The 109,211-nt window shown below is 68.7% G+C and carries 112 protein-coding genes and 1 tRNA gene (2 of these 113 cut by a window edge); 62 read left to right on the top strand and 51 right to left on the bottom strand.

Translation table 11 applies throughout. The annotated features are described in order from the left end of the window. Both mltA and GY170_RS17660 read left to right on the top strand, forming a co-directional pair. Window positions 1–124, top strand: the end of a protein-coding gene (gene mltA, locus GY170_RS17655) for a murein transglycosylase A (RefSeq protein ID WP_163896046.1). Its footprint begins 908 nt before the window's first position; only the last 124 of its 1,032 coding nucleotides appear in the window; its start codon lies beyond the left edge, outside the window; it ends in the stop codon at window positions 122–124. Further along, a complete protein-coding gene (locus GY170_RS17660; protein WP_163896047.1) occupies window positions 124–732 on the top strand; it encodes a Smr/MutS family protein in 609 nt (202 codons plus the stop codon). Before mltA ends, GY170_RS17660 begins: the two co-directional genes overlap by 1 nt. Here GY170_RS17660 and GY170_RS17665 read toward each other — a convergent pair. Then, window positions 715–1,938, bottom strand: a complete 1,224-nt coding sequence (locus GY170_RS17665; protein WP_163896049.1) for an MFS transporter — start codon at window positions 1,936–1,938, stop codon at window positions 715–717. The two genes, GY170_RS17660 and GY170_RS17665, sit on opposite strands and share 18 nt — an antisense overlap. On the opposite strand from GY170_RS17665, the gene GY170_RS17670 reads away from it, so the two are divergent. Together GY170_RS17670 and GY170_RS17675 are read left to right on the top strand one after the other, a co-directional pair. Beyond that, window positions 1,937–2,335 carry a type II toxin-antitoxin system RelE/ParE family toxin gene (locus GY170_RS17670; protein ID WP_163896051.1) on the top strand — a complete coding sequence of 133 codons (399 nt, stop codon included), beginning with the start codon at window positions 1,937–1,939 and terminating at the stop codon, window positions 2,333–2,335. The genes GY170_RS17665 and GY170_RS17670 overlap by 2 nt on opposite strands. After that, window positions 2,325–2,642 carry a HigA family addiction module antitoxin gene (locus GY170_RS17675; protein WP_163896053.1) on the top strand — a complete coding sequence of 106 codons (318 nt, stop codon included), beginning with the start codon at window positions 2,325–2,327 and terminating at the stop codon, window positions 2,640–2,642. The genes GY170_RS17670 and GY170_RS17675 overlap by 11 nt, the downstream gene beginning before the upstream one ends. Here the strand turns inward: GY170_RS17675 and hslU are convergent. Further along, window positions 2,639–3,949 (bottom strand): ATP-dependent protease ATPase subunit HslU, encoded by a 1,311-nt coding sequence (hslU, locus tag GY170_RS17680; protein WP_163896055.1) that lies wholly within the window; start codon window positions 3,947–3,949, stop codon window positions 2,639–2,641. The two genes, GY170_RS17675 and hslU, sit on opposite strands and share 4 nt — an antisense overlap. 119 nt (window positions 3,950–4,068) lie before the next feature. Between hslU and GY170_RS17685 the strand changes: the two genes are divergently transcribed. The 3 genes from GY170_RS17685 (at window position 4,069) to GY170_RS17695 (ending at window position 6,914) form a co-directional block, all read left to right on the top strand. Continuing rightward, window positions 4,069–4,833 (top strand): metallophosphoesterase, encoded by a 765-nt coding sequence (locus GY170_RS17685; protein WP_163896057.1) that lies wholly within the window; start codon window positions 4,069–4,071, stop codon window positions 4,831–4,833. A gap of 107 nt (window positions 4,834–4,940) precedes the next feature. Continuing rightward, a complete protein-coding gene (locus tag GY170_RS17690; RefSeq protein ID WP_235937864.1) occupies window positions 4,941–6,290 on the top strand; it encodes a polysaccharide biosynthesis/export family protein in 1,350 nt (449 codons plus the stop codon). Between the two features lie 141 nt (window positions 6,291–6,431). Then, entirely contained in the window at window positions 6,432–6,914 is a 483-nt protein-coding gene (locus GY170_RS17695) for a hypothetical protein (RefSeq protein WP_163896061.1), read from the top strand. A 77-nt stretch (window positions 6,915–6,991) separates the two neighbouring features. On the opposite strand, the gene GY170_RS17700 is transcribed toward GY170_RS17695, so the two are convergent. The 13 genes from GY170_RS17700 to GY170_RS17760 all read right to left on the bottom strand — a co-directional run bounded on the left by GY170_RS17700 (window position 6,992) and on the right by GY170_RS17760 (window position 19,666). Continuing rightward, window positions 6,992–7,402 carry a hypothetical protein gene (locus GY170_RS17700; RefSeq protein ID WP_163896063.1) on the bottom strand — a complete coding sequence of 137 codons (411 nt, stop codon included), beginning with the start codon at window positions 7,400–7,402 and terminating at the stop codon, window positions 6,992–6,994. 141 nt (window positions 7,403–7,543) lie between these two features. Then, window positions 7,544–7,924 carry a hypothetical protein gene (locus GY170_RS17705; protein WP_163896065.1) on the bottom strand — a complete coding sequence of 127 codons (381 nt, stop codon included), beginning with the start codon at window positions 7,922–7,924 and terminating at the stop codon, window positions 7,544–7,546. A gap of 192 nt (window positions 7,925–8,116) precedes the next feature. Next, on the bottom strand, window positions 8,117–8,671 hold the full coding sequence (gene hslV / locus GY170_RS17710; RefSeq protein ID WP_163896067.1) for an ATP-dependent protease subunit HslV: 555 nt from the start codon (window positions 8,669–8,671) through the stop codon (window positions 8,117–8,119). A gap of 88 nt (window positions 8,672–8,759) precedes the next feature. After that, a complete protein-coding gene (trxA, locus tag GY170_RS17715; protein ID WP_163896069.1) occupies window positions 8,760–9,080 on the bottom strand; it encodes a thioredoxin in 321 nt (106 codons plus the stop codon). A gap of 64 nt (window positions 9,081–9,144) precedes the next feature. Further along, window positions 9,145–12,516, bottom strand: a complete 3,372-nt coding sequence (addA, locus tag GY170_RS17720; protein ID WP_235937865.1) for a double-strand break repair helicase AddA — start codon at window positions 12,514–12,516, stop codon at window positions 9,145–9,147. Then, window positions 12,513–15,449 (bottom strand): double-strand break repair protein AddB, encoded by a 2,937-nt coding sequence (addB, locus tag GY170_RS17725; RefSeq protein ID WP_235937866.1) that lies wholly within the window; start codon window positions 15,447–15,449, stop codon window positions 12,513–12,515. The genes addA and addB overlap by 4 nt, the downstream gene beginning before the upstream one ends. Beyond that, window positions 15,442–16,116, bottom strand: a complete 675-nt coding sequence (locus tag GY170_RS17730) for a nucleotidyltransferase family protein (protein ID WP_328801274.1) — start codon at window positions 16,114–16,116, stop codon at window positions 15,442–15,444. Before GY170_RS17730 ends, addB begins: the two co-directional genes overlap by 8 nt. Continuing rightward, window positions 16,113–17,141 carry an aminoglycoside phosphotransferase family protein gene (locus GY170_RS17735; RefSeq protein WP_163896074.1) on the bottom strand — a complete coding sequence of 343 codons (1,029 nt, stop codon included), beginning with the start codon at window positions 17,139–17,141 and terminating at the stop codon, window positions 16,113–16,115. Before GY170_RS17735 ends, GY170_RS17730 begins: the two co-directional genes overlap by 4 nt. Beyond that, the gene (tsaE, locus tag GY170_RS17740; RefSeq protein ID WP_163896076.1) at window positions 17,128–17,601 is read right to left on the bottom strand and encodes a tRNA (adenosine(37)-N6)-threonylcarbamoyltransferase complex ATPase subunit type 1 TsaE; all 474 of its coding nucleotides are present in this window, start codon (window positions 17,599–17,601) and stop codon (window positions 17,128–17,130) included. Before tsaE ends, GY170_RS17735 begins: the two co-directional genes overlap by 14 nt. 90 nt (window positions 17,602–17,691) lie before the next feature. After that, window positions 17,692–18,033, bottom strand: a complete 342-nt coding sequence (locus tag GY170_RS17745) for a DUF2794 domain-containing protein (RefSeq protein ID WP_163896078.1) — start codon at window positions 18,031–18,033, stop codon at window positions 17,692–17,694. A 228-nt stretch (window positions 18,034–18,261) separates the two neighbouring features. After that, complete coding sequence (locus tag GY170_RS17750; protein ID WP_163896080.1) at window positions 18,262–18,573, bottom strand: I78 family peptidase inhibitor; 312 nt, start codon at window positions 18,571–18,573, stop codon at window positions 18,262–18,264. Then, window positions 18,570–18,866, bottom strand: a complete 297-nt coding sequence (locus GY170_RS17755) for an I78 family peptidase inhibitor (RefSeq protein WP_163896082.1) — start codon at window positions 18,864–18,866, stop codon at window positions 18,570–18,572. Before GY170_RS17755 ends, GY170_RS17750 begins: the two co-directional genes overlap by 4 nt. A 59-nt stretch (window positions 18,867–18,925) precedes the next feature. Further along, entirely contained in the window at window positions 18,926–19,666 is a 741-nt protein-coding gene (locus GY170_RS17760; RefSeq protein WP_163896084.1) for an SDR family oxidoreductase, read from the bottom strand. Window positions 19,667–19,818: 152 nt separating this feature from the next. Between GY170_RS17760 and GY170_RS17765 the strand changes: the two genes are divergently transcribed. After that, on the top strand, window positions 19,819–20,613 hold the full coding sequence (locus GY170_RS17765) for a citryl-CoA lyase (protein WP_163896086.1): 795 nt from the start codon (window positions 19,819–19,821) through the stop codon (window positions 20,611–20,613). A gap of 149 nt (window positions 20,614–20,762) precedes the next feature. Then, entirely contained in the window at window positions 20,763–21,593 is an 831-nt protein-coding gene (locus GY170_RS17770; protein WP_163896088.1) for an SDR family NAD(P)-dependent oxidoreductase, read from the top strand. A 113-nt stretch (window positions 21,594–21,706) separates the two neighbouring features. Here GY170_RS17770 and GY170_RS17775 read toward each other — a convergent pair whose 3' ends face one another. The 7 genes from GY170_RS17775 to GY170_RS17805 all read right to left on the bottom strand — a co-directional run bounded on the left by GY170_RS17775 (window position 21,707) and on the right by GY170_RS17805 (window position 28,548). Next, window positions 21,707–23,086 carry an alpha/beta hydrolase domain-containing protein gene (locus tag GY170_RS17775; protein ID WP_163896091.1) on the bottom strand — a complete coding sequence of 460 codons (1,380 nt, stop codon included), beginning with the start codon at window positions 23,084–23,086 and terminating at the stop codon, window positions 21,707–21,709. A gap of 262 nt (window positions 23,087–23,348) precedes the next feature. Then, window positions 23,349–24,008, bottom strand: coding sequence for a hypothetical protein (locus GY170_RS17780; protein WP_163896093.1), 660 nt, complete (start codon window positions 24,006–24,008; stop codon window positions 23,349–23,351). Then, window positions 24,005–24,688 carry a HupE/UreJ family protein gene (locus GY170_RS17785; RefSeq protein ID WP_235924247.1) on the bottom strand — a complete coding sequence of 228 codons (684 nt, stop codon included), beginning with the start codon at window positions 24,686–24,688 and terminating at the stop codon, window positions 24,005–24,007. Before GY170_RS17785 ends, GY170_RS17780 begins: the two co-directional genes overlap by 4 nt. Next, the gene (locus GY170_RS17790; protein ID WP_163896094.1) at window positions 24,679–25,422 is read right to left on the bottom strand and encodes an MBL fold metallo-hydrolase; all 744 of its coding nucleotides are present in this window, start codon (window positions 25,420–25,422) and stop codon (window positions 24,679–24,681) included. The genes GY170_RS17785 and GY170_RS17790 overlap by 10 nt, the downstream gene beginning before the upstream one ends. A gap of 102 nt (window positions 25,423–25,524) precedes the next feature. Beyond that, the gene (locus GY170_RS17795; protein ID WP_203531369.1) at window positions 25,525–26,856 is read right to left on the bottom strand and encodes a hypothetical protein; all 1,332 of its coding nucleotides are present in this window, start codon (window positions 26,854–26,856) and stop codon (window positions 25,525–25,527) included. A gap of 180 nt (window positions 26,857–27,036) precedes the next feature. Continuing rightward, on the bottom strand, window positions 27,037–27,639 hold the full coding sequence (gene wrbA / locus GY170_RS17800; RefSeq protein WP_163896096.1) for an NAD(P)H:quinone oxidoreductase type IV: 603 nt from the start codon (window positions 27,637–27,639) through the stop codon (window positions 27,037–27,039). Window positions 27,640–27,702: 63 nt separating this feature from the next. Further along, window positions 27,703–28,548 (bottom strand): IclR family transcriptional regulator, encoded by an 846-nt coding sequence (locus tag GY170_RS17805; RefSeq protein WP_163896098.1) that lies wholly within the window; start codon window positions 28,546–28,548, stop codon window positions 27,703–27,705. A 97-nt stretch (window positions 28,549–28,645) separates the two neighbouring features. On the opposite strand from GY170_RS17805, the gene GY170_RS17810 reads away from it, so the two are divergent. The 17 genes from GY170_RS17810 to GY170_RS17890 all read left to right on the top strand — a co-directional run bounded on the left by GY170_RS17810 (window position 28,646) and on the right by GY170_RS17890 (window position 45,026). Continuing rightward, window positions 28,646–29,311 carry an alpha/beta hydrolase gene (locus GY170_RS17810; RefSeq protein ID WP_163896100.1) on the top strand — a complete coding sequence of 222 codons (666 nt, stop codon included), beginning with the start codon at window positions 28,646–28,648 and terminating at the stop codon, window positions 29,309–29,311. 60 nt (window positions 29,312–29,371) lie between these two features. Next, complete coding sequence (locus tag GY170_RS17815; RefSeq protein ID WP_163896102.1) at window positions 29,372–30,394, top strand: VOC family protein; 1,023 nt, start codon at window positions 29,372–29,374, stop codon at window positions 30,392–30,394. Window positions 30,395–30,588: 194 nt separating this feature from the next. Beyond that, entirely contained in the window at window positions 30,589–31,917 is a 1,329-nt protein-coding gene (locus tag GY170_RS17820) for an ABC transporter substrate-binding protein (RefSeq protein WP_163896104.1), read from the top strand. A 296-nt stretch (window positions 31,918–32,213) separates the two neighbouring features. Continuing rightward, the gene (locus GY170_RS17825; protein ID WP_203531370.1) at window positions 32,214–33,416 is read left to right on the top strand and encodes a CaiB/BaiF CoA transferase family protein; all 1,203 of its coding nucleotides are present in this window, start codon (window positions 32,214–32,216) and stop codon (window positions 33,414–33,416) included. A 100-nt stretch (window positions 33,417–33,516) separates the two neighbouring features. Beyond that, the gene (locus GY170_RS17830) at window positions 33,517–34,059 is read left to right on the top strand and encodes a DUF6152 family protein (protein WP_167803335.1); all 543 of its coding nucleotides are present in this window, start codon (window positions 33,517–33,519) and stop codon (window positions 34,057–34,059) included. Between the two features lie 123 nt (window positions 34,060–34,182). Further along, window positions 34,183–34,698 carry a DUF6644 family protein gene (locus tag GY170_RS17835; protein WP_163896108.1) on the top strand — a complete coding sequence of 172 codons (516 nt, stop codon included), beginning with the start codon at window positions 34,183–34,185 and terminating at the stop codon, window positions 34,696–34,698. A 27-nt stretch (window positions 34,699–34,725) separates the two neighbouring features. Next, window positions 34,726–35,301 carry a DUF6644 family protein gene (locus tag GY170_RS17840; RefSeq protein ID WP_163896110.1) on the top strand — a complete coding sequence of 192 codons (576 nt, stop codon included), beginning with the start codon at window positions 34,726–34,728 and terminating at the stop codon, window positions 35,299–35,301. A 14-nt stretch (window positions 35,302–35,315) separates the two neighbouring features. Then, window positions 35,316–36,050: an ABC transporter ATP-binding protein gene (locus GY170_RS17845; RefSeq protein WP_163896112.1), complete on the top strand. Its 735-nt coding sequence runs from the start codon at window positions 35,316–35,318 to the stop codon at window positions 36,048–36,050. Beyond that, entirely contained in the window at window positions 36,050–36,760 is a 711-nt protein-coding gene (locus tag GY170_RS17850; protein WP_163896114.1) for an ABC transporter ATP-binding protein, read from the top strand. The genes GY170_RS17845 and GY170_RS17850 overlap by 1 nt, the downstream gene beginning before the upstream one ends. Then, complete coding sequence (locus GY170_RS17855) at window positions 36,757–37,614, top strand: branched-chain amino acid ABC transporter permease (protein WP_163896116.1); 858 nt, start codon at window positions 36,757–36,759, stop codon at window positions 37,612–37,614. The genes GY170_RS17850 and GY170_RS17855 overlap by 4 nt, the downstream gene beginning before the upstream one ends. A 9-nt stretch (window positions 37,615–37,623) precedes the next feature. Further along, the gene (locus tag GY170_RS17860) at window positions 37,624–38,730 is read left to right on the top strand and encodes a branched-chain amino acid ABC transporter permease (RefSeq protein ID WP_203531371.1); all 1,107 of its coding nucleotides are present in this window, start codon (window positions 37,624–37,626) and stop codon (window positions 38,728–38,730) included. Between the two features lie 40 nt (window positions 38,731–38,770). Next, a complete protein-coding gene (locus GY170_RS17865) occupies window positions 38,771–39,316 on the top strand; it encodes a cytochrome c (protein WP_163896118.1) in 546 nt (181 codons plus the stop codon). A gap of 125 nt (window positions 39,317–39,441) precedes the next feature. Next, window positions 39,442–40,875: a globin-coupled sensor protein gene (locus GY170_RS17870; protein ID WP_163896120.1), complete on the top strand. Its 1,434-nt coding sequence runs from the start codon at window positions 39,442–39,444 to the stop codon at window positions 40,873–40,875. 698 nt (window positions 40,876–41,573) lie between these two features. Next, window positions 41,574–42,302 carry a protocatechuate 3,4-dioxygenase subunit beta gene (gene pcaH, locus GY170_RS17875; RefSeq protein WP_163896339.1) on the top strand — a complete coding sequence of 243 codons (729 nt, stop codon included), beginning with the start codon at window positions 41,574–41,576 and terminating at the stop codon, window positions 42,300–42,302. Further along, window positions 42,302–42,901 (top strand): protocatechuate 3,4-dioxygenase subunit alpha, encoded by a 600-nt coding sequence (gene pcaG, locus GY170_RS17880; protein ID WP_163896121.1) that lies wholly within the window; start codon window positions 42,302–42,304, stop codon window positions 42,899–42,901. Before pcaH ends, pcaG begins: the two co-directional genes overlap by 1 nt. A gap of 17 nt (window positions 42,902–42,918) precedes the next feature. After that, on the top strand, window positions 42,919–43,758 hold the full coding sequence (locus GY170_RS17885) for a 3-oxoadipate:acetyl-CoA acetyltransferase (RefSeq protein ID WP_163896123.1): 840 nt from the start codon (window positions 42,919–42,921) through the stop codon (window positions 43,756–43,758). Continuing rightward, on the top strand, window positions 43,755–45,026 hold the full coding sequence (locus GY170_RS17890; RefSeq protein WP_163896125.1) for a lyase family protein: 1,272 nt from the start codon (window positions 43,755–43,757) through the stop codon (window positions 45,024–45,026). Before GY170_RS17885 ends, GY170_RS17890 begins: the two co-directional genes overlap by 4 nt. Before the next feature lie 9 nt (window positions 45,027–45,035). On the opposite strand, the gene GY170_RS17895 is transcribed toward GY170_RS17890, so the two are convergent. The 6 genes from GY170_RS17895 to GY170_RS17920 all read right to left on the bottom strand — a co-directional run bounded on the left by GY170_RS17895 (window position 45,036) and on the right by GY170_RS17920 (window position 51,044). Next, window positions 45,036–45,854: an NAD(P)-dependent oxidoreductase gene (locus tag GY170_RS17895; RefSeq protein WP_235924248.1), complete on the bottom strand. Its 819-nt coding sequence runs from the start codon at window positions 45,852–45,854 to the stop codon at window positions 45,036–45,038. A gap of 7 nt (window positions 45,855–45,861) precedes the next feature. Beyond that, on the bottom strand, window positions 45,862–47,166 hold the full coding sequence (locus tag GY170_RS17900) for a TRAP transporter large permease (protein WP_163896127.1): 1,305 nt from the start codon (window positions 47,164–47,166) through the stop codon (window positions 45,862–45,864). Further along, complete coding sequence (locus GY170_RS17905) at window positions 47,163–47,690, bottom strand: TRAP transporter small permease (protein ID WP_163896129.1); 528 nt, start codon at window positions 47,688–47,690, stop codon at window positions 47,163–47,165. The genes GY170_RS17900 and GY170_RS17905 overlap by 4 nt, the downstream gene beginning before the upstream one ends. Window positions 47,691–47,697: 7 nt before the next feature. Further along, a complete protein-coding gene (locus tag GY170_RS17910; RefSeq protein WP_163896131.1) occupies window positions 47,698–48,678 on the bottom strand; it encodes a TRAP transporter substrate-binding protein in 981 nt (326 codons plus the stop codon). 124 nt (window positions 48,679–48,802) lie between these two features. Beyond that, window positions 48,803–50,212: a vanillate/3-O-methylgallate O-demethylase gene (gene ligM / locus GY170_RS17915; protein WP_163896133.1), complete on the bottom strand. Its 1,410-nt coding sequence runs from the start codon at window positions 50,210–50,212 to the stop codon at window positions 48,803–48,805. A gap of 100 nt (window positions 50,213–50,312) precedes the next feature. Next, entirely contained in the window at window positions 50,313–51,044 is a 732-nt protein-coding gene (locus GY170_RS17920) for a GntR family transcriptional regulator (protein ID WP_163896135.1), read from the bottom strand. Between the two features lie 340 nt (window positions 51,045–51,384). Here GY170_RS17920 and GY170_RS17925 point away from each other — a divergent pair, with 340 nt between their 5' ends. The 6 genes from GY170_RS17925 to GY170_RS17950 all read left to right on the top strand — a co-directional run bounded on the left by GY170_RS17925 (window position 51,385) and on the right by GY170_RS17950 (window position 55,221). Then, window positions 51,385–51,996 carry a ribonuclease D gene (locus GY170_RS17925; protein WP_163896136.1) on the top strand — a complete coding sequence of 204 codons (612 nt, stop codon included), beginning with the start codon at window positions 51,385–51,387 and terminating at the stop codon, window positions 51,994–51,996. Between the two features lie 4 nt (window positions 51,997–52,000). Beyond that, on the top strand, window positions 52,001–52,654 hold the full coding sequence (locus GY170_RS17930) for a hypothetical protein (protein ID WP_163896138.1): 654 nt from the start codon (window positions 52,001–52,003) through the stop codon (window positions 52,652–52,654). 7 nt (window positions 52,655–52,661) lie between these two features. Further along, window positions 52,662–53,153 carry an LptA/OstA family protein gene (locus GY170_RS17935; protein WP_163896140.1) on the top strand — a complete coding sequence of 164 codons (492 nt, stop codon included), beginning with the start codon at window positions 52,662–52,664 and terminating at the stop codon, window positions 53,151–53,153. Further along, window positions 53,153–53,905 carry an LPS export ABC transporter ATP-binding protein gene (gene lptB, locus GY170_RS17940; RefSeq protein WP_163896141.1) on the top strand — a complete coding sequence of 251 codons (753 nt, stop codon included), beginning with the start codon at window positions 53,153–53,155 and terminating at the stop codon, window positions 53,903–53,905. Before GY170_RS17935 ends, lptB begins: the two co-directional genes overlap by 1 nt. A 223-nt stretch (window positions 53,906–54,128) precedes the next feature. After that, on the top strand, window positions 54,129–54,716 hold the full coding sequence (gene hpf, locus GY170_RS17945) for a ribosome hibernation-promoting factor, HPF/YfiA family (protein WP_163896143.1): 588 nt from the start codon (window positions 54,129–54,131) through the stop codon (window positions 54,714–54,716). A 40-nt stretch (window positions 54,717–54,756) separates the two neighbouring features. Further along, window positions 54,757–55,221, top strand: coding sequence for a PTS sugar transporter subunit IIA (locus GY170_RS17950; protein ID WP_163896145.1), 465 nt, complete (start codon window positions 54,757–54,759; stop codon window positions 55,219–55,221). Here GY170_RS17950 and GY170_RS17955 read toward each other — a convergent pair. The 7 genes from GY170_RS17955 to cysQ all read right to left on the bottom strand — a co-directional run bounded on the left by GY170_RS17955 (window position 55,218) and on the right by cysQ (window position 63,675). Then, window positions 55,218–56,627, bottom strand: coding sequence for a sulfotransferase domain-containing protein (locus GY170_RS17955; RefSeq protein WP_235924249.1), 1,410 nt, complete (start codon window positions 56,625–56,627; stop codon window positions 55,218–55,220). The two genes, GY170_RS17950 and GY170_RS17955, sit on opposite strands and share 4 nt — an antisense overlap. Further along, window positions 56,627–58,324 (bottom strand): DUF5927 domain-containing protein, encoded by a 1,698-nt coding sequence (locus GY170_RS17960; protein WP_163896146.1) that lies wholly within the window; start codon window positions 58,322–58,324, stop codon window positions 56,627–56,629. Before GY170_RS17960 ends, GY170_RS17955 begins: the two co-directional genes overlap by 1 nt. Window positions 58,325–58,349: 25 nt before the next feature. After that, window positions 58,350–59,363, bottom strand: a complete 1,014-nt coding sequence (locus tag GY170_RS17965) for a glycosyltransferase family 2 protein (RefSeq protein ID WP_163896148.1) — start codon at window positions 59,361–59,363, stop codon at window positions 58,350–58,352. A gap of 43 nt (window positions 59,364–59,406) precedes the next feature. Beyond that, window positions 59,407–60,576 (bottom strand): glycosyltransferase, encoded by a 1,170-nt coding sequence (locus GY170_RS17970; protein ID WP_163896150.1) that lies wholly within the window; start codon window positions 60,574–60,576, stop codon window positions 59,407–59,409. 6 nt (window positions 60,577–60,582) lie between these two features. Continuing rightward, window positions 60,583–61,476, bottom strand: a complete 894-nt coding sequence (galU, locus tag GY170_RS17975) for a UTP--glucose-1-phosphate uridylyltransferase GalU (protein WP_163896152.1) — start codon at window positions 61,474–61,476, stop codon at window positions 60,583–60,585. A gap of 124 nt (window positions 61,477–61,600) precedes the next feature. Beyond that, the gene (locus GY170_RS17980) at window positions 61,601–62,794 is read right to left on the bottom strand and encodes a glycosyltransferase family 2 protein (protein ID WP_163896154.1); all 1,194 of its coding nucleotides are present in this window, start codon (window positions 62,792–62,794) and stop codon (window positions 61,601–61,603) included. A gap of 83 nt (window positions 62,795–62,877) precedes the next feature. Further along, window positions 62,878–63,675: a 3'(2'),5'-bisphosphate nucleotidase CysQ gene (cysQ, locus tag GY170_RS17985; protein WP_163896156.1), complete on the bottom strand. Its 798-nt coding sequence runs from the start codon at window positions 63,673–63,675 to the stop codon at window positions 62,878–62,880. 138 nt (window positions 63,676–63,813) lie between these two features. On the opposite strand from cysQ, the gene GY170_RS17990 reads away from it, so the two are divergent. Further along, the gene (locus GY170_RS17990; RefSeq protein WP_163896158.1) at window positions 63,814–64,644 is read left to right on the top strand and encodes an ABC transporter permease; all 831 of its coding nucleotides are present in this window, start codon (window positions 63,814–63,816) and stop codon (window positions 64,642–64,644) included. Continuing rightward, the gene (locus tag GY170_RS17995; protein ID WP_163896161.1) at window positions 64,641–65,243 is read left to right on the top strand and encodes an SH3 domain-containing protein; all 603 of its coding nucleotides are present in this window, start codon (window positions 64,641–64,643) and stop codon (window positions 65,241–65,243) included. Before GY170_RS17990 ends, GY170_RS17995 begins: the two co-directional genes overlap by 4 nt. A gap of 1,019 nt (window positions 65,244–66,262) precedes the next feature. Here the strand turns inward: GY170_RS17995 and GY170_RS18000 are convergent. Continuing rightward, window positions 66,263–66,868, bottom strand: coding sequence for an alpha-ketoglutarate-dependent dioxygenase AlkB family protein (locus GY170_RS18000; RefSeq protein WP_235924250.1), 606 nt, complete (start codon window positions 66,866–66,868; stop codon window positions 66,263–66,265). Window positions 66,869–67,032: 164 nt separating this feature from the next. On the opposite strand from GY170_RS18000, the gene dnaK reads away from it, so the two are divergent. From dnaK to radC, 4 genes are all read left to right on the top strand, one after another. Further along, window positions 67,033–68,952 (top strand): molecular chaperone DnaK, encoded by a 1,920-nt coding sequence (gene dnaK, locus GY170_RS18005; protein ID WP_163896165.1) that lies wholly within the window; start codon window positions 67,033–67,035, stop codon window positions 68,950–68,952. 73 nt (window positions 68,953–69,025) lie between these two features. Next, window positions 69,026–70,195: a molecular chaperone DnaJ gene (dnaJ, locus tag GY170_RS18010; protein WP_163896167.1), complete on the top strand. Its 1,170-nt coding sequence runs from the start codon at window positions 69,026–69,028 to the stop codon at window positions 70,193–70,195. Between the two features lie 107 nt (window positions 70,196–70,302). Then, entirely contained in the window at window positions 70,303–70,920 is a 618-nt protein-coding gene (locus GY170_RS18015) for a DedA family protein (RefSeq protein WP_163896168.1), read from the top strand. A gap of 35 nt (window positions 70,921–70,955) precedes the next feature. Further along, window positions 70,956–71,723 carry a RadC family protein gene (gene radC / locus GY170_RS18020; RefSeq protein ID WP_163896170.1) on the top strand — a complete coding sequence of 256 codons (768 nt, stop codon included), beginning with the start codon at window positions 70,956–70,958 and terminating at the stop codon, window positions 71,721–71,723. A gap of 387 nt (window positions 71,724–72,110) precedes the next feature. Here radC and GY170_RS18025 read toward each other — a convergent pair whose 3' ends face one another. Together GY170_RS18025 and GY170_RS18030 are read right to left on the bottom strand one after the other, a co-directional pair. Next, the gene (locus tag GY170_RS18025; protein ID WP_163896172.1) at window positions 72,111–72,803 is read right to left on the bottom strand and encodes a DsbA family protein; all 693 of its coding nucleotides are present in this window, start codon (window positions 72,801–72,803) and stop codon (window positions 72,111–72,113) included. Next, entirely contained in the window at window positions 72,800–73,327 is a 528-nt protein-coding gene (locus GY170_RS18030) for a DUF721 domain-containing protein (RefSeq protein WP_163896174.1), read from the bottom strand. The genes GY170_RS18025 and GY170_RS18030 overlap by 4 nt, the downstream gene beginning before the upstream one ends. A gap of 64 nt (window positions 73,328–73,391) precedes the next feature. Between GY170_RS18030 and mutY the strand changes: the two genes are divergently transcribed. The 4 genes from mutY to GY170_RS18050 are packed head-to-tail and all read left to right on the top strand — an operon-like array spanning window position 73,392 to window position 76,231. After that, on the top strand, window positions 73,392–74,462 hold the full coding sequence (mutY, locus tag GY170_RS18035; protein WP_163896176.1) for an A/G-specific adenine glycosylase: 1,071 nt from the start codon (window positions 73,392–73,394) through the stop codon (window positions 74,460–74,462). Between the two features lie 44 nt (window positions 74,463–74,506). After that, window positions 74,507–75,655, top strand: a complete 1,149-nt coding sequence (locus tag GY170_RS18040; protein WP_163896178.1) for an alkane 1-monooxygenase — start codon at window positions 74,507–74,509, stop codon at window positions 75,653–75,655. A gap of 51 nt (window positions 75,656–75,706) precedes the next feature. After that, the gene (locus GY170_RS18045) at window positions 75,707–75,931 is read left to right on the top strand and encodes a type II toxin-antitoxin system CcdA family antitoxin (protein ID WP_163896180.1); all 225 of its coding nucleotides are present in this window, start codon (window positions 75,707–75,709) and stop codon (window positions 75,929–75,931) included. Beyond that, entirely contained in the window at window positions 75,932–76,231 is a 300-nt protein-coding gene (locus GY170_RS18050) for a CcdB family protein (protein WP_163896182.1), read from the top strand. Window positions 76,232–76,246: 15 nt separating this feature from the next. Here the strand turns inward: GY170_RS18050 and GY170_RS18055 are convergent, their stop codons facing one another. Both GY170_RS18055 and GY170_RS18060 read right to left on the bottom strand, forming a co-directional pair. Continuing rightward, window positions 76,247–77,506, bottom strand: a complete 1,260-nt coding sequence (locus GY170_RS18055) for an HlyD family type I secretion periplasmic adaptor subunit (protein ID WP_163896345.1) — start codon at window positions 77,504–77,506, stop codon at window positions 76,247–76,249. 26 nt (window positions 77,507–77,532) lie between these two features. Then, on the bottom strand, window positions 77,533–79,275 hold the full coding sequence (locus GY170_RS18060) for a type I secretion system permease/ATPase (RefSeq protein WP_163896184.1): 1,743 nt from the start codon (window positions 79,273–79,275) through the stop codon (window positions 77,533–77,535). A gap of 261 nt (window positions 79,276–79,536) precedes the next feature. Here GY170_RS18060 and GY170_RS18065 point away from each other — a divergent pair, with 261 nt between their 5' ends. The 7 genes from GY170_RS18065 to GY170_RS18095 all read left to right on the top strand — a co-directional run bounded on the left by GY170_RS18065 (window position 79,537) and on the right by GY170_RS18095 (window position 84,721). Next, the gene (locus tag GY170_RS18065) at window positions 79,537–80,370 is read left to right on the top strand and encodes an MlaA family lipoprotein (RefSeq protein ID WP_163896186.1); all 834 of its coding nucleotides are present in this window, start codon (window positions 79,537–79,539) and stop codon (window positions 80,368–80,370) included. Window positions 80,371–80,373: 3 nt separating this feature from the next. Continuing rightward, a complete protein-coding gene (locus tag GY170_RS18070; protein WP_203531372.1) occupies window positions 80,374–80,955 on the top strand; it encodes an MlaC/ttg2D family ABC transporter substrate-binding protein in 582 nt (193 codons plus the stop codon). A 208-nt stretch (window positions 80,956–81,163) separates the two neighbouring features. Further along, window positions 81,164–81,625: a RidA family protein gene (locus GY170_RS18075; protein WP_163896188.1), complete on the top strand. Its 462-nt coding sequence runs from the start codon at window positions 81,164–81,166 to the stop codon at window positions 81,623–81,625. Then, window positions 81,622–82,371, top strand: coding sequence for a glycerophosphodiester phosphodiesterase family protein (locus GY170_RS18080; protein ID WP_163896190.1), 750 nt, complete (start codon window positions 81,622–81,624; stop codon window positions 82,369–82,371). Before GY170_RS18075 ends, GY170_RS18080 begins: the two co-directional genes overlap by 4 nt. After that, on the top strand, window positions 82,368–83,558 hold the full coding sequence (locus GY170_RS18085; protein ID WP_163896193.1) for a GNAT family N-acetyltransferase: 1,191 nt from the start codon (window positions 82,368–82,370) through the stop codon (window positions 83,556–83,558). Before GY170_RS18080 ends, GY170_RS18085 begins: the two co-directional genes overlap by 4 nt. Further along, window positions 83,555–83,842 carry a 4a-hydroxytetrahydrobiopterin dehydratase gene (locus GY170_RS18090; RefSeq protein ID WP_163896195.1) on the top strand — a complete coding sequence of 96 codons (288 nt, stop codon included), beginning with the start codon at window positions 83,555–83,557 and terminating at the stop codon, window positions 83,840–83,842. Before GY170_RS18085 ends, GY170_RS18090 begins: the two co-directional genes overlap by 4 nt. Continuing rightward, window positions 83,843–84,721, top strand: a complete 879-nt coding sequence (locus GY170_RS18095) for a mechanosensitive ion channel family protein (protein ID WP_163896196.1) — start codon at window positions 83,843–83,845, stop codon at window positions 84,719–84,721. Window positions 84,722–84,815: 94 nt separating this feature from the next. On the opposite strand, the gene GY170_RS18100 is transcribed toward GY170_RS18095, so the two are convergent. After that, entirely contained in the window at window positions 84,816–85,292 is a 477-nt protein-coding gene (locus tag GY170_RS18100; protein ID WP_163896198.1) for a peroxiredoxin, read from the bottom strand. Window positions 85,293–85,364: 72 nt separating this feature from the next. Here GY170_RS18100 and GY170_RS18105 point away from each other — a divergent pair, with 72 nt between their 5' ends. The 3 genes from GY170_RS18105 (at window position 85,365) to GY170_RS18115 (ending at window position 87,671) form a co-directional block, all read left to right on the top strand. Then, window positions 85,365–86,573, top strand: a complete 1,209-nt coding sequence (locus GY170_RS18105) for an NAD(P)/FAD-dependent oxidoreductase (RefSeq protein WP_163896200.1) — start codon at window positions 85,365–85,367, stop codon at window positions 86,571–86,573. Further along, entirely contained in the window at window positions 86,570–87,133 is a 564-nt protein-coding gene (locus GY170_RS18110) for an RsmD family RNA methyltransferase (protein WP_163896202.1), read from the top strand. The genes GY170_RS18105 and GY170_RS18110 overlap by 4 nt, the downstream gene beginning before the upstream one ends. A 358-nt stretch (window positions 87,134–87,491) precedes the next feature. Further along, entirely contained in the window at window positions 87,492–87,671 is a 180-nt protein-coding gene (locus tag GY170_RS18115; RefSeq protein ID WP_163896204.1) for a hypothetical protein, read from the top strand. A gap of 66 nt (window positions 87,672–87,737) precedes the next feature. Here the strand turns inward: GY170_RS18115 and map are convergent, their stop codons facing one another. Next, a complete protein-coding gene (gene map / locus GY170_RS18120; RefSeq protein ID WP_394351500.1) occupies window positions 87,738–88,553 on the bottom strand; it encodes a type I methionyl aminopeptidase in 816 nt (271 codons plus the stop codon). 99 nt (window positions 88,554–88,652) lie between these two features. Between map and GY170_RS18125 the strand changes: the two genes are divergently transcribed. From GY170_RS18125 to GY170_RS18135, 3 genes are read left to right on the top strand one after another with little or no spacing between them, the layout of a single operon-like run. Next, complete coding sequence (locus GY170_RS18125; protein ID WP_163896206.1) at window positions 88,653–89,375, top strand: competence/damage-inducible protein A; 723 nt, start codon at window positions 88,653–88,655, stop codon at window positions 89,373–89,375. Continuing rightward, a complete protein-coding gene (locus tag GY170_RS18130; protein WP_394351501.1) occupies window positions 89,372–90,073 on the top strand; it encodes a GNAT family N-acetyltransferase in 702 nt (233 codons plus the stop codon). Before GY170_RS18125 ends, GY170_RS18130 begins: the two co-directional genes overlap by 4 nt. After that, window positions 90,070–90,999: an OmpA family protein gene (locus GY170_RS18135; protein ID WP_235937867.1), complete on the top strand. Its 930-nt coding sequence runs from the start codon at window positions 90,070–90,072 to the stop codon at window positions 90,997–90,999. Before GY170_RS18130 ends, GY170_RS18135 begins: the two co-directional genes overlap by 4 nt. Before the next feature lie 95 nt (window positions 91,000–91,094). On the opposite strand, the gene GY170_RS18140 is transcribed toward GY170_RS18135, so the two are convergent. Further along, on the bottom strand, window positions 91,095–92,033 hold the full coding sequence (locus GY170_RS18140) for an L-threonylcarbamoyladenylate synthase (RefSeq protein WP_163896208.1): 939 nt from the start codon (window positions 92,031–92,033) through the stop codon (window positions 91,095–91,097). A gap of 125 nt (window positions 92,034–92,158) precedes the next feature. Between GY170_RS18140 and GY170_RS18145 the strand changes: the two genes are divergently transcribed. After that, window positions 92,159–93,049 (top strand): phosphotransferase, encoded by an 891-nt coding sequence (locus GY170_RS18145; protein ID WP_163896211.1) that lies wholly within the window; start codon window positions 92,159–92,161, stop codon window positions 93,047–93,049. A gap of 9 nt (window positions 93,050–93,058) precedes the next feature. On the opposite strand, the gene GY170_RS18150 is transcribed toward GY170_RS18145, so the two are convergent. Next, window positions 93,059–93,793 (bottom strand): NYN domain-containing protein, encoded by a 735-nt coding sequence (locus GY170_RS18150; protein ID WP_163896213.1) that lies wholly within the window; start codon window positions 93,791–93,793, stop codon window positions 93,059–93,061. Between the two features lie 112 nt (window positions 93,794–93,905). Here GY170_RS18150 and GY170_RS18155 point away from each other — a divergent pair, with 112 nt between their 5' ends. Beyond that, the gene (locus GY170_RS18155) at window positions 93,906–94,826 is read left to right on the top strand and encodes a serine hydrolase domain-containing protein (protein WP_163896215.1); all 921 of its coding nucleotides are present in this window, start codon (window positions 93,906–93,908) and stop codon (window positions 94,824–94,826) included. Here the strand turns inward: GY170_RS18155 and GY170_RS18160 are convergent. Next, window positions 94,820–95,950: an S-(hydroxymethyl)glutathione dehydrogenase/class III alcohol dehydrogenase gene (locus GY170_RS18160; RefSeq protein ID WP_163896217.1), complete on the bottom strand. Its 1,131-nt coding sequence runs from the start codon at window positions 95,948–95,950 to the stop codon at window positions 94,820–94,822. The two genes, GY170_RS18155 and GY170_RS18160, sit on opposite strands and share 7 nt — an antisense overlap. A 131-nt stretch (window positions 95,951–96,081) precedes the next feature. Next, window positions 96,082–97,248 (bottom strand): nucleotide sugar dehydrogenase, encoded by a 1,167-nt coding sequence (locus GY170_RS18165; RefSeq protein WP_163896219.1) that lies wholly within the window; start codon window positions 97,246–97,248, stop codon window positions 96,082–96,084. Between the two features lie 394 nt (window positions 97,249–97,642). Here GY170_RS18165 and GY170_RS18170 point away from each other — a divergent pair, with 394 nt between their 5' ends. The 4 genes from GY170_RS18170 (at window position 97,643) to GY170_RS18185 (ending at window position 101,587) form a co-directional block, all read left to right on the top strand. After that, window positions 97,643–98,860: a tyrosine-type recombinase/integrase gene (locus GY170_RS18170; protein ID WP_163896220.1), complete on the top strand. Its 1,218-nt coding sequence runs from the start codon at window positions 97,643–97,645 to the stop codon at window positions 98,858–98,860. Between the two features lie 262 nt (window positions 98,861–99,122). After that, complete coding sequence (locus GY170_RS18175; RefSeq protein ID WP_167803336.1) at window positions 99,123–99,743, top strand: hypothetical protein; 621 nt, start codon at window positions 99,123–99,125, stop codon at window positions 99,741–99,743. Between the two features lie 78 nt (window positions 99,744–99,821). Further along, a complete protein-coding gene (locus GY170_RS18735) occupies window positions 99,822–100,019 on the top strand; it encodes a helix-turn-helix transcriptional regulator (RefSeq protein ID WP_163896224.1) in 198 nt (65 codons plus the stop codon). A gap of 302 nt (window positions 100,020–100,321) precedes the next feature. Beyond that, window positions 100,322–101,587 (top strand): RNA-dependent RNA polymerase family protein, encoded by a 1,266-nt coding sequence (locus GY170_RS18185; protein ID WP_163896225.1) that lies wholly within the window; start codon window positions 100,322–100,324, stop codon window positions 101,585–101,587. A gap of 266 nt (window positions 101,588–101,853) precedes the next feature. Here GY170_RS18185 and GY170_RS18190 read toward each other — a convergent pair whose 3' ends face one another. The 5 genes from GY170_RS18190 to GY170_RS18210 all read right to left on the bottom strand — a co-directional run bounded on the left by GY170_RS18190 (window position 101,854) and on the right by GY170_RS18210 (window position 108,701). Further along, the gene (locus GY170_RS18190; protein ID WP_167803337.1) at window positions 101,854–102,885 is read right to left on the bottom strand and encodes a PD-(D/E)XK motif protein; all 1,032 of its coding nucleotides are present in this window, start codon (window positions 102,883–102,885) and stop codon (window positions 101,854–101,856) included. Further along, the gene (locus tag GY170_RS18195; protein ID WP_163896229.1) at window positions 102,831–105,059 is read right to left on the bottom strand and encodes a Z1 domain-containing protein; all 2,229 of its coding nucleotides are present in this window, start codon (window positions 105,057–105,059) and stop codon (window positions 102,831–102,833) included. Before GY170_RS18195 ends, GY170_RS18190 begins: the two co-directional genes overlap by 55 nt. Beyond that, window positions 105,056–106,573 (bottom strand): ATP-binding protein, encoded by a 1,518-nt coding sequence (locus GY170_RS18200; RefSeq protein WP_163896231.1) that lies wholly within the window; start codon window positions 106,571–106,573, stop codon window positions 105,056–105,058. Before GY170_RS18200 ends, GY170_RS18195 begins: the two co-directional genes overlap by 4 nt. A 10-nt stretch (window positions 106,574–106,583) precedes the next feature. Continuing rightward, the gene (locus GY170_RS18205; protein WP_163896233.1) at window positions 106,584–107,876 is read right to left on the bottom strand and encodes a DNA cytosine methyltransferase; all 1,293 of its coding nucleotides are present in this window, start codon (window positions 107,874–107,876) and stop codon (window positions 106,584–106,586) included. Between the two features lie 738 nt (window positions 107,877–108,614). Then, window positions 108,615–108,701 (bottom strand) — tRNA-Leu (locus GY170_RS18210). A 179-nt stretch (window positions 108,702–108,880) separates the two neighbouring features. Here GY170_RS18210 and GY170_RS18215 point away from each other — a divergent pair. Then, window positions 108,881–109,211, top strand: partial view of a complex I NDUFA9 subunit family protein gene (locus tag GY170_RS18215; RefSeq protein WP_163896234.1) — the 5' end (the start) only. The gene runs 653 nt beyond the window's last position; 331 of the gene's 984 nt are visible here — the first part of the coding sequence; the start codon lies at window positions 108,881–108,883; the stop codon falls past the right edge of the window.

Genomic DNA, 109,211 nt, shown 5'->3' on the forward strand with positions numbered 1-109,211 from the left:
CGGCACCGGGCGCGAGGCGGGCAGGGCGGCCGGCACCATCCGCGATGGCGGGCGGCTGGTCATGCTCCTGCCCATACAGCTCGCCCATGCGGTTGCTGCGGACCCGGGCACCGAGATCCGCTGATGCGCCGGCCCCGCCATCTCTCGCCGGAGGAGCGACGCCTCTGGGACAACGTCACGCGCCAGGCGGACCCGCTGCATCCGCGCGCCAAGACGGCGCCGCGCGAGCCGGCGCCCGTGGAGAAGCCCGAGCCCCGCAAGCCCGAGCCGCCGCGCAAGGAGGAGGCCCGCCTGCACGGCTTCCGCCTCGGCCAGAAGGCGCAGCCGAAGCCGGTGCAGGACGATCTGGCGCCGACGATGGCCGAGGCGCTGCGCGCCCGCCCGCCGGCGATGGACCACAAGGCACACAGGCGCATGACGCGCGGCAAGCTCACCCCCGATGCCCGGATCGACCTGCACGGCATGACGGCGGCCGAGGCGCACCCCTACCTCACGAGCTTCCTCCTCTCCGCCTATGGCGACGGGAAGCGGCTGGTTCTGGTGATCACCGGCAAGGGCAAGCGCCGCGACGAGCTGGCGCCGATGCCCGTGCGGCAGGGCGTGCTGCGCCACAACGTGCCGCACTGGCTGGCGCTGCCGCCCCTGCGCACGATCGTCATGCAGGTGACGCCGGCGCACATCCGCCACGGGGGCGAGGGGGCCTATTACGTCTACCTACGCCGGCATCGCTGAGGGGCGGGCGAAGAGGCTGAGCGCCACCCAGGCGAGCAGGGCGGCGAGGGCGAAGTAGACGGCGAAGGCGAGGAACTGCGCCTCCATTCCGATGCCGCGGTCGAGCAGCCAGCCCGAAATGCCGGGGCCGAGCGCCGAGCCGAAGACCATGATCGAGGCATTGACCGACTTGATCGCCCCGATGAAGCGCGTCCCGTACACATCCGCCCAGAAGGCCGCGACGACGGTGCCCGCCAGCCCCATGCCCATGCCGACGAAGCAGAGCGCGACGGCGGCGCCGAGCAGGCTCTCCGCCCCCGCCATCAGCACGAAGGCAGCAATGTAGGGCAGCAGGAACAGCCGCAGCATCCGCATCGGCCCGAAGCGGTCGATGGCGATGCCGGAGGCGAGCGTCGTACTGACGGAGACGGCCGTGAAGAGCGGCAGCAGGGCGACGAAGCCCGCCAGAGTCCACCCCTTTTCCGCCACAAGCTCGACCTGCTGGAACCACAGCACCGTGCCCCAGGAGGGCGGGCCGAGCAGCAGGGGCACGAGGCACCAGAAGAGCGGGTGGCGCAGCATCTCGCCCCGCGTCCAGTGCCGGTTGCCGATGCCGGCGCTCTCCTCTCCGGAGGCGAAGCTCTGCGGCGTCCGCTCGGAGCGCAGGAGGCGCAGAACACCGGGGAGCACCAGCAGCACCAGCCCGGCGGCGACGACCCAGAGCCAGCGCCAGTCCATCACCTCAGCCAGGGCCACGAAGGTGATCGGCAGCACCGCCTGCCCGAGCGCGAAGCCCATGGCAGCGACGGAGAGGGCCCGCCCGCGCGTGGCGACGAACCAGCGCGCCATGGCGACGGTCGAGAGCTGGCTCATCATGCCCTGCCCGAAGAAGCGCAGCGCGAAGATGGTCACCAGCAGCATCGGGATGCCGGAGAGGTTCGCCATCGACAGGCAGGCCAGCGCCAGCCCGGCCATCACGAAGCCCGCCAGCCGGCGCACGCGGAACCTGTCCGTCAGCGCGCCGGCCCAGAGCATCAGCGCGGCGGAGACCGAGGTCGCGATGGTATAGAGCCCGCCCCAGCCGCCGTGGCTCAGCCCCAGCTCGGCACGGATCTCATCGGAGAACAGCGCGATGAAGAAGGTCTGCCCGTAGGAGGAGCTGAAGGAGAGCAGGACCCCCGCAAGCAGGAAGAGCCAGTTCTCGCGGAGAAAGGTGAGGAAGGACATGGGCGTCTTCCTCTGCCTGTTTGGCGGGGAAGGGAAGGGCGGGGTTGCCAGAACCAAGGCCACGCACTACCTGTCGCGTGTAACGTTACGCGTGACAGGTTTTGAGGTGATCGACGGCAGCCGCATCAGACACAAGGGGCTCAAGGCGCTCTTTCTCCGTGGGGACGAGAGCAAGCTGCGGCCCGAGTGGGTGGGAAAGGTGAAACGCGTTCTCTCTGCGCTCAACGTGGCAACCGCCCCCGAAGACCTGAACCTGCCCGGCTTTGGCTGGCACGTCCTGACCGGTGATCGGAAGGAAACCTACTCGGTGAAAGTCAGTCGCAACTGGCGTTTGACCTATCGCTGGGACAGTCACGGCCCGCGCGACATTGATCTGGAGGATTATCATGGCCGCTGAGACGCCAACCATGGCCTTCGCACCGGCTCACCCGGGCGCCATCCTGCGGGAGGACATCTTGCCGAACATCGGCATGACGGTGACCGAGCTTGCCGCCCATCTCGGGGTGAGCCGCCAGGCCCTTTCGGGTTTGCTGAACGAGCGGCGCTCGGTCTCTCTCGAGATGGCCCAGAAGCTCGGTCAGGCGTTCCAGAACGGCACGCGTTTCTGGCTCGCCCTGCAGATGCAGCACGACATCTGGTGGGCCGAACGGGGCGAGGCTCCGCGCGTCGCCCCGATCGAGTGGCATGAAGACGACGCTGCCTAGAGCACGTACCTGCTGAGGTCTGCGCTGCGCGCCAGGTCGCCCACGTTCTTCTCCACGAAGGCCTCGTCGACCACGACGCTCTCGCCGCCCTTGTCGGGGGCGGTGAAGCTGAGCTCCTCGAAGACCCGCTCCATGATCGTGTAGAGGCGGCGGGCGCCGATGTTCTCGACGCTCTCGTTCACCTCCGCCGCGATGCGGGCGAGGGCGTGGATGCCGTCCTCGGTAAAGGAGACCTCCACCGATTCCGTCCCCATCAGGGCGGTGTACTGGCGGGTGAGGGCGTTGTCCGTCTCCGTCAGGATGCGGACGAAATCCCCCTCCGTCAGCGCGCGCAGCTCGACGCGGATCGGCAGGCGCCCCTGAAGCTCGGGCAGCAGGTCGCTCGGCTTGGCGACGTGGAAGGCGCCGGAAGCGATGAAGAGGATGTGGTCGGTCCGCACCGGGCCGTGCTTGGTGGAGACGTTGGTGCCCTCGATGAGGGGCAGAAGGTCGCGCTGCACGCCCTCGCGGCTGACATCGCCGGAGCGCCCGCCCTCGGACTTGGCGCAGACCTTGTCGATCTCGTCGAGGAAAACGATGCCGTTCTGCTCCACCGCTTCCAGCGCGGTGCGCTTGACGGCCTCGTCATCGAGCAGCTTGTCCGCCTCGTCGGCGATGAGGACGTCGTAGCTCTCGGCGACTGTGAACTTTTTCTTCACCGTCCGGCCGCCGAAGGCCTTGCCGAAGAGATCGCCCAGATTCATGCCGCCGCCCATCATGCCGGGCTGGCCGGGGATCTCGAACATGCCGGACGGCTGGGAATTGTCTGAGACCTCGAGCTCGACCTGCGTGTCGTCGAGCTCGCCGGAGCGGAGCTTCTTGCGGAACATCTCGCGCGTCTGGTCGCGAGCGCCCTCGCCGGCCAGCGCCTCGATCACCCGATCCTCCGCCGCCTGCTGGGCGCGGGACTTCACATCCTCGCGCATCTGCTCGCGGGTCTGAAGGATGGCGCTGTCGACGAGATCGCGGATGATCTGCTCGACGTCGCGGCCGACGTAGCCGACCTCGGTGAACTTCGTCGCCTCGACCTTGATGAAGGGCGCGCGGGCCAGCTTGGCGAGGCGGCGCGAGATCTCCGTCTTGCCGACGCCGGTAGGGCCGATCATCAGGATGTTCTTGGGATAGACCTCGTCGCGCAGCTCGGGGGCGAGCTGCTTGCGGCGCCAGCGGCTGCGCAGCGCCACCGCGACGGCGCGCTTCGCCTCCTTCTGGCCGATGATGAAACGATCGAGCTCGGAGACGATCTCGCGGGGGGTGAGGTCTGACATGGTTTCCTCCGGTTGCAGCCGGCGACTTAGGCGGCTGGAGGGGGTTTTCCAACCCCGGCACTGGTCAAACCCCGCCGTCAGGCCATACTTATCCCGATGAAGACGCTGCGCTGTATTGTATGAAGTCCCTCCTGTCCCGGTTTCGCCGTTCGCCGAAGCCTGCCTTCACCGCCCCTCTGGCGCCGGAAGAGCCCCTGGCCCTCATCGGCGATGTCCACGGCACCGCCGCCTTGCTCGACGGGCTCCTCGCCCGCCTGAAGGATGAGGCGCCGGAGCATCGCGTGATCATGCTGGGCGACTACGTCGACCGGGGGGATCATGCCGCCGCCGTGCTTCGCCGGCTGATGGCGCTCGATGCGGTCTGCGTGATGGGCAACCACGAGGCCATGTGCCTCGATTTCCTAGACAAACCGGCCCGCGCCGGGGAGCGCTGGCTGCGCAACGGGGGGCTGCAGACGCTCGCCTCCTTCGGCATCGGCGGCCTCGGCCTCGCGCCGACGGGCGAGCAGCTGGAAGAGGCGGCCGACCGGCTGAGCGAGGCGATGGGCGCCGAGATGATCGCCTGGCTCCGAGGCCTGCCCATGAGCCATGCCAGTGGCAACGTCGTCGCCATCCACGCCGGGGGCGATCCGCTGACGCCGATCTCCGAGCAGCGCAGCCAGGATTGCCTCTGGGGGCACCCCCGCTTCGCGTCTGAGCCTCGCAGCGACGGCATGTGGGTCGCCCACGGCCATGTGATCGTGCCGGAGCCGAGCGCCGCCGCCGGGCGCATCGCGGTGGACACCGGCGCCTATGCCACCGGCTGTCTGACGGCTGCGCTGGTGGAGGAGGGCAGCGTGCGCTTCTTGCAGCACCGGGCAGAGAAATCCGGGCCCGGCGCATAAGCGGCTTTAGTCCGGACAAACGCCTCCGCTAGGTATTCTGCGACAGATGCCCCCGGCGCTACGGCCCGGGACAACAGGACACCGAGGGGCGAATGACACCTATTTCCATGACGCTGCGCGCCACGCTTCTGGGCTGCGCCTTTTCGATGGCCGGATGCGGCGTGACCTACTTCAGCCCCACCGTGTCCGATCAGACCGCCGGCCTCGCCGTGCGGGAAATCCCCATCACCCCCGAGGCAGTGCTACTGGCGAATCGCCAGCCCTACGCCCCGCGGAGCCTGCCGGCCTACTTCAGCCAGGTGGCCGGCGGCGGCACCCCCCGCGGCCTCGGCGCGCTGCCGAGCTCGCCGCAGGTGCCCGATCTCGTCCCCGGCTCGGTGGGGCTGCGGCCGCCGCCCTCCGCCGCTGACGAGACCTACCGGATTGGCGTGGGCGACCGCGTCCGCCTCGCCACCCGCGCCCGGGAAGACGTGCTGGACCCGCTGAGCGGCGGCGTCGCCGGCCAGAACGTGCAGCAGGACTACACGGTGCGGGACGACGGTTCCGTCACCATCCCCGAGGTCGGCACGATCGAGCTCGGCGGGCTGACGATCGAGCAGGCGGAGGCGCAGCTCTTCGACCGCTTCATCCAGGGCGGGATCGACCCGAGCTTCAGCCTCGAGGTCTCCGGCTTCAACTCGCAATACGTGAATATCGGCGGCGCCGTGGCGAACGACACCCGCGTGCCCGTTGGCCTTACCCAGCCGACGCTGGGCGATGCCGTCACCGCCGCGGGCGGCGTTCAGGTGGCCAACCCCGAGTTCGGCGTCATCCGCGTCTACCGCGACGGCACGCTCTACGAGATTCCGCTGGAGGATTACCGCGACCGTCCCGAGCTGCGCGACATCCGCCTCGCCGATGGCGATTCGGTGTTCGTCGACACCGGATACGATCTCGACCGGGCGCTGACCTTCTACCAGCAGGAAATCCAGCTCACGACGCTGGAGGCCAATGCCCGGCAGGCCGCGTTGAACGAGCTGACCACCGAGGTCGGCCTGCGCCGGGCCGCTCTCAACGAGGCGCGCGCCAACTACCAGGCTCAGATCGAGCTCGGCGCCATCGAGTACGATTACGTCTATCTCGCCGGCGAGGTCACCAATCAGGGCCGCCAGCCCCTGCCGCTCGGCCAGCAGGCGACACTGGCGGATGTGCTCTACGGCAACGGCGGCTTCCAGACGGCGACCGGCAACCCGCGGCAGATCTACGTGCTGCGCGCCTCCTCCGATCCGCGCGACTTCGGCGCGGTGACGGCCTGGCACCTCGACGCGGCCAACGCCGTGAACCTGACCCTCGCGACGCGCTTCGAGATGCGCCCGGACGATATTGTCTTCATCGAGGAGCAACCGATCACCCGGTGGAACCGGGCGCTGCAGCAGGCCTTCCCGGTGCTGCTCTCCAGCGCGGCCGACGCAATTTGAATCGCGTCTGATCGGAGAGATGGTTGCCGGCAGAAGTGCCGGCAATTTTCATAAGATCGAGTCCTCAAGGGCTGCGTAAGAGATCCGTGTTCTTCCTCATCCCGGCCGCGGTGCGGCTGGTGTGTTTGAGGGGTAACGATCATGCAGCTCTGGAATTTGGGCCGCCGCGCGCTCGCGGTGGCAACGGTGAAGCTTTGCCTGGCGCTCGGCGCCGCATTCTCCATTTCGGCAAACGAGGCGACGGCCCAGGTCTCCTATCCGCCGCTTGTCGTGGGGGATGACCTGGGAGGGCTCGTCGATACGCGGGCGAGATTCGTGCGCCAGTTGAAGCAGTCGGGGCAGCGCGTCGAGATTCGCGGCAACATCTGCTACTCGGCCTGCACGCTGTATCTCGGCGCGAGCAACGTCTGCATCTCGCCGGCGACCACCTTCGGGTTCCACGGGCCGAGCAGCTACGGCCTGCCGCTGTCGCCCGAGCGTTTCGAGCACTGGTCGAATGTCATGGCGGAGTTCTATCGCGAGCCGCTGCGCAGCTGGTTCATGAGCGACGCGCGCCACCTTCGAATCGCCATGCGCCGGATCTCGGGCGAGCAACTCATCCGCATGGGCTATCGCAGCTGCTGAGCCGGATATCGGCAGCTCAAACGAAATGCGCCACGCCCGGGCAGGGCGTGGCGCTTCAACGGCAATGAAGGGCCGTCTCAGTTCGTGGTGTTCGGCGTGGAGCCACCACCGGCGTTGCCGGCGACGATGGAACCGGCGGTCACGGCAACGGTCACGCCCAGCGGAACAGCGATCCCGGCGAACGCGGTGACACCACCGGCGGCAATCCCGCCAAGCCCACCTGCCACACCACCGACGGTGCCCGCAGTCGTCCCGGCGACACCACCAGCAGCACCACCGGCACCGCCCGCAACTTCGGACTGGGTCACGCCGACGGGGTTGCCGCAGGTGACGAGGATGTTGCCGGTGGCGGCGTCAAGCGCGGCGGACGCAACCGAGCCAGAGCCACAGGCGCCGGACTGGGTGGCGATGTCCATGATGTCGTCAGCCATCACGGGAGCGGCGCCGAGGGTGAGGAGCGTGGCTCCGATGGTCAGAAATTTGGTCATGACTTATTCCTTCTGTCTGTCGAGGCAATTCATTTTCGCCCGGACGGTTCCGAGGCTATCAGTACGACCCCTAGCAAAGCCGCACCCAGTTTATCAAGCGCCGAGCCGAAGCCCGGCGCCAGCTGAGGCGGATTGGCCGCCTCAGTTCGTGGTATTCGGCGTCGCACCGCCACTGGCGACGTTGCCAGCAGCAATGCTGCCGGCCGCGAGGCCGACCGAGAGGCCGAGTTGGACAGCGAGGCCGCCGAAGGCGGTCACGCCGCCGGCCACGCCAGCAGCGCCAGCCGCGCCCGCACCGCCGAGTGCGCCGGCGGGCTGTAACGTTATGCCATCCTGCGTGACGCCGATGGGGCTGCCGCAGGTGACAAGGATGTTGCCGCTGGCGGCGTCCATCGTGGCGGACGTCACAGCGCCGGAGCCGCAGGCGCCGGACTGGATAGCCGTGTTCATGAGGGTATCGGCAGAGGCGGGGCCGGCGCCGATCAGCATAGCGGTGGCCCCGATGATCAGAAATCGGGTCATTGGTAACATCCTCAGGGGTTAAGAACTTGGCCCAGCGTTATCACAGTGTTTGCCACCCCGGATAGCGCCATTCGCGGCAGGCGGGGGTCGGTTTTCAACGAAACGGGGGCCGACCGGGCCCCTGTTGCACAGTTTCGCGCCGAATGTGTGGATTCCGCGCCGCAGTGCAGCGCCACTGGCGGCGCGAAACGCCTAGGGAGTGATTCGCTCCACGGTCAGATTGCCGTTCGTATAGACGCAGATGTCCGCCGCGATGCCCATGGCCCGGCGGGCGATCTCCTCCGCCCCATGCTCGCTGTCCATCAGGGCGCGGGCGGCCGCGAGAGCGTAGTTGCCGCCGGAGCCGATGGCGGTGACGTCATGCTCGGGCTCCAGCACATCGCCGGCGCCGGTGATGACGAAGAGGTCCTTGCCGTCGGTGACGATCAGCATCGCCTCCAGCTTCTGCAGGTACTTGTCGGTCCGCCAGTCCTTCGCCAGCTCGACGCAGGCGCGCTGCAGCTGGCCCGGCGTTGCCTCCAGCTTCTTCTCCAGCCGCTCGAGGAGGGCGAAGGCATCCGCCGTCGACCCAGCGAAACCGGCCACGACCTCGCGGCCGCCGGGCGCCAGCCGGCGCACCTTGGTTGCCGTGCCCTTGATGACCGTCTGGCCGAGCGTCACCTGCCCGTCACCGGCCACCACCACCTCGCCGCCCTTGCGCACACCGATGATCGTCGTGCCGTGCCAGCCGGGAAATTCGTCTGCCATGAGAGCCTCCTCTTTCGGACCGATATGGGGGCGGGGGAGAAAACGAAAAGGGCGCCCGAAGGCGCCCTGTGGTGGAGCCGCTGCCGGCTCAGATCGCGCTGTCGATCCAGCTCTTCAGAGCCGCCTTCGGCGCCGCGCCGGCGCGGGAGGAGACGGGCTGGCCGCCTGAGAAGACGAAGAGCGCCGGGATGCCGCGCACGCCCATCTGGGCGGGGGTGTTCGGGTTCTCGTCGACGTTGACCTTCACGACCTTCAGCTTGTCGCCGTACTCGTTGGACAGCTCCTCGAGCGCCGGGCCGATCTGCTTGCAGGGGCCGCACCACTCCGCCCAGAAGTCCACCACCACGGGGACGTCGGAATTGCGGACTTCGTCTTCGAATGTCGCGTCGGTGACGGGGATCGTGGCCATGGAAGCCTCCTAGCACAAGATGTCGAGGCCGATACGTAGGTAGGCCCCAAAGCGGCGTCAAGGTTCAGGGCAGCTCGATCCGCAGGAGCGCCTCGTCAAGCAGCGCATCCGGCAGCGTCATCAGCTGCCCCGTCGCCGTCCAGAGGACGGAGAGGCGAAGCGGGCGGACGCCGTAGATCTCGCGCAGCATCTCCCGGTAGGCGGCCATCTGGCGGAGGATCCCCTCCGGCGTCGCGGCCGGGCGCTCCGGCGGGATGCGGTTGGTCTTGAAGTCGATGGCATGCACCTCCTCCGGCGTCACGATCAGCCGGTCGATCGCGCCGAAGAGGCGGCGGCCGTGGAAGGCGGGGGGCGACGCCGTCAGCTCCACCTCCGCCAGCGTGCCCGCGGCGAAGATCGGCGCCAGATCGGGCGCCGCGATCAGCCGGCGGACATCGGCGACGAGGCGGGCGGCCTCCTCCGCCTCGGGCGGGTCCTCCATCGCCGCGAGGAGGGCGCGGCCGGCCGCGCCACGCTCCGCCTCCCGAAGGGCGGGCAGGTGCTCGAAGAGCAGGTGGAACTGCGTCCCCCGCCGCCGCGCCGCCGCGCCGTCGCCGTTCAGCGCCGTGTCGCCGGGCAGGATCTTCGCGCCGCCGAGATCGGAGGGGGAAACGAGCGCCGGCGCAGCCGAGGCGGCGGGCAGGGGCGCCAGCTCCAGCGGCGCGGGCGGCGGCGGGGCAGGGGGGGCATCGGCGGCCTCGGCCCCCGCCTCGGGCCAGTTGCCGGTGGCGAGGCGGCGGCCGAGGCCGGCGGGGGTGTCGAGATCCACCGATGTCCCGTGCGCGAGCCCGTCGGCGACCAGCTTGTGCCAGTCCCTTTCCTTGTCGGCGGTGCCGGCGGCGGCGACGATCAGCCACTTCTCCGCCCGCGTCATGGCGACGTAGAGGAGGCGCAGCTCCTCGCGCCGGTCCGCCTCCAGCGCCTCTTCCCGCAGGCCGGGCAGGGGCGGCGGCATCTCGTCCTTCTTCGGCGCCCAGAAGGGCGGGGCCTCGCCCAGCACGGCGCCGCGATACTGCTCCGGCCTCGTCGCGCAATCGGGCAGGATGACGATGGGCGCCTCGAGCCCCTTGGCGCCATGCACCGTCATCACCCGGATGCGCCGCTCCGCCCGGCCGAGGGGGCGCTTGATGTCGATCTCCTCCGTCTGCATCCACTCAGCGAAGCCGGTGACGGAGGGGATCTCGCGCCGCTCGTAGGCCAGCGCCTGGGCGAGGAGGGCGTCGATCCCCTCCTCCGCCTCGACGCCGAGCCGCTCCAGCAGGCGCTTGCGGCCGCGGTGGTGGGTGAGCAGGCGCATGATCAGGTCATAGGGGCGCAGGTAATCCGACCGGTCGCGCAGGTCCGTCAGGATGGCCAGCGCCTCCCGCTCGTTGCTCGCCCGCAGCGCCTGCCACAGCGTCTTGCCGCCCCTCGGCTGGGCGAGGCGGTGCAGGCGCTGCTCGCTCCACCCGAAGAGGGGCGAGCGGAGGGCGGCGGCCAGCGACAGGTTGTCGTCGTCGAGCGCGAGGAAGCGGATGACGGCGCCGATGTCGCGCACCGCCAGCTCGGAGGCGAGCTTGACCCTGTCCTTGCCCGCCACGGCGAGCCCCGCCGCCTTGCAGGCGCGGATGATCTCCGAATAGAGCGCCTTCTGCCGGCCGCGCACGAGGATCAGGATGTCGCCCTCGTGGATGGCTCTCGCCCGCCAGACGCCGCGCTCCTCCTCCACCGGCAGCCGCTCCTCCGCGATCATCCGCCTGATCTCGCTCGCGATCTGCTCGGCCAGCTCGGTCTGCGCCTTGCGGCTCTCGACCGGGTCCTCCTCGCTCTCGAACTCCAGATCCGGCGCACTCTCGTCCTTTGGCAGGGCGGGCCAGAGGTCCACCCGGCCGGGCATCTCGGGGCGGAAGGCGATGTGGCGGTTGGCATCGGGGAGGAGCGGCGCCTCCTCCACCCGGGCGAAGGTGAGATCCACCGCGTCGAGCACCGCCTGCGCGGAGCGGAAGGAGTGCTGGAGCACCGAGGCCTGCAGCCCGGGCGGGGGAAGCTGGGCGGCGAAGTGCTCGCGCATCCGGGCGAAGCCCTCCGGGTCCGCCCCCTGGAAGGAGTAGATCGACTGCTTCATGTCGCCGACGACGAAGAGCGTGCGCCCGAGGCCCCGCGCCCCCTCGCCGGAGACGATCTCCCGGGCGAGGTGCTCGATCACCTGCCACTGGCCCGGCGAGGTATCCTGCGCCTCGTCCACGAGGATGTGGTCGATGCCGCCGTCGAGCCGGTACAGCACCCAGTCGGCCACCCGCCTGTCGACGAGGAGGCGCGAGGCGCGGGTGATGAGATCGTCGAAGTCGAGGAGCCCGCGGCGCGTCTTCTCCTCCGCCAGCCGGGCCACGAAGCGGTGGGCAAAGGCGTGCAGCGCCTCGGCCCGGGCGAGGGCATTGAGGGCGAGGCGGCGGGGGCGGGCCGCCTCGATGCGGGACATGAGCGGGTCCAGCCAGTCGAGGATTTCGGGATTGCTCGCTTGCACGCCCTTGGTGGGCGCGGTGCCGATCTTGGCGGAAAAGGGCTCCTTGGCGCCGGAGCCGGTGAGGAGCTGGCCCTCCAGCACCTCGAGATCCACGGCGCGGAGCGGCTGGCTCCAGTCCACCGACGTCAGCGCCTCGCCCAGCCGCCGGTCGTTGGGGCCGCTCGATGTGAGCACCCTGCCGGCGGCGGCCACGTCCTCCTCGCAGCCGATCCAGGGGATGTCGGCGCAGAGCTCCTCCATCGTCTCGCCCTCGTGCACGGCCAGCGCAGCGCGGAGGGTGTCGAGGTCGGCGGGGGCGGCGAAGACGGATGCCTTGCCGGCCAGCTCCGCCAGCAGGCCGGTCAGCGCCTGCTCGCCGGAGAGGTGGGCGGCGAGGCCATCGACCAGCGCCACGTCGTCGCCGCTGGCCATCTCCTCGAAGATCTCGCGGCGCAGCAGCTCCGCCTCCCGCTCTTCCATCTCGGTGAAGCCGGGGCCGACGCCGGCTTCGAGCGGGAAGCGGCGCAGCAGCGCGGCGCAGAAGGCGTGGATCGTCTGGATGCGCAGCCCGCCCGGCACCTCAATGGCACGGGCGAAGAGGGTGCGGGCGTCGGCCAGCTCGTCCGGCCCGAACGGGCCAGCCTCGCCCAGGCTCGCCAGCTCGGCCCGCAGCTCCTCGTCGCCCAGCATCGCCCAGGCGCCGAGGCGGGAGAAGAGGCGGTTCTGCATCTCCCCCGCCGCCGCCTTGGTATAGGTGAGGCAGAGGATGTTCGCCGCCTCCGCCCCGCCCAGCAACAGCCGCGCCACCCGATCCGTCAGCACCCGCGTCTTGCCGGAGCCGGCATTGGCGGCCAGCCAGGTGGAGTGCTCCGGCGCGGCGGCGCGGTGCTGGTTGAGGGAGGCGGCGTCGGTCACGGCATGTCCTCCGGCGCCGGCGGATCGCTTTCGTCCCATTCGCCGTAGCGGGCGAGGTGATCGTAATCGCCGTCGTAGCTGCCGGCGCGGCGGCGGGAGACGTAGCCCCGCCCCGGGCGCATCCAGCTCGACAGCACCGCCTCCAGCGAGGCCCAGACGCTCTCCGGCGTCAGCTCCGCCAGCGGGGCTTGCACGACCTTCGGGTTGGTGCCGAGCCCGATGTACTCCGCCCCGCGCACCGGCACGGGGCCGAGCTCGGGGAAGCCGCCCTCCTCGATCAGCGCCGCTTCGAGGAGGAGCTGCCGCTCGCTCTTCTTCTGCGCGTTGACGGAGGGCGGCGGGCCCGTCTTGTAGTCATAGACCCACACCCCGGCGCCGCCATCGGCAACGTCGATCCGGTCGGCCTTGGCGATCAGCGTGATCCCCGTCGCCCCCACCGGCGCGCCGCCCGTCTGCTCGAAGATGCCGGGCAGGGCGCGCGCCTGCCGGCCGATCTCTCCGGCGAGGAAGGCGGGCGCGACGCGGGCGATGCGGGCCAGCCAGAGGCGGCGCATCGAGGGCCAGGGGCAATCGGCATCGAGCACAGCCTCAGCGAAGCGCATCAGCTCCGCCTCCGCCGTGGGGGCGGCGGCGGGCGGGCCGTCCTTCACGAACCGCTCGAAGACGCGGTGCAGGATCTCGCCGCGCAGGCGGGCATCGGGCTCCGGCGTCAGCGGGTCGAGCGGGCGGAGGTTCAGCACCTTGCGGGCATAGATGGCGTAGGGGTCGCTGTAGAGCCGGCCGACATCGGTCACCGACAGCCGCGTCGGGCGCTGGGCGACCGGCGGGCGCGGCGCCGGACGCGGGGCCGGGCGCGGCGGGCCGGAGGGGCGCTCCAGCCGTTCGGCGAGCGCCAGCGCCTCGTGGCCGCGCTGGCGCATGGCGGCCAGCGCGGGCTTGCCCCGCTCCAGCCCGCCGAGCAGGTTGGTCAGCCGGTTGAGCCAGCGCGAGGGCACCGTCTCCGCCTCGTCGGAGCGCAGCGAGCGGGTGAGCCAGACCTCGCGCCCCGCCGCCGCCTGCTGGAAGTCGTGCGCGGAGAGGCCGATGCGCCGCTCGGGGAGCAGCAGCCCCGCCTCCGCCCGCATCCGCCGGTTGAGCCAGGGGTCTGCCGCTGGCGGCTTGGGCCAGCTCGCCTCGTTGAGGCCGGCGAGGATCATCAGGTCCGCCCCCTGCACCCGCGCCTCCAGCGTGCCCCAGATGCGGATCAGCGGGTGCCCGGCCTCTGGGTTGCGCGCCTCCTCCCCGGAGAGGACACCCTCGAGCAGGGCGGCATATTCCGCCGCATCCACCTCGCCGGCGGCGTCGGCATGGGCAGCGAGCGCCTCCATCACCGCGTGGGCGCGGCGGCCGGGCTCCTCGTCCCAGAGCTCGCCGGTACCCTCCTGCCCCGGCCCGGCGGCGAGCCGCTCGGCGAGGGAGACGTGGCGGGCGACGTGATCGGCCAGCGGCATGGGGCCGGGGGGGCCGAGGGTCAGGCAATCCTCCAGCCACTCGGCCCAGACGCGCAGGCGGTCATCGTCCTTCAGCCCCTTTTCGGACATGCGGCGGAAGGCACCGGGCCCGGGGGAGGGCGGGCCGTCGTGGCGGAGCATCCGCTCCAGCGCGGCGGTGCGGCGCACGTGATTGCCCCGGTCGCGCCCGTCGGAGAGCGTGAACGGGTGCTTGAGCAGCGCGAGCAGTTGCGCCGCCCCCGGCGGGCGGACGAAGAGCTCCGCCACCATCCGCAGGAAGCGCCCCGGCGCCGTCAGCGGCAGCGGCACGCCGGCGGAATCGTCGGGCGTGATGTTCCAGCGGGAGAGGGCGGCGGAGACGCGGCGCGTGAGCATCCGGTCGGGCGTGATGAGCGCCGCCGACTGACCCTCCTCCGCCGCGCGGCGCAGGCGAATGGCGATGGCCTCCGCCTCGTGCCGCGGGTCCGGCGCTTCGAGGAGGGTGAGGCTGGCCGTCGCCTCCTCCAGCCCCGCGAGGCGCGGGCCCTCCGCCAGCCAGGCGTCGGTGACCGGCGCGGGGCGCAGGGCGAGGGAGAGGAGCGCGTTGCGCTCCGGCGCCGGGGGCGGGGTGTCGCTCCAGCGGGGCAGGGCGGTCTCGGAGGCGCCCACCTCCCGCGCGAGGCGGCGGAAGCGGTACTGCGGGTGATCCTCGCCCGAGAGCGGGCCGCCCATCCCGTCCCACACCGCCTGCGGCAGGTGATGGTCGAAGCCGGGGAGGATCGCCGCCCCGTTCGGCAGCCTTGCCACCGCCGCGATCAGCAGCGCCGCCGCCCCGCGCGAGCCGGTGGAGCCGGCGACGATCACCGGGTCGGCCGGCGGCTCCGTCTCCCACCGCTTTGCCAGCCGCAGGACGGCGGCCCGCATCCGTCCCTCGGGGCCGGGGGGCGCATCGGTCGCGTCTAGGAAGCCAGTGGCGATGGAGAGGAACTCCTGCGCCAGCGCCCAGTGGCCCGAGAGGTCGGAGACGTCGAGCTCCGCGATGGCGGAGGCGGGGACACCCTCGCCCTCCATCTCGGCAAGGATGGCGTAGAGCGAATCGGCGAGGTCGAAGAGGGCAGAGCGGGGCGCCACCTCCGGCCGGGCGTGGATGAGCGCGGCGGTCAGGCGCGTCAGTTCCAGCTTGCGGCGCAGCGGCGGGGCGGCGGCGACGGCCCCCGCCTCGGGCATCAGGGCGAGGTCGCTCAGGGTGCGGATGCGGGGGAGAAGCTGGGCGCCGCCCTCCGCCGCGATGTCCTTCATCCGCCGCGCCATGCGGTTGGTGTTGACCCAGATGGTCACCCGCGCGCGCGCCTCCGGCGGGGCATCGCCGAGGCGGGCATCGAGCCCCTCCAGCACCTGTCGGGCGAAATCGACGCCGGGGGGCAGGGTGAAGAGTCCCGGCCGGTCGAAGAGGGGCTCAGACACGGGCGAGCAGCTCCTCGGCCAGCGGCAGCGAGCCCGGCTGGCCGACATCGACCCAACCACCGTGATGGACGAGCCCGTAGAGCCGGCCTGCGGCGATCATCCGGTCCCACAGGACGTTGAGCGAGAAGGCCGCCTCGGGGATCCCCGCCAGCCCCTCCGTCCGCGTGATGTGAGCGCCGGGATAGATGTAGCCGGTGCCGCGGGTGATGCGCCCGTCCGCCGCGAGATCGAAATCGCCCTTGCCGGGGTGGCCGGTGGCGTTGGCGCGGGGGATCAGGAGCAGGAGGGCATCCATCCGCTCCGCGTCCCACGTCGCGGCGAGCTCGGCGAGGGCCGTCTGCCGCTCCCACGCCGCGTCGGCGTTGAGGACGAAGCAGGGGGCGGGGCCAAGAAGGGGCAGGGCGGCGCGCAGGCCGCCGCCGGATTCCAGCAGCTCCGGCTCCTCGGAATAGACGACGCGGTCACCGAGATGGGCGCGGATCTGGGCGCCGCGATAATGCAGGTTCACCACGCGGGTGAGCGGCATCAGCGGCTCCGTCAGCGCCAGCGCATGCTCGATCAGCGGCCGGCCGGCGACCTCGATCAGCGGCTTGGGGCGGCTCTCGGTGAGCGGGCCCATGCGGGTACCGCGCCCGGCGGCGAGGATCATGGCGGAGGTCGGGGTCAACGCGCGCCTCGGCCGAGCAGCTCTTCGGGCGGCGGGGCGGCGGCGCGGACCAGCGGCGCCAGCGGGGCGACGGCGGGGTGGGTCAGCGCCAGCTCGATATGATCGTAGACGCGCGGCACGTAGCCGAGGTAACGCCTCCGCCCCTCCTGCGCCAGCCGCGCGAAGATGCCGAGGATGCGCAGCGACCGCATCAGCCCCAGCGCCGCCGCCTCCGCCGCCACCTGCCGCTCCGGCACCTCCAGCGCGCGGGCGAAGCGGGCGGTGACCTCCTCCGCCAGCCCGGGGGCGGCGTCGCGCCGCGCATCCGTCAGCCAGGAGGCGAGGTCGTAGGCGCGCGGGGCGAGGACGGCATCCTGGAAGTCGATGAGGCCGAGCTTGCGCAGCCCGCTCTCCTCGCCCCGCCAGATCAGGTTCTCGGCGTGGAAATCGCGCAAGGACAGGCGGTCGGGCACGCAGCCGATCTCCGTCAGGCGGTGGGAGAGGCCCTCGCGCAGGGCCTCCGCCGCCTCGGGCGGGGCGGCGCCGTAGTGGCGGAAGAGCGGCTCCAGCTGGGCGGCGCCCTCCGCTGGGCCGAGCGCCGGCAGCGGCGGTGGCGCGGTGCGGGCGAGGAAGGCGAGGAGGTCGGCGACGAGCGCCGTCGCCTTCCCCTCCACCCGCGGCTTGCGGGAGAGGCGGGCGGCCAGCGTCTCCGGCCCCAGATCCTCGATGATGGCGAGGCCCGCCTCCTCCTCCACCTCGTGCACCTCGGGGGCGGCAAGGCCGAGGAGGCGCAGATGCGCGGCCATGGAGAGGAAGGGCGGCAGCAGCCCCGGCGGTGCCACCATCAGCAGCGCTGTCTCGCCGCGGCGGGAGAGGCGCCAGTAGCGGCGGGTGGAGGCGTCGCCGGGCAGGGGCGTCGCGGCCCAGTCGGCGAAGGGCGTCTCCTGCCGCCACGCCTCCACCGCCTCGGCGGAGCCGGGCTCGGCCGCGGGGAGCGGGGGGCCGACGGCGGCCTCGTTCGGGGGGGAGAGCTCAGACGGGGTCAAACGCCGCCTCCAGCCGGTCGCGCCACGCCTGAGGGCCGGAGAGGGCCAGCCGGTGGGCGTGCTCGCCTGCCTGCAGGTGCAGGTGCAGGGCGCCCACGGGCGTCGACCCCTCCAGCCGCTCGGGCCATTCGATCAGGCAGATCGCGCCGTCCTCCAGCGCCTCCCAGAGCCCCAGCTCCGCCACCTCGCCGGGGTCGCCCAGCCGGTAGAGATCGGCGTGCCAGATCTCCGCCACCGGGGCGGCGTAGGGCTGCACGAGCGTGAAGGTGGGGGAGGGGACCTCCGCCTCCTCGTCGCCCAGCGCGGCGCGGATCAGGGCGCGGGCAAAGGTGCTCTTGCCCGCGCCGATCTCGCCGGAGAGGAGCAGGCAGTCGCCGGGGCGCAGAAGCGGCGCCAGCCGGCGTGCGGCGGCCGCCGTTTCGGCCTCGCCGGCCAGCTCCGATGCGCCCCATGTCTCCATGCGGGGGACCTTACGGGCGGCGGCAGGGGGCGAAAAGTCCCAAACGGGATTTCGGGCGGGGCGGGTGGCTAAAGTCGCGCGGGCTCTCGCCTAGTCGACCACGCGCAGGCGCCGCGGCTCCAGCACGCGGAGGACCTGCGCCAGCTCGTGGCCGCGCTTGAGCACCTGCCCCTCGGGGCCGAAGACGGCGTATTGCCCCTGCCGCAGGCGCAGCTTGGGGCGCTTCTCGATCCGGTAGATCGGCACTTCGGCGGTGCGGCGGAAGATGGAGAAGATGGCGACGTCGCGCAGGCAGGAGATGCCGTAGTCGCGCCATTCGCCCGCGGCGACCATCCGGCCGTAGAGCGACAGGATGGGGCCGAGCTCGGTGCGGTGGAAAGCCACCTGATCGGCGGTGATGACACCCTGCCCGGGCTGTGACGCCATGCTCATGGGTCAGAGAATTGCGCCGGCGCCGGGGCAAATCAACCCCGCGCCGCCTCACTTTCCCTCCGCGCGGCGCCGTTATCCTTGAATGGCACGGGATTGCCGCATCCCGGGCCGGCCGTTGCCGCCTTTCCGCCGCGATCGGGGGGCAATGTCGCCCTTACGGTGACAGGCGGTGCGCCCGCCCCATAATTGCCCCCACCCGTGCGGTGGGTGCGCCGCCTGGAGCCTTACTCATCCGCAGGTGATGCGCGCGATGCGCCCGCCCGCGTCGATGTAGAAGTTGATCCGCCCCGGCATCAGATCCTCCGTCACCGCGTCGCCCGGGTCGATGACCCGCACCGGGGCGAGGATCAGCTGGCGCTCCAGCGCCTCCCGCTCCCGCCCGATCAGCCCCGACCGGGCCGCCGCGTTGCAGCTGTCCACCTCCGGCGCCGGCAGCGGCGGCGGGGGAGGCGCCGGCGGCGGGGCGCCGGCGCAGGCCGCGAGAAGCGGCAGAAGGAGGAGGGGCAGACGGAAAGCCGCCGGGCGCCCGACCCGTCTCATCCGCAGTAGATCCGCGTGATGGTGCCGGCGCTGTCCAGCTCCACGTTCAGGCGGGTGTCGACGTAATCCATCGTCACCACGGTATTCGGGCCGATGAGCCGGGCCGTGCCGTCGGCGACCCGGCCGGAGAGGGCGGCCTCGGCATCGGCGCGGGGCGCGCCGATCAGCGCCTGGTAGGCATCGGCGCCGCAGGATGTCAGCTCGCCCGAGGGGGCGGGGCCGGCGGGCATGTCACAGGCGGCGAGGGGGAGCGTCACGGCGAGGCCGGCGACGAGGGCGAAGGAGAGGCGCATGGTGGTAGCCTTTCGGGTTGAGGGTGAGACGCAAGCGCCCGGGGCCGGTGCTTGTTCCGTCAGATGTTGGCCCAGCCGCCGTCGATCACGTGGGCGACCCCGGTGGTGTAGCTGCTTTCGTCGGAGGCGAGGTGCACGACCAGCGCCGCGACCTCCTCCGGCGTGCCGATGCGGCCGATGGGCTGGCGGGCGATGAAGGCGGCCCGCGCCGCCTCGTAATCGCCCGTGGCATGCAGCCGCGCCTGCAGCGAGGGGCTGTCGACGGTGCCGGGGCAGATGGCGTTGGCGCGGATGCCTTGGGTGATGAAATCCGCCGCGATGCTCTTCGTCAGCCCGATGACGCCCGCCTTCGTCGCCCCGTAGGCGAAGCGGTTCGGCGCCGCGATGACGGAGGAGGCGACGGAGGCCATGTTGATGATCGAGCCGCCGCCCCCCGCGATCATGCCGGGCAGGAGAGCGCGCAGCATCCGGTACATGGCGGTGAGGTTGAGGCTCACGGCCCGCTCCCACTGCTCCTCGTCGCAGTCGAGGATCGTGCCGTTCGGCACCATGCCGGCGCAGTTGAAGAGGACGTTCGGCGCCGCGATCTCCTCCGCCAGAGCGGCGACGGCGGCCTTGTCGGTGACGTCGAGCCTGCGGGTGGCGATGCCTTGCGCGGCCAGCTCCTCAAGCGCCGCGGCGTCGATGTCGGTCGCCAGCACCTCGGCGCCCTCGGCGGCCATGGCGAGCGCGCTGGCGCGGCCGATCCCGGCGCCGGCGGCGGTGACGAGGGCGCGCTTGCCGCGCAGTCTGTCGGTCATGTCTTCCTGCTCCCCAACTTCCGGGCGCGGCCACTCTGCCATGCCGCCGGCCCCGAGGCAAAGGGCCGCTCGCCTTGACTTCCGCCGCCCATCCAAGGCATCTTTCGCTTCGAGAAAAAGATTTCGCCGAACGAAAAAGTGTGGGAGGATCTATGAGGATTGGCAAGCAGGATCAGGCCTTTACGGCCATCTGCGCCTCGGACGCAGAGAGTGTCACCGTCAGGGGCTACGACCTCTGCTCGCAGCTGATCGGCAAGATCGGCTTCACCGATTACTTCTGGCTGCTGGTGCTGGGCGAGAAGCCGACGGAGGCCCAGCGCGGGATGACCGACGCCTGCCTCGTCGCCATCGCCGAGCACGGGCTGGTCCCCAGCGTGCAGGCCGCCCGCATGACGCTCGCCGCCGGGCCCGAGGCGTGGCAGGGCGCCATGTCCGCCGGCCTCCTCGGCATGGGCACCGTCGTCGCCGGCTCGTCGGAGACGGCGGGGCGCTACCTCGTCGAAGTGCATCAGGAGTGGAAGAGCTCCGGCCGGCCGCTCGACGAGGTCTGCAAGGAGAGCCTCGAGGGGCTGAAGGTGGCGAAGAAGAAGGTCCCCGGCCTCGGCCACCCGCAGCACTCCGCCGGCGATCCGCGCGCGCATGCGCTGGCGGCGGAGGCGGAGCGGCTGGGCGTGAAGGGCGAGTATTTCCAGGTGCTGGAATGCCTCGCCGAGCACGCGCCGGGCATCATCAACCGCCCGCTGCCGATCAACGTCTCCGGCGCCATCCCGGCGGCGATGCTGGACGCCGGCTGGCCCATCGAGGCGATGAAGGGCGTGCCGCTCCTCGCCCGCGCCGCCGGGCTCGTCGCCCACCTCTTCGAGGAATCGCAGCGCTCCATCGGCTTCATCATGTCGAACAACGCTGACGAGGCGATCAGCTACGACGGCGTGACCGAGCGGGACTGATCCGCCCGCTCTGCCGATGCAAACGCCTCGCCGGAGACATCCGGAGGGGCGTTTTTGCTGTCAGCCGGCGCTCCACCCCGCCGGCCTTGCCGATGGGGGGCGGGATGATCACATCCTGTCATACCCGTCCCCAGCAGAGAGGCCCCGGCATGTCGCGGAGAATCATCATCACGGGGGCCAGCGATGGCATCGGCGCCGCCGCCGCCCGCCAGCTGGTGAGGGACGGCCACAACGTCATCCTCGTCGGCCGCTCGCCCGAGAAGACCAAAGCCGTGGCGGAGGAGACGGGCGCGCCCCATCACCTCGCCGATTTTGCGCGGCTCGACGAGGTCCGCCGGCTGGCCGATGAGCTGAAGCAATACGGCCCGATCGACGTGCTGGCGAACAACGCCGGCGGCGTCTTCCAGGAGCGGCGGGAGACGGTGGACGGCTTCGAGATGACGTTCCAGGTGAACCACCTCGCGCCCTTCCTGCTCACCCACCTGCTGCTGGACCGGCTGATGGAGTCGAACGCGAGCGTCATCCAGACATCCTCTGTCGGCAACCGGGCCGGAAAGGTGGATCTGGGCAATCTCGGCTTCGCCAAGGGCTACGCGCCCATGCGCGCCTATGGCACCGCCAAGCTGGAGAACATCCTCTTCACGCAGGAGCTGCACCGCCGCTTCCACGAGCGCGGCCTCTCCTCCGCCGCCTTCCACCCGGGCGTCGTCGCCAGCAGCTTCGCCGGAAGCTCGACGGACCTGATGGGCAAGGTCTACGCCAGCCGCCTCGCCCGCAGCTTCATGCGCACGAACGAGCAGGGCGCGGACCAGCTTGTCTGGTTGGCAAGCACGCCGGCGGGCGAAGGCTGGGAGTCGGGCCAGTACTACGAGAAGCGCAAGCCGGCGCGGCGCATCAACCGGCAGACGCGGGACGCGGCGCTGGCCCGGGCGCTCTGGGCGCGGTCCGAGCAGGTGCTGGGGCTGACGCCCGCGGCCTGAGCCCCGAGCCGGCCCCGTGAGGCGGCCCCCGGAAAAGAGAAACCCCGCCGGATCGCTCCGGCGGGGAATCCTGTCCAGGGAGGGACATAACCACCCCCGAGGGGGCGGATGGCTTACATCGCGCCGACCTGCTCGGCGTAGCGCTCGACCTCTTCGGTGATCTCGAAGACGTATTCCTCGGGGAAATAGCCCTGCTCGATCAGGTCGACCGTCGCCTCGGTCAGCTGCTTGGCGTAGTCGCCGGGGCTCGTGTAGAGCGTGTCCAGCACCTCCTGCGGGAGCGGTTCGACCACACCCATCAGGCCACAGACGAAGCCGCCGGCGTTCGGCGTGGTGAAGGTCTCGCGCGGCACGTCGACCTGCGGCGAGCGCACGCCGCCCATGGCGTTGCCGTACTGGTCGGTGACGATGGCGGCATCCACCTCGTCGGACTCGTACTCGATCTTGTCGGCCATCGGCGGGGCGTCGCCATTGGCGAGCCAGTTGTACATCCAGTCCATGCCCTGGAAGACCATGGCATTGTACCAGAAATCGTCGATCGGGGCGGTGCAGTCGCTCCAGCCGGCCTCGTACATCTCGCGGCTTTCCAGGTGCGGCATGCCGGCCACCTGATACAGGCGGAACTGGCTGCCCTCTTCGTCGCTGTCTTCGGCGAAGGTGCGCGGGCCATCCATGAACTCGGTCTGGGTCGACAGGATGATGACCGGCACGTGGTAGGTGCTGTCGAGCACGTCCTGCGTCGGGCCATCGGTATCCCAGACATACATGGCGTCGATGATCGGCGAGCCGTCTTCGGCCGTCCACGCGTTGGCGCCGTTCTCCTGCTCCATGAAGTTCATGGCGGTGCGCGAGGTGGCGGAGGCGCCGGACATCACGAGGTACTCGGCGTTCCACTCCTCCCCGAGCGGGTTGGCCGTCTGCACGAGGTTGGCGATCTGCGCGATGATCTCGTTCTGCGCCGGATCGGCCGCGCCCTGTTCCGTCACGGCGCCCTCGATGGAGAGATCCTCGTAGCGGTTCGCGTTGTAGGCTTGGAGGGAGCCGATGAGGCCGGGCGTGTTGACGACCTCCACGTAGCCGTGGCCGTTCATCATGCCGCCGACGCGGCTGGCCATCCACATCTGCGCGGATTGCGCCGGGTGCAGCGTCTCGATGGCGACGAAGCCGGAGAAGGCCTCCGGATCGGCCGGGTGACGGAAGACGTAGCGCGTGGTGTAGGGGGCGCCGTTGGCCTCGCCGGTGACGAAGAACTCGTCCTCCACGTAGTCGAAGAAGGCGGGCTCGCGGTCGGCCGGCCAGTCCATCGGCGGGTTCTGCCCGAGCGTCGGGCCCCGGCGGCTGGGGTGAGCCATGTTGCCGAGGGTGGTGGCGACGGGGCCCTCCACCTGCGGCATCGGCGGGACGTCCTGCGCATAGGCGCCGGAGGCAGCCATCAGCGCCGCGGCGGCGGTGGCGGGCAGGGCGAGTCGGCCCAGTGCCTTGGTCATTGTCATTCTTGATCCTCCCTTGGGTCTCAAAGCCAACGGCCCCGATGATCGCGGGTCTTCGCATAGCGAAAAGTTATCCGTTTGGCGAAAACAGGTTAGGCGGCCGACTCAGGCCCTGTCAAGGCGCATGGCGGCGAAAGTTACCGCACAAGGCATTGATTTTGATTGATAAATTGGGGCGAGCAAGCCTGCGTCGATCTGCCCTTGCCCGGGGGCAGGGCAGGGGAGCTGTGGGTCTCCGCCGTGCGAAAGGATCAGCTGGCGGCGGTCACTCCTGCCGGGAGAGGGCGATGAGGCCGGGGCCGAGCTCGTACCAGCCGGCGAGGTGCAGCTCCATCATCACCGGCTCCATCTTCCGGTTGGCGAGGAACCAGCCGTGGATGCCGTCGATGGGGGCGGTGAGCACGCCGGAGGCCTCGGTGGCGCGGCCGTTCTCGTACTCCATCACCTCCATCGGGCCGGCGCCGGGATCATGGGCGTTCGGGTCGTCGTGGCCGTGGAACTCGTAGTACAGCTCCTCCGGCGAAGACCACGAATAGAGCAGCGTGTCGCCGGCCTGCATCGTCAGCTTGTACTCGACCTGCCCGTAGAACTCGTCGAGCCCGCCGACGCGGACCATGATCGTATCCTCCCGATAGGGTACGGCGTGGGAGCGGGCGATCTCGAACGGCACGTCGGAGACGGGGGTGACGACGAGCTCCTGCGGCTCGGAGATGCGGGTGAGGCCGGTGGCGCCGCCCACGCCTGTCGGGTCGATCCCGTATTCCGCCGGCAGCACGAAGAGCACCGTGACCGCGGTGGCGGCAAGGGCGGCGATGCCGAGCTGACGGAGCAGGCGGGGCCGCTCGGGCGCGGGCCCGGCGCCGGCGCCATGGCGCGTCTCCGTGGCGGCGCGGGGCAGGCTGTCGTACCGGTCGAAGAGGCTCATGCGGAGATCTCCTGTAGGAAGCCGACCATCTGCATCTGAAAGAGCACCAGCCCCACCCCCGCCAGCACCACGTTGGCTGCCATCGCGTGGCGGTTGAAGCTGGGCGTCGCGCGCCAGAGCGTCATCAGCGCCAGCACGAGGGTGAGCGCGAGGATCTGCCCCAGCTCCACCCCGATGTTGAAGGCGAGCATGTTGGCGACGAGCCCGTCGCCGGAGAGGTTCACCTCCTGCAGCTTGGTGGCGAGGCCGAAGCCGTGGAAGAGGCCGAAGATCAGCACCGGCGCCTTCTGCCCCGGCTGCCAGCCGAAGAGCGTGCGGAAGGCGCCGAGGTTGTCGAGCGCCTTCCAGATGACGGAAAGGCCGATGATGGCATCGACGAGATGGGCGCTGACATGGATGCCGGAGAGCACCCCGAAGAGCAGCGTCAGCGAGTGGCCGATGGAGAAAAGCGTCACGTAGAGCGCGATGTGGCGCATCCCGTAGAGGAAGAAGATCACCCCGACGAGGAAGGCGAGGTGGTCGTAGCCTGTCACCATGTGCTTGGCGCCGAGGTAGACATAGGGCCAGAAATCCACCCCCGTCGTGGCTGCCATGAACTCCGCATCGCCGCCGGCGACGCCGTGGGCGATGGCGGCGGTGGGGGCGATCAGCGCCAGCAGCAGGGCGAGCCTCAGTACCAATTGGCGACCCTCACGTCGATGTCGGTGCGCTCCTCGACGACGGCCGAGAAGTTCCAGATATCGTTGCCCCAGTAGTGGTAGGGGTAGACGACGGCGGGGTGGAACGCGCCCGCCGCCTCAGCCGCCTCGGTGGGGGACATGGTGTCGGGCCATGTCATCGGCAGGAAGGCGGCGTCGATGTCCCGCAGGGCCAGCATCGCCTCCGTCGCCTGGGTATCCCCCGCAACATAGATGCGCGCGCCGTCGAAGGTGATCACGTATCCGAGCCCCTCGCCCGGCGGGTTGTGATGCAGGCGGCCCTCGGAGGTGTTCTCCGCCGGGATCGCCTCCACCCCGATGCCGCCGGTGAGTGTGGCCGTCTCGCCCGCGCTCATGGCGGTGATGTTCGCCAGCCCCTCCGGCATCGCCACGCTGGCGGGGGCGACGATCTGCGTCGCCGGCCCGGCGAGAGCGGTGAGCGTCTCCGGCTCCAGATGGTCGCCATGGGCATTGGTGATGAGGATCAGCGCCGGCGCCGGCAGCCCGTCATAGAGGGCGGCGCCGCCGATGGGGTCGGCATAGATGGCGATGCCGTTCTGGCTGAGGACGAGGGAGGCGTGGCGGATCGGCGTCACCGCGATCACGCCGTGGTCCGCCTCGATGCCCTGCAGCGCCTGAGCGCTGGCGAGCGGGGCGAGGGCGCTGCCGGCCAGCAGGCCGAGCGCCGCCGCCCGGCGGGCTGTGCGGATGGTCATGTCTTTCTCCTCCCGAGGCGGGCTCCTCCCCCGCCTGCAAAGACATTCTGTTTGTCGCAAGAGGCCCGGGGCGGTGCCCCGGGCCTCCTTGTCAGGCGAGGATCAATCGAAGCCGAAGAGGCCTTCGGCCTCGGGCCGGGTCATGCCCTCCTCGAAGTATTCCTCCCAGATCTGCGCCCACGGGCGGCCGTACATGTCGGGCACGGTGTACTCGATCGTGGCGCCCGGCGAGACCGGCGTGGCGTAGCCGTCCATCGGGAAGATGGTCTGCACGCAGTTCACGAAGATATAGGGGTCGCTTTCCACAAGTTCGCCGATCTTCTCGAGGTCGCGCACCATGCGGATCGGCTCGTTCAGCGCCTCGGGATCGTAGAAGATCGCCTCGTGGTGGATGCCGGTGACGTTGCCATCATCGTCGCGGTTGGCGGAGTAGATTTCCACCGTCTGCATCTGGTTCGAGAACTCGAAGCCGGCGTGAACCGTCCAGCCCTGGATGTTCGACGTCCAGGTGATGAGCGTCTCGTCATCCCAGAAGCCGATGGTCTCGCCGTACCAGCGCGGCACGTCCTCGCCGAGGCGGGGGACGGCGCCTTCCATGTTGAACTCGCGGCCGATGAAGACCTGCGTGAGGATGTTGTCCGCCACGCCGGTGAGGATCTGCATCACCTCGGGGTTCGTCAGGATCTGGTGGTCACGCACCGCATGCTCGTGCCAGCGGCGCAGGAACCCTTCGGGCCAGCAATATTGCGACTGCCACTGGGCGGCGTTGGTGTTCGCCTGGTGATAGTGCATCTGTACGGCGCGCTTCTGGTATTCCGGCGTCAGCAGCGAGATTTCGGTCGAGGCCTGGATGATGCGGCCCCAGAACCAGTTTTCGCTGCTGTCGTTGTAGCGGCCGTTCCAGTCGGGCGGCATGTTGTCGAAGCTGTATTCGGTCGGCCCGCCATTCGCGACTGTCTCTTCCATCAGAGCGTTGTAATGCTCTTCGGCAGTCGCGAAGCCGTAGGGGCTGACGATGTTATCGGCCGAGTAATCGGCGTCGCAGAAGCCCCAGGCGCCAGAGGCCGGCGGATCGTCACCGATGATTTCCGAACCGTAGCCTCCCCACTGCGATTCGAGGCCCATGGGCGAGTTGCAACGGAAGTAGCGCGGGTCGCTCCACAGCTCTTCGTCGGCGTAGAAGTCTTCCGACGTGAAGATGTCCACCTCGAGCGGCTCGACGCCTTCGGGCACCTCGCCGTTCCGGGCGGCGATGGCTTCTCCGTAGAACGCACCGCCGGTGCCGGCACCGACGACCGTCTCGCCCTGCTGGTTGGCCATGGGCGCACCACGGCCGACGCTCTCCGTCTCGTCCTGCGCGAAGGCCGCGCCGGCCGACAGGCCGCTGAAGACACAGGTGAGCAATGCTGACTTGAGAGTCAGGTCCAATTTCATGTGATTTTCCTCCCTTGTCGGCGAAATGTTCGCCTAGCGAAAAATACTCCGCATGGCGAATGGTCTCAGGCGGGGAGGCGCCTTGTCAAGCCTTTCGGGAGCGGGTCGCGTCAGGGTTGTCCCGCTTCGCCGGCGGGGGTTGGCGCGCCGCTACGGGGGCGGCGCGCCGGGGGATTTGGCTCAGCCGTGGAGCTTCTTGGTCACCTCGGCGAGGGTCTTGCCCTGGAACTTCGCGCCTTCGAGCTCCTGCTCGGAGGGCTGGCGGGAGCCGTCGGAGAGCGTGGTGGTGGTCATCCCGTAGGGGGAGCCGCCGCGCACGACATCGACGCCCATCTGCTCCTGATAGGCATAGCCGAGCGGCACGGTGATGATGCCGTGATGCTGCAGTGCCATCTGCGTGGTGACGATGGCGATCTCCTGCCCGCCGTGCTGCGCGGCGGAGGAGGACATGACCGTCGCGACCTTGCCGACCAGCGCACCCTGGGCCCAGATCCCGCCCGTCTGGTCGAGCACGTTCTTCATCTGAGAGGACATCATGCCGAAGCGCGTGTTGATGCCGAAGATGAAGCCGTCGTACTCCGTCAGTTCGGTGACATCGGTGAGCACCTCGGCGTCCTGATCGAGCTTGTAGTAGGCGTTCTTGGCGACCTCTTCGGGCACCAGCTCGGGCGCGCGCTTGATCGTCACCTCGGCGCCGGCCTCGCGGGCGCCTTCGGCGGCCGCGTTGGCCATCTGCTCCATGTGGCCGAAGCTCGAATAGTAGAATACCAGAATCTTTACCATGTAATCCTCCCGGACGTGTTGGTGGCAGTGAGCCCCGCGTGCGGGGCGGGGAAAGGCGCGGCCCTAGATCGGGCCGACGCGCTGGGCGCTTTGCGGTGTCAGCGCCGTGCGCACAAGGACGGGGTACTGCGACAGTTTCGCCGTGATGTTGCGCGAGGCCTGGATGAGCCGCGGCAGCCGCTCCTCGACGAGGACGTCGCGGGTGAGCCGGCCGGAGAAGCCGGAGGAGTTGATGGCGGCGACGACACGGCCCTCCGCATCGCAGATCGGGCAGGCGATGGAGGCGATGCCGTAATCCAGCTCGTCCACCGCGATGGCGTAGCCGAGGCGCTTCACCTCCTGCAGACAGGCAAGAAGCTCCTTCTTGCCGGTCAGCGTCCTGTCCGTCAGCGCGGTGAAGGGGGCCTGTCCGACATAGCGGTTCAGCGTCACCGAATCAGCGTTGGCGAGGAGGACCTTGCCCAGCGAGGTGGCGTGCGCCGGGTAGCGGACACCGACTGCGGCGGTGGGTCGCACCGCGCTCTGCCGGGTGGTGTGGGCGAGGTAGAGCGCCTTGCCCTCGTCGAGGATCGCCACCGAGGCGGCGTCGCCGAAGGCCTCCACGAGGTTGCGCACTTCGGGCAGGAGGAACTCGTCGATCTGGCTGGAGCGCATGTAGGAAGAGGAGAGCGTCAGCACCCGTGCGCCCAGCGTGAACTTGCGTCCGTCCTGCCGGACGTAGCCGAGAACCCGCAGCGTGTAGAGGCAGCGGCGGGCCGTGGCGGGGGAAAGGCCGGTGCGTGCGGCAACCTGGCTCAGGGTCATTTCCGTGTGGGTCTGGTCGAAGCATTCCAGCACCGCGAAGCCCCGGGCGATCGCCGAGTTGAACTCCTTCTCGTCGATCACGCCGCCATCCAGAACGCTTGACATGTTCCACTCCTCCCCTAAGATGTTCGCCTATCGGATATAGCTTCGCTGGGCGAAAATAATCAACCCCAAAAGAGGGCTGATCCGAGGGAGGAAGAGGATGACGCAAGGCAGCGCACATGAGGGCGCCGGCACTGCTGCGCGGGTCGGCTACGGGCTGGCCCAGTACGGGGCCGGCTGGGACTCCGCCCAGGCGGTTCTGGTGCTGGTCCACGGACGGGACCGCGAGCCGGAGGAAATGTTCCGCCTGCTGGGCGACTCTCTGGCCGCGCGGCTCCGCGTCCTCGCGCCCTACACCGAAAGCAAGACGTGGTACCCCGGCCGCTACGATGCGCCGCTCGCCGAGAATGCCGAGGGCGTCGCCCGCGGGATGGACGAGATCGATGCTGCCTTCCGCCTCGCCGCGGAGCATGGCTTCGGTCCCGAGCGGGTCGTGCTCGCCGGTTTCAGCCAGGGCGGCTGCCTCGTGACAGAGTACCTCATCGACGGGCGCACGCGCCCCGCGGCCGCGGCGATCTTCACCGGCACCCCGCTGGCGATGACCGGCCGGGGCCTGCCCGAGCGGGACCTAGCCGAGCTGCCCGTCGTCGTCTCCGGCGGGGCCGCCGATGCCTGGCTGCCACTGGCCGATCTGCTGGCGACGGAGGCCGTGCTGACGCGCCTCGGCGCGAGCGTGCACCTGGAAATGTTCCCCGACGCGGACCACGTCGTCCGCCCGGCGGAAATAAACCGTCTCAGGGAGCTGGTGGACCAGCTGACACCCTGACCCTCGCCTCCCCCGAGATTGGCGGGGCGGGGCAAGTTACTAAAGCAGGAGGAGAAACAAGTGCCTGAACAACCGAAAACCAACAAGCCGGCCAAGCGGCTGGACGGCAATCACCACATCACCGGGATCACCGGCGATGTCGTGGCCAACGTCGACTTCTGGTCGCGCATCATGGGTCTGCGCTTCGTCAAGAAGACGCTGAACTTCGAGACGACGTTCCGCTACCACACCTACTTCGGCGACACCGACGGCTCGCTCGGCTCCGTCGTGACGTTCCTGGAATTCAACGATGCCCCGAAGGCCCCGGCCGGCAAGGGCAACCACCACTCCGCCGTCCTGCGCGTGCGCTCCAACGAGGCGCTGGATTTCTGGATGGACCGCCTGACGGACAACCAGATCTTCTCCGAACTCTACCGTCTCAACCCGACGGTGCCGCGCCGGCTCGTGTTCCACGACTTCGAGGATCACAAGGTCGAGCTGATTGTTTCCGACGCCGCCGACAAGCCGCTGGCCTTCCCGGCCTCCGACATTCCGCCGGAGTTCCAGATCACCGGCATCGAGGGCATCCGCTCCAACGTCTCCGTGCAGGATCTCAAGCCCTACGCCGAGCACATGGGCTTCACCTACAACGAGGCCCTGCAGCGCTTCGAGATGGAAGGCGATTCCAAGACGTCGCGCTGGTACACGGCGCCCGTGCCGGAAGATCTGCCCTTCCAGGAAGCCGCCATCGGCGTCTGGCACCACCTCGCCTTCGACGCCGACGAGGATCTCTCCGGCTGGCGTGACTACTCGGACGCCGGCCCCGTGCCGACGACGCCGATCTACGATCACCACGTCTTCGACAGCTGCTACGCGCAGACGCCGGGCGGCATCATCGAGCTGACCTCGAAGGGCCCCGGCTTCCTCGTCGACCAGCCGAAGGAAGAGCTGGGCGAGCGTCTCGCGCTCTCCAAGCGGGTCGAGCCGCTGCGCGCCCGTCTGGAGCGTGAGCTGACGCCGATCGAAAACCCCCGCCGCCCCGACGGCACGCTCAAGACCGAGCCGCCGCTGGATCAGCCGAAGAAGGCCAAGGCGACGCTCTGATACTGGCTGGGCCGGGCGAGAGGACGTCCGGCCCGTCCACCCCGGGAGGGGGTTAATATCAGGATTCGTATCTTCGACATACCGGCAGAAGAGGTCTGACTCTCCCATACCGGTTTATCGTTGACGCAAAGCAGGTGGACGCTTCCAATCCGAGCGCTCGGGGGAGAGCCACCAATTCAGGGAGGAGACCTAGAATGTCCAAGCTCATTCAGCCGCGCCGCGGCGTGACGCGTCGGAACTTCATCAAGACCTCGGCCGCAGCCGGGGGGACAGCGGCCGCCGGGCTCTACGCGCCGGCCGTCCATGCGCAGGAGCGCACGGTCAAGATCGGTTACGTCACCCCGCAATCCGGCCCGCTCGCCGGTTTCGCCGAGGCCGACGACTTCACCATCCAGCAGCTGCAGGAGACCTTCGCCAACGGTATCGAGGTCAACGGCACGACCTACAACATCGAGGTCATCGTCGCCGACAGCCAGTCGAACCCGAACCGGGCCGCCGAAGTGGCGCTGGACCTGATCGTGGATGAAGAGGTCGACCTGATGGTCGTCGCCTCCACGCCCGACACCACCAACCCCGTCTCCACCCAGTGCGAGATCGAGGAGCAGCCCTGCATCTCGACCATGGCGCCCTGGGATGCCTGGTATGTCGGCCGTCAGGCCAACCCGGGCGATCCCTCCACCTGGGAGCAGTTCGACTGGACCTACCACTTCTTCTGGGGCGGCGCCGACTACTACGCCGTGACCCTGAACATGTGGAGCCAGCTGGAGCACGGTGACACGGTCGGCGCCCTGTGGCCGAACGATGCCGACGGCAACGCCTTCGCCGATCCGAACGCCGGCTTCCCGCCGGTGCTGGAGGCCGCCGGCTACGAGCTGGTCGATCCCGGCCGGTTCCCGAACGGCACCGACAGCTTCGCCAGCCAGATCGCGACATTCCAGGAGGCCGACATCGACGTGATCACCGGCCTCATGATCCCGCCGGACTTCACCACCTACTGGACCCAGTCGATCCAGCAGGGCTACAAGCCGAAGATCTGCACGATGGGCCGCGCCATCCTGTTCCCCTCCGCCGTCGAGGCGCTGGGCGACACCGGGCACAACCTGTCCTGCGAGGTGTGGTGGTCCACGTCCCACCCGTTCACCTCCTCCCTCACCGGCCAGTCCGCGTCGGAGCTGGGCGCGGCCTTCGAGGAGGCCACGGGCCGTCCGTGGACGCAGCCGATCGGCTACATCCACGCCCTGTTCGAGGTGGCGCTGAACGTCATCTCACGCGCGGCAGACCCGAAGGATCGCGACGCGATGGTCCAGGCGATCGCCGAGACCAACATGGAGACGATCATTGGCCCCGTCGCGTGGAACGGCACCGGCGTGCCGGAGTTCGCGGCCAAGAACGTCTCCACCGCGCCGCTCGTGGGCGGCCAGTGGCGGCTGAAGGAGGATGGCGACGGCTACGAGATCGTCATCGTCGACAACACCACCTTCCCCGCCATCCCGACCGGCGGCGTGATGGAGCCGATCACCTGATCGGGTAGCCCCGTGGCACCGGTCCCGCGCCCCTCGGCGCGGGGCCAACCGCCGCACCTGAATAATTTCAATCTTCTCGGCCATTTGGGAATATCGCGCGCGCTTGACACACTTGGGGAACCCGTCACAATGAAACCCGAAAAAACTTTCGCTGGGCGAAACGACTGCCAGGGGCAGCGGCACGGTGAGACGGGTGTGACGCATGGTCTGCCCCGGATCACGGAGGCTGGGCCCCCGCGGCAGAACGCAAAGACACATGGCCCGAGCGGCCGCAGGAAAGAGCCATGATGAACGGAATGCTCAAGAATATAAAAGTGGTCGAGCAGGGGACCTTCATCACCGGCCCCTGCGCGGGGATGATGCTGGCCGATCTCGGCGCCGACGTCGTGAAGATCGAGTCTCCCAATACGGGGGACCCCTACCGCACCTACCAGGAGGGGCTCTATTCGCCCCACTTCCAGGCCTACAACCGCAACAAGCGCTCCATCGCCCTCAACCTCAAGGAGGAGGAGGACAAGGCGGTGTTCGAGAAGCTGATCGCCGAGGCCGACGTCTTCATCCAGAACTTCCGGCCCGGCGCGGCCGAGCGCCTCGGTGCCGGCTACGAGCAGCTCAAGGCGATCAACCCGAACCTCGTCTATTGCTCGATCAACGGGTTCGGCCCCGACGGGCCCTACCGTGACCGCCCGTCCTACGACAGCGTGGCGCAGGCCCTCTCCGGCTTCCTCGGCATCGTGACCGACCGCGACAACCCGCGCTTCCTCGGCCCGGCGCTGGCCGATGCCATCACCGGCATCTACGCCGCCTACGGCATCCTCGGCGGGCTCGTCAGCCGCGGCTCCACCGGCACGGGCGCGCTCATCGAGGTCTCCATGCTGGAGGCGATGACGCACTTCGCCATCGAGCCCTTCACGGCGCTCTTCACGCTCGGCCAAGCGCCCAAGGGCCTCGACCGGCCCCGCCTCGCGCAGGCCCATATCCTGCGCACGAAGGACGACAAGCTCGTCGCGCTGCACCTCTCCAGCCCCGAGAAATTCTGGGACCAGCTCGTCGAGGCGCTCGACGCCGGCTGGATGCACGAGGACGAGCGCTTCAACACCCGCCTTGCCCGCATCGACAATTACGAGGTGCTCGGCGAGGAGCTGACGAAGATCACGCAGACAAAGACCCGCGATGAATGGGTGGAGATCATGGGAGGGTCCGACGTGCCCTTCGCCCCGATCAACGAGGTCGAGGAAGTGGTCGAAGACCCGCAGGTCAAGCACATGGGGCTCATCGTCGATGTGGAGCCCGATGGCGAGGATGCGGCGGATCATGCGGTCCGCCCGGCCGTGACGATCAACCGGTCGCGCGCCACCTCGATCCGTCCCGCGCCCCGTCTCAATGCCGACGGGGACGCAATCCGCCAGAGCCTGCGCGACGGCTCCGGCTGGCCGGCCCTTCAGCCGGCGGCCGGGACCACGCCGGACGGTGCGGCCCAGGCCCGGGAGAACGTCTGAGGAGACCGGACCGGGGACGGGATTACATCGAAACAGCACCTGAGGAGGAAGGTGCGCTTTAGGGAGGAAAAGACTGATGACTTTCGGTTTGAGGAGACTGGTGAAGACCGCGGCCGTCATGGCCACGGGCCTGAGCCTGAGCGTCGGGAGCGCCGCCTACGCGCACCACTCGTTCGCCATGTTCGACAACACGCAGGTCCGCGTGTTCACCGGCGTGGTGACGCGGATCAACCCCGACGCCAACCACCTGCAGATCTTCTTCGCGCCGCTGAACGACGAGCATACGACCGTCGTGCGCGATGAGGCGGGCGACCCCATCATCTGGGCCGTCGAGATGGCCGGCTCCGCCCAGGCGGCGGCCGAGGGCATTACGGTGAACAACTTCGCGCCGGGGACCATCTTCTCCGTCGGCCTCTACCCGCTGCGCAACGGCCAGCCGGGCGGGGACCGCGGGAACATGGGCCTGTGGAAGTGCCCGGCGAACACGCCTCCGGCCCCCGGCCAGATGTGTGACAGCGTCGACGGCGCCACCCAGCACGGCGAAGGCGAGATCCCGGTCAACGACCTGGAGCTCGATCAGCCCTTCGTGCCGGGCCAGGACTACACCGAGGACGCCGAGGAGGGTGGCGAGGCCGACGGCTGAGCCCCACTCCGGGTCTAGGGCCCGCCGCGTCGCAGTTTCGGCCCAGACGCGGCGGGCCATCCAGAACAGCTACCCCGACAATCCAGAGCGGGATGATCCACCGACACGCGTTGGGAGGACGAGATGCGTGATTTCATTACCTGGCTGAGCCTCAGCGACCTCAGCATCGCCATAGGGAGCGCGGGCTGGGCCGTTCCGCTGATCCAGTGCTTCCACATCGTCGCCGTCGGCGCGCTCACCGGCGCCCTTCTGGTCTTCAACCTCAAGATCGCCGGCCTCTTCGCCAGCGAGGAGCCGCTGCAGGTCGTCTCGAAGCGCTACGAGGGCTGGATCTGGGGCGCCATCATCCTGCTCGCTCTGACGGGGGGCCTGCTGATCATCGCCGAGCCGGCGCGTGAGCTGCTGGCCTTCTCCTTCTGGGCGAAGATGACGCTGCTCCTGATCGGCATGATCATCGTCGCCTCCTTCCAGCTGCGCATCCGGCGCGGCGCGGGGGCGTGGGGCGAGGGCACGACGGCGCCCGCCGGGGCGCGGCGCCTCGCCGTGGGCTCCTTCGTGATCTGGGTCTGCATCATGGTGCTCGGCCGCTTCATCGCCTGGGACACGACAATCTGGGGGTCTTGGTCCTTCGCCGCCTGAGGCGAGGACAAGGGAGGAAACAGGCAGATGGACTTTTACGCACTCTTCCAGTGGCTCGAGAATTCCGACGTCGGCGCGTGGATGCGCGACTCGGTCTACGCGCTGCCCTTCATCAACGCGCTGCACGTCGTCTCCGTCGTGGTGCTCTTCGGCTCGCTCATCACGGTCGACCTGCGGCTGATCGGGGTCCTGGCGCGCACCCGCACCTTCACGCGCGTTTCGCAGGAGCTGCTGCGCTTCACCTGGGTCGGCTTCGCGGGCGCGCTGATCTCGGGCCTGCTGATGCTGACGGCCAACGCGACCGAGTTCTACGTGAACAAGATCTTCTGGTTCAAGATGGGCACCATCGTGCTCGCCGGGCTGAACATGATGTTCTTCGAGCTGCGCACCATGAAGACCGTCTCCCACTGGGATGCCACCTGCCCGCCGCCCGACAGGGCGCGGCTGGCCGGCGTGCTCTCCATCTCGCTGTGGACGGCGGTGATCTTCCTCGGCCGCTGGATCGGCTACACGAAAGGCTTCGATTTCGACGCGCCAATCGACATCGACCTTGATAACCTGATGTTCTCGATGCTCGCCGCCGGCGGCTTCGGGGCGGCCTGAGAAAAGGGGGGCACATGCTTCTTCAGCTGACGGGCGTCAACAAGCGCTTCGGCGCCGTCGTCGCCGCCGACGATGTCACCATGCATGTCGAGAAGGGCGAGGCGCTGGGCATCATCGGCGCCAACGGCGCCGGCAAGTCGAGCCTGTTCAACCTGTGCACGGGCGTGCTCAAGGCGGATTCGGGGGAGATCAAGTTCCACGGGCACGACGTGACCCGCGCCTCCGTGCGCGAGCGCTGCCGCGAGGGCATGGGCCGGTCCTTCCAGATCCCCAAGCCGTTCGAGAGCCTGACGGTCTTCGAGAACCTGCTCACCGCCGCCGAGTTCGGCTGCAAGGACGATCGCCGCTCCATCGGCGAGACGGCCCGCATCCTCGAGATCACGGGCCTCGCCGACAAGGCCAACACCGAGGCCGGCAAGCTCACCCTGCTCAACCGCAAGCGGCTGGAGCTGGCCCGCGCGCTGGCCACCACGCCCGACCTGCTTCTGCTCGACGAGATCGCCGGCGGCCTGACGGAGGGCGAGTGCCACGAGCTGGTGGAGCTCATCAAGGATCTCAACGCGCAGGGCGTCACCATCGTCTGGATCGAGCACATCGTGCACGCGCTGCTCTCCGTCGTCTCCCGCCTCATCGTGCTGGAGCGCGGCAAGATCATCGCGCAGGGCGAGCCCAAGGCCGTGATGAACGACCCGGAGGTGAAGCGCTCCTACCTCGGCATCGACGACGACATGGACGAGGAGGTCGCCTGATGGCGCTGCTTGAAACCCACGAAATCGAGGTCTTCTACGGCGACTTCCAGGCCGTCTTCGGCATCGACGTCTCGGTGGAGGAGGGCGAGACCGTCGCCATCATCGGCGCCAACGGCGCCGGGAAGAGCTCCTTCCTCAACGCGCTCGCCGGCATCACGCCGTCGAAGCCCGATGCCATCACCCTCGACGGCAAGCCCGTCGGTGGCACCCCGGCCTACGAGATGGTCAAGAAGGGCATCGCCCTCGTCCCCGAGGGGCGCAAGCTCTACCCCTCGCTGACGGTGGAGGAGAACCTGCTCATCGGCGCCGACGGCAAGACGGTCGACCGGGGCTGGAACCTCGACGAGATCTACCGCCTCTTCCCGATCCTGAAGGAGCGCGCCAAGCAGATGTCGACCACCCTCTCGGGCGGTCAGCAGCAGCAGGTCTCCATCGGGCGGGCGCTGATGGCCAACCCCAAGGTGCTGCTCTGCGACGAGATCAGCCTCGGCCTCGCCCCCACCATCGTGAAGGACGTCTACGCCGCGGTGAAGGAGATCCAGGCCCGCGGCACCACGGTCCTGCTCGTCGAGCAGGATCTCTCCGCCGCCCTCGGTGCCGCCGACCGGGTCTATTGCTTCATGGAAGGCCGCGTCACGCTGACGGGCCGCCCGGACGAGCTGACGAAAGACCAGATCCAGCACGCCTATTTCGGAATGAGCGACGCATGAGTTACGTAAACACCATCATCCAGGGCCTCCTGCTCGGCGGACTCTACGCGCTCTACGCCGCCGGCCTGTCGCTGATCTTCGGCGTCATGCGGCTGGTGAACCTCGCCCACGGCGACTTCATCGTGCTGGCCGCCTACGTGATCCTCGCGCTGTCGTCCTTCACCTTCCTGCCGCCCGTCGTCGCCTTCATGATCGCGGCGCCCTTCCTCTTCGCGCTCGGCTGGGCGCTGCAGAAGTACATCCTCAACCGCACCGTGCAGTCGAACCTGCTGGTGCCGCTGCTGGTGACCTTCGGCTTGCAGATCATCGTGCAGAACGGCCTGCTGGAGGCCTTCTCGGCCGACAGCGTGCGCATCCAGCTGGGGCCCATCGAGACGGCGTCGATCACCATCGCCGGCATTTCCATGGGGGTCATGCCGCTGCTGACCTTCCTCGCGGCGCTGGTCGTCATCGGCGGGCTGAACGCGCTGTTCTACCGCACGAAGCTCGGCCGCCGGCTCAGGGCCACCTCGGATTCGCCCGTCTTCGCGCAGATCGTCGGGATCAACCCGCGCAACATCTTCGCCATCGCCATGGGTATCTCCTTCGTGGTGATCGCCGTCGCCGGCTTCTTCATGGGCGCGCGCGCCAACTTCGACCCGTCGGTCGGCCCGGCGCGCCTGCTCTTCGCCTTCGAGGCGGTGGTGATCGGCGGCCTCGGCTCGCTCTGGGGCACGCTGGGGGGTGGCATCATCCTCGGCGTCGCGCAGGAGCTGGGGGCGACGATTTCCCCCCAGTATCAGGTGCTGGCCGGGCACCTCGTGTTCCTCCTCATCATCCTCGTCAGGCCCAACGGCCTGTTCTCGAAGCAATAGGCCGCCCACATGAGCGATACGCATCTCGATACCAGCGCCGCCAAGAAGGCCTTCAGGAGCGGGACGGATGGCTATTCCGTCGCCGTCGGCACCCGGACCTTCCGCATCGCCATGGTGGTCTTCGCTCTGTTGATCATCGGCCTGATCGCGGCGCCGGCCTTCGTGGGCCGCAGCCAGATCCGCGACATGATGCAGATCATGCTGCTGATCGGCCTCGCCCAGTGCTGGAACCTGCTGGCGGGCTACGGTGGCCTGATCTCCGTCGGCCAGCAGGCCTTCGTGGGGCTCGGCGCCTACTTCATGTTCTACTGCATCATCTACGTCGGGATGGACCCGCTCGTCGCCGTCCTCGCGGCAACGGTGGGCGGGGCGATCATCTCCGTCCCCATCGGGCTGCTGACCTTCCGGATGCAGGGCGCCTATTTCGCGGTGATGACCTGGGTGGTGGCGGAGGTATTCCGCATCCTCGCCTCGATCTACCCGGGGCTCGGCGGCGGCACCGGCACCGGCCTGCCGCGCAGCGCCACCAGCGAGATGTTCGGCATCGAGGCGACGGCGACGCTGTTCGACATGCGCTCCTCCACCTCGCGCGAGGTGGTCATCTACTGGGCCATGCTGCTGGCGATGCTCGTCGTGGTGATCGGCGCCTACTACATGCTCCGCTCCAGCCGGGGGCTGGCGCTGATGGCCATCAAGGATGACGAGGTCGCCGCCGAAAGCGTGGGCGTGGACATCACGCGCAGCAAGTTCATCGTCTATGTCTTCGCGGGGGCCGGCGCGGCGCTCTTCGGCGCGCTCTACCACCTGCAGAAGGGCACGATCGACCCGAACTCCGCCTTCTCGGTGATCGACTGGACGGCCTACGTCATCTTCATCGTCGTCATCGGCGGGCTGGGGACGATCATGGGCCCCATCGTCGGCGCCATCGTCTTCGTCCTGCTCGAGACGTTCCTCGCCGATTTTGGCCCCTGGTACCTGATGTTCCTCGGCGCCCTTGCCATCGTGATGATGCTCTTCGCCCCGCAGGGGCTGTGGGGGATCTTCACCGAGCGCACGGGGATCGAGCTGTTCCCGACCCGCCGCCGCCTTCTGCGCGACGGCAAGGAACGACCATAGCGCAAGGCCCCGATCGGGGCACGATTCAAGGAGGGATCGCATGACGCTGTCACAGATGTGGGGAGCGGCGGCGGGAGGGCTATGCCTCGCGCTCAGCCTGACCGGGCCCGCGACCGGGCAGGAGAGCTTCCTCTCCCCCGAGGCCGAGGTCCTGGCCCGGCAGGGGCTCAAGGCGCAGGTCGCGGGGCTCAGGGCCGAGGTCGAGGCGCTGGTCGGCGACGGCAGCGGCGAGGTCGACGTGCCCCGCGTCCAGCAGGATCTGGCGATCATCGCCGCCATTCTCGGCGCCTTCCCCCACCTCTTCGGCGAGGGGACCTCCCCCGACGCGCTCGCCGCCGCCGGATCGCAGGTGACGACCGACGCGCAGCCGGCCATCTGGGACGACGAGGAGAGCTTCGCCGCCTTCGCCGACAGCATCCACACGCTGGCGCTGGAAGCGGCGGTGGAGAGTGACCCCGCCGCCCTGCACGGTGCCACCATGGCGCTGTGGGACGGCTGCACCTCCTGCCACGAGACCTACCTGAACTACACGATGGACCTCGGCGGCGGTGACGTCGGCGACCTCGATTTCCTGAACGACTTCTGAGCTTTACCCGTGGCCCCGGGCGGCCCGCTCCATGACGGGCGGTCGGCCGGGGGCCGCGGCGCTTCACGCCTTGTAGACCATTGGCCGCTAGCCTTGCCCCTGACCATCGAGGGTTAGGGGCAGACATGAGCGTGAAGATCGACAAGCGGCTTCAGTATTTCAAGCTGGGGGAGCGGGAGCGGGACCTTCTGAAGAAGGCGCAGCGCCTGATCGCCCCTGAATTCGAGGCCATTCTCGACCGCTTCTACCAGTTCTGCCGCGCGACGCCCGAGTTCGCCGCCTTCTTCCCGGACGAGACGATCCTCCGCCACGCCCGCGAGTCGCAGCGCAAGCACTGGGGCAGGATGCTCTCCGGCGAGTTCTCTGCGGACTACCTTGAATCGTGCCAGCGGCTCGGCGAGGCGCATTACCGGATCCAGCTGCCCTTCACCTTCTACTTCGCCGGCTACGCCCGCGTCTCTTCCGAGGTGCGGGAGCTGCTGATCCGCCGCTCCGGTGCCTTCGGCAACCGCGTCGCCCTCGCCGATCTCGTCTGCGCCGTCGACCGGTCCTTCCAGCTCGACATGGAGCTGGTGATCGACGCCTATTTCGAGGCCCGGCAGAAGCATGAGGCCGAGGCCGCCATCGGCCATGTCGCCGACGGGCTAAAGCGCTTCGCGAGCCGCAACTTCGGGCAGGAAATCGCGGAGACGGGCTTCCCGCCCAAGTTCGGCTATATCCGTGAGGATTATAACGCCGCCGTGCACTCCCTCTCCGACGCGATGGGCATCATCGCCCGCGCCGTCGCCTCGCTCAACTCGCTGACGGGCGAGATCTCGGGCAACGCCGCCGACCTCAGCCTGCGCACGGAAAGCCAGGCCGCCACCATCGAGGAGACGGTCGCCGCCATGCAGACGCTGACGGACAACGTTCGCGAGACGGCGGAGCGGGCGGCGAAGGTCGACAACCGCATCGGCGAGACGAGCCGGGGCGCCGAATCCAGCAGCGATGCCGTCGCGGCGGCAGTGGAGGCGCTGTCGAAGATCGAGGCCTCCTCGGCCGAGATGGGCCAGAAGGTGCGGGTGATCGACGACATCGCCTTCCAGACCAACCTCCTCGCCCTCAACGCGGGGGTCGAGGCGGCTCGCGCCGGCGAGGCGGGCAAGGGCTTCGCTGTCGTCGCCAGCGAGGTGCGCAGCCTCGCGGAGCGCTCCGCCGAGGCCGCCAAGGAGATCCGCGCGCTGATCGGCAATAACACCAAGATCATCCAGGACGGGGTGGAGAAGGGCGCCCAGGTCAGCGAACGTCTGGGGGAGATCGTGAAGGGCGTCTCCGAGGTCTCCGGCCTCGTCTCCGAGATCGCCAGCTCGGCGACGGAGCAGGCCGGCTCCATCGGCGAGGTCAATCAGGCGACGGCCGAGCTGGGCACGGTGACGCAGAACAACGCCGCCATGGCGGAAGAGACGCAGGCCGCCACCCAGGGCCTCAAGCAGAACGCCGAGGAGCTGGAGACGCTGATCAACTCCTTCCGCTACCTCCAGAGCTCGGGCGCCGCTCCCGCCCGCTACGCTGCGGAGTAAGGTGGGTTTGTAACCCACCATCCCCCCGCCTTGCGGTACGCCGCCGCTCTTCGCCGAGCGGAATCAAGCCGCAGGCGCCGCGCGAGCGCCGGCCCGTCGCGGCAGGCTGGCGCTCTGGCTGAGCTTGGTGCTTCGCGGAGAGCGAGGAGGGGCTTGGCGGGCATAAAGTGCGCAGCGGCGGTGTCGGAGCGCCACCCCACGGGCCGGCGTGAGAGGGCGTCACTTGTGTCGTGCCGGGCATGGTGGGTTACAAACCCACCCTACGAGGGCGGGATCCACCGGAGCGGCGGACTTCCGTGCCAAACATCGCCGCTCCTTCCACCGCGCGGAATCAAGCCGCAGGCGCCGCGCGAGCGCCGGCCCGTCCCGGCGGGCTGGCGCTCTGGCTGAGCTTGGTGCGTCGCTCGGGTCGGGGAGGGGCCTGGCTGGCATAAAGCGCGCAGCGGCGGCGTCGGAGCGCCATCCCACGGGCCGGCCTGCGAGGGTGGCGCTTGTGGAAGCGCCTCCCGGCCCACGCGAACGCAACCGAAGACCCGGCCGTTGCGCCGGGCACCCGCCCCACGCCTCCGCGTCAAGGCGTCCCGCCCACACATGCGCGGATCGTCCTGCCCCGCTGCACCGTTCCTCCCTTGGCATCCCGGCTCTCGGGGGCCCATATGGTCGCCACCACAGGCGAGGAGGAGCGCATGGCCAAGGACATGCAGGATTTGGGGCCGCTGATCCCCCGCAACCGGGCGATCCATCCGGTCCCCCATGACCCCGACTACAAGACGACCCTCACGCGCAGCCCCCGGTTGCCGCTCCTGTCGATGGAATCCACCCCGTCGGAGGAGACCGGCCCGCGCTTCGGCCACTCCCTGATCGGCCCGCTCGACAACAACCTCATCGCCAACTTCACCGGCGGCGAGAGCCTCGCCGTGGGCGAGCGCATCCTCGTCCATGGCCGCGTGCTCGACGAGAACGCCCGCCCCGTCCCGAACACCCTCGTGGAGATCTGGCAGGCCAATGCCGGCGGTCGCTACCGGCACGTGAAGGACACCTACTTCGCCCCGCTCGACCCCAACTTCGGTGGCTGCGGGCGCACGATCACCGATGAGAATGGCTACTACGAGTTCCTCACCATCCGCCCCGGCGCCTACCCCTGGCCCAACCGGGCGAATGACTGGCGGCCGATGCATATCCACTACTCGGTCTTCGGCCATTCCTTCGGCCAGCGCCTCATCACGCAGAGCTATTTCGAGGGCGACCCGCTGATCGACCTCTGCCCCATCGCGGCCACGATCAAGGACCGCTCGCAGCTCGACCGCCTCGTCGCGCCGCTCGATTTCTCCAAGTCGCGGCCGCACGACTTTCTCGCCTACAAGTTCGACATCGTCCTCCGCGGCCGCCGTCAGACGATGTTCGAGAACAAGCCGGAGGGCATGTGATGGTCCAGAAGCTCGACACCCTGCAGGAAACGCCCTCGCAGACCGCCGGCCCCTACGTGCACATCGGCTGCATGCCCAGCTTCACGGGCATCACCAGCATCTACCCGCAGGATCTCGGCGCCTCGCCCATCTCCGATGGCGCCAAGGGCGAGATCGTCACCATCCGCGGCGAGGTCTACGACGGCACCGGCTGGGCCTTCCGCGACGCCATGCTGGAGAGCTGGCAGGCCGATGCCAACGGCCTCTTCCCCGAGCAGGAGGGGGCGGACCCGAACGTCTCCGGCTTCGCCCGCTTCGCCGCCGACAAGGAGACGGGGGTGTGGGAGCTCAGGACCGTCAAGCCCGGCCCCGTGCCCATGCGCGGCGGCGGCTACCAGGCGCCGCACATCTCGCTCTGGATCGTGGCGCGCGGCATCAACATCGGCCTGAACACCCGCCTCTACTTCGACGACGAGGACAATTGGGACGATCCGCTCCTCGCCCGGATCGAGCAGCGGCCCCGGGTAGATACGCTGATCGCAACCAAGATCGGCGAATCCGAATACCGGTTCGACATCCGCTTGCAGGGCGAGGGTGAAACAGTGTTCCTCGACCTGTAACGTCCCGGAGGAGCCAAATGTCCAACCCCTGCATCATCTGCGTCGCCATCACCGGCTCGCTGCCCACCAAGGCGAACAATCCCGCGGTGCCGATCACCGTGGCCGAGCAGGTGGAGAGCACGCAGGAGGCGTTCGAGGCCGGCGCCACCATCGCCCATTGCCACGTGCGCAACGACGACGGCACCCCCTCCTCGGATCCGGAGCGCTTCGGCCGGCTGCTGGAGGGGCTGCGGGAGCATTGCCCGGGCATGATCGTACAATTCTCCACCGGCGGCCGCTCCGGCGCCGGGCAGGTGCGGGGCGGGATGCTGCCGCTGAAGCCCGACATGGCCTCGCTGACCGTGGGGTCCAACAACTTCCCTACCCGCGTCTACGAGAACCCGCCGGATCTGGTGGACTGGCTGGCGAGCGAGATGCTGACCTACGGCATCAAGCCGGAGGTGGAGGCCTTCGATCTCTCCCACATCGTGCAGGCGGCGAAGATGGCGGAGGACGGGCGCCTCAAGGGCCCGCTCTACGTGCAGTTTGTCATGGGCGTGAAGAACGCCATGCCGGCGGATGAGCCGATCTTCGACTTCTATATCGAGACGCTGAAGCGCCTCGCCCCCGATGCGCAATGGTGCGCCGCGGGGATCGGGCCGCAGCAGATCGTCCTCAACGAATGGTCCGTCAGGAAGGGCGGCCACGCCCGGACTGGGCTGGAGGACAACGTGCGCATCGACCGGGAGACGCTGGCGCCGTCGAACGCCGCCCTCGTGACCCGGGTGACGGAGCTCTGCGACAGGTACGAGCGCCCGGTGGCCAGCTGGCAGCAGGCGCGAGGCATCCTCGGCCTGCCCGAGAGCGTCCCCGCGTGATCGCCGCCCCCCTCGGCGCCCTCTTCGCGGATGCGGAGGTCGGGGGGCTCTTCTCGGCCGGCGCGCTGACGGCGGCGATGACGCGCGTCGAGGCGGCGCTGGCGGAGGCGGAGGCCGAAGTGGGCGTGATCCCGGCGGAGGCCGGGGCGGAGATCGCCCGGGTGCTGGCGGGGCTGCAGGTGGACCCGGCTTTGCTGGCGGAGGGCACCGCCTCCGCCGGGGTGCCGGTGCCGGCGTTGGTGAAGGCCCTCCGCGCCGCGCTGCCCGAGGCGGCGGCGGAGTGGCTCCACTGGGGCGCAACCTCGCAGGACATCGTGGATGGCGCGCTGGTGCTGCAATTCGGCGCGGCGCTGGAGGTGCTGGAGGCGCGGCTGGCGCGGACCATCGGTGCACTGAAGGCGGCGTCGGAGAGGCATGACGAGCTGGTCATGGCCGCCCGCACCCGCAGCCAGGTGGCGACGCCGGTGACCTTCGGCCTGCGGGCCGCCCGCTGGGCGCAGCCGCTGATCGCCGAGGGGCTGGCGTTGCCGGAGGTGCGGGCGCGGATGACGGTCCAGTTCGGCGGCGCCTCGGGGGCGGGGACGGCCGTCGCCCCGCACGGGCCGGCGATTTCCGCCGCGCTCGCGGCGCGGCTGGGCCTTTCGGACGGGCCGGCGTGGCACACGGATCGGGGCGCCGTGCAGGCGCTGGGCCAGTGGGCGGTGCGGCTGACGGCGGGGCTGGGCAAATTCGCGCAGGATCTGGTGCTGATGGGGCGCACGAGCGAGGCGAGCGCCGGGGAGGGCGGCGGCTCCTCCACGATGCCGCAGAAGGCCAATCCCGTCGCCGCCGAGGCGGTGCTGACGCTCTCGCGGCTGGTGGCGACGCTGGCGCCTGCGCTCTCGACCCCCCATGCGGAGGAGCGGGACGGCGCGGCCTGGGCGCTGGAATGGCTGGTGCTGCCGCAGATGCTCGAGGCGACGGGCGCGGCGCTGGCCCACGCGGCGACGCTGGCGGAGACGCTGCGCCCGAATGCCGAGGCGCTGAGGGCGCCGCTGACCGACGGCGCGGCCCTGGCCGAGGCGGCGAGCTTCGCGCTGGCGCCGCACATGGGCCGGGCCGAGGCGCAGGCGCTGGTGAAACGGGCGGCCAGGGCGGAGGAGCCTCTGGTGCCGGCGCTGCGGCGGCTGACCGATGCGCCGGTGGACTGGGACGCGCTTGTGCCGGAGGCGGTGGTGCCCGCCTGCCGCGAGGCGGCGGCGGCGGTCTTCGCGCGGTGGCCGGGGTAGGGCCACGCCCTACGGCTTGAGGCGCGCCGCCAGCCTGTCCGCCAGCGGGGCATCGGACGCGACCTGCGCCCGGGCCTGACGCTCCTGCACCTCGGCGATGGCGGCCGCGAGCGCCCCCGTCAGCCCCAGCTCGTCGATCGTCGCGGCGCTCTCGCGCATCTCTGCGGCGCGCCGCGCGCCGTGCACGAGCGTCCGCTCGAACTGGTAGTCGGCGAGGCCGGGGAAGCCGAGGCCCGGGTAGCTCTTGCCCAGCGAGGCGAGGATCTCCTCCGCGCAGCCGGAGGCTTCGGCGGCGAGCAGCGTCTCCACCGTGATCGCCTCCAGCCCCTTCACGAAGAGCGAGCGCACCATCTTGATGGCGGTCGCCTGCCCCGGCTCCGCCCCGACGCTCCGCCAGTCGAAGCCGAGCTCCGTCAGTTCCGCCTCCGGCGCCGGGCCGGCGACGAGCACCGGTGTCGCATGGCCGCGCGGATGGACGGGCGCCATGACGGCCATGTCGAGGTAGCTGGCCCCGCGCCCCTCCGCGAGAGCGCGGGAGGCGCGCTTGCGGACGGGGGAGACGGAATTGATGTCGATCACAAGCTGCCCCGGGCGCAGATGCTCCGCCTGCCCCTCCAGCGCCGTCAGGCTGGCATCGGCGGTGACGGCGGAGATGAGCCAGTCGGCCTCCGCCAGCCCCTCCGGCGCCACGGCCTCTACCCCCGCCGCCTCCGCTGCCGCCATCCGCTCCGCGCGCAGGTCGGTGGCCCGCATCTCCGCCCGCCCGGCGAGGGAGCGGGCGAAGGCCTCGCCCGCTTCGCCGAAGCCGAGAAAACCGATGCGGATCAAGGGTGCCTCACTGGATCATCGTGGTCGGGAGGATCAGCGCGATCTGCGGGAAGGCGATGATCAGCGCCGTGCAGACGAGCATCGCCAGCCAGAAGGGCATCACCCCGCGGAAGATCGTCCCCAAGGGGACCTTGGGCGCGACGGACTTCACGATGAAGACGTTCACGCCCACCGGCGGCGAGATCAGCCCCATCTCCAGCACCAGCACCACCAGCACGCCGAAGAGGATCGGGTCGATCCCCAGGGCGGTGATGACGGGGAAGTAGATGGGCATCGTCAGCACCAGCATGGCGAAGCCCTCGAGGAAGCAGCCGAGGATGAGGTAGCTCAGCAGGATCAGGCCGAGCACCACCACCGGCGCCACGTCCAGCCCGCCGAGGAAAGTGCCCACCAGCGCCGGCACCTGGCTGAGGGCGAGGAACGGGTTGATGAGCGAGGCGGAGATGAGGATCAGCATCACCGTCGCCGTCGTCACCACGCTGTCCCGGCACGCGCGCCAGAGCGCGGCGAGGGAGAGCTTGCGCTCGATGATCCCGCCGAGGATCACGAGGCCCGCGCCGACCGCCGCCGCCTCCACCGGGGAGAAGATGCCCCCGTAGATGCCGCCGATGGTGAGCAGGATCACCAGCACGATGGGCCCGGCGCCAACCATCTTGCGCGCCTTTTCCCGCCACGTGGTGTGCGGGCCGGCCGGGCCGAGGGCCGGCCAGATGGAGCAGAGGATGGTGATGGTGAGCACGAAGAGGCCGAGGAGCAGCAGCCCCGGCAGCACCCCGGCGAGGAACAGCCTCCCGATGCTCTCCTGCGCGAGGATGGCGTAGATCACGAAGCCGGTGGAGGGCGGGATGAGGATGCCCAGCGTGCCCCCCGCCGCCACCGCGCCGGTCGAGAGCGAGGGCGCGTAGTTGAACCGGTCCATCTCCGCGAGGCTCACCTTGCCCATCGTCAGCGCCGAGGCGACGGAGGAGCCGGAGAGCGCCGCGAAGCCCCCGCAGCCGATGATGGTGGCGGAGGCGAGCCCGCCCCGCAGCTGCCCGATCACCGCGTAGGCGGCATCGTAGAGCCGGCGGGACATGCCCGTCTCGCCCGCCACGTTGCCCATGAGGATGAAGAGCGGAACCACGACCAGCTCGCTCTTGGAGGCCACGGTGAAGGCCTCGGTGGAGAGGGTGGAGAGCGCGGCGTTCCACGAGTTCAGCACCCAGACGCCGACGAAGCCGACCACCGCCAGCGCGATGGCGACGGGGATCCGCAGGATCAGCAGCACGAAGAGGACGAGGATGCCGAGCAGGCCGATCAGTTCGGGGCTCATTCAGAGGCTCCGGGCGTCGCGCCGTCTCTCTCGTGGCCGGGGCGTGGCCCGCCGAGCGAGAGCTCCACCACGCGCAGCGCCATGCCGAGCGCGGTGATGATCGAGAAGGCGGCGATGGCCCACTGGAAGTACCATTTGGGAAGGTCGATGATATTGGTCTTGAGGTTCAGCATCTGGCTGAGCTGCGAGGAATCCCACATCGTCCAGGCGATGCCGCCGAAGAAGACGGCGCCCAGCAGCGCCCCGATGATATCGGCGGCGCGGTTGAGCCCCTCGGGGAAGTTCCGCTCGAAGATGTCGACGGAGACATGCCCGCCGACCCGGTCGCACAGCGCCATGCCGCCGAAGACGAGCACGGCCAGCCCCATCGTGGATACATCCTGAGCGCCGGTGAGGGGGGCGCCGAAATAGCGCCCCACCACATCCACGAGGATCACCAGCGCCACCACGATCAGGGCAATCGCCCCGATCACGGCGGCAAGGTTGATCAGCCCGTCCGCAATCCGTCGCAGCGTGACGAGCATCGCGGCGTCACTCGCCTTCCATGACCGCGAGGATATCCTCGGCGCCCAGGTCGTTCACGACGGTCTGCGTGACCGGGATCGTCAGCTCGCCGAAGGCCTCGGCCTCGGCATCCGTCAGCTCGATGATCGTGTTGTCACCGGTCGCGGCGATGCTTTCCAGCACGCGGTCGGTGGTGGCGTACCAGCCTTCCTCGGCACTCTGGCTCAGGCTGCGGCCCGAGTTCTCGTCGATGGCGGCCTGCATCTCGGGCGACAGCCCGTCATACACGCCCTGGTTCATCACGAGGTAGAAGGTGATGCGGCCGAGCGGCACGTTCGTCGTGTAGGAATTGGCTACCTCGTCGAGGCGGAAGTCGCCGATCGCCGAGGCGCCGGTGACGATGCCGTCGATCAGGCCGGTGTCGAGCGCGTTGTACATCTCGCCCGCGGGCATCTGCACGGGAATACCGCCCAGCGTTTCGATCAGGTCGGCGGCGACGGAGCCGGAGACGCGGATCTTCAGGCCTTCCACATCGGCGGGCGTGCGGATGTCATGGTCCTTCATGATGAAGACGTTGGGCTCCGACGTCCAAAGCGCGAGCGGCTTGGTCTGCGGATATTCCTCCATCAGGTAGCCGGCGTCGATGGCATCCCAGATCGCCTCGTAGCCGGGGCGGTCCTCGGTGACGACACCGGGCAGCTCGGCGATCATCGTGCGGGGGAACTGGCTGGAGGTGTAGCCCTGCAGGCCCCAGACGATATCGGCCACGCCCTGCACCACTCGCACGTATTGCTCCAGCGGGCCGGCGCCCAGCTCACCGCCGGGATAGACGTCGATGGTCAGCTCTCCGCCCGTTGCCTCTTCGACGCCGTTCTTGAGCGGCTCGACGGTGGAGGCGGTGAGCGTGTGCTGCGGCGGCACCCAGTGGGCGAGCTTCAGCGTTTCGGCCGCGGCGGGGGCGGCCAGCGCGGCCACGGCTGTGGCGGCGGCGATTGTCTTCAAGAACATGGCATTCCTCCCTGTATGTCTCGCCCGCACCTCCTCCAAGCTGCGGGGTCGCCTCATCATGAGGCATTCCGGGGCGAAAGCAATGATCTGCCCTCGCCCCGGACACTGGCTTAAGTGAAACGGCTCACTTGCGGCTGCGCCAGCTGTCGGCGTAGTTCGTCCGCGCTTCGGCCGAGTAGGGCGTCGGCGAGACCCGCACGCGGATGTCCGTCTGCTTGTGCTCTTCGGTGGAGGTCTTGCCGGTCTTCTCCGGCTCACCCCACTTCATCGTCAGCACGTCGCCCTCCTGCACATCCATGCCCACGACGCCGAGCGAGAGCACGCAGCGCTCGTTGAAGCTGTAGCCGTTGAACATGGACATGCCGACCATGTCGCCCGCCTCGTTGAGCACCATGTCGGCGCTGGTCGAGGCGTAGTTCGGCTGCGGGAAGTCGATCCACTTGTAGGGCGTGCCCTGCTCGAAGGCGGAGGCGATGACCTTCAGCACGTCGTCGCGGTTCCACTCGAAGGTGACCTTCTTGCGCTTCGGGCCCTCCTCCTTGATCTTCTTCAGCGCGTCCTTGCCGATGAAGTCGTCCTTCTTCCAGCCGATGTAGAAGTCGTAGCCGAGCTCGAAGGGGTTCACGTAGTAGTCTTCGATATTGTCGGAGACGAAGGAGCCACCGATGGCGCCGCCGGCCTCGTAGGCATCGGCGCCCAGCCACTGGCGATACTCTTCCAGCATGCCGTCGCCGGTGTAGATCGCCGGCAGCGGGCTCGGGATCCAGCCCGATTCCAGCGTGTTGGTCGAGTAGGCGCGGCTGCCGCACTGCACCAGATCGACGCCGGCATCCTTCGCCGCCTGCATGATCGCACTGTGCACGTAATGCTTGTCGGCATAGGGGCCCCAGATCTCCAGGCCCGGCGCGCCGGACATGCCGTGACGCAGCGCCTGCACCTTCTTGCCGCCCACGTTGATCCAGTCGACGTGGAAGAACTTGATGTCGGGGATCGGCCCGCCGTTCATCTTCTCGAAGATCTTCGGCGCGTCGGGGCCCTGGATCTGGTAGCGGTAATGGGTGCGCAGCACGCGCTCGCCCTCGGGCCGGCTGGGGGAGCGGGGGTCGTGCTTGATGCGCACGTTCCACTTGCCGTAGGCGGCGCAGAACTGCAGCCAGTTGGAGGTCGGCGCGCGGCCGACGAGGATGTACTTCTGCTCGTGCTCGCGGAAGATGATGTGGTCGCCGATGACGTTGCCGGCCGGCGTCACGGGCACGAAGTGCTTGGCGCGGTTGAGATCGAAGTTCGAGAACGAGTTGATGCCGTGGTAGGAGAGGAACTCCGTCGCCTGCGGCCCCTCGACGATCAACTCGTCCATGTGGTGCGACTGGTCGAAGAGCACCGCGCTGTCGCGCCAGGCCCGTTGCTCGTCGCGCCAGTTGACGAACTCGGGGGCAACGACCGGGTAGACATACATGCCGATCTTGCTGTTGCGCAGCACGTCGACGGGGTTGCCGGCTTTGTCGATCACGTCTTGCAGCGATGTGGCGGCCATGGATTCCTCCTCCCAAGGATAAATGTATACATTCGCCGTCATTGCTGGCCTGATTCCGGCCCTGTGGCAAGAGCGCTTTCTCGCCGCGCCGCAGCGCCCGTCAGTCGATGACGAGCGCGAGGGCGGGGGAGATGGGGGCGCCCGGGGCCTTGGTGCGGATCAGGTGATCGAGGTTGCGCCGCGCGAGGCGGGCATGTTCGCGGGCGATGGCCTCCGCCCGCGCGCCCTCCCGCGCCGAGATCGCCTCCACCAGCGCCCGGTGCTGCGCCTGGGCATAGAAGAGCGAATGCTCGAAGGCGGCGTGGGCCGCCTCGTCGGGCAGGAAGGCGGAGGGCGAGGCGAAGGGCAGCGTCTTGGTGCGCTGCAGCTCGCGCGCGATGATCTCGCTGCCCGGCAGGTGCTGGAGCGCGTCGTGAAAGGCGCCGTTGAGCCCCGCGTAGCGCTCGAAGGCGACGGCGCGGCCGGCGCCGAAGCAGCCCTCGAGCGTCTCCAGCAGCGCCCGCATCTCGGCCAGCCGCGCCTCCGGCACGCCCCGCTCCGCCGCCAGCCGCGCCGCCGTCCCCTCCAGCACGCCGCGCAGCTCGATGGCGTCGATCACGTCGGCCACCGTGAAGGCGCGGACGAGAAAGCCGCCGCCGCGCGCCCGCTCCAGCAGCCCCTCCTCGGCGAGGCGGGACATGGCGGCGCGGAGGGGGGTGCGGGAGATGCGCATCTCCTCCGCCAGCGGCACCTCGAAGAGCCGGGTGCCCCCCGGCAGCACGCCGCCGAGGATGCGCTCGCGCAGCGTCAGCAGCGCCCGCCCCTCCTGATTGTCCTTCGCCCGCGGCGCCATCGCTCCCCCTCCGCCTGAATGTATACATTACCGCCCCCGCCGCGTCCGGCAAGCCCTCGCCGCCGTGCTCTTCCGGCGCCCTCCTTACGCCACCGTCCCAGCACGGCCGGGGGCCGCCTCCGGCCGGGGCCGGGCCTCCCGCGGCGCCCGCACAGGCCGTGCACAGCGCGTGCACCGGGCGTGCACCGCGAAACCGGCGCCCCCGCCCCTCCTCGCTTTTCTCGAAATATCCCGGGGGTGCGGGGGCTGGCCCCCGCTCCTGCCCTCTCCTCCCCGCCCCGCCGGAGTGGACAGCGCCCCCACCGCCCCTTACATCCGCGCGCAAGCAAGGAGGCGCCCCATGGCCAACCATCTCTACCAGCGTGACCTGCCGGACGGGCTGGACCTCGGCCCTGTCGTGGCCATCGATTGCGAGACCATGGGCCTCATCCCGCATCGCGACCGGCTCTGCCTGATCCAGATGTCGGGCGGCGACGGGGAGTGCCATCTGATACAGGTCGCCCCCGGCCAGAGCGAGGCGCCGAACCTCAGTCGCCTGCTGGAGGATCCGGCGGTGCTGAAGCTCTTCCATTTCGGCCGCTTCGACATCGCGGTGATGGAACATGCCTTCGGCGCCCTCGCGGCGCCCGTCTACTGCACGAAGATCGCCAGCAAGCTGGTGAGGACCTTCACCGACCGGCACGGGCTGAAGGTGCTGCTGCAGGAGATGCTGGGCGTCGACATCTCCAAGCACCAGCAGCAGAGCGACTGGGGCGCGCCGGAGCTGACGGAGGCGCAGCTCGATTACGCGGCCTCCGACGTCCTCCACCTGCACCGCCTGAAGGCGGAGCTGGACAGGATGCTCGCCCGCGAGGGGCGGACGGAGCTGGCGCAGGCGGCGTTCGACTTCCTGCCCACGCGGGCGAAGCTCGACCTCGCCGGCTGGCCCGACACCGACATCTTCGCCCACTAGGGCCGTGGCGCGCCGCCCCATACGGCCGGCGGCGGACAACCCCTATTCCGTCTTCGTCTCGTGGTCGAAGATCGTCCTGCCACTGATCGCGCTCGGCCTGCTCTCGACGCTCTTTCTCTTCACCCGGAGGGAGGAGCCGGTCTCCGTGCCCGTCGCCGAGCTGGAAGAGATCGCGCGCGAGCAGCGGCTGGCCAACCCCTCCTACGCCGGCGTGGCCACCGACGGCTCGGCCATCGCCATCGCGGCGGAGGAGATCAGCCCCGACGGGGAGGAGCGCTTCGCCATCCTGCGCCCGCGCGCCCAGATCGACGCGGCGGACGGCACCGGCATGCGCATCTCCGCCGGCGCCGGGACGCTGGACGTGCCGGGCAACAGCGCCGAGCTGCGGGGCCTCGCCCGGCTCGTCACCACCAATGGCTACGCGATGGAGACGGAGGGGGTGACGGCGGACCTCGCCTCCGGCCGCGTCGAATCGACCGGGCGGCTGGCGGTGCGGGCGCCGTTCGGAGAGCTGGAGGCGGGCAGGATGGCCTATGGCGGAACGGATGCCGGCAAACTGATCTTCTCTGAAGGGGTGCGGCTGCTATATGACCCCCCGGATGATGCGGCGGCGCCCGCAGACCCCGCGCCGCAGACCGCCGCGCCCGAGGAGGAGTAGCCCCGCCATGAGATCCACCCGCCTTGCCGCCATCCTGTGCCTCGCGCTTGCCGGCCCTGCCGCCGCGCAATCGAGCTTCGACCTCGGCCAGATCGACGTAGACCCCTCCGCGCAGGTGGAGGTGACCGCCGACAGCCTCGAGATCAGCCAGGAGGACGGGACGGCCGTCTTCTCCGGCAACGTCGTCGTCGGGCAGGGGGAGATGCGCATCTCCGCCGGCGAGGTGAGGGTGAATTACAGCGACGAGACCGGGGACATCACCCGGCTCGACCTGTCCGGCGGTGTCACCTTCGCCACGCCCACCGAGGCGGCGGAGGCGCAGGCGGCGGAGTATGACATCGGCTCCCAGCTGCTCACCCTCACCGGGGACGTGCTGCTCCAGCAGGGGCAGAGCGCCATCGGCGCCGAGCGCGCGGTGATCGACCTTGGCGCCGGCACCGCCCGGATGGAGGGGCAGGTGCGCACCGTGCTGGGGCAGACACCCGGCGGCGGCGAGTGATGTCTCGCCTGACGGTCACCGAGGGCGAGGCGGGGCTGCGTGTCGTCAGCCTGCGCAAGAGCTACCGCAAGCGCCCGGTGATCCGCGATGTCTCGCTGGAATTGCAGCGGGGCGAGGTGGCGGCGCTGCTGGGGCCCAACGGCTCGGGCAAGACCACCTGCTTCTACGCCATCGCCGGGCTGGTGCTGCCGGAGGGCGGGCAGGTGATCCTCGACGGGCGGGATGTCTCCGCCCTGCCGATGTATCGCCGCGCCAAGCTGGGGATCGGCTACCTGCCGCAGGAGATGAGCATATTCCGCGGCCTCTCCGTCGAGAAGAACATCATGGCGATCCTCGAGATCGCCGAGCACGATCCCCACGCCCGCCGCGAGCGGCTGGAGGAGCTGCTGACCGAGTTTTCCATCGAGCACCTGCGCCGCACGCCGGCGCTGGCCCTCTCCGGCGGGGAGCGGCGGCGGGTGGAGATCGCCCGCTGCCTCGCCGCGAACCCCTCCTACGTGCTGCTCGACGAGCCCTTCGCGGGGGTGGACCCGATCGCCGTCGGCGAGATCCGCGAGCTGGTGACCCAGCTGAAGTCGCGGGGCCTCGGCGTGCTGATCACCGATCACAACGTGCGCGAGACGCTGGAGATCGTGGATCGTGCCTACATCCTCCACGACGGGCGGGTCCTGATGAGCGGCACGGCGGACGAGGTGGTGCGAGACGAGAATGTGCGCCGCGTTTACCTCGGGCAAACCTTCCGTGTCGGTTGAGGGCGCTCCGCGGATGCCGAGCTTGACAAGACCTCGCCCGATACGGGCAGAATGGAGGTTGATGACGCTCCCGATCCATCAGACCAGGCAGGGTGAGCGGCGCCATGGCGGCGCTGCCCCGGGGTCGGATCGGGCCCCATCATCCCCCCGACCGGCCGAACGACCCGCCGACGCGCCATGGAGCGCGGCCGGTCTCGCGCCCGGGCAATGGTAAGGAGTGACGATGCGCTACCAGATCAGCGGCAAGCAAATCGACATCGGCGAATCCCTGCAGTCGCACGTGTCGACCCGGATCGACGAGACCGTGGGAAAGTATCCCGGGCGGCCCACCGATGCGAACGTGGTCTTCTCGAAATCGGGCCACGAGTACACCTGTGAGGCCGTGGTGCATCTGTCGACGGGTTTGAATGTGTCCGCCAAGGGGGCGGCGGCGGAAATTTATGCCGCCTTCGACGCCGCGAACGAAAAGATGGACAAGCAGCTGCGCCGCTACAAGCGCAGGTTGAAGGATCATCACAAGGAGCGGGTCACGCCTGTTGAACTTATGGCGGCAGGCTCCTATATCCTCGCCCCGTCAGAAGATGACGAAGACGAGGCGGGTGAGACAGACGCAAACGGCTGGGCGCCGGTAATCGTCGCCGAGATGGAGACGCAGGTTCCTTCTCTCTCGGTCGGTGAGGCCGTGATGCAGATGGAGCTGTCCCACGCGAGCGTTCTGGTATTCCGCAATGAGAAACACGGGCAGATCAATGTCGTGCACAAGCGCGACGACGGGAACATTGGCTGGATCGACCCGAAAGTCACGAGCTGAGGCATAAAGAAGCGCCCGGCCTGCCAATTTGGACGGTGGAATGGATCTTACCCAGATTCTAAGGCCCGAGGCCGTGCGCGTTGTCAGCGCGGTCTCGAGCAAGAAACGGCTGTTTCACGACCTCGGGGAGTCGGCGTCGGCCTGTCACGGGCTGCCGGCGGCAGAGGTGACGGAAGCGCTGCTCGATCGCGAGGGGCTGGGGCCGACCGGCTTTGGCAATGGCGTGGCGCTGCCGCATGCGCGGCTGCGCCAGCTCGACCATGTCGTGGGGTTGTTCCTGCGGCTGGAGAAGCCGCTCGACTTCGACGCGGTGGATCGCCAGCCGGTGGACCTCGTCTTCGCGCTCATCGCCCCCGACGCGCCGGGGGTGGATCACCTCAAGGCGCTGGCGCTCGTCTCACGGACGCTGCGCAATGGCAGCACCTGCGCCAAGCTCCGGGCCAACACCGACCCGGCGACGCTTTACGCCATCCTGACTGAGACGCACGCCCACCAGGCCGCCTAAGGCGTGGTGGGCGGCCGCAGCTCGCCGAACCCCAGAAGCTCGTAATCGCGAAGGTAGGCGGCCCGCGCCGCCTCCTGCAGCTCGTCGTCGAGGATGGCGGCGAGGCGGGGGGCGTGCGGATCCGTCTCCGCCAGCGGCGGGCTGGAGCGGCCGGTATGGGCGGCGAGGCGGGGCAGGTCCACCGGCAGATCCTCCTCGCGCAGCACCAGATCCGGCATGGCCCAGGCGGAGAAGCCCTGCAGCGTGGTCGCCTGGCCCGCCCAGGCCGGGTCGATGCGCTGGGCGGTCTGGCCGCCGAGGTTGGCGCGCACGAACCGCAGGAAGCTGAGGAGGTTGGCGCGGTGGGCGGCCTCGTCCGCCGGGTCGGCCCCGGCATCGAAGCCGTATTCCCGGGAGAGGACACGGCGCAGCTCGTCATGGGCGGCGGGGCCGCCGGGGGCGATGCGCTCGCAATAGGTGGCGTGCGCGCGGGCGAGCGGGTGGCGCAGCACGGTGAAGCTGCGCCGGCCGGGATTCGCCGCGAGCCACTCCTTGAGGGTGCGGGCGGTGAAGCCCTTCTGTGGCGGGACATCGCCGAGGTCACGCAGCCAGCGGCGGAGGGCCGGGACCGGGCCGCCGGCGATGGGCAGGTAGAGCAGCGGCGCGCCGGACGCGGCCAGCCAGCTGGGGACGGCGGGGCCGCGGCGGGGCTCGAAATTCGGCAGGCGGGAGAGGTCGAACCTGTCCCACCCCGCGAGCGCCGCCTGCATCTCCGCGAAATTCTCCACCCGCTCGGACAGGGGTTCGGGGTTCTGCTTCTTCAGCGTCTGGTCGAAGCCCTCCAGCCGCGACTCGGTGCCGAGGAAGGCGGCGAGGCCGTTGAGCACGTCGAGATCGAAGAGATCCTCGTAGTCGAGCCAGTAGGCCGCCTGCCCCGTCGTCTGCAGGGCGTGGGAGAGCTGCCGCTGGAAGGCCAGCAGACCTTCCGTGTAGCGGGCGAACCACTCGGGATCGAAGGTGATCTTCGCGCGGACCTGCGTGCCTTCGGCATCCAGCGCCCGCCAGTAGCCGGTGGCCTTGGCCGTCTGGCGGGAGACGAAGGCCTCCACCGGGTTGCGGGTGAGGATGACCTTGCCGATGCGCTTGTCGGCCAGCACCGGGGACAGGACGCGGGGGTCGTGGTTGTGGAAGTAGCGAAAGCCGTTGAGCCCCTCGGCGCGGCGGATGGCATGGACGAGGCGCATGGGGTTCTCGTCCCGCGCCGCCTGGGTGATGCCGAGGATCTCGCTGCGGGAATGATCGCCGATCAGCCAGGTGTTGAAGGCCTCGCCGTGGCAGGTGACGCCGGGCAGGGCGTTGAGGTTCGATTCAAGGAAGTTGGAGCCGGTGCGCATCTCGGCAAAGACGACGAAGGCCTCGAACGCCATCAGCGCACCAGATAGGGCTTGCGGACGCTGCGCCGCTTGCCGAGGGGGGCCGGGTCGACGGGATAGTCGCCCATCAGGTGCGGGTGCATCCCCTCGTTCTTGAGCTGCTGCAGGAAGCGGCCGAAGCCGGCGAGATCGGCCATCTTGGGCACCTCTGTCAGCCGGCCGGTGCCTGCCTGCGGCGCCGCCGCCTCCGCCGCGTGCTGGAGCACCTCCATCGGGGCCTCCACGAACTCCGCCATCGTCCAGACCTTCACGGCCGCCTTGGCGTAGGGGGAGCGGAGGGCGGCGATGTGGTCCGCCTCAAGCTTCTGCAGGCGCGCGGCCCGGGCGCGGATCACCTCGAACGGCGCGCCGGAGCGGAAGAGCGAGACGGCCCAGGCGCCGGAGACGACGGAGATGTCGGCGCTCGGGTCCTTCGCGATATCCCAGCTGATCGCCTGGTTGTCCGCCGGGCCGAAGGAGAAGCACTGCCGCTCGCCCCGGGCGTTCCAGATGAGGTTCGTCAGGAACATGCGCGGGTTGCGATCCCGCAGCCCCGGCGCGGCGGAGAGGGCGCCGGCGACATGCGCCTGCCCGCCCTCGAACTCCGCCCCCTCGGGCGCGAAGAGGTGGCCATGCACCTTGGCGCCGGAGAGGCGGGCGAGCCACGGGGCGAAATCCTCGAAGAGCTCATCGAGGCCCTCGAAGACGCAGTAGCGGGCGCTGGTGACGCCATTCTCCCACCCCGCGTTGGGGAAGCGGGACTGCATGTAGAGCCCGGGCCGCCCGCGCGTGCGGCGCTCGACGGCCTTGGCGAAGACACGGTCGATCTTGCCGGGGTTCGGCTCCGCCTCCTTCGCCGGCAGGGGGCCGAGGAAGGTCTCGTAGAGCAGATCCGCATGGGGCCAGATCTTGCGGGCGACGAAGCAGTCGGAGCGGCGGAGCAGCTCAAGGTGATCGTCGTAGAAGATGTGCGGTTTGCCCTGGAAATCGAACTTCGAGAGGGTCAGCGACCGGCTTTCGACGTTGGTGGAATAGAGGCGCACCAGCGTCTGGAAGTAGCTCTCGTCCGGGATCCACACGCGGCGGAAGTAGCGGTCATGCACCAGGCGCAGCGGGTCCGTCAGGATGGCGGAGAGGGTGCGCCGGGAGAGGCACCACCACTGGCTGCCCATGTGCGGTACGATGCCGGCGGGGATGCGGCGGCGGAAGCCGATGCGGCGCTGGAAATTGACGTAACCGTCGAAGAGCTTGCGGCGGCGCTTCCACGAGAAGGGGAAGCGCAGGGTGAAGCGTTCATCGGAGAGGCCTCCGACCGTCCAGGGGACGTCGGCGGTGGTGGCGCTTTCGATGAAGTCCGCCTCCGGCCGGGCGGCGAGGTAGGCCTTCAGCTCCTCGACGGGCCGGAGGGGCAGGCAGGAGCCGGAGGCGAGGTAGACATGGCCGACGTCGCGGTGCTTCAGCAGCATCTGCTCGGCGGCGTCCTGCGTGGCGGCGACCAGCCCCCAGGTGCCCCATTCGCAGCGGTGGCGGCGGGCGAAGCTGACCATCTCGCCGAGGTCGGCCAGAGCGGCGGTGAAGCGCTCCACCTCCTCGCGGGGGGTGGCCTTGTCGACATGGACGACGACGGGGCAGTCGGCCGCCGTCCACCGGCGGATGACCGCCTCGGCGCGGTGGAGCGCCGTGTGGACGAGCATGATGACGCCCAGCCTCATCGCGGTGGCCTCGCGAGCGGGGCCCTCACGCCCAGTTGCCCTTGGACATGAGGCCGAGAATCTCCAGCTGGCGCCAGTTGATGTAGGTCTCGCTCCACGGGCACCACAGGTCCGGCTCCGCCGTCTCGCCGCCGGTGGCGTAGGCGCGGTATTCGCGGCTGGCGGCGTAGTGCTGGCCGCGCGCCATCTCCTCCGCCGCCTTGGCCGCGAAGGTGCCGAGAAACTTGGTGTGCAGGAGCAGGCCGGAGGCCTTCTCGCCGCCCCACTCGTCGAAGACGGCATTGAGCCCGCGGGGCAGCAGCGCGTGCGTGGAATTGTCGTAGATGCAGGAGCGGTCCCACTTCACCAGCGGGATCTTGTTGAGCGCCGGGGCGTGGTACGGCTCTTCCGGGAAGAAGGTGCGGGCGCGGGGGCCTCCCTGGATCCACAGGTTGCCGAGCTTGTGGTTGCGCTCGATCGTGTAATTGCCGCTGTCGAACCAGCAGGCGATCTGAAGCGGGTCATCGCCGCGCTGGTAGGGGCGGGCGCTCTCGCCGCCCTTGGGGTACATGTCAAGCAGCATGGCGGAGAGGCTCTTGATCGAGCCGGCATCCAGCCAGTCGGTCAGCGCACGGAGGGGGCGCGTGTCGCAAAAGGGGAAGACGAAGAGCTCGTCGGGGTCCACCGTCAGGCACCAGTGGCCGGGGCCGTGGCGCATGAGCAGCCAGTTGAGCCAGTCCATCCCGAAGCGGGCGCGCTTGTAGCTGGCGCCGGTCGTCCAGAGCGAGACGTCGGGCTGCTCGGAGAGGTACTCCAGCCCGCCATCGGTGGAGCCGTTGTCGACCATGATGAAATGGCCGATGCCCATCTGCCGGTAGTAATCGAGGAAATGCGGCAGTCGCAGGTTCTCGTTCCGGAAGGTGGAGCAGACGAGGAGGTCGGAGCGGCGAATGGCCCCCGTGCGGTCGACGACGGAGGTCAGCTCCCGGCGTTTGCGGAGGGCGCGCAGGCGCCAGCGCTTGCGGCGCAGCCTCAGCCGGTATGCCTGCCTGAACCCCAAGGCCCAACCCTCATCTGCCCGCCTTCGGGCGGGGCCGCGCCTATCAGGTCATGCTTAAGACGACCTTGAAGTGCGACGCCCAGTCCGGCGGCTCGTATGGCGGCGCCCCGCCGCCCGCGTCGGCGGCCAGCGCGCTGACGCTCGCCCGCCATTGATAGGCATCCGATTCGCGCAGGTAAACGGGTCTGTCGCCGAGCGACTCGCGCCAGACGGGCAGGTCGAGCGCCACCACGGGTACGCCTCGCGCCAGCGCCTCATGCGCCGGCAGGCCGAAGCCCTCCGCCAGAGAGGGCATCAGGAGGGCACGTGCACCGGAGAGGAGGGTGGCGAGCTGGCCGTCGGTGAGGCCGGGGCGCTCGATCACCTCCGCCGGGGCCTCGTCGAGCCGGGCGAAGAAGACGGGGTTCTCCCAGCCGCGCGTGCCGCAGAGGTAGAGCTGCGGGCGCTCGGCCAGCTCCTCCCAGACATCGAGGAGGAGGCCGAGGTTCTTGCGAGGCTCCAGCGTGCCGATGGCGATGAAGTAGGGCGCGGTGGGGGAGAGGCCGTCCGGCAGCGGCTCCGGCGGCGCCAGATCGACACCGAGCGGCACGCCGCGGACGGGCAGCGGCACCGGCAGGCGGCGGCGGATGGAGGTGGCGGCGGCGCCGGTGGAGGTGAGGATGAGATCGGCATGAGCGGCGGTGGCCGCCAGCATCTCGGTGAAGCGCTGGGCGGTGCCGGGGCGGCAGTATTCCGGGTGATCCAGCGGGATCGTGTCGTGGATGAAGGCGGTGACGATGGCGCCGGGGACGGACTTCATCGCCGACAGCGCCTCCTCCGTCAGGCCGGTGTGCCCGACCAGCAGGCAGGCCGTGCCATGGGGCAGGCGGCGCGTGAGGAGGCTGGCGAGGCGGGCATGGGGCGCGCGGGCGATGGCGCGGCGGCGGAGCGTCGCCTCTGCCGCCGCCCGCTCCGGCGCGCCGGGGCGGGTCAGGCGGGCAAGCGGGCCGGCACGGCCCCAGTCGGCGCCCGCGACAAGAGCGGGCAGGCTGGCGCGCAGCCCGGCCTCGTCCAGCAGGAGGTAGCCGAGGGGCGTCCGGACCAGCCCGAAGAGCGGTTCGGGCGCCGCGAGCAGCGCCCGAAGGTAGGCCGCCTCCACCCGGTCGACCCCGGTGAGCACCCGGCCGGCCCGTGAGACCAGCCGGCTGACATCGAGGAGCCGGGCGGAGGGCATGGCCCGTTACTCGGCGGCGCGGGGAAGCGGCACCATGTCCTGCAGGTAGGCGGAGAACTCGTCGCGCAGCTCCTCGCGGGCGAGGCCGAAGGCGACGGTCGCCTGCAGGAAGCCCGCCTTGGAGCCGCAGTCGAAGCGCTGGCCCTGGAAGCGGAAGCCATGGACGCCCTCGGGCGTGTCCATCTGCGCGGCGATGGCATCGGTGAGCTGCAGCTCGCCGCCGGCGCCCGGCTTGGTGTGCGTCAGCGATTCCATGACCTGCGGGGTCAGGATGTAGCGCCCGATGACGGCGAGGTTGGACGGCGCCTCCTCGATCGGCGGCTTCTCCACCATGCCTTTCACGCGCATCGTGGCGCCCTCGTTCTTCTCGACATCGAGAAGGCCGTAGGAGCTCGCCTTGTCCTCCGGCACCTCCATCGCGGCGACCATGCAGCCGCCCGTCTCCTGATGCGCCTCGACCATCTGCTTGAGGCAGGGCTTCTCGGCGGCGATCACGTCATCGGGGAGGATGACGGCAAAGGGCTCGTCGCCCACCAGCCGCTTGGCGCACCAGACGGCATGGCCGAGGCCGAGCGCCTTGTGCTGGCGGATGTAGGCGATGGCGCCGGATTCCATGTAGGTCGTCTTGAGCACTTCGAGCAGCTTGTCCTTGCCGTCGCGCTCCAGCTTCGCCTCCAGCTCGGGGGCGTGGTCGAAATAATCTTCGAGCGCGGATTTGCCGCGCGAGGTGACGAAAATGAATTCCTCGATCCCGGCTGCGCGGGCTTCGTCAATTGCATATTGAATCAGGGGGCGGTCGACGAGAGTCATGATTTCTTTCGGCACCGCCTTCGTGGCCGGAAGAAACCGGGTCCCAAGGCCAGCGACCGGGAAAATTGCCTTGGTGACACGTTTGGTCATCGAGAAGTCCTTTCTGTCCGTGGCGCAACAGCAATGGCGCCGGATCCTAACGTTTTATTAACGCCTAACAAGCGAACGCCCTTTATATCGGGCAGTTTCATGGCCCCAAAAAGACAATTGCTCATCAGTCAGCAGCCCGAAGTGGAGCTTTCGCGGATTCTCGCCTCAGGCGAGTGGCGAACGTGGCAACCTGCACGAGCGGGTCATTCCGCCCTGCCTTACCCCAGAGGCCGCCGCGCTGCTCCCAAACACCGGCCCCCGTGAAACTCAGGCGATGATAGAGCGTGCTCGGAGAAAAGACAAAGAGCTCCGCCCGGTGACCGCCTGCCACGGCGGCAGCTGCCTCTTTTCGGAGCGCCGGGAGCGACCAGGGCCGCCCGGAAAAGCGCCGCGTGGCGCCTGTGCAGGCGGGATGGAAGGGTAGCCAGGGGGGCGGCACCTCGGTGAGCGGGGCGAGCGGAGGCAGGGGGCACGCCTTGCCGGCATCGGTGCCGGCGACGAATCCCTGCACGATCTCCCGCGCCTTGCGGCGGGAGATGCGGCGCGCGCGCAGGTGGCGGAAGATGCGGGATTGCTCCTCGGCCAGCTGGTCGAAGATGCGGCGCGCCATGGTCGCCTCGTCGGCCCCGTGGCGGCGCAGGAAGACGACGAGGGAGGCGCCGATCTCCGTGAGGTCGAGCGGCACGCGATCGTCCCGGCGGCGGGCGGAGGCCATGAAGCCATGGTGGACGATGGCCTCGGGCACCACGGCGGTGGGCGCCATGAGGCGCAGGTTCACGTCCGCCTCGTCGAGGTAGAAACGATAGGCCGGATCGAAGCCGCCGATGGCGGCGAGGGCCGCGCGGCGGAAGGCCATGTTGGTGCCCTCGGTCTTCACCGGGGCGCCGTCCTCGGGCGGGTAGAGGCCGGGGGCATCCGGCAGCGGCAGGTGAGTCGCATCCGCCCGTATGCGGCGGGCCCGGTGCTGGAAGGTGAAGCCGTTGCGGCCGATGACGTAGCCGGTGGAGGCCGCGGCGCCGGCGGAGAGGGGCGCCACGAGCCTGTCCAGCCAGTCGGGCAGGGGGACCGCGTCGTCATCGAGGAAGGCGACCGCCTCGCCCGCCGCCGCCGCCAGCCCGAGGTTGCGGGCGGCGGAGATGTTGGCCTCGTCGAAGCGGATCGCCTTGATCCGACCGGCGCGGCCGGCGGCGGCGATTCCCGGCCCGTCGGCGACCACGACCAGCTCGAACTCCGGCGTCGTCAGCTGCTCGAGTGCCGTCAGCGCCCGGGCGAGCGCCTGAGAGCGCCCGTGGCTGACGACGATGACGCTGGTGCGCATCCTAGAGGCGCGCCCGGGCGAATCGGGGGGATGGCCACGATTCGGCCATGGGCCGGGCGCGGAGCTTTGCGCCCGACGTCATCTCAGGCCTCTTTCAGCTCCACGCCCGGGGCGTAGGCGATGAAGAAGGGGTTGGCGAAGCCGGGTTTGCCGTAGGTGAAGGGCGCGTGATCCTCGAAGCGCACCATCTGCCCGCCGGCGCCGCGCAGGACGGCATCGGCCGCGGCCGTATCCCATTCCATCGTGCGGCCGAGGCGGGGGTAGAGATCCGCCTCGCCCGCCGCGATCAGGCAGAACTTGAGGGAGGAGCCGGCGGAGGTCATGTCCTTCACGGCGTATTTGGCGATGTAATCGTCCGTCGCCTGGTCCCGGTGGGACTTGGAGGCGACGACCATCAGCGCGCCGTTGTCGGGGGTGGAGACGTGGATCTCGCCGACCGGGCCGGGGGCCTCCTTGTCGAAGCCGCCCGTCTCCTCGACCGAGACGCCGTCGGCACGGGTGTAGAAGAGGCGGTTCTTGGCGGGGGCGTAGACGATGCCGCGGATCGGCACGCCGTCTTCGACATAGGCGATGTTGACCGTGAAATCGCCGCGGCGCTGCACGAACTCCTTGGTGCCGTCCAGCGGGTCGACGATGAGGAAGGTGGAGACCTCCTGCCCGTGGCTGGCGGCCTGCTCCTCCGTCACGAGGGCGATGCCGGGGAAGGCCTCGCGCAGGCCGGCGGAGATGAGCGCGTCGGCCTTCTCGTCGGCTTCGGTGACGGGGCTCTCGTCGCTCTTCGACTTCACCTCGAAATCGTCGGAATTGTAGACCTCCATGATGGCGTCCCCGGCCTCGAGGGCGAGACGGCGCATCACCGACACAAGTTTGTCAAAATCCAATGGCTTTTCCTCTATAGATGGCGGCCCGGACCCGTCCCCCACGCCGCGCGTTGATCGTGCCGGGCGCGCCACTTATGCTGTTCATGACCGGCAGGCCGCAAGAGCCCCTGCCGACCGCCGCTGCCCGAAGGGAGCGAGATGTTTCAGACCGGCCGCAAGCGCAGCGCGATCGAGAGTGCCTTCAACCTCGTCGAGCTGATCTATCATTCGACCGTCCGCAACGTGCGCAAGACGCATCGCTCGGCGCTGGGCGGGCTGTTCATGAACATCCTGCAGAACGTGCTGTTCATCGCCACCTTTTACGCGATGTTCCAGTTTTTCGGCATGCGGCAGAGCTTCACCCCCGCCATCCGCGGGGACTTCCTGCTCTACATCATGTCGGGCGTCTTCCTCTTCATGGTGCATATCAAGACGGTCTCCGCCGTCACCCGCGCCGAGGGGCCGACCTCGCCGCTGATGCAGCACGCGCCGCTCAACACGACGGTGACGATCACCGCGGCGGCGCTCGCCTCGCTCTACCTGCAGGTGCTGTCGATCTTCGTCATCCTCTTCTTCTACCACGTGCTCTTCACGCCGATCAGCATCAACGATCCCTTCGGGGCGCTGTGCATGGTCGGCCTCGCGTGGTTCTGCGGGGTGGCGATCGGGATGATGCTGCTGGCGCTCAAACCCTGGGCGCCCAACTTCGCCAACGTCGCCGGGACGATCTGGAACCGGGCGAACATGGTGGCCTCGGGCAAGATGTTCGTCGCCAACACGCTGCCCGGCTACATGCTGGCGCTCTTCGCGTGGAACCCCCTGTTCCACATCATCGATCAGGCGAGGGGGTTCATCTTCCTCAATTACACGCCGCATTTCACCTCCTGGGGATACCCGTTGAAGGTGAGTCTGGCGCTGATCGTCATCGGCATGATGGGGGAGTTCTACACCCGCCAGCACGCCTCGAAGAGCTGGGGGGCCGGCCGGTGAGGTGGCTGGCGCTGCTGCTGACGCTCTGGGCCGGGATGGCCGGGGCGACGACGGAGGAGGCGCTGCCGGCGCTCTACGACGTGGCCGGAGTCGCGGCGGACGACGTGCTGAACCTGCGCGAAGGTCCGGGGGTAGAGCACGCGGTGATCGGGGAGCTGGCGCCGGGCGCGGAGAGCGTGGAGGTGACGGCGCTCAGCGAGGATGGCGGCTGGGGCAGGGTCAACGTGGAGGGCCGGAGCGGCTGGGCCTCGATGGCCTACCTGGAGCGGCAACCGGGGCAGTATGACAGCTTTCCGCCGGGGATTGCCGCGTGCTTCGGGACGGAGCCGTTCTGGAGGCTTGAGGAGACGGGCGACGGCTGGCAGGTGACGCTGCCGGGCGAGCCGGCCGTCTCCTGGGCGCCGGGCCTGCCGGCCGATCCGATGGGGCGGCCGGGGGTCTTCGCATGGCTCGGCGAGGACGGCGCGGGGGCGCTGGTGGTGGCTCGCGAGAGCTGCTCGGACGGGATGTCGGACCGGCTGTTCGGCCTCTCCGCCGCGTTGGTGACGGCGGAAGGCGGGGCGGTGCTGCGGACGGGATGCTGCTCGCTGGTGGAGTGAGGGGCGGTGGGTTGGAAACCCGGCCTACGGGGCGTGAGCTCGGGGTTCTGTCGGCGGTGTGCGGCCCATTCGGCGACCGGCCTGAGCTGTGCCCCCGCCCGGTGCGCGCCAAAGGCGCAGGGCGAGCGCCTGCCCGTCCCGCGGGCTGGCGCTCCGGTGGGGCTTGGTCCCTCGCTCGGGCCGGGGAGGGGCTTGGCGGGCATAAAGAGTGCAGCGGGACCGTCGAGGCGCCACCCCACGGGCAGGCGCTCGCCCTGCGCCTGCAACGGGAGTGCCGGGTGGAGAGGGGGGTGGTGGGTTGGAAACCCACCCTACGGGTCTGGGCGCCGGCCTCGTTTTACGAAGGCGCCCGGCCTGAGCTGTGCCCCCCGCCCGGCGCGCGCCAAAGGCGCAGGGCGAGCGCCTGCCCGTCCCGGCGGGCTGGCGCTCTGGCGGGGCTTGGTGCTCAGCGGAGGGCGGGGAGGGGCTTGGCTGGCATAAAGTGCACAGCTCGCCCGTCGGGGCGCCACCCCACGGGCAGGCGCCCGCCCTGCGCCAGCAACGGGAGTGGGGGGTGGCGAGGGGGGAGGTGGGTTGGAAACCCACCATACGGGGCGTGAGCTCGGGGTTCTGTCGGCGGCCCATCCAGCGACCGGCCTGAGCTGTGCCCCCGCCCGATGCGGGCCAAAGGCGCAGGGCGAGCGCCTGCCCGTCCCGCGGGCTGGCGCTCTGGTGAAGCTTGGTGCTCAGCGGAGGACGGGGAGGGGTTTGGCGGGAATAAAGAGTGCAGCGGGGCCGTCGCGGCGCCACCCCACGGGCAGGCGCCCGCCCTGCGCCTGCAACGGGAGTGCGGGGTGGCGGGCCGGGTGGTGGGTTGGAAACCCACCCTACGGAGTGTGAGCGCGGGGTCATTTCGGGGATGTAGGACCCCTCTCCGGTGACCGGCTTGAGGTGGGTTGGAAACCCACCCTACGGGCGAACGTCCGCTGACCGCGCGCCGCGAAAGGTGACCGCGCCGCGAAAGGTGCCCGCCCGCCGTCTCAGGTGACCACGCGCATCGTGACGTTGATGCGGCCGCCGCCGTCAAGCAACGTGGAGGAGCCCTCGCGCACGCGGTCCACGCCGTGGTGGACGAGGCGGGCGTCGCCGGCGATGAGGGCGACGTCGCCGGATTTCAGCCAGTGGCTCTCCGTCTTGCCGCCGCGCTCGATGTTGCCGACGCGGAAGAGGGCGTCGTCGCCGAGGGAGATGGAGAGGACGGGCTGCGACAGGTCCGCCTCGTCGCGATCCTGGTGCAGGCCCATGCGGGCGCCCTCGCGGTAGAGGTTGACGAGGCAGCTCTCCGGCTCTCGCGCATCGGGGGCCACCGCCCGCCAGAGCGCCAGCGCCGCCGGGGGGATCGGCGGCCAGGGGGCGCCGGTGACGGGGTGGCGCTCCTCATAGCGGTAGCCGCGCCTGTCGCTGACCCAGCCGAAGCGGCCCGCGGAGGTCATCTGCACGCTCATCTTCTGGCCCCGGCGCGTCTCCGGGCGGAAGAGCGGGGCGGCGGTCACCACCTCTCTTAGCTCGGCCAGAAGGGCGCGCTGGACGGCCTCGTCCAGACGGCCGGGCCAGATGGCGACGCCGCGCAGGTCTATCATTTGCATTTGTGAAACCCCCATCGGCCGTGGTTGCAGCCCCGATTGCCCCTTCCTATATAGCTGCAGGTCGAACGACCCGTCATCGGATCGTCACCAATTCATCACCTGGCCGGGGTGCCGCCATCCGGGCCCCGCCGCTCAAACCGCCTGAAGCATAGGGATTTGAACACATGGCCAAAGTCATCGGTATCGACCTTGGAACCACGAACTCTTGCGTCGCCATCATGGATGGCTCGCAACCGCGCGTGATCGAGAACTCCGAGGGGGCGCGGACCACGCCCTCCATCGTCGCCTTCACCGAAGAAGAGCGGCTCGTCGGCCAGCCCGCCAAGCGGCAGGCCGTCACCAACCCCGACAACACCATCTTCGCCGTCAAGCGCCTCATCGGCCGGCGGACGGATGATGCCGCCGTGGACAAGGACCGCAAGCTTGTCCCCTATTCCATCGTGGATGGCGGCAACGGCGACGCCTGGGTCAAGGCGCGGGACGAGCGCTACTCGCCCAGCCAGATCTCCGCGTTCATCCTCGGCAAGATGAAGGAAACCGCCGAGAGCTACCTCGGCGAGGAAGTGACGCAGGCCGTCATCACCGTGCCCGCCTACTTCAACGACGCCCAGCGCCAGGCGACAAAAGACGCCGGGAAGATCGCCGGGCTCGAAGTACTGCGCATCATCAACGAGCCGACGGCCGCCGCGCTGGCCTATGGCCTCGACAAGAAGGAAAGCCGCACGATCGCCGTCTACGACCTCGGCGGCGGCACCTTCGACGTGACCATCCTCGAGATCGACGACGGCCTCTTCGAGGTGAAGTCCACCAACGGCGACACGTTCCTCGGCGGTGAAGACTTCGACATGCGGATCGTCCACTACCTCGCGGACGAGTTCAAGAAAGAGCACTCCGTCGACCTGACGAAGGACAAGATGGCCCTCCAGCGCCTGAAAGAGGCGGCTGAGAAGGCCAAGATCGAGCTCTCCTCCTCGACGCAGACCGAGATCAACCAGCCGTTCATCTCGATGGGCGCCAACGGCCAGCCGCTGCACATGGTCATGAAGCTGACCCGCGCCAAGCTGGAAAGCCTCGTGGGCGACCTGATCAAGAAGTCGATCAAGCCGTGCCAGGCCGCGCTGAAGGATGCCGGCGTCAACGTGGGCGACATCGACGAGGTCGTGCTCGTCGGCGGTATGACCCGCATGCCAAAGGTCGTCGAAGAGGTGACCAAGTTCTTCGGCAAGGAGCCCCACAAGGGCGTGAACCCCGATGAGGTCGTGGCCCTCGGCGCCGCTATCCAGGCCGGCGTGCTGCAGGGTGACGTCAAGGACGTCGTGCTGCTCGACGTCACGCCCCTGTCGCTCGGCATCGAGACGCTGGGCGGTGTCTTCACCCGCCTGATCGACCGCAACACGACGATCCCGACCAAGAAGTCGCAAGTCTTCTCCACGGCCGAGGATCACCAGAACGCCGTGACCATCCGCGTCTTCCAGGGTGAGCGCGAAATGGCGGCGGACAACAAGATGCTCGGCCAGTTCAACCTGGAGGACATCCCGCCGGCGCCGCGCGGCATGCCGCAGATCGAGGTCACCTTCGACATCGACGCCAACGGCATCGTCAACGTCTCCGCCAAGGACAAGGGGACGGGCAAGGAGCAGAAGATCACCATCCAGGCCTCCGGCGGCCTCTCGGACGACGATATCGAGCGCATGGTGAAGGACGCGGAGGACAACGCCGAGTCCGACAAGAAGCGCCGCGGGCTGGTCGATGCCAAGAACCAGGCCGAGAGCCTCATCCACTCGACCGAGAAGTCGATCGAGGAGCATGGCGACAAGGTCGATCCCTCCACCGTCGAGGCGATCGAGCTGGCGCTGGCCGCGCTGCGGGACGAGCTGGAAGGTGACGACGCCGACAAGATCCGCGCCGGCATCAACAACGTCACCGAGGCGTCGATGCGGCTTGGCGAGGCCATCTACAAGGCCGGCCAGGAAGACAGCGGCGATGCGGAGCCCGAGATGAAGGGCGCCGACGAGGAAGGTGACGACACCATTGTCGACGCTGATTTCGAAGATCTCGGCGAGGACGACAAGCGGGGTCAGTGACCTCCTGACCAGGCGCCGGGCCGGCCTCCTTGCGGGGCCGGCCTCCGCCGTTCCAGAGGGGACATGACTGACGATGGCAAAACGCGATTTTTACGATGTGCTGGGCATCGCCAAGGGTGCCAGCCCCGAAGAGATCAAGAAGGCCTATCGGACCAAGGCCAAGGAACTCCACCCCGACCGCAACTCCGACAACCCGGATGCCGAGGCCCAGTTCAAGGAAGCGAACGAGGCCTACGACGTCCTGAAGGATCCGGACAAGAAGGCCGCCTATGACCGCTTCGGCCACGCCGCCTTCGAGGGCGGCATGGGTGGCGGGGCGCGGCCCGGCGGCGGTGGCTTCCGGCCCGGCGGGCCGGGGCAGGGCGACTTCGCCTCCGCCTTCTCCGATGTGTTCGACGACCTCTTCGGCGATTTCATGGGACAGCAGCGCGGCGCCGGAGCGGCCCGCGCCCGCGCCACGCGCGGCAATGACCTGCGCTACAACCTTCGGGTGACGCTGGAGGATGCCTTCAGCGGCATGACGAAGACGCTGAACGTGCCGACCTCCGTCACCTGCGACGTCTGTGACGGCTCGGGCGCCGCCGGCGGCAGCGAGCCGCAGACCTGCCCGACCTGTTCGGGCCTCGGCAAGGTGCGCGCGCAGCAGGGCTTCTTCACGGTGGAGCGCACCTGCCCCACCTGCAACGGCCTCGGCCAGACGATCAAGAACCCCTGCCGCAATTGCGGCGGTGCCGGCCGGGTCGAGAAGGACCGCTCGCTCTCCGTCAACATCCCCGCGGGGGTGGAGACGGGCACGCGCATCCGGCTCGCCGGAGAGGGCGAGGCGGGCGTGCGCGGCGGGCCGGCGGGCGACCTCTACATCTTCATCGATGTGAAGGAGCACGCGCTCTTCCAGCGCGACGGCACGCATCTGCATTGCCGCGTGCCGGTGAGCATGGCGACGGCCGCGCTCGGCGGAGAGATCGACGTGCCGACGATCGACGGCGGCAAGAGCCGGGTGAAGATCCCCGAAGGCTCGCAGAGCGGGCGCCAGATGCGCCTGCGCGCCAAGGGCATGCCGGCGCTGCGAGGCGGCCCGCCGGGTGACATGTTCATCGAGCTGGCGGTGGAGACACCGGTGAAGCTTTCGGCCCGGCAGAAGGAGCTTCTGCGCGAGTTCGACAAGCTCAGCGAGGAGAACAACCCGCAGAGCGCGGGGTTCTTCAAGTCCGTCAAGGGCTTCTGGGATTCGATGAAGGGCTGACGCGGTTCTAGAAGGGCGCCCCGACCGGGGCGCCCTTTTCGTTTGTCGGGGCTGGAACGCATCGGCGCTGCCGCCGTTCTCTGAAAGTAGTCCTTGAGGGGTGGCGCATGTTCGACTGGATCACCGGAATCGTCGATTCCATGGGCGCCATAGGCGTCGGCCTGCTGATGTTCCTCGAGAACGTCTTTCCGCCCATCCCCTCCGAGCTCATCATGCCGCTGGCCGGCTTCAACGCCGCCCGCGGCGACATGAGCCTGCCGCTGATCATCCTGTCTGGCTCCATCGGGTCGCTGGCCGGGGCATGGCTCTGGTACTGGCTGGCGCGGAAGGTGGGGCAGGAGCGGCTGCGCCGCTTCTCCGAGCGGCACGGGCGGTGGACGGGGATCACGCCCGAGGATCTCGACAAGGCGCAGCGCTGGTTCGAGCGGCGCGGCGGGGTCGCGGTGCTGATCGGGCGCCTGATCCCGACGGTGCGCACGCTGATCTCGGTGCCGGCGGGGCTGACGGACATGCCGCTGCCGAAGTTCCTCGCCTATTCCGCCGTCGGCACCGTGGGCTGGACGACGCTGCTGGCGATGGCCGGCTACTGGCTGGAATCGGGCTACGAGGCCGTGTCCGGCTGGCTGGACCCTGTCACCTGGGTCGTGATCGGCGGCATCGTGGCCTTCTACCTCTACCAGGTCGCCACCTACGACAGGCGGAGGGCGAAGGCCGGGGGATCTTAAGGGATCATCAACCATGGAATGGCACGCTCGGGGATATGAGCGAGTCGCCCCAGCTGTCATTTCAGGATGTTGCCGCCCCTTTCGGGGGGGACGAGGTGGCGGCGGTGGAGCCGCTGCCGAAGGGCAAGGTCCCCTCCTACATGGCCGATCACCGGCGCCGGCTCCGCGCCCGCTTCATGGAGGGCGGGGCGGCGGCGATGCCGGATTACGAGCTGCTGGAGCTGCTGCTTTTCCGCGCGATCCCGAGGCAGGACGTGAAGCCGCTGGCGAGGCGGCTGATCGAGCGATTCGGTGATCTGGGGGCCGTGCTCTCCGCACCTACGGTGCGGCTCGCGAAGGTCGAGGGCGTCGGCGAGGCGGTGATCTGCGAGCTGAAGGTGGCGGAGGCGGCGGCACACCGGATGGCGCGCGCCCGGGTGCTGCAGCGGCCCGTCATCTCCTCCTGGGACCAGGTGCTGGATTACTGCCACACGACGATGGCCCACCGTGAGACGGAGCAGTTCCGCATCCTCTTCCTCGACCGGAAGAACGTGCTGATCGCCGACGAAGAGCAGGCCCGGGGCACGGTGGATCACGTGCCCGTCTACCCGCGAGAGGTGGTCAAACGGGCGCTGGAGCTCAACGCCTCCGCGCTGATCCTCGTGCACAATCATCCCTCCGGTGACCCGACACCGAGCGACGCCGACATCCAGATGACCGCCGCAATTGCGGAGGCGGCGCGGGCGCTGGGGCTGACGATCCACGATCATCTGGTGATCGGGCGGCAGCGGGAGCTGTCGTTCCGGGCGGAGGGGTTGTTGTAGGGGCGCAGGACGACGGTTGAGCTTTTCCCCGCCCGGTGCGCGCCAGAGGCGCAGGGCGAGCGCCGGCCCGTCCCGCGGGCTGGCGCTCGGGTGACGTTGACGCGCAGATCGGGGCGGGGAGGTGGTGGCGCGATAAAGCGCACCCACGGGAACGCTGGTGCGCCACCCCACGGGCCGGCGCTCGCCCTGCGCCGGCGGGTGGTGTGCGGGGTGTTGGCGGGGTGGTGGGTTGGAAACCCACCCTACGGGGTCGTGGAGCCCATCCTACCGGGTCCCGCGGGTTCGGGGAGGATCCTTCGGGCGGGATGGTGCGTGGCGAGCACGCACCCTACGAAAACGGCGCCCGCATGGGGCGCCGCTTCGATCTGTCCGGACGGGGAGGGCGGGTTACTCCGCTCCGGCCTCTTCGAGCTGCTCGTCGATGACGGCGGCGAGGTCGCCGTAGGCCATGTTCGAGTACTTCTCGCCCTGGATCATCAGCGTCGGAGTGGCCTGCACCTCGTCGGCCTCCGCGTTCTCCTGGAACCAGGCGACCAGCGTCTCCGCCATGGTGCCGTCGGAGAGGCAGGCGTCGACCTCCTCGGCGTCGAGCCCGGCCTGGATGCCGATCTTGCGCAGGTTCTCGGCGATGGCCGCCGGGTCGCGGCCGCCGGCGATCCAGTCCGTCTGCGTCTCGTAGATCATGTCGTGGATGCCGAAGAAGCGCATCTCGCCCCCGCAGCGCGCGACCATCGAGGCCCAGAGGCCGAAGCGGTCGAAATACACTTCGCGGAAGATGAACCTCACCTTGCCGGTGTCGATGTAGTCGCGCTTCAGCTGCTGATACTGGTCGGCGTGGAAGGCCGCGCAATGCGGGCAGGTGAAGGAGCCGTACTCGATCATCGTCACCGGCGCGTCGGCCTCGCCGAGCGCCATCTCCTGGATGGAGGAGGTGTCGAGCTCGGTGGCCGCACCCTCCTGCGCGTTGGCGGCGCCGGGCAGGGCGAAGTCCGTCTGGCCGGGCCGGGGCTGCATGAAGGCCCAGGAGCCGCCGACGGCAGCGGTGCCGGCGAGAAGGGTGATGGCGGTGCGCCTGTTCATGAGGTCTCTCCCGATATTCGTTTGGACTTGGTCAATACGTTTGAGCCGAGCGCCGCAAGGGCGGCGCGCAGGCCCGGGTCTTTCACGCCCTCGGTCAGCGCTTCGGCGCTGGTGCGGGCGGCGGGGTCGGGCGCGGCGGGCTTCGGCTTCGGCGAGAAGGGCGTCTGCCCCTCGGCGAAGCCGGTCGGCGCCGTCTGGGTGAGGCGGACACGGGCGATGGCGTTCCACCCGTAGCAGGCGTTGACGCGGGCGCGCAGCCGCTCCTTCTCCATCTCCAGCACCGGGGCATTGGCGCCCTGCACGAGCAGGACGAGCGTGGCACCCATGCCGCCGCGGGCATAGCTCACCTCCACCGGGCGGCAGAGGCGGGCGAGGCTTTCGCCGGCGACCTCCTCCCAGTGGGTGACGAGGCGCGCCACGGAAAAGCCGCGCGACTCCGCGCCCTTCCGGATATCGGGGGCGAGGATCGCGTCGACCTTCTTCAGGCCGTAGGTCGTGCCGTGGCGTCTGGGCTTTTCGCTCATGTCGCGGCATCTTAACTTCCGGCGATGGCGAGGCCACGGAAACCTTTGCAACGACCCATAAAAGATGCGTGACGGCGGCGGAGCTTCCGGGCCCGGCGAGGGCCCCGATCCGGGCGCCCTGCTGGCGTGGTACGACCGGCACGCGCGGGCGCTGCCGTGGCGCGTGCCGCCGGGCGCGGCGCATCGGGCGGAGCCTTATCGCGTCTGGCTCTCTGAGATCATGCTGCAGCAGACGACGGTGCCGGCCGTGAAGCCCTATTTCGAGGCCTTCACGACCCGCTGGCCGACAGTGGAGGCGCTCGCGGCGGCGCAGGATGCCGAGGTCATGGCCGCCTGGGCGGGCCTTGGCTACTACGCCCGCGCCCGCAACCTGCTCAAATGTGCCCGCGTCGTGGCGGGGGAGCGGGGCGGGCGCTTCCCCGACAGCGCGGAGGGCCTGAGGGAACTGCCCGGCATCGGCCCCTACACGGCCGGCGCCGTGGCGGCGATCGCCTTCGACAGGCCCGAGCCGGTGGTGGACGGCAATGTCGAGCGGGTGATGGCCCGCCTCTACGATATCGACGAGCCCCTGCCGGGCGCCAAGGCCGAGATGAAGGCCCGCGCGGCGGAGCTGACGCCGCGCGCCCGCCCGGGCGATTACGCGCAGGGCGTGATGGACCTCGGCGCCACCATCTGCACCCCCCGCTCCCCCGCCTGCGGCATCTGCCCGTGGCGCGAGCCCTGCCTCGCCCGCGCACGGGGGACGCAAGCCGAGCGGCCGGTGCCGGCGCCGAAGAAGGCGAAGCCGACGCGGCACGGCATAGCCTATGCCGGGCGGCGGGAGGACGGGGCGTGGCTGCTGGAGACGCGGCCGGACAAGGGCCTCCTTGGCGGGATGCTCGGCTGGCCCGGCAGCGACTGGGCCGATGCCCCGCCCGAGCCGGCACCGCCGGCAGAGGCCGAGTGGCGGGAGACGGGCGTCGAGGCGCGGCACACCTTCACCCATTTCCACCTGCGGCTGGAGGTGCTCGTGGCGGAGCTGCCGATGGGGGCAGAGCCGGCGCGCGGCCGCTTCCAGCCGCTGAACCCGAAGGACCTGCCGACGCTCATGCGCAAGGTCCACGCCATCGCCGCCGCGGCGCTCCGCCATGATTGAGACAATTTGCGCTGTATTATAGCGTCGCTGCAGGGGAGCCTCCCATGACCGACGCCACCACATCGCCCGACATCTCACGCTTCTCCGCCGCGCTGCCCTTCGCGCTGTCGCTGCTGCTCCTGCCGCTGGCCGCGTGGTCGGCTTACATGGGCGGCTGGTGGGTGCTGACGCTGCCGGCGGCGACGCTGTGGTTCTTCAGCCTGATCGACTGGGCGGCGGGGCTGAACACGGCCAACCCCGACACCGAGACGGCGGAGGAGGAGCTCTTCTGGTACCGCGCCCTCACCGCCGTCTGGGTACCGATCCAGGCGGTGATCATCTTCGGGACGCTCTGGTACGTCTCCCACACCGACCACCTGTCGCTCTTCGAGAAATGGGCGCTCTTCGCCGGGATCGGGGTGCCCTCGGGGACCATCGGCATCGTCTACGCGCATGAGCTGATGCACCAGAAGCCGGCGTGGGAGCGGTGGCTGGGCGATCTGCTGATGTGCATGGTGCTCTACGGGCACTTCCGGTCGGAGCATCTGCGCGTCCACCACCTCTGGGTCGGCACGCCGCGAGACGCGGTGACGGCCCGCTACGGAGAGGGCTTCCACCGCTTCTTCCCGCGCGTGCTGCGCGAGGCGCCCGTCTCCGCCTTCCGCGCCGAGCAGGCGATGCTGGCGCGGCGGAAGCTGCCGTGGTGGCACCGGAGCAACCCCTTCTGGCGATACGCGGCGCTGCAGGCGGCGTTCCTCGCGCTGGCGATGCTGATCGCCGGGTGGGAGGGGCTGTTCCTCTTCTGCACGCAGGCCTTCTACGCCATCTGGCAGCTGGAGCTGACGAATTACGTGGAGCATTACGGGCTGACGCGCCGGCATCTCGGAGAGGGCCGCTACGAGCACCAGATGCCGCATCACAGCTGGAACGCCGCGCACCGCGTCTCCAACTGGCTGCTGATCAACCTGCAGCGCCACTCGGACCATCACTACAAGCCCGACCGGCGCTTCCCGCTCCTGCAGACCTACGACGAGACGGAGGCCCCGCAGCTGCCCTACGGCTACACGATCATGGGGGCCATCGCGATGTATCCGCGCCTGTGGAAGCGGGTAATGAACCCCCGGGTGCGCGCGTGGCGCCAGCGCTTCTACCCCGACATCGAGGATTGGCGGCCCTACAACAAGGGGCTGAACCCGAAGCCGGCGCGGGCGTGAGCTTGCCCGAAGCGGCAGGTTCGCCCATATTCGAGTTCAGAGGAGGCGCCGATGGACGTTCGCAGTTCCACATCGATCCGGCTCGACGGGTTGCTCGTCGATGAGGCCGAGGCGCTGGGCGTCGATCCTGGCAAGGCGGCCGAGGACGGGTTGCGCAGAGCTGTTCGGGCAGCGCGCGCCGAGGCGTGGCGGCAGGAGAACGCGGCTGCCATCGAGGACTTCAACGCATGGGTGGAAGAGAACCCTCTGCCGCTCGAAAGCCATCGCCTCTTCTGAATGCCTCAATATGACGTTCATCCGGCGCTCGATGGCGACGGGTTTCTCGTCGATGTCCAGTCTGATCTTATCGGCGATCTGGCGACGAGAGTGGTGGTGCCACTCATGCCGGAACACTCAGGCCCTACGCCGGCGCGGTGGCTCAACCCCACCTTCCTGATCGGCGGGCAGCGATATGTGCTGATGGTCCAGTTCCTCTCGGGCGTCCGTCGCTCCAGCTTGCGGCCCCCCGTCGAATCACTGGCGCCGCAGTCGGAGGAGATCACCCGGGCGCTCGACATGCTCCTTCACGGGGTCTGACGTCCTCTGAAGCCCTCACGTCTCCCGGAAGGCCTTCGCGAAGTAGTCGGTGAAGGGCTTGAGGAAGTAGGCCATCGGGCTGCGGGCGGCGGTGGCGATGAAGGCCTCCACCGGCATGCCGGGGAGGAGGGCCATGCCCGGGGGCAGGCGCTCGATCTCGCCGTCGTTGAGGGCGATCTCGGCGCGGTAGAAGCTGAGGCCGGATGCCTCATCGGTGAACGCATCGGCGGAGACCTGCATGACGCGGCCGTCGAGCTCCGGCGTCTGGCGCTGGTCGAAGGCCGAGAAGCGCAGGCCGGCGGGCTGGCCGACGAAGATCTGGTCGATGTCCTGCGGCTGCACCTGCGCGGTGATCACCAGCGGGCGGTCCTGCGGGATGACGTAGAGCAGCGGGTCGGCGGCGACGATGACCGAGCGGGGCGCGAAGACACGGAGCCCGTAGACGACGCCGGAGGCGGGGGCGCGGATGTCCAGCCGGTCGATCCGGTTGAGAAGCTGGTGGCGACGCTCGGCAAGGTCGATCTGCGTGTATTGCAGGTCGCGGAGGGTGGAGATGGCCTCTTCGCCGCGGGTGGCGTCGATCTTGATGATCTCGATCTCCGTCTCCGTGATCCGCCCCTGCGCCTGGGCGGCGGCGGCGGTCAGCTCGCCGTGGCGGCCCTCGAGATCGGCCTTCTCACGCTCCAGCGCCAGCACACGGGCGGATTGGGCGAGGCCACGGTCGAGCAGGGATTGCTGGCTGTCCAGCTCGCTCTGCAGGAAAGCGATCTGCTGGGTGATCGCCTGTTTCTGCGCCTCGATCCCCTCGATCTGCGCCTCGATCTGCTCGATGCGGCGTTGCAGCTGGTCCCGCACCTGCGCCTCGGAGACGCGGCGGGCGGCGTAGAGGCGGCGCTGGCCGTCCATCAGTTCGCCGGCGAGGGGGCTCTCCGCCTCCAGCAGCAGGGGGTCGAAGTCGAGATCCTCCGCGTTGTCCACCTCCGCCTCGAAGCGGGCGCGGCGGGCGAGGATCTCGAAGAGCTGGCCCTCGACGGAGGCGAGCTCGGAGCGCAGCTCCTCCTCGTCGAGGCGGATGAGCAGGTCGCCGGCCTCGACCGTGGAGCCCTCCGAGACGAGGATCTCCTCCACCACGCCGCCGTCGGGATGCTGGACGATCTGGCGGTTCTGCTCCACCTCGATGCGGCCCATGGCGATGACGGCGCCGGTGATCTGGCTGGCGACCGCCCAGCCGCCGAAGCCGCCGACGAGCAGCAGGATGGCGATGAGCCCGCCCATGAGCGGGCCGCGGACGGGCCAGCCGGTCACGAGACACCTCCGCCGGCGGAGCCGGCTTGGGCGATTTCCTGGTGGTTGCGGACCATCTCGCGCAGCACCTCCTCCTTCGGGCCGAAGGCGCGGCGGCCGCCGTTCTCGATCATCAGCAGCATGTCGCATTCCTGGATGGCGGCGGGGCGGTGCGCCATGATGAGGATCGCCGCCCCGTCGGCCTTGAGCTGGCGGATGGCGTTGTTGAGCGCCTGGCTGCCCTCGTTGTCGAGGTTGGAATTGGGCTCGTCGAGCACCAAGAGCACCGGGTCGCCATACATCGCCCGGGCCAGCCCGATCCGCTGCATCTGCCCGCCGGAAAGGCGCCCGCCCGATTGCGTGACGCGGGTATCGTAGCCCTCGGGCAGGGCCTTGATCATCTCGTGCGCCCCCGCCCGCTCGGCGGCGCGGACGACCTTGGCGGGGTCGGGCTTGGACTCGAGGCGGGCGATATTCTCGGCGATCGTGCCGTCGAAGAGGCTGATCCGCTGCGGCAGGTAGCCGATGTACCGGCCGAGTACGTCGGCGTCATACTGGTCGAGCGCGGCGCCATCGAGGCGGACCCGGCCGGCCGCCGGCTTCCAGACGCCGGTGAGGGCGCGGGCAAGGGTGGACTTGCCGGCGCCGGAGGTGCCGATGACGCCCAGCGCATGCCCCGGCTCCAGCTTGAAGGACATCATGCGCAGGGCGGCGACGCTCTCCCCCGGGGGGATGATGGTGACCTGCTCCACCTCCAGCCGCGCCTTGGGGCGGGGCAGGGCGGTGCGCAGCTGCTGCTCGGGCACCTCGCCGAGCAGCGTCGAGAGCCGGCGCCAGCCTTCGCGCGCCCGCTGGAAGGCGGCCGCCTGGCCGACGAGCTGCTCCACCGGAGCCAGCGCCCGGCCCATGAGGATGGAGGCGGCGATCATCGCGCCCGGCGTCACCTGCTGCTGGAGCACGAGGTAGGCCCCGAGGCCGAGCATCGCCGACTGGATGAAGAGGCGGAAGGCGCGGGTGGTGGCGGTGAAGCCGCCAGTCCGGTCCGTCGCGCCGACGGTGGCGGTGAGCGCGCCGTTCCGCGCCACCTTCCAGCGGTCGAACGCCGCGCCGCGCATGCCGAGCGCCTGCACCAGCTCCGCCTCCTGCCGGATCTGGGCGCCCTCCGTCTCCGCCTTCAGCGTTGCCGCGTTGGCGGTGGAGAGGGGCTGGCGGGCGTAGATCTGGTTGGCGATGGCCAGCGAGACGAGGATCGCCGCGCCGATCAGGGCGAGGATGCCGAGCCACGGGTGGAAGAGGAAGATGCCGAGGAAGAAGAGCGGCGAGAACGGCAGATCGAACAGCGCCGCCAGAGCGGGAGAGCCGAGCAGCCGCTGCACGCTTTCCAGATCGCGCAGGGCGGTGGCGGCGGCATGATCCGACCGGCCGGAGCTGGTTCCGCGCAGCGCGGCGGAGAAGACACGCCGGTCGAGCCGGGCCTGGAAGCGGGCGGCGATGCGGCCCATCAGCCGGCCGCGCACATTGTCGAGGATGCCCATCATCAGGAAGAGAAAGGCGACGATGGCGGTGAGCGCGAGGAGCGTCTCGAGGCTGCGGGAGCCGAGCACCCGGTCGTAGACGTTGAGCATGTAGAGCGGGCCGGTCAGCATCAGCGCGTTGACGAAGAAGCTGAAGAGGCCGACGGCCCAGTAGAGCGGGCGGCTCTCCGCCCGCGCCGACCGAAGCTCCTCCCGGCCCCGCGCTGTCGCCTCGTCCCTCGCCATGATGCGCTTTATCCGATGCTCCTCTTGGGGGATCGGTTTACCCGGCGTCGGCGAAGATTGCCATAACGGCGCCGCCCCGCTCACGCGGGCGTGGCCGGGGAGAGGCGCGGTTTAGGGGGAGAGATTGGGCGGGGGCGGCGGGGAGGCGCCGACTCGCGGGGCTGTGAGCCGGCCGGCAGATGCGTCGCTTGCCCGGCGGGTCGATTTCCGTAAACAGGGCGCAACGGATACCGACCGGCCGCGAGAGGACCCACCGCCCCGATGAGAGCCAGATCCCTCGCCCGCCCCGCCGCGCTCGTCCCCGCAGCTCTGCTTGCCCTCGCCGCCTGCACCCCCGCCCCGCCGGGCACGCAGGTGCATGACCCCTATGAGGCCCGCAACCGCGCCGTCCACGCCTTCAACATAAAGGCGGACACGGTGGCCCTGCGCCCGCTGGGGCAGGCGGCCAACGCGGTGGTGCCGGAGGGGATCGGCGCGGCCATCGTCACCTTCTCCGACAACGCGTCGCTGCCGGGCATGGCGCTGAACGGGCTGCTGCAGGGCAACATCGAGGATGCGGCGGTCAACTCCGGGCGCTTCGTCTTCAACACCCTCTTCGGCTTCCTCGGCTTCGGCGACCCGGCGGCGGAGATCGGGCTCTACGAGCGCGACACCGATTTCGGTGAGACGCTGGCTGTCTGGGGCGCGCCCGAAGGCGCCTACCTCGAGCTGCCGCTCCTCGGCCCCTCGACGGAGCGGGACGCGGCCGGCGAGCTGGTGGATATCCTCCTCGACCCGCTGGAATGGGTCGGCTCCGACGCCGTGGAGGCCTATCGCCGCTACGGCACCGCCGCCTACGTGGGCGAGCAGATCGTCGAGCGCGGGCAGTTCATGGGCACCGTGGACGGCCTGCTCTACGAGAGCGCCGACAGCTACGCGCAGGCACGGCTGGCCTACCTGCAGAACCGCCGCTTCCAGCTCGGCCCGGCCTCCGGTGCGGGCGGCGGGGCGGCGCAGGCGGACGGCTTCGTCGATCCTTTCGCCGATGAGGGCGCCGCCGCGCCCGCCGCCGATGCCTATCCCGACTTCGTCGATCCCTTTGCCGATCTGGAGTAGACCATGATCACCCGCCGTACCCTCCTCGCCTCCGCCGCTGCCCTGGGCCTCACCGCCCCGCTGCCGGCCTTCGCCGTGACGCAGCAGGCAGCGACGCAGCTCGTCGGCCAGCTCGTCGCCGAGGTGAATGCCGTCATCGCTTCCGGCCAGCCCGAGGGGGCGATGCTGGCGGAGTTCGAGCGCATCTTCCTGCGCCATGCCGACGTGCCGACCATCGCGGCCTACGTGCTCGGCCCGGCGCGCCGCGCCGCCACGCCGGCGCAGATGCAGGCCTTCATGCAGGCCTATTCCGCCTATGTCGCCCGCAAGTACGGCGGCCGCTTCCGCGAGTTCATCGGCGGCGAGGTGGAGGTGGTGACGGCGCGGGACCTGCCGCGCGGCGTGGAGGTGGAGACGCGGGCGCTCCTGCGCGGGCAGTCGCCCTTCCGAGTCGACTTCCACGTGGAGGATTCCACGGGCCGACCCTTGTTCTTCAACCTCATCATCGAGGGCGTGAACATGCTGCTCTCCGAGCGACAGGAAGTGTTGGCGATGCTCGATGCGCGCGGCGGCAGCCTCGACCGGCTGATCGCCGACCTGGCCTGAGTCGCGAACCGGATGCCGGGGAGGGGGGCTGTCTGCCCCCCGCGGCCGAAGGCCGCCCCCCCGAGGATTTTGAGGACCAAAGACAGGGCAGCCTGTGTCCGGCCGCGGTGCGCCGGGGGCGGGCGCGGCAAGTCGTGATGGGCGGGGCCTTGAGGCGGGGCAGGGGGCGCTCTAGCCTTGGGGCAACGCAACCTCCGGGGCAAATTTCATGAATGATATCGATGACAAGCTCGCCGAGCGCGGGCTGAGCCTTCCCGACGCGCCGGCGCCGGCCGCCAACTACGTGCCTTACGTGCAATCGGGCTCGATGCTCTACGTCTCCGGGCAGATCTCGTCGGGCACCGGCGGGCCGATCCTCGGCAAGCTGGGCGAGACGATGGCCTCCGAGGAGGGCGCCAAGGCGGCGGAGACCTGCGCGCTGGCGCTCCTGGCGCAGGTCAAGGCGGCGCTGGGCGGTGACCTTTCGCGGCTGGTGCGGGTGGTGAAGCTGACCGGCTTCGTCGCCTCGGCGCCGGGCTTCCACGAGCAGCCGAAGGTGGTCAACGGCGCCTCCGACCTCCTGGTGGCGCTGCTGGGCGATGCCGGGCGGCACGCCCGCTCCGCCGTCGGCGTGGCGGAGCTGCCGCTGGGCGTCGCGGTGGAGATCGAGGGGATCTTCGAGGTCCGATGACCCGCTTGCCGCCCGCCTTCCTCCACCGCCCGCTGGCGCACCGGGCCCTGCACGGGCCCGGCCGGCCGGAGAATTCGGTGGAGGCCGTGCGGGCGGCCATCGACGCCGGCTACGGGATCGAGGTGGACCTACAGCTCTCCGCCGACGGGGAGGCGATGGTCTTCCATGATGCCGTTCTGGACCGGCTGACCGGCAAAGCCGGGCCGGTGGCCGGGCGGACGGCGCAGGAACTGAGGCAGATCCCGCTGACCGGGAGCGAGGCGGGCATCCCCACCTTCGCCGAAGTGCTGGCGCTGGTCGCCGGACGGGTGCCGCTGCTGGTGGAGATCAAGGATCAGGACGGGCAGATGGGCGGCGATGTCGGCCCGCTGGAAGAAGCGGCGGCGCGGGCAGCCGACGGCTATGCCGGGCCGCTGGCCTTCATGTCCTTCAACCCGCACAGCGTCGGCCTGATGGCCGAGCTGGCGCCCGGGGTGGCGCGGGGGCTGACCACCTCTGCCTTTCGCGAGGAGAGCTGGCCGGGGCTGCCGGCGGAGTTGCGCGCGCGGCTGCGGGAGATGCCGGATTTCGCGCGGGTGGGGGCGAGCTTCATCAGCCACGAGGCGGCGGACCTCTCCTCCGCCCCAGTGGCGCGGGTGAAGGCGGAGGGGCACCCGGTGCTGTGCTGGACCATCCGCTCCGAGGCGCAGGCGACGGAGGCGAGGGCCATCGCGGACAACATCACCTTCGAGGGGTTCGCGCCGTGAGCGACGACGTCGAGATCGAGGTCTCCACCCTCTCCTCCCTCAGCGGCATCGACGCCGCCGAGTGGGATGCCTGCGCTGCGCCCGAGGCGGCGGATGGCGGCCGGCCGGCGGACCCCTTCACCACGCACCGCTTCCTCCTCGCGCTGGAGGAGAGCGCATCCGTCGGGCGGGGGACGGGGTGGGAGCCGCATTACCTGATGGCGCGCAAGGCCGGGGAGCTGATCGCGGTGGCGCCGCTCTATGCCAAGGCGCACAGCCAGGGCGAGTACATCTTCGACTTCAACTGGGCGCATGCCTACGAGAATGCCGGCGGCGAGTATTACCCCAAGCTGCAGATCGCGGTGCCCTTCACCCCCGCCACCGGCCGGCGCTTCCTGACGAAGCCGGGCCATGAGGCGGAGGGGATGGCGGCGCTGGTGCAGGGGGGCGTGAGCCTCGCCGCGCAGAACCGGATGTCCTCCCTCCACGCCACCTTCTGCACGGAGGGCGAGGCGGTGGCGGGCGAGCAGATGGGGCTGCTGCACCGGGTGACCCAGCAGTTTCACTGGCATGACCAAGGGTATGGCGATTTCGACGGATTCCTCGGCGCCCTCTCCTCCCGCAAGCGCAAGACGCTGAGGAAGGAGCGGCAGACCGCGCAGGCCTTCGGGGGCGAGATCGTCAGCCTGACGGGCGATGACCTCAGGCCCGAGCACTGGGACGCCTTCTGGCGCTTCTATCAGGACACCGGGATGCGCAAATGGGGCTCGCCCTACCTGACGCGCGCCTTCTTCGACCTCCTGCACGAGCGGATGGCCGACGACGTGCTGCTCTGCCTCGCGATGCGGGACGGGCGGCCGGTGGCCGGCGCGCTCAACTTCATCGGGCGCGACGTGCTCTACGGCCGCTACTGGGGCTGCACCGAGCATCACCCCTGCCTGCACTTCGAGCTGTGCTACTACCAGGCCATCGACTTCGCGCTGGCGCACGGGCTCTCGCGCGTCGAGGCCGGGGCGCAGGGGGAGCACAAGCTGGCGCGCGGCTATCTGCCGGTTGAGATCCACTCGCTGCACTGGATCGGCGACAAGGGTTTCCGCGACGCGGTGGCGCGATATCTGCAGGCCGAGGCGGAGGCCGTGGACGAGGAGATCGAGATCCTCACCTCCTACGGGCCGTTCCGCCGCGACAACAGGGAGGAAGCGGAATGAGCGATCCGATCACCGAAGAGGAGCGCGCCGAGGCCATCGAGCGCGGCTGGGTGCTGGCCGACGAGGGCACGGCGCTGGAGAAGCGGTTCGAGTTCAGGAACTTCGTGGAGGCCTTCGGCTTCATGACCCGCTCGGCCCTCTTCGCGGAGAAGTGGAACCACCACCCCGACTGGGCGAACAGCTACAAGACGGTCGACGTGAAGCTGTCGACCCACGACACTGGCGGTCTGACCGCCCTTGACGCTAAACTCGCCCGGAAAATGGACCAGCTGGCGAAGGGCTAGATGCAAGACTTGATGAATACCGAGCTCTGGGGCGGCAATACCCTGGGCGAGTTGCTGACCATCCAGTTCCTGGCCGGGATCCTCGGCAGTGTCGTGGCGGCGATCCTCATCCTCGTCGTGGGCTTCCTGTTCGCCGGCTGGGTGAAGCGGCGGATCGAGGGGATCGGCACGCGCAACGCCCATCTGGACAACGCGCTCTTCGGCTTCCTCGGCGATCTGGCGCGCTACGCGATCATCGCCTTCTCGATCATCATCGTGCTCAACACCTTCGGCGTGCAGACGACCTCCATCGTCGCGGCCATCGGTGCCGCCGGCCTCGCCATCGGCCTGGCGCTGCAGGGCACGCTGAGCAACATCGCGGCGGGGGTGATGCTGATATTCTTCCGCCCGATCCGCATCGGCGACTTCGTGGTGATCAACGGGGTGATGGGCACGGTGAAGGACATCTCCCTCAATTATACCGAGCTGGCGGACCTGCAGAACGTGCAGTTCATCATCCCCAACAGCGAGGTCTGGGGGAACACCATCCAGAACTACTCGCGCTACAGCACCCGCCGGGTGGAGTGGAGCTTCGGCGTCGGCTACGGCGCCAACCTCGCCGATGCCGAGCGGGTGATCCGGCAGACGATCATGAGCGATCCCCGCGCCCACGCGGAGCCGGAGCCGTTCATCCAAGTGAACAAGCTCAACGATTCGAGCGTGGATTTCCAGGTGCGGGTCTGGTGCGACAACTCCGAGGCCTACGGCTTCCAGACGGACATGACCCGCCGGGTGAAGGAGGCGCTGGACGCCAACGGTGTGCCGATCCCCTTCCCGACGCGCACGCTCGTCTACGACAACCCAAAGGATGCCCACGGCCGGCAGGACGCGGCGGAGTAGGCTTGAGGTTGCAGTTTGCGACCTCAAAGCTCGTGACATGGCCGACCGGCCGACCGAGGGCGGCGAAAACCATATGGTTTTCGCCGCTCCGGGGTCAGACCGTCTCCAGCAGGGCCTCGCCGCCGGAGGTGTCGCAGGTGCCGGGGCTCTCCTCGAGGTTGACTGAATTCACCACACCGTCCTCCACCAGCATCGAGTAGCGCTTCGAGCGGTCGTAGAAGCCAACCGGCGGGGCGGTGAAGTTGAGGCCAATGGCGGTGGTGAAATCCGACGAGGGATCGGCGAGGAAGGTGATCTTGTCCGCCCCCATGCTCTCCTGCCAGGCCTTCATGACGAAGGGGTCGGCGACGGCGACGCAGTAGATCGCGTCCACCCCCTTGGCGGTGAAGTCATCCGCCGTCCGCTGGAAGCTCGGCACATGGGCCGTGGTGCAGGTGCCGGTGAAGGGGCCGGGCAGGCCGAAGATCACCACCTTGCGGCCGGCGGTGTCGAGGGTGAAGGGCTCCGGCCCGTCCTCGCCCATGACGAGGAAGGTGCCGTCGGGCAGGCGGTCTCCTGCGGCAATGGCCATGATGCGTCCTTTCCTGATTTGCCTTGGTCAGCGGAAAGGATAGTCTCGCCGGGCGCAAGCGGAAGGGGAGTCATGAGCCATTTCGTCGTCATCGGCGCCGGGCAGGCCGGCGCCTCGCTCGTCGCCAAACTTCGCAGCAGCGGGTTCGAGGGGGAGGTGACGCTCATCGGCGCGGAGCCGGTGCCGCCCTACCAGCGCCCGCCCCTCTCCAAGAAGTACCTCCTCGGGGAGATGGAGGAGGCGCGGCTCTACCTGCGCCCCGCCGACTTCTACGAGACCGCCGGCATCCGCTTGATGACGGGCACAAGGGTGGTGGAGATCGATCCGGCGGAGCACCGCATCCTGCTGCAGGGCGACGAGCCGCTCGCCTACGACCGGCTCGCCCTCTGCACGGGGGCGGAGCCGCGGCAGCTGCCCTCCGCCGTCGGCGGCGACCTCGATGGCGTGCTGACGATGCGCGACCTCGCCGATGCCGACCGGATGGCGCCGCTGATGGTGGAGGGCGCGCATGTGCTCGTCATCGGCGGCGGCTATATCGGGCTGGAGGCGGCGGCGGTCGCCGCGAAACGGGGCCTGCGCGTGACGGTGGTGGAGGCCGCCCAGCGCATCCTCGGCCGCGTCGCCTCCGAGGAGACGGCGGATTTCTTCCGCGACCTGCACCGCAGCCACGGCGTCGAGGTGATCGAGAATGTCGGGCTCGAGCGGCTGGAGGGAGAGGACGCGGTGGAGCGCGCCGTCCTCGCCGATGGCCGGGTGCTGGAGATCGACTTCGCCATCACCGGCATCGGCATCGTGCCGAACACCATTCTTGCCGAGAGCGCCGGCCTCGCCGTCGAGAACGGCATCCGGGTGGACGAGCTCTGCCGCACCTCCGAGGCGGATATCTTCGCCGCCGGGGACTGCGCCTCCTTCCCTTGGGCGGGGGAGCGGATCCGGCTGGAGAGCGTCGGCAACGCCATCGACATGGGCGAGGCGGCGGCGCTGGCGATGATGGGCGGCGAGGAGGCCTACGCGGCGAAGCCGTGGTTCTGGAGCGACCAGTACGAGTGCAAGCTGCAGATCGCCGGCCTGAACCGGGGCTATGACCGGGTGGTGGTGCGAGACGGCGGCGCGGCCCGATCCCACTGGTACTATTGCGGCGGGCGGCTCATCGCGGTGGACGCGATGAACGACCCGCGCGGCTACATGATCGGCAAGCGGCTGATCGAGGCCGGCAAGTCCCCCGACCCGGAGGTGGTGGGCGACGCCGGGAGCGACCTCAAGGCGCTGATGACGGCGTGAGGATCATCGCCGGCCAGAACCGCGGGCTGAGGCTCGCGGAGGTGGGCGAGGGCGATGCCGCCGCGGCGCTCCGCCCGACCTCCGACCGGCTGCGGGAGACGATCTTCAACCTGCTGGAAGGCGGCCGCTACGGCACGCCGGTGCGCGAGGCCGTGGTGCTGGATCTCTTCGCCGGGACGGGGGCGCTGGGGCTGGAGGCGCTCTCCCGTGGGGCGGAGGAGGCGACCTTCGTGGAGAGCGGGCGCGTCGGGCAGCGGCTGATCCGGGAGAACCTCAAGCGGGCGAGTCGCGGCGGAGAGGCGCGGCTGCTGGCCGCGGATGCGCTGAAGCTGCCGGCACGGGAGGGCGCGGCGGCAACGCTGATCTTCCTCGACCCGCCCTATGGCCGCGCGCTCGGCGCCCCGGCGCTGGCAGCGGCGCGGGCGGGCGGCTGGGTGGCCCCTGAAGCGCTGGTCGTCTGGGAGGAGGCGGCCCCGCAGCCCCCGCCGCCGGGCTTCACGCTGGCCGAGCATCGGCGGGCGGGCGTGGCGCATCTGACGTTGCTCCGGGCGGCGGGGTGAAGCGCCCGTAGGGTGGGTTTGTAACCCACCGGCGCGACATCTCCGCTCTCCCCCCGCCCGGTACGCGCCAAAGGCGCAGGGCGGGCGCCGGCCCGTCCCGGCGGGCTGGCGCTCTGGTTGGGCTATGTGCGTCGCAGAGAGAGGGAGGGGCTTGGCGAGCATAAAGCGCACAGCGGGATCGTCGGTGCGCCACCCCACGGGCCGGCGCTCGCCCTGCGCCTGCGGGTGGTGTGCCCGGTGGAGGGCGGGGTGGTGGGTTGGAAACCCACCCTACGGGGCGACGGCGACCGAGTAGTCTTCGAGGACGCAGAGCGCCGCGCCATCTTGCCACCGTCCCGCACCGCGCTACCCTAGCGTCATGTTCACCAGCCTCGCCCCGCCGCTCTTCTCCCGCGCCCGCCGCGAGAGCGTCACGATGCCCGCGCCGCCGGCCCTGCCCGCGACCGCGCCGCTGCTGATGAGCGACTGCGCGACGCCGCTGCACGGCGAGACGCTGCTCTCCCTGCTCTGGAAGCGGATGGACGGCGCGGAGGACTGAGGGCGGCGGAAACCATATGGTTTCCGCGCGTGATTTCCATATGGAAATCGCCGCCCCGACCGGGGCTCAGCCCCAGGTCGGGTGGAACTTGCCGGCGGGGGAGAGGGTGAAGATCTCCGGCCCGTCCGGCCCGATCCCCACCGAATGCTCGAACTGGGCTGAGAGGGAGCGATCCCGCGTCACCGCCGTCCAGTCGTCGGAGAGGACCTTGGTCGCCGCGTTGCCGAGGTTCACCATCGGTTCGATGGTGAAGAACATCCCCTCCTCCAGCATCGGCCCCGTGCCGGGCCGGCCGTAGTGGAGGACGTTCGGCGGCGCGTGGAAGACCCGGCCGAGCCCGTGGCCGCAGAAATCGCGGACTACGCTCATCCGGTTGCCTTCGACGTAGCTCTGGATGGCCGCGCCGATATCCCCGAAGGTGTTGCCGGCCCGCGCCGCCTCGATCCCCTTCATCAGGGCGTCATGCGTCACGTCGATCAGCCGCTCGGCCTTCTTGGCGAGCTTGCCGGCGACGTACATGCGGCTGGAATCGCCGTACCAGCCATCGAGGATGACGGTGACGTCGATATTGAGGATGTCGCCATCCTTCAGCTTCTTGGTGCCCGGGATGCCGTGGCACACGACGTGGTTGATCGAGATGCACGAGGCGTGCTGGTAGCCCTTGTAGCCGATGGTGGCCGACGTGGCGCCGGCTTCCTTCACCATGCGCTCGATCTCGGCGTCGATCTCGCCGGTGGTGACACCGGGCTGCACATGGGCGGCGATCCGGTCGAGAATGTCGGCCGTCACCCGCCCGGCCGCCGCCATTCCGGCGAAATCGGCCGGCTCATAGATGCGGATCCCGTCCCGCGTCAGTCTGCCCCGCGTCTTGTCCAAGTTCAAAAGCCCTCCTAATGCTGTTCAACTAGGACAAAAGAACCGGAGTTTCCAGTCCGGGACCGGGCCGGGAACGGGCCGGACCCGGGATCGTGAGGAGGGACAATGACCAACCCCACTGCAGCCATGCTCGTCATCGGCGACGAGATCCTCTCCGGGCGCACGCGCGAGGGCAATGCCCACCATCTTGCCGGCGAGCTGACGCGGGTGGGGATCGACCTGCGGGAGATCCGGGTGGTGGCCGATGGGCATGAGACCATCGTCGCCGCCGTCCGGGCGCTGGCGGAGGGGCATGACCATCTCTTCACCTCCGGCGGCATCGGGCCCACGCATGACGACATCACGGCGGAAGCCGTGGCGGAGGCGATGGGCGCCGCGATCGGGGTGCGGGACGATGCCCGTGCCATCCTCGCCGCCCATTACACCCGCCGCGGGCAGGAGCTGAACGAGGCGCGGCTCCGCATGGCGCGCGTGCCGGAGGGGGCGACGCTGATCGACAACCCTGTCTCCGCCGCGCCGGGGTTCACGCTCGGCAATGTCCACGTCATGGCCGGCGTGCCGCAGATCTTCGAGGCGATGCTGGCGGGGCTGCTGCCCCGGCTCGCCGGCGGGGCGCCGGTGCTCAGCCAGTCGCTGGGCGTGGATCGCGGCGAGGGGGATATCGCGCAGGCGCTGGGCGAGGTGGCGGCGGAGTTCCCGGCGCTCTCCTTCGGCTCCTACCCCTTCACGCGGCCCGATGGCAGCCACGGCGTCAACCTCGTGGTGCGCGGGCAGGACGGGGCGGGCGTCGGCGCCGCGATGGTGCGGCTGCAGGAGCTCTTCGGGTGATCGAGCCGGCCCGGCTCTACGACGTGATCGAGGCGACCTGGCCCCCCTTGGCGACGGAGCGACGCGGGGGCTGGACGATCCGGCGGGGCGGAGGCGGCGGCAGCCGGGTGAGCGCGGCGACGCTGGAGGGCGCGCCGGGCGGCATCGACGAGGCCGAGGCGGCGATGCGGGCGCTGGGGCAGCACCCGCTGGTGATGATCCGCGCCGGACAGGAGGCGCTGGACGAAGAGCTGGCGGCGCGCGGCTACGCGGTGAAGGACCCGGTGGTGACATGGGCCGCGCCGCCGGCGGAGCTGGCGGCCCGGACGGACGTCACCGGCCGTTGGCCGCCGGGGCCGGAGGCGGAGGCGATCTGGGCCGCGGGAGGCATCGGGCCGGAGCGGGTGGCCGTCATGGCCCGCGCCGCCGGGCCGAAGGTGGCGCTGCTGGCAAAAGAGGCCGGCAGCCCCGCCGGCACTGCCTTCGTGGCGATGGACGACGACATCGCCATGCTGCACGCGCTGGAGGTGCTGGCCGCCAACCGCCGGCGGGGCCTCGCCCGCCGGCTGGTGCAGGCGGCCGCGGGCTGGGCGGAGGCGGAGGGGGCGAGCCTGCTCACGCTGCTCGTCACCCGCGCCAACGGGGGCGCCAACGCGCTCTATAGCGGGCTCGGGATGGCGGAGCTCGGCGGCTACCATTACCGCGAGGCGCCGCGGTGAGGGCGCCGGCCCTGATCCTCTGCCTCGCCGCCGCCCCTGCCGCCGCGCAGGTGCTCGACTTCCCCGCCAATGCCGTGATGACCGCCGAGCGGCTGGAGGAGGCCGGCAGCTACGCCGTCCCCGTCGGGCCGGCGGAGGCGGGCGAGGTGCCGCTGCGGATCGAGGAGGGCGAGGTGCGCGCGCAGGCGTGGCGGGTGGGGGCGGAGCTGTCGACGCTGGAGCTGCTCGCGCCGCTGCGCGCTCAGCTGGAGGCGGAGGGCTTCGCGCCGCTGCTCGACTGCGAGACCGAAGCCTGCGGCGGCTTCGACTTCCGCCGCGCGGTGGAGCTTCTGCCGGCGCCGGACTTCTGGTTCGACCTCGGCGACTTCCGCGCCGTGACGGCCGAGCGGCTGTTGCCGGGGGGCGAGCGGGAGGTGATCTTCCTCCTCGCCTCCGGCACCGGGCGCGCGGCCTATGCCCACGTGGTGCGCATCGGCCCCGCCGCCGGACCCCTCTCCGCCACCGGAGCCCCGGCGGCAGTGGCGGAGCGGCCGGCCGCCGCACCGCCGGGCGACTTCGCCGGGGAGCTGGAGGGGACGGGGCGGGTGATCCTCACCGATCTGAGCTTCGAGACCGGTTCCGCCCAGCTCGGCCCCGGCCCTTATGCCTCCCTGCAGGCGCTGGCCCGCTACCTCTCGGACCGGCCGGAGCGGCGGGTGGCGCTCGTCGGCCATACGGACACGGAGGGCGGGCTGGAGGCCAACATCACCCTCTCCCGCCGGCGCGCCGGCTCGGTGCTGGAGCGGCTGGCGGGGCGCTACGGTATCCCGAGGGCGCAGATGGCGGCGGAGGGGATGGGCTACCTCGCGCCGGTGGCCAGCAACCTCACCGAGGCGGGGCGGGAGGAGAACCGGCGCGTGGAGGTGGTGCTGACGTCAGGGGGCTGACGTCGGCGCGGGTGGAGAGGCCGGGGGGCTGTCTGCCCCCCGGAGCCCCCCGAGAGGTATTTAGCAAAAGGGCGAGAGGGCCGGTCAGGCGCCGGTCACCGGCGGGGGGCGGCGGCGCGGCGGAGGCGGTCGTTGATGGCGCGGCCGAGGCCGTGATCGGGGATCGGGGAGACGGCGATGTGGGTGGCGCCCTGCGCGTCGAGCGCGTGGAGGTGGGAGAAGAGAGTGGCGGCGGCCTCCGTGAGGTCGCCGGAGGGGGAGAGGTTGAGGGGGGCGTCGACGGGGCCGAAGCCGAGGAGCGTCTCTCCCGGGCGCGGCGCGGCGGCGTTCAGGCGCAGGGTGCCGGAGGGCGCGTAATGCGAGGCGAGCTGGCCGGGAGAGCTGGGCGTGTCATACGCCGGCGGGGCGGCGAGCGGGGCGCCGAGGCAGGCCTCGATCGCCTCCGCCGGAATGCCGCCGGCCCGCAGGAGCGTCGGCGCGCCGGTGAGGCCGAGGATGGTGGATTCGACGCCCACCGGGCAGGGGCCGCCATCGAGGACGGCCGAGATCTGCCCCGAGAGGCCGGAGAGCACATGCGCCGCCGTCGTGGGGGAGACGCGGCCCGAGGGATTGGCCGAGGGGGCGGCGACGGGGCGGCCCGTCGCCTCTAGGAGCTGCCGGGCGACGGGGTGGGCCGGCAGGCGGATGCCGAGCGTCGGCAGGCCGGCGGAGGCGAGGGAGGCGATGCCGTTGTCGGCGCGGGCGGGCAGCACGAGCGTGAGCGCGCCGGGCCAGAAGGCGCTGGCGAGGCGCTCCGCCTCCGGGCCGATCTCCACCAGCCGGGCCGCCTGCGCCAGAGAGGCGACGTGGACGATCAGCGGGTTGAAGCTGGGCCGGCCCTTGGCGGCGTAGATGCCGGCGACGGCGGCGCCGTTCGTCGCGTCGGCGCCGAGGCCGTAGACCGTCTCCGTCGGGAAGGCGACGAGCTGCCCCTCCCGCAGGAGCGCCGCCGCGCGGGCGAGGCCGGCGGCATCGGGGAGAAGGGTCTCGGTCATGGCTGGCGCAGATAGCCGGGGCGGCGGCGTCTGCCAAGGTGCGTGATGCGGGGGCGGGGCTTTGCCGGCTGTTCACGGGGCGCCGCGATGTGCGAGATTCGGGCCGGCGAGATCGGGAGGGGGCCATGCTGCATGAGGACGAGACGCGGGTGAGCGCCGGGGCCGCGCGCGCGCTGATCGATGCGCAGTTTCCGGATTTCCGAGGTGAGGAGGTCGCGGCGCTGGGGGGCGGGACCGACAATGCGCTCTTCCGGATCGGGCGCCGCGCGACCGCCCGCTTTCCGTTGCGGGCGGAGGGGGCGGAGGCGCTGGGTCGGGAGGCCGAGGCGAAGGAGGAGCTTGCCGCCCATTGCCCCGTGGCGACGCCGCGGCCCCTGGGCTTCGGCGAACCGGGGGGCGGCCATCCCCTGCCCTGGGCATTGGAGAGCTGGGTGGAGGGGGCCATGGCGACGCCGGAAGGGCTGGGCTCCTCCGCGGCCTTCGCGGGGGACCTCGCCGCCCTGATCGGGGCTCTGCGCCGGGCGGAGACGAAGGGCCGCCCCTTCGCGGCGCAGGGGCGGGGCGGGACGCTGATGGAGCATGACGCGTGGATGGCGACCTGCTTGCAGCGGAGCGGGGGGCTGCTGGACATCCCGCCGCTGCGGCGGCTCTGGCAGGCGTTCCGGGTGCTTGCGCCGCCCACGCGGCTTGCGATGTGCCACAAGGATCTCATTCCGGCCAACCTGCTCGTGGAGGGCGAGCGGCTGGTGGGTGTGCTCGATGGCGGCGGCTTCGGGCCGGCCGACCCGGCGCTCGATCTCGTGGCCGCGTGGCACCACCTGGAGGCGGAGGGACGCGCTCTGATCCGCACCCGGCTCGGCTGCGACGAGGCCGAGTGGCGGCGCGGTGCGGTCTGGGCCTTCCAGCAGGCGCTGGGGCTCGTCTGGTACTACGAGAAGAGCCATCCGGGGATGGTGGCGCTGGGGCGGAGCACGCTTCGCCGGATCATGTCGGACGAGGAGGTGGGCGCGGCCTGAGTGCCCCCCTCAGTCCCGCCGGCGGACGAGGAGCTGGTTGCCGGGGCCCGTCTTCGTCTCGAACACCTTCAGCTCGCGGATGAGGTCGGAGAGCTTGCGCTTGCCGTAGGTCCGCGTGTCGAAATCGGGGTTGGCGGAGGTGATGTACTGGCCGAGCTGGGAGAGGGTGTACCACTCGTCCTCCTGCTCGATCGCCTCCATCGCCCCGGTGATCAGGCGGCGGGCCTCGTCCGGGGTGCCCTTCGGCCCCTCCTCCAGCTCCGGCGCGCTGGCCGGGGCGTTCTGCTGCACCGGCTCCTCGGCGCCCTCGCCGAGGTTCTCGACGAAGATGAAGCGCTTGCAGGCCTTGCGGAAGGCCTCCGGCGTCTTCTTCTGGCCGATGCCGAAGACATCCATCCCCTGCTCGCGGATGCGGGAGGCGAGGCGGGTGAAGTCGGAATCCGAGCTGACCAGCACGAAGCCGTCGAAGCGGCCGGTGTGCAGCAGATCCATCGCGTCGATGACGAGGGAGATGTCGGAGGCGTTCTTGCCCACGGTGTTCGCCGGGGCGTGGTGCGGCACGAGGCCGAGCTCGGCCTGCATCTTGCTCCACCCCGCCATCCGCTGGGACGAGAAGTCGCCGTAGCAGCGGCGGACGGAGGCCTCGCCGAGCGAGGCGATCTCCGCGAAGACGGCACGCGCCTTGGCGGGGGAGGAATTGTCGGCGTCGATGAGGACGGCGAGGAGGGGGCGGCTGTCGGGCATAGGGCCTTCCGATCGGGTTTGCCTCGCACTAGGCGCCTTGGGGCCTGCTTGCAACAGCGGTGGAGGCTGGGAGGACGTTCCCGCAGGGTGGTGCGGGTGGTATCGTTGGCAGATGGCGGAGACGGGTGAGCTTCATACCTTTCGGATCGACGGGGACGGCAGGGTCGCCGGCGGGGGCGGCGAGATCTTCCCGTGGTGGAGCGTCACCAAGACTGTCATCGCCATCTGCGCGCTGTCCCTCGTGGAAGAGGGGCGGGCGGAGTTGGACGCGCCTTTGCCGGGCGAAGGGTTCACGCTGCGCCAGTTGCTGGGGCACACCGCCGGCCTGCCGGACTACTATGCCTTGCCGGAGTATCGCGCGGCGGTCGCGAGGGACGAGGAGCCCTGGCCGCCGGGCGAGATGCTGAAGCGGGCACGGACGGCACCGCTCTTCGCCCCGGGAGAAGGCTGGGCCTATTCCAACATCGGCTCGATGCTGGCGCGGCAGTACATCGAGGAGGTTGCCGGCGCGCCGCTGGCGGAGATGGTCGCGAGGAGGGTCGCCGGGCCGCTTGGGCTGGGGAGCGTTGAGCTCGCCACGCGGCGGGAGGACTTTCAGCGTGTGCACTGGCCCGAGGCGCGGCACTACCATCCGGGCTGGGTCTACCACGGCTGCCTGATCGGCACGGCGGGAGATGCGGCGCGCCTGCTGCACGGGCTCTTCGCCGGCCGGCTTCTGGGCGCGGAGATGCTGCGGGAGATGACGCGGCCGCACCCGCTGGGCGGCGCGCTCCCCGGACGGCCGTGGACGTCCCATGGCTACGCGCTGGGGTTGATGAGCGGAGAGATGGGAGAGGCCGGGCGGGCCATCGGCCACTCGGGCGGCGGGCCGTTCAGCGTCAATGCCGTCTATCACTTCCCCGATCAGCCGGGGGCGCTGACGGTGGCCTGCTTCACCGACGGCACGGACGAGGGCTTCGCGGAGAGGGCTGCGGCCCGGGCGGCCATGGGGAAAGGGTGGCGGGGCCCGGGGGCCCCGCCGGAGGGTCAGTAGACGACGACGGAGCGGATGCTCTCGCCGGCATGCATGAGGTCGAAGCCCTTGTTGATCTCGCCCAGCGACAGCGTGTGGGTGATCATCGGGTCGATCTCGATCTTGCCGTCCATGTACCAGTCGACGATCTTCGGCACGTCCGTCCGCCCGCGGGCGCCGCCGAAGGCCGTGCCCTTCCAGGTGCGGCCGGTGACGAGCTGGAAGGGGCGCGTCGCGATCTCCGCCCCGGCCGGCGCCACGCCGATGACGGTGGAGACGCCCCAGCCGCGGTGGGCACATTCCAGCGCCTGCCGCATGACGGTGACGTTGCCCGTGCAGTCGAAGGTGTAGTCGGCGCCGCCGATCTGGTCGCCCCGGCGCTTGGTGAGGTTGACGAGGTAGGGGACGATATCCTCCCCGATTTCCTTGGGGTTGACGAAATGCGTCATCCCGAAACGTTCGCCCCACTCCTTCTTGGAGTTGTTGAGATCCACCCCGATGATCATGTCGGCGCCGGCGAGGCGCAGGCCCTGGATCACGTTGAGGCCGATGCCGCCGAGGCCGAAGACGACGGCGGTCGCCCCCTCCTCCACCTGAGCGGTGTTGATGACGGCGCCGACGCCGGTGGTGACGCCGCAGCCGATGTAGCAGATCTTGTCGAACGGCGCGTCTTCCCGGACCTTCGCCAGCGCGATCTCCGGCAGGACGGTGTGGTTGGAGAAGGTCGAGCAGCCCATGTAGTGCAGGATCGGATCGACATCGAGCGTCGTGAAGCGGGAGGTGCCGTCGGGCATGACCCCCTGCCCCTGCGTCGAGCGGATCGAGGTGCACAGGTTGGTCTTCTGGCTGAGGCAGGAGGGGCACTCGCGGCACTCGGGCGTGTAGAGCGGGATGACATGGTCCCCCGGCTTCAGTGAGGTGACGCCCTCGCCCACCTCCATCACCACGCCGGCGCCCTCGTGGCCGAGGATGGCGGGGAAGAGGCCCTCCGGGTCGGCGCCCGAGAGGGTGAATTCATCGGTGTGGCAGATGCCGGTGGCCTTGATCTCCACCAGGACCTCGCCGGGCCGGGGGCCCTCGAGGTTCACGTCCATCACCTCCAGCGGCTTGCCCGCTTCCAGCGCCACGGCGGCCTTGGTTCGCATATCGCACCTCCCGGTTTTGCCCGCGGACGTTACGGGATTGGCGGGGGATTTCAAACCGTTTGCGGGCCGCTCGCCGCTCCCTTGCGGGCGCGTCTCGCTCGCGGAGGGCGTCGGCCCGCCCCCTGGAGGCGTCAGTCGGAGCCGAAGAGATCGCGGGTGAAGACCTTGTCCGCCACGTCGGCCAGCTCGGAGGTGCGGCGATTGGCGACGATGACATCCGCCTCGCCCTTGAAGGCGTCGAGGTCGCGGATGACCCGGGAGTTGAAGAAGGTCTCGTCCGGCAGGTTCGGCTCGTAGACGATGACTTCGATGCCCTTGGCCTTGATCCGCTTCATGATCCCCTGGATCGACGAATCGCGGAAGTTGTCGGAGCCCGCCTTCATCACCAGCCGGTGGACGCCGACCACCTTCGGCGACATCGCCACGATCCGCTCGGCGATGAAATCCTTCCGCGTCGTGTTCGCGTCCACGATGGCACGCATCAGGTTCTGCGGCACCGCCTGGTAGTTGGCGAGGAGCTGGCGCGTGTCCTTCGGCAGGCAGTAGCCGCCGTAGCCGAAGGAGGGGTTGTTGTAGTGGCCGCCGATGCGCGGATCTAGGCTCACGCCGTCGATGATGTGCCGCGCCTCCAGCCCGTGGGCGAGGGCGTAGCTGTCGAGCTCGTTGAAATAGGCGACGCGCATGGCGAGGAAGGTGTTGGCGAAGAGCTTGATCGCCTCGGCCTCGGACGGCCCGGTGAAGAGCGTCTCGATATCCTTCTTGATCGCGCCCTCCTGCAGCAGCCGCGCAAAGGTGCGGCCGCGCTCGCTGTCCTCGCCGACGATGATGCGGCTGGGATAGAGGCTGTCATAGAGCGCCCGGCCCTCGCGGAGGAATTCCGGGCTGAAGATGACGTTCGGCGCGCCGAGCTCGGCGCGGGCATATTCGGTGAAGCCGACGGGGATCGTCGACTTGATGACGATCGTGGCGTCGGGGTTCAGCGAGTTGACCTGCCGGATGACGGCCTCGACGGAGGAGGTGTCGAAGCGGTTCGTCTCGGGGTCGTAATTCGTGGGCGTGGCGACGATGACGAACTCGGCGCCGATATAGGCATCCTCGGGGTCCGTCGTGGCGCGCAGCTTGAGGGGCTTCTCTGAGAGATACTCCTCGATCTCCTTGTCCTCGAAGGGGGCCTTGCCGGCGTTGACCATGTCGACGCGGGCCTGGGAGATGTCCATCGCCACGACATCGTGGGACTGGGCGAGGAGGACGGCGTTGGACAGGCCGACATAGCCGATGCCTGCAGCGGCGATTTTCATGAATGGACCCTCTTTTCGAATGTATTGTGGTCTGGAATGGCGGCGGAAAGCGGGGCTCCGGCAGGCCGGGGCGCGCCATGCTGCAATTGCAGCGAACCATCTTTCAGAAGAGGCGGATGTTCAAGTGGAGGCGGCCGGTGGCGCCGCGCCGGCGGGGCGGTTGCACAATCCGGCGGCGTGTCGCCCGGGCCGGCCAATGGCCCCGCGAGGCAACGCGATCTCAATGTTCGGGAGCAATGGTGCCCAGGAGAGGCATTGAACAACAATATCTGGAGATTTCATGGGAGCGCATCCCGCCCGTGCTGCTGAAGTAAATCAGCAAATCTGCGTCTCAGGGCGTCGCAGTTGACATCAGCCGGTCCTACATGTTGGGGTGGACAGAAAGGTGGACAGAATGCGCGCTCTTCACAAGCTTTCCTCGCTCAAGATCAAGAATCTGCCTCCTGGCAAGTACTCAGACGGCGGCGGCCTCTGGCTGCACTTGCGCAAGGATGGTGGCGCCCAGTGGTTCCTCCGGCTGACGATAGGGGCCCGCCGCAGAGAGATGGGCCTAGGCTCAGTGAACGATGTTAGCCTGAAGGAGGCTCGGGAGGCTGCTCAGCGGTACCGAAGGTGGGCTCGCGCGGGCCGTGACCCGATTGTGGAGCGAGATCGGCTCAAGCGGGAAGCCGGAGCCCGCCGCTCCACCCTGGCTGAGGTTGCCGCAGAAGCGTTCGATGCACGGAAAGCCGAGTTAAAGGACGGAGGCAAGGCGGGCCGTTGGTTCTCTCCCTTGGAGCTACATGTTCTTCCGAAGCTAGGCCGCCTCCCTGTCTCAGACATTGACCAACGGAGCATCCGCGATGTGATGCAGCCGATTTGGCATGAAAAGGCGGACACTGCGCGGAAAGCGATGAACCGGCTGAACATCGTCATGAGGCACGCAGCAGCCCTAGGTCTCGAAGTTGATCTGCAAGCTGTGGATAAGGCCAAGGCTCTGTTGGGCAAGTCTCGCCATGAGCCGACTCACATTCCGGCAATGCCTTGGCAAGAGGTCCCGGCCTTCTATGCCAGCCTATCCGAGGGGACGATCACCCATTTAGCTCTCCGCTTGCTAATCCTGACGGCGCTTCGTTCCGCTCCTGTTCGCTTCTGTCGCCTTGACCAGATCAGCGGCAGCATTTGGACCGTGCCAGCTGAGATTATGAAAGGCCGTCGAGGACAGGTGCGCGACTTCCGAGTCCCGCTTTCTAGAGAGGCCCTTGCGGTAATCGACGCATCGAAGCCGTTCGAGCGAGATGGCTACATCTTCCACAACGCGCGCAAAGGGGTCATCTCAGACGCCACTATGGCCAGGCACATGGAGCGTCGGGGCCTTGAAAGCCGGCCGCACGGCTTCCGGACGAGTTTTCGCACTTGGTGCGCTGAGGCGACCGAAACCCCGCCGGACATCGCAGAGATGGCGCTCGGCCACGCAGTGGGTTCTCAGGTTGAGCGAGCCTATAGGCGGACGGATCTTCTTGAGAAACGTTCGGCGTTGATGGAGCGCTGGGCCAGCTTTGTTGTGGAGGGAGGAGGGGATGTGATCTCTCTTGGCGGTGCTCGTCGGTTGGAAAGCGACGGGAGAGGATAGAATGGCGGATGGAGGCGCGCTCTCAGACCGTCAGCGCCGGCATCTAGAGATAATACTTGGTGCCGATCCAACCGAAGAAGAGGTGAGTGAATTTTGGGACGATCTAGCGCCTCGCGACAGGCTGCTTCGGGAGCTACGCACCCGGTGCGCTATAGGTGACCGTAGTGTACATCACTATCACATCTCGCATGATGGGGAGTTGGCCATCTCCCGAGCGGCCGAGGCAAACGCTCGGCCAAATTCTGAACTCCTCCCCAAAAACATGATAGAGTCCTACGATATAGAGTTATTCCGGGCGAAGTTGCGTGCGGAGTTTGGTAGCTTGGCGGCAATCTTGGACGGCATCGATATATGTCAGGAGCACCAGCTTACCCTGCCCCGCTGGCTGGCTAGCAGGACGGCCGAAATCCTTGCGTCAGTCACCTACCGCCGCGGGGAGAGCCCTGTTTCAGATCATCATTTCAAAATGGAGAGAAAGCATCTCGCGCTCCAGCAGAGAATGAAGCTGATGAGAGAGGTGCTGGCATATGAGCGCGGGAAGGAAGGTTACAAAGGGTCGCCATTTCATTGCGAGTTCGCGGAGGCGCTAGAGAGAGTGGAAGTGCAGGTCGGTATCGAGAAATGGTCACCTTCGTCTATGACCGACCAGGAAAAGAAGGCATCTGAAATTGTACACCATATCCTAAAGCAAACTTGGGCGCAGGCTGGAGCGGACACCATCGCGGTTGACTATAAGTCGGCGCGGACTGCAAGTATTTATTCGGTCGACCGGCTCACCAGGAAGCAAGTCGATTATCTTTCGTGGGACCTAGAAGCAATTCGTCCCTCTACATTCGAAAATCTCGGAATCTCTCGCGTCGAGATCGTGTCGGATCCGACGTAGGTAGAGATTCTGTACAAAAGCGATAGCTATAATTCCGGCTCAACCTCATGCAGCGTCTTCTCATAGAAGGAGAAGGCAATGGGTATTGATCGTCTGCTAAACGTCTCGGAAGTTGCCGCACGTCTGAGCTGCTCGAAAGCAACGGTGTGGCGTCAAACCGCTGAAGGCAACCTTCCAGAACCCATTCGCTTGGGACGCCTTACTCGATGGCCAGAGAGCGAGCTGTCGGAGTTCCTTGCGGAGTTGAAATCACGGCGCGAAGGGCGGGCCTCCTAGCGACGCGTGAGAAATAGCTGTGCCAAGGGCAGGCTCCCAAAGGCCCCGGCCGCTAGTCATTCCGTTAAGGCGCTCCTGTGAAATTCAATGCTGAGGTAGCAATCATGAACCGCCGTCTGCAGTACATTGCCGGCGCTAGCGCAGCCAGTAACGTACTTTCGTCCTCTGCCCGCCGGCTGCGGAAGCGCTCCGCTACATCAATCGACGCGTCGGAACAGGGCTTTAGTCACCACGAGGCTTCGGAGGATGGCGGAACCGTACGCCAACGCACCGGGTGCGTTCGGATGCCGAGTAGCAGGGCGATGCGGCAGGCAGAAAGGCACGAGAGGAAGCTCGCGAAGCAGGTTCGTGCTGCTGTTCAGCAAAGGGAGCAAGCGGAGGAAGGCGTCGTTTGCTGTGGCATCAGGGAGCTTCTCGATCGCCTCCGCGGAGGGGACAAAATCGCGGCAAAGCTTGATGCCGCCATTGATGCTGAGCTGGAGGCGAAGCGGCGCTACTTGGAGAGCTATAATTGTAAGCTGGTTGCCGCCAATGAAGCCAGAAAGCGCTACAAAGGGCAGCTATGTGATCGTCTAGAAGACATTGCGCGATATGTCGATGTTTACAGAACCTGTGATGAGCCCGTCCGTCATATCATCGAGAAGAAGTTAGGCGGCGGCGAGCGGCAAATCTTGTCCTTTGGGATGGCGAACCGCACACGACAAGCACTGGTCCGGAACCTGATCAGAGCAATGCACGGTCTTACCCCGGGCGACCACATGCTATTTCACGGCGGTGCGCCTGCCGCTATCGGGAGAATAAAGAGCCTCTTCGACGCTGGCTATCAGCAAGTTGCTCAGCTGGATGTGAAAGAGTGCTATGCGAGCTTCAACGTGGACCTGGTGGCTGAGCTACTGGGCCTAGATGAAGAGGTGGCTTTCAATGTACTCTCAGCGGAAGCTGCCAACATTGTGTCTCCTATGGTAGACACCTGTCCCTCTGGAACTCGTGAGGCAGTTGCTGACGCGAATTCCAAGGTCCGGCAGGGTCTGAGCACAGGAAGCATGGTGTCACCGCTCGTTGCGGAATGGATGCTGACATTAGCACGCTTGAATCTCGCGGATTGCGGGGACGTGCAGGTGACGTGCTACGCAGACAACTTTCTCCTGCAATCGAGGTCCAGTCGTGTGCTGGGTGATGCTGTGCCTAGCCTGGGCGACGGACTCCGCAACCACCCTGCCGGGCCGCTCCTGGGACACAAGTTTCAGACACTAGGAAATTATGAGGAGTTCGAATTCTTAGGATGCCGTCTCCACAAGGATGGCGGCCGACTTACGGTTTCACTTTCGGACGCAAACTACGAGAAAGCACGAAAAATTCGTGCCACCGGTTATCGGGACATTGCAGAGGCTAGTTCGATCAGTGAAGTTGATAGAGTGATAGACCGGGTTGCGAAGGAGCACAGAGCGTTCGTCTGTGCTTTCGTGGCATTGGAATGCCGGCAGCGCTTCCACAGAAAAAGAATGGAGGCGATGAGGGCTAAGGCAAGGAACAGGGTCCGCCTCCTTAGCGGCGAAGACGTTTCATGATGTGCTGTTGGGGACAGCTTGTAGCAGTACCTCGGCTAACGCGGGCTTCGGCAAGTGGGCGTGGTAAAAGCTCTTTTAATTGGTCCGCCCACCCCTCCGATATGTACTAGTTCTGAGATACCGCATTGGCGGTGGATGGAAAAAGATTGTGAATTTCTCGCGACTTATCCTGTAGTCGCTGTCAACCGCGCGAGTTGTCGGTACTGACCCAAGATCTCACGAAGAGGCACCTGGCGAGCCGGCCCCTCGGTTTCTACAAACGTTTCTTAGTTTTCGAGGGGCGGAAGGCAGGGGGAGATCTGTTCTCCTCTTACTTCAAGGTCCTGCAGGGTGAGCGGTTTCATACCTTCTAGGTTCACCCTAAAGCGTACTTGATCGACTCCCTCCGGCACGGCGCGTACCGCGGGCATATCTCGAACATCGTACCAACGTAGCTTTGTCACGGCATGTGCCTCGTCGAAGATTGGCTCGCCGGACCTAGGCAGGCCCATGACGGAGAGGATCGCGCGCTGGATCTTCATGGTCAGGTCCACCTCTTTCTGCACCATCGCCTGAACTCGCGCTGCGAGGTCGCGTACGCCTGTACCGCCTGACCCTTCGAGTACCAGCGTGGATGCAACAAACGCTTTGGTTCCCGCGTCTGGCAAGCACTGCTCCAGCGAGAAACGGTGTCTCCGCTCTCTTGTTCCAGACGCTTTCACCTCGATCCGACCGGTGCCGAGAACGAAGTCGTAGCGATCCCCAGCGCCGATGCGCCAGGCATGCACCGCTGCTACTGGATCTCTGGCGAGGGAAAGCACCAAGAGTTCGGCGAAAAGTCCGATAGCACCTTCCCGGCTCGGCTCGCCAGGTCGTTCGAGAAGTTCGACAAGTTCCTCCAGGATTGCCACGACCTCTGCTTCTGTGGCGACGGAAAGGCGAGCTAGCAGGATATCACCGATAGAGACAAAGGCCTCTTGGAGCGCGGGATCGTCGGTTTCGCACGCAACGAGAGAAGCCGTGACTGTCCTAAAGATACCTCCGATCTCAACATGGCACTTTGCGCGATGCTGCAGGCGTAGACCACGTCGCACCATCTCGCGCGACGTCGTGCTCAACGTCTCGACGAGGACTGCAGGGCGTCCATGACCATCGATCGCTGCGTAAGCTGCGGGGGAGGAACTGATCTCAACGACGCTGAAAGTGGCCGCCGAGGGCGGTTTCAGCCCGGCGAGACGCGCGCGAAGTGTCCCCGGAGCGACCATCAGGCGCTCGACTGCACTGCGGTGCCTTGGCCTGCGTACCGAACTGGCATCCATAGGGCGAAGGCCGGGACGTCCTTGAGTCTGCCATCCTTCGTTCGGAGCACGTGGATCTGCAAGGACGGCTCGTCACGGATCATGATCTCACGATCGCCTGGATAGACCGGGGTACCAGTCCGGGGATTCCGGCCTTGGTGGAGTTGAGCTACTTTGCCGGCCTCGATCTTCCGTTCCCGCAGGCGCCCTTTTCCCATAAGGTAAATGCGCGCCGACCGTCCGGGCTGGCCCACGAACTCGTCCAGTTGCAGCATTGCGCCGTACAGCATGTCGCGTTGATCCGCGTCCGCCACTCGGATGTCCGCTAGCACCTCCAGAAGCTGCGCGATGGGTAGGCCAGTGGAAACGAGGTGCCGCTGCTCGGCCGTCCGCGCTTCATGCCCCGTATCCTCGTCCAACATCACTGACGATTGGACGCGGTTCAGAAGCGATCGGTTATCGTCGAGGTCGGATCCGAGAATTGCCGGCCGATCCAACATCAGCCAGTCGTCCGACAGACGGCGCTGCTTCACGGCTTGCGTCAGCACGCTACGCCGCGTGGGACGCAGCGATGGGCTGAGAAGGAACTGTCGCCTCCAGTCCCGCAGAGGCCGTCCCTCCTCGGCGACCGGCTTGAGCTGCTCGCGAAGTGCCTCCTCATGCTCAGCGTACTCCCTGAAGGCGCTACGCGTGTCGTCGTCCGTCCAAATGCGGATCCGACCGAGGTAACCACGCTTGTACCCGAAGAATCGAGCTCGTTGCTGGATCGAGTCGGCCAGACGCTGACCGAGGCTGCGCGCGAGGTGCGTCGTCGTAAGCCCCTCGACCGTGAACCCGCGTTCGATGGCCTGCCCACCGATGAGGATGAAGGAGAAGTGCCTGCTCCAGGGCACGGGCGGCGCGCCGCGGTTTAATTCTAGGACCTGCGTATCCTTGAGGGCCACGCGCATCGGACGGATCAGTTCATCAAAGGACGGTAGCCCCGGATCCGTCGTAGAGAGGTCGCGATGGGCTTTGCGAAGGAATGCCAGCAAAAACTCCCGCTCTTCTGGCGCGGTCGATGCCGCCTCTTCCTGCAGAAGCTCGGACCAGTCGGCCTTCATCCGATCAATCCATTCACGGAGGCGCGAATGGTCCCCAGTCAACCGCGACGGATGTATGAGCATTGATCGGTTCGATCGAGGACTTCCTGCGAAGCCCGAATGGTGGTCCGCCCCTATTCCGACGAGGAAGGATGCTAAGGCCGCACGCAAACTCTCTGGAGGCCCCTCCTGAGCCTCTAAGGCATCCTCCATCTCGGCGGCTGGCACCGACCGGACATGCGCAGCAGCCTTCTCAATGAAAAGCTCCTTACCGCCGACATAGGCGCCCCCCGGCTCCAGAACCTGGACGAAGCTCGGCGAGAGCGCGTCGCTTATTTCGATGAGGAGGTTGGCCTGGGGCGTGGCTGTGTACTGCAGGAAAGTATGGCTAACCCCATTCGTGGCCATCGCTTGCCGAAGGCGCGAAATTGCGGCGTAGGTCTTAGTAGGATTAGTTTGGGTATCAGATGCCGCGTTCGCGTCGAGGCTAGCCTGATCCGCTTCGTCGTCGATAATGAGGGCCGGTGCAGGCGGTGGGCGAAGCTCCGCGATCATGTCGGCAAGCTTCGAGAGGTTGCCGGCATGCTTCATCACCGTAACGATAACAGTCGGGCACGCCGATTGGTCGAAGTCGTCGTCCTGCCATTTGTCCAGCGCGGCCTGCATCGTCCGGACATCGGCCGCGCGTTGCGCCGGTTTGATACCTTGGCGCGGCCCCCGAATGTGCAGCCACGTTCGCTTCTCGCCGATGGCGAGATCCTTCGCGAGCCTGCCCTCTGTCTGTTCGAGAAGATACTTCGACGTGCCACCGATCAGGACCACCATCGAATAGCCGTTGTCGCGGGCCAGAGCGGCGACGGTCGTGAACGAAAGAGTCTTCCCGCTTTGGACGTACCCAATCGTCAGTCCGGCGTCGCCCCTGACCGGGCCGCCTGGCTCGGCGCAGCGGGAGAGGATCGCTCTGGAGGCCTCTGCGAGGCGCCCTCGTGCCTCCGCTTCATCCGGGAAAGTACGATACAGGAGTTCGCCGGTCTCGTCCCCCTCTACAGGGCACCAGGAGCCTCCTCGCGGCGCGGTCCTATTGATCGTTGCGGTTCCGGCGCGTTCCGTCATTCGCTCATCCCCTTCAAGGCCTTGTTGATACCGCGTACCGTCGCCGAGGCGCCTATCGCGGCATCCTTACTCCCCGTTCTGGCCAGGACCTGCCCAATCGCCACGGCGGCAGCCGTCCGGAGCATGGCCTGCCAGGCCCGCTCGTCGTCGTCGACGAAGCGGACATTGAAAGGATGGTGCGCTGACACGCGGATGACGACCTTCCGGGTGCCATCTTGCAGCTCGGTGTTGAGCACACGAAGCCAATCGCGCTCAGCGTCGTCCATTGTCGGCTGGACGTGAACCTCCCACGCTTGCCCATCTATCCGGGCAACGAAGACCTCATCCGCAAGTGTGCGGACGGCTGCCTCCGCCTCGGGCTCCTCTGCCGCGTCGTCCTGCGCCCGCCCGGTCGACGCAGCGGTGAATCCCTTCTCTGCATCACGCGCGGTCTCCTTGGCGGCCTTGCGCGCGACGTCTTCGAGTTCCTCCTTGGCCTTCCGAGCCCGGAACTCGTCTGCCTGCTTCAGGAGTGGGATCGGATCCTGCGCCAACCGTTCCTTGAGCAATTCGAGGAACGCCTCCTGCTCCTCTTCTTCCCACTGGAAACCGTCCTTGGTATGCGAGACTTGGAATCCTTCGAGGTTCAACTCCCCGAAGAGCCTCTGGCGACGGAAGCTATTGGCGCTGCCAAAGATTGTGTGCGGCTTGAAGCCCTCGTCGGCACTGCCCTGGATCAACCTACCACGCCGGAACAGGGCGAAGCCGGCGCGACGGGTGCTCGCCGTGGCAAAGAGAGCCGCGAAACCCTTTGCGCTTTTCCCTTCGCCAAAATCGAAGTCGATCTCCTTGCGCCAACTAATCGGCTCCGCCGCTTTATCCCATTCAGGCGGCTGAAGCAGCACGTCCGGATCGTCATAGGACAGCGCCTCACCCTTTACCTCCAGGCGGAGCCAACCCTCTCTGAGAAACTGCCGGTAGATGTCCGCCAAGTGCTCCCTAATTTTCGTAAGGGTTTTCATCCGAGGAAGCCGGGTTACGTCGAAAAGCTCGACGACCGTATAATGCGCGTCTCTCCTCGCTGCATTCTCTTCGGCGTGGAGTTCGTCGAGGGAGAGATCGACGATGGTAGCGACGTCAAGTTCGACGATGCGCTCGACATCTTCGCCCAAGGCCTTGGTTCGGACGGACCATCGGGGCGCGAACCAGCAGGCCGCGGACTTCATGCCCATTCCGAACTCCGAAAGTCCTGAGGCATCTGACGGTGCCTGCGCGGGGCGGAAGGCACGGGGGAATTCAGAAAGCGGGATCCCGGCTGCGTTGTCCTCGATCCGGATGATGCCCTCATCCTCAATGAGGACGCGTACGGTCAGCGTGTCGGATCCAACTGCCCCTAGCGCCTCGCGGTTAGAGCGGAAGCTCTGAACGGAGTTGTCCACGAACTCCGCGATAGCGAACCACTCTTTGTAGTTGAGGTGCTTCAGGACGCCGAGGACGCTGACGCCAGGATTGATCGGTACTTTCGGGCCGCTCATCCCCCCGACCTCAATGGATGGTGGGCGCAGGATCGTCCTGGCCGAGCAGGCGCGCGGCGACCGCCTGGATTACGCCAACGTTCACCGCGTTGCCGAGCGCCTTGTAGGCGGCCTGACGCGTGTGAGGCATGTACTGGAAGTCCCCCATGCTCTGGAGCCGGGCGCACTCACGGACGGTCATGTAGCGCTCCTCCCAACCTACAACCGGAACCTGGCTCGTGGTCAGGGCGACGAGGGAAGGGGCGACGGTTGGTCGCTTCACTCGGATGCCGGAGGCGCGGAACTGGATGATCCCCTTTCGAATGTCGCGCGGCCCATCCTTCCAGTTCCATTCCAGCTTCTGAAAACTAGGGGCAAAGCCGCGGATGGACGGGAGCCAGGCGTCGAAGGCCCCAGGCGAGAAGCCGTAGAGTTCGCGGTTCTGCGAAATGAAGCGCTCCTTCCAACCGGCGAAGCGCGGCTTGCTCTCCTGCGCGTATGGAGGCAGCAAAGCGAAGTTTTGATCGTGGCTCCCCGTCAGCGGTTCTCCGAAGGCGCCCTTCAGCCCCTTGAGAGCATTGGGTGGCAAGGAGGCAGGCGTGTGTCCGACGTATGGATAGGTGGCACCGAACTCCATTGCCCAGATGGGAAAGGAAGGCAGAGGAACGTCGTCCGGGTATGCGTCGAGGAAGCGCTGCCACGCATCGAGGTATTTAAGGAAGGTGCTTGGCAGCGCCTTCGCGTCGTTCGGTCGTTCGTCGAGCACGTCGTGAATGTCGAGTTCGTCGCGAGGACGCTTCCGACCCGGCCACTCGAACTCAGCAAGCGCGCCCCTGCCTTGCTTGGCGACGATGATCGCCCTGTCGCGGACCTGAGGTACCCCGAACATGTGGGGTGATAGGAGCTTCGATCGGACGTCGTAACCGATCATTGCAAGCTGTCGCTCCATTGCTGCCCAGGTCCGTCCCTGGTCGTGACGTAGGAGGTTGGGGACGTTCTCCAGGATGAGATGACCAGGTCGACGTTTGCGCAGAATTCTCAAAACGTTGTCGAACAGCGTTCCGGAGCCCGGGTAGTCTCGGCCTAGTTGCGCCCCAGCCTTGGAGAATGGCTGGCACGGGAAGCCGGCGCAGAGCACGTCGTGCTCAGGAACCTCGTCGAGCGGGATCGAGGTCACGTCCCCCCGTGGGCGCAGGCCGTGGTTGCGCTCATAGAGATCCACGAGGAGGGGATCGAGCTCGGAGGCCATGACGCATTCGTGCCCGAGGTTAGCGAGCGCCCTATGGAAGCCGCCGAGCCCTGCAAAGAGGTCAATGAACTTCATGTGCCCGCCGGCCCAAAGAATCGAGGAAGGTTGCTCACGCAGCGCATGCTCCTCGGGGATCGACGTCGGCGACTGGCCATATGTTTGCGGATGATTTCATCTCCTTCGCAAGGAACACGACGCTCCCCGCCGCGACAAGGGGTCGCGTTCTCCGCCCCGGACGACATCAGGCTGAAAGATTCTAAAGTCGGAGCCGGCACGGTCGCCGGCAGTCTCTGTGGACCGACAAGCGCCCTGAGGTGGGTAGCTACAGATAGATTGGCGGCGCTTCCTACATCTGACGAGTAGTCACTTGAGGTGTTCTTGGATCTTTTGAGCAGCCCCTTCGGGCTAAGCCCTTTTGGGTTGCTCTGACGACACTCGGTCAGGGACGAGCAACGAAGCGTAGCGATGGATTCGCACTTCCGGCGCCCCTCAGGGTCGGGATTGCTGATGCAGCGACGGGCCGCTCCCTGCCCACGCCCACGTTTGGCAAGCACAACCAATTGGCTAGCTAGGTGCGCTGACTGTTCATAGCGCACCCGGTGCGCAAAACAGGGCGGTCCAACAGAATGATCAATCAAGGCATGCCGGATACCGACGGTACAGTTCGCTCCAACAAAGAGATCAGACTGCTTAGCCGGATGTTGAGCGGGAACTGAGCCCGCGTGCTGCAGCGGAGAAGGGTGGACACAAAGGTGGACACACTGCTTTCACGCGGAGCAAGTGGCTGACCAAAATAGATCTTTATGGGAGCAATGGTGCCCAGGAGAGGACTCGAACCTCCACGACCTTGCGATCACTGGCACCTGAAGCCAGCGCGTCTACCAATTCCGCCACCTGGGCCGGTGTGCCGCGTGGCTCTACGGGTTCGGCCGGGGGGTGTCAACGGGTTTCGATGCGTGGAATTCAGGCGTCGCGCGGCGGTGTGCGGGATGGCTGGCGGGGATGCGCCCCTTTCGCCTTGCCCGCTCACCGCGCCGAGACTAAACCCGGGCCCGACAGCAGTGAAGGACGGAGCGACCATGGCAGGGCTCGTCACCATCTTCGGCGGATCGGGGTTTCTCGGGCGGCACATCGCCCGGCGGCTGGCCAAGGAGGGCTGGCGCGTCCGTGTCGCCGTCCGTGAGGTCGCGGCGGCGGGGTTCGTCCGGCAATACGGCGTCGTCGGCCAGGTCATGCCGGTCTTCTGCAACATCCGCGACGACGATTCGGTGGCCGCGGCGCTGGCGGGGGCGGATGCCGCCATCAACTGCGTCGGCATCCTCGCCGACAACGGGCGCAACACGCTGAAAGCGATCAACGAGGATGGCGCCGCCCGCATCGCGCGGGTGTCGAAGGAGATGGGCATCAAGC

Source organism: Pseudoroseicyclus tamaricis (assembly GCF_012070395.1).
In the GTDB taxonomy this organism is placed as follows: Bacteria; Pseudomonadota; Alphaproteobacteria; order Rhodobacterales; family Rhodobacteraceae; genus Pseudoroseicyclus_A; species Pseudoroseicyclus_A tamaricis.

What these genes read in the sequence shown, in the direction of transcription:
- GY170_RS18125 (WP_163896206.1), top strand. Translation starts at nt 88,653, where the DNA reads ATGACCAACCCCACTGCAGCCATGCTCGTCATCGGCGACGAGATCCTC.
- GY170_RS17745 (WP_163896078.1), bottom strand. Translation starts at nt 18,033, where the DNA reads ATGAGCATGGCGTCACAGCCCGGGCAGGGTGTCATCACCGCCGATCAG.
- GY170_RS18195 (WP_163896229.1), bottom strand. Translation starts at nt 105,059, where the DNA reads ATGACGGAACGCGCCGGAACCGCAACGATCAATAGGACCGCGCCGCGA.
- hslV (WP_163896067.1), bottom strand. Translation starts at nt 8,671, where the DNA reads ATGGCAGACGAATTTCCCGGCTGGCACGGCACGACGATCATCGGTGTG.
- GY170_RS18190 (WP_167803337.1), bottom strand. Translation starts at nt 102,885, where the DNA reads ATGGATGCCAGTTCGGTACGCAGGCCAAGGCACCGCAGTGCAGTCGAG.
- GY170_RS17870 (WP_163896120.1), top strand. Translation starts at nt 39,442, where the DNA reads ATGAGCGTGAAGATCGACAAGCGGCTTCAGTATTTCAAGCTGGGGGAG.
- GY170_RS17920 (WP_163896135.1), bottom strand. Translation starts at nt 51,044, where the DNA reads ATGGCGCCGCGGGCGAAGGACAATCAGGAGGGGCGGGCGCTGCTGACG.
- GY170_RS17675 (WP_163896053.1), top strand. Translation starts at nt 2,325, where the DNA reads ATGGCCGCTGAGACGCCAACCATGGCCTTCGCACCGGCTCACCCGGGC.
- GY170_RS17670 (WP_163896051.1), top strand. Translation starts at nt 1,937, where the DNA reads ATGGGCGTCTTCCTCTGCCTGTTTGGCGGGGAAGGGAAGGGCGGGGTT.
- GY170_RS18140 (WP_163896208.1), bottom strand. Translation starts at nt 92,033, where the DNA reads ATGACCGAGACCCTTCTCCCCGATGCCGCCGGCCTCGCCCGCGCGGCG.
- trxA (WP_163896069.1), bottom strand. Translation starts at nt 9,080, where the DNA reads ATGGCCACGATCCCCGTCACCGACGCGACATTCGAAGACGAAGTCCGC.
- GY170_RS18170 (WP_163896220.1), top strand. Translation starts at nt 97,643, where the DNA reads ATGCGCGCTCTTCACAAGCTTTCCTCGCTCAAGATCAAGAATCTGCCT.
- GY170_RS18115 (WP_163896204.1), top strand. Translation starts at nt 87,492, where the DNA reads ATGTTCACCAGCCTCGCCCCGCCGCTCTTCTCCCGCGCCCGCCGCGAG.
- GY170_RS17910 (WP_163896131.1), bottom strand. Translation starts at nt 48,678, where the DNA reads ATGTTCTTGAAGACAATCGCCGCCGCCACAGCCGTGGCCGCGCTGGCC.
- GY170_RS17755 (WP_163896082.1), bottom strand. Translation starts at nt 18,866, where the DNA reads ATGCGCCTCTCCTTCGCCCTCGTCGCCGGCCTCGCCGTGACGCTCCCC.
- GY170_RS18060 (WP_163896184.1), bottom strand. Translation starts at nt 79,275, where the DNA reads ATGGCGAGGGACGAGGCGACAGCGCGGGGCCGGGAGGAGCTTCGGTCG.
- GY170_RS17790 (WP_163896094.1), bottom strand. Translation starts at nt 25,422, where the DNA reads ATGACCATCCGCACAGCCCGCCGGGCGGCGGCGCTCGGCCTGCTGGCC.
- GY170_RS18185 (WP_163896225.1), top strand. Translation starts at nt 100,322, where the DNA reads ATGCGGCAGGCAGAAAGGCACGAGAGGAAGCTCGCGAAGCAGGTTCGT.
- GY170_RS17950 (WP_163896145.1), top strand. Translation starts at nt 54,757, where the DNA reads ATGGATCTTACCCAGATTCTAAGGCCCGAGGCCGTGCGCGTTGTCAGC.
- GY170_RS17925 (WP_163896136.1), top strand. Translation starts at nt 51,385, where the DNA reads ATGGCCAACCATCTCTACCAGCGTGACCTGCCGGACGGGCTGGACCTC.
- pcaH (WP_163896339.1), top strand. Translation starts at nt 41,574, where the DNA reads ATGCAGGATTTGGGGCCGCTGATCCCCCGCAACCGGGCGATCCATCCG.
- GY170_RS18100 (WP_163896198.1), bottom strand. Translation starts at nt 85,292, where the DNA reads ATGGCCATTGCCGCAGGAGACCGCCTGCCCGACGGCACCTTCCTCGTC.
- GY170_RS18045 (WP_163896180.1), top strand. Translation starts at nt 75,707, where the DNA reads ATGGACGTTCGCAGTTCCACATCGATCCGGCTCGACGGGTTGCTCGTC.
- GY170_RS18000 (WP_235924250.1), bottom strand. Translation starts at nt 66,868, where the DNA reads ATGCAAATGATAGACCTGCGCGGCGTCGCCATCTGGCCCGGCCGTCTG.
- GY170_RS17860 (WP_203531371.1), top strand. Translation starts at nt 37,624, where the DNA reads ATGAGCGATACGCATCTCGATACCAGCGCCGCCAAGAAGGCCTTCAGG.
- GY170_RS18205 (WP_163896233.1), bottom strand. Translation starts at nt 107,876, where the DNA reads ATGAAGTTCATTGACCTCTTTGCAGGGCTCGGCGGCTTCCATAGGGCG.
- GY170_RS17760 (WP_163896084.1), bottom strand. Translation starts at nt 19,666, where the DNA reads ATGACCGACAGACTGCGCGGCAAGCGCGCCCTCGTCACCGCCGCCGGC.
- GY170_RS17810 (WP_163896100.1), top strand. Translation starts at nt 28,646, where the DNA reads ATGACGCAAGGCAGCGCACATGAGGGCGCCGGCACTGCTGCGCGGGTC.
- wrbA (WP_163896096.1), bottom strand. Translation starts at nt 27,639, where the DNA reads ATGGTAAAGATTCTGGTATTCTACTATTCGAGCTTCGGCCACATGGAG.
- GY170_RS17820 (WP_163896104.1), top strand. Translation starts at nt 30,589, where the DNA reads ATGTCCAAGCTCATTCAGCCGCGCCGCGGCGTGACGCGTCGGAACTTC.
- GY170_RS17780 (WP_163896093.1), bottom strand. Translation starts at nt 24,008, where the DNA reads ATGAGCCTCTTCGACCGGTACGACAGCCTGCCCCGCGCCGCCACGGAG.
- GY170_RS18040 (WP_163896178.1), top strand. Translation starts at nt 74,507, where the DNA reads ATGACCGACGCCACCACATCGCCCGACATCTCACGCTTCTCCGCCGCG.
- GY170_RS17990 (WP_163896158.1), top strand. Translation starts at nt 63,814, where the DNA reads ATGTTTCAGACCGGCCGCAAGCGCAGCGCGATCGAGAGTGCCTTCAAC.
- GY170_RS17805 (WP_163896098.1), bottom strand. Translation starts at nt 28,548, where the DNA reads ATGTCAAGCGTTCTGGATGGCGGCGTGATCGACGAGAAGGAGTTCAAC.
- dnaJ (WP_163896167.1), top strand. Translation starts at nt 69,026, where the DNA reads ATGGCAAAACGCGATTTTTACGATGTGCTGGGCATCGCCAAGGGTGCC.
- GY170_RS17795 (WP_203531369.1), bottom strand. Translation starts at nt 26,856, where the DNA reads ATGAAATTGGACCTGACTCTCAAGTCAGCATTGCTCACCTGTGTCTTC.
- GY170_RS18150 (WP_163896213.1), bottom strand. Translation starts at nt 93,793, where the DNA reads ATGCCCGACAGCCGCCCCCTCCTCGCCGTCCTCATCGACGCCGACAAT.
- GY170_RS17665 (WP_163896049.1), bottom strand. Translation starts at nt 1,938, where the DNA reads ATGTCCTTCCTCACCTTTCTCCGCGAGAACTGGCTCTTCCTGCTTGCG.
- GY170_RS17850 (WP_163896114.1), top strand. Translation starts at nt 36,050, where the DNA reads ATGGCGCTGCTTGAAACCCACGAAATCGAGGTCTTCTACGGCGACTTC.
- GY170_RS18030 (WP_163896174.1), bottom strand. Translation starts at nt 73,327, where the DNA reads ATGAGCGAAAAGCCCAGACGCCACGGCACGACCTACGGCCTGAAGAAG.
- GY170_RS17695 (WP_163896061.1), top strand. Translation starts at nt 6,432, where the DNA reads ATGCAGCTCTGGAATTTGGGCCGCCGCGCGCTCGCGGTGGCAACGGTG.
- GY170_RS18145 (WP_163896211.1), top strand. Translation starts at nt 92,159, where the DNA reads ATGCTGCATGAGGACGAGACGCGGGTGAGCGCCGGGGCCGCGCGCGCG.
- GY170_RS17770 (WP_163896088.1), top strand. Translation starts at nt 20,763, where the DNA reads ATGTCGCGGAGAATCATCATCACGGGGGCCAGCGATGGCATCGGCGCC.
- GY170_RS18105 (WP_163896200.1), top strand. Translation starts at nt 85,365, where the DNA reads ATGAGCCATTTCGTCGTCATCGGCGCCGGGCAGGCCGGCGCCTCGCTC.
- tsaE (WP_163896076.1), bottom strand. Translation starts at nt 17,601, where the DNA reads ATGGAGACATGGGGCGCATCGGAGCTGGCCGGCGAGGCCGAAACGGCG.
- GY170_RS17835 (WP_163896108.1), top strand. Translation starts at nt 34,183, where the DNA reads ATGCGTGATTTCATTACCTGGCTGAGCCTCAGCGACCTCAGCATCGCC.
- GY170_RS18160 (WP_163896217.1), bottom strand. Translation starts at nt 95,950, where the DNA reads ATGCGAACCAAGGCCGCCGTGGCGCTGGAAGCGGGCAAGCCGCTGGAG.
- GY170_RS18200 (WP_163896231.1), bottom strand. Translation starts at nt 106,573, where the DNA reads ATGAGCGGCCCGAAAGTACCGATCAATCCTGGCGTCAGCGTCCTCGGC.
- GY170_RS17700 (WP_163896063.1), bottom strand. Translation starts at nt 7,402, where the DNA reads ATGACCAAATTTCTGACCATCGGAGCCACGCTCCTCACCCTCGGCGCC.
- GY170_RS18155 (WP_163896215.1), top strand. Translation starts at nt 93,906, where the DNA reads ATGGCGGAGACGGGTGAGCTTCATACCTTTCGGATCGACGGGGACGGC.
- GY170_RS18065 (WP_163896186.1), top strand. Translation starts at nt 79,537, where the DNA reads ATGAGAGCCAGATCCCTCGCCCGCCCCGCCGCGCTCGTCCCCGCAGCT.
- dnaK (WP_163896165.1), top strand. Translation starts at nt 67,033, where the DNA reads ATGGCCAAAGTCATCGGTATCGACCTTGGAACCACGAACTCTTGCGTC.
- GY170_RS18095 (WP_163896196.1), top strand. Translation starts at nt 83,843, where the DNA reads ATGCAAGACTTGATGAATACCGAGCTCTGGGGCGGCAATACCCTGGGC.
- GY170_RS17825 (WP_203531370.1), top strand. Translation starts at nt 32,214, where the DNA reads ATGCTCAAGAATATAAAAGTGGTCGAGCAGGGGACCTTCATCACCGGC.
- GY170_RS18025 (WP_163896172.1), bottom strand. Translation starts at nt 72,803, where the DNA reads ATGAACAGGCGCACCGCCATCACCCTTCTCGCCGGCACCGCTGCCGTC.
- pcaG (WP_163896121.1), top strand. Translation starts at nt 42,302, where the DNA reads ATGGTCCAGAAGCTCGACACCCTGCAGGAAACGCCCTCGCAGACCGCC.
- GY170_RS17855 (WP_163896116.1), top strand. Translation starts at nt 36,757, where the DNA reads ATGAGTTACGTAAACACCATCATCCAGGGCCTCCTGCTCGGCGGACTC.
- hpf (WP_163896143.1), top strand. Translation starts at nt 54,129, where the DNA reads ATGCGCTACCAGATCAGCGGCAAGCAAATCGACATCGGCGAATCCCTG.
- radC (WP_163896170.1), top strand. Translation starts at nt 70,956, where the DNA reads ATGAGCGAGTCGCCCCAGCTGTCATTTCAGGATGTTGCCGCCCCTTTC.
- GY170_RS18175 (WP_167803336.1), top strand. Translation starts at nt 99,123, where the DNA reads ATGATAGAGTCCTACGATATAGAGTTATTCCGGGCGAAGTTGCGTGCG.
- GY170_RS17960 (WP_163896146.1), bottom strand. Translation starts at nt 58,324, where the DNA reads ATGAGGCTGGGCGTCATCATGCTCGTCCACACGGCGCTCCACCGCGCC.
- GY170_RS17885 (WP_163896123.1), top strand. Translation starts at nt 42,919, where the DNA reads ATGTCCAACCCCTGCATCATCTGCGTCGCCATCACCGGCTCGCTGCCC.
- hslU (WP_163896055.1), bottom strand. Translation starts at nt 3,949, where the DNA reads ATGTCAGACCTCACCCCCCGCGAGATCGTCTCCGAGCTCGATCGTTTC.
- GY170_RS17705 (WP_163896065.1), bottom strand. Translation starts at nt 7,924, where the DNA reads ATGACCCGATTTCTGATCATCGGGGCCACCGCTATGCTGATCGGCGCC.
- GY170_RS17685 (WP_163896057.1), top strand. Translation starts at nt 4,069, where the DNA reads ATGAAGTCCCTCCTGTCCCGGTTTCGCCGTTCGCCGAAGCCTGCCTTC.
- GY170_RS17845 (WP_163896112.1), top strand. Translation starts at nt 35,316, where the DNA reads ATGCTTCTTCAGCTGACGGGCGTCAACAAGCGCTTCGGCGCCGTCGTC.
- GY170_RS18090 (WP_163896195.1), top strand. Translation starts at nt 83,555, where the DNA reads ATGAGCGATCCGATCACCGAAGAGGAGCGCGCCGAGGCCATCGAGCGC.
- GY170_RS17840 (WP_163896110.1), top strand. Translation starts at nt 34,726, where the DNA reads ATGGACTTTTACGCACTCTTCCAGTGGCTCGAGAATTCCGACGTCGGC.
- GY170_RS17935 (WP_163896140.1), top strand. Translation starts at nt 52,662, where the DNA reads ATGAGATCCACCCGCCTTGCCGCCATCCTGTGCCTCGCGCTTGCCGGC.
- GY170_RS17955 (WP_235924249.1), bottom strand. Translation starts at nt 56,627, where the DNA reads ATGGCGTTCGAGGCCTTCGTCGTCTTTGCCGAGATGCGCACCGGCTCC.
- GY170_RS17775 (WP_163896091.1), bottom strand. Translation starts at nt 23,086, where the DNA reads ATGACAATGACCAAGGCACTGGGCCGACTCGCCCTGCCCGCCACCGCC.
- GY170_RS17660 (WP_163896047.1), top strand. Translation starts at nt 124, where the DNA reads ATGCGCCGGCCCCGCCATCTCTCGCCGGAGGAGCGACGCCTCTGGGAC.
- ligM (WP_163896133.1), bottom strand. Translation starts at nt 50,212, where the DNA reads ATGGCCGCCACATCGCTGCAAGACGTGATCGACAAAGCCGGCAACCCC.
- GY170_RS18055 (WP_163896345.1), bottom strand. Translation starts at nt 77,506, where the DNA reads ATGGGCGGGCTCATCGCCATCCTGCTGCTCGTCGGCGGCTTCGGCGGC.
- GY170_RS17690 (WP_235937864.1), top strand. Translation starts at nt 4,941, where the DNA reads ATGACGCTGCGCGCCACGCTTCTGGGCTGCGCCTTTTCGATGGCCGGA.
- GY170_RS17970 (WP_163896150.1), bottom strand. Translation starts at nt 60,576, where the DNA reads ATGCCCTCCGCCCGGCTCCTCGATGTCAGCCGGCTGGTCTCACGGGCC.
- GY170_RS18015 (WP_163896168.1), top strand. Translation starts at nt 70,303, where the DNA reads ATGTTCGACTGGATCACCGGAATCGTCGATTCCATGGGCGCCATAGGC.
- GY170_RS18050 (WP_163896182.1), top strand. Translation starts at nt 75,932, where the DNA reads ATGCCTCAATATGACGTTCATCCGGCGCTCGATGGCGACGGGTTTCTC.
- galU (WP_163896152.1), bottom strand. Translation starts at nt 61,476, where the DNA reads ATGACCAAACGTGTCACCAAGGCAATTTTCCCGGTCGCTGGCCTTGGG.
- GY170_RS17900 (WP_163896127.1), bottom strand. Translation starts at nt 47,166, where the DNA reads ATGAGCCCCGAACTGATCGGCCTGCTCGGCATCCTCGTCCTCTTCGTG.
- GY170_RS18075 (WP_163896188.1), top strand. Translation starts at nt 81,164, where the DNA reads ATGAATGATATCGATGACAAGCTCGCCGAGCGCGGGCTGAGCCTTCCC.
- GY170_RS17750 (WP_163896080.1), bottom strand. Translation starts at nt 18,573, where the DNA reads ATGAGACGGGTCGGGCGCCCGGCGGCTTTCCGTCTGCCCCTCCTCCTT.
- GY170_RS17980 (WP_163896154.1), bottom strand. Translation starts at nt 62,794, where the DNA reads ATGCGCACCAGCGTCATCGTCGTCAGCCACGGGCGCTCTCAGGCGCTC.
- GY170_RS17905 (WP_163896129.1), bottom strand. Translation starts at nt 47,690, where the DNA reads ATGCTCGTCACGCTGCGACGGATTGCGGACGGGCTGATCAACCTTGCC.
- GY170_RS17765 (WP_163896086.1), top strand. Translation starts at nt 19,819, where the DNA reads ATGAGGATTGGCAAGCAGGATCAGGCCTTTACGGCCATCTGCGCCTCG.
- GY170_RS18070 (WP_203531372.1), top strand. Translation starts at nt 80,374, where the DNA reads ATGATCACCCGCCGTACCCTCCTCGCCTCCGCCGCTGCCCTGGGCCTC.
- GY170_RS18165 (WP_163896219.1), bottom strand. Translation starts at nt 97,248, where the DNA reads ATGAAAATCGCCGCTGCAGGCATCGGCTATGTCGGCCTGTCCAACGCC.
- mutY (WP_163896176.1), top strand. Translation starts at nt 73,392, where the DNA reads ATGCGTGACGGCGGCGGAGCTTCCGGGCCCGGCGAGGGCCCCGATCCG.
- lptB (WP_163896141.1), top strand. Translation starts at nt 53,153, where the DNA reads ATGTCTCGCCTGACGGTCACCGAGGGCGAGGCGGGGCTGCGTGTCGTC.
- GY170_RS18080 (WP_163896190.1), top strand. Translation starts at nt 81,622, where the DNA reads ATGACCCGCTTGCCGCCCGCCTTCCTCCACCGCCCGCTGGCGCACCGG.
- GY170_RS18735 (WP_163896224.1), top strand. Translation starts at nt 99,822, where the DNA reads ATGGGTATTGATCGTCTGCTAAACGTCTCGGAAGTTGCCGCACGTCTG.
- GY170_RS17865 (WP_163896118.1), top strand. Translation starts at nt 38,771, where the DNA reads ATGACGCTGTCACAGATGTGGGGAGCGGCGGCGGGAGGGCTATGCCTC.